Raw genomic sequence first — 112,166 nt, 5'->3', positions numbered from 1 at the left:
GATTCCAAGCTGCTCGCGCCTGGGGAGATCGAGACGGTCACCCCTGGCATCGACGCCAGCGCTGTTCCGGAGAAGGCAATCTTCAACCCCGGTGAGGGCTGGGTGAGCCTGCCGGACCTGGTGAACTTCCTGATGGAGGAATTCCACGCCCTTGGCGGCCAGCTAGTGCTCAATGCGGGCAAAGCCTCGGTGATGGTCGACGGCGGCCGGGCCACCGGCGTCGAAACTGCTGCCGGTGAGACGTACGGAGCAGACGCGGTTCTGGTTGCCTGCGGTGCCGCGACACCCGCCGTCGTGAAACCCCTCGGCGTAGAGATTCCCAACGGCTCCCCGGTCTCCATGCTCGTAATCACCAAGCCGGTGGAACACCAGGTAACAACGGTGATGAACACACCGCGGGCGGCCGTGCGTCCCAACCCGGGCAACACCTTCGCCCTGGATCATGACTGGTACGAAGACCGCATCACCGAGCATGCCGACGGCTCCTTCAGCATCCCGGACGAAGTGGTGCAGGAACTTGCTGACGAATCATCCAAACTGATCGCCGGCAATCCCGAACTCAAGCCCGCGTCCTGGAAGATCGGTTACAAGCCCATCCCGGGCGACGGCGAACCCGTCTTTGGCGAACTTGGCCAGGTGCCCGGCTGCTTCGTCGCCTTCACGCACTCAGGTGCCACACTGGGGCTTATCGCAGGCGAACTGCTCGCCTGGGAAATCATGACGGGAAACAAGCACCCGATGCTGGCCACGTTCCGTCCTGGCAGGTTCTCCCAGCGCTGACGCGTCAGGGGTACGACGGCGGCGGGTCACCCTTGGTTCCAATGGAACCTGGGGGTGGCCCGCCGCTTTGTCTTGCCCGGAGTTGAACGCAATTTACAAAGGGTTAACCCGGCCGGTCTTGTGAGGCTGCCGACACTGCCGAGAGACTTGATGTACAAGCTGAACAGATCAACAGATCGTTCGACCATACCCGTGGGAGCCCCTCGCAGCGATGCGTCCGGACGTTCGGTGGCGAAGACGTTGCCGGGCCGAACCCCACAAACCGGAAGGATTCACCATGGCCGGGAAGTTCGAAGTTTTCTTGGATTCAGAGTCACGATTCAGGTTCCGCCTCAAGGCGCCGGACGGTGCTGTGATGGCTGTGTCCGAAGCTTTTGAGGATAAGGCCGCAGTCGCCGCCGGGATTGCCGCCGTGCGCGAGTGCGCCGGAACCGGGTTGGTGACCGATCTCTGTTCGGCCACCAACGTTGTCCAGGCGGTCCCCGGGGTGGTCCCTGCCAAGGTCCAGCCGAACTGTGATGACCAGCGCGTGCCCGCAAACCGGGTGCACTCCTTCGTCAATGCCAAGGGATCGTACCGGCCGGCAACTTCGCCGCATTGGACCGGAGCAGCCTAGGGAACCGATGGCACGAAAGACACAAAAATGTTTTGTGCCAGCGCGTAACCTTTGCAGGGCCTGCAGCGATTACCTTTATGAAGCGCCGGGCTGGAACCTGTCCCCCATCATGTTCCAGCCCGGCTCTTTTCTGCTTCGGCAGGTCGAACGGGTGGCAAGCTGGCGATACCGAGGATGGACACACAGTCTCGGCGGCCTGGGTTACTGCGGGGTAAAGTTAGTCGGGCAAGGGCATTCTGCGAAAGCGTCACACGCCCTAGACTGAGCAAGCAAAGTCCCCTCCACCGAAAGCCTACGTCCGTGACCGATGCGCTGACTGACGACGTGTTGCGGGCTAATGCCCGCGATTCGGAATTCTTCAGCCTCGTGTACCGAACTTATGCGTCACAGGTCCTGGGCTATCTCACAGCCCGCGGTGTTGAAGATCCGGAGGCTGTTATGCAGGACGTCTTCCTCGCGGTCCTTCCCCGGCTGGAGACCGTCAGCGGCGGTGTGCAAGGCTTGCGCACGTTCATCTTCTCCGTAGCCCACGCCCGGATGGTGGACGACCACCGTCGGCAAAGCCGCGCCCCCGCAAAGCTGCCGTTCGATGCCGAACTGGACCTGCGCGAGGAATCATCTGCTGAGGCCGAAGCCCTCGAAAGGGTCTCGCCGTCGGAAGTCCTGGGCCTCCTGCAGGGCCTGCTTGATGAGCAGAAAGAGGTTCTTACGCTGCGCATCATTGGCGGCCTGACAGTCGACCAGGTCGCTGCTGTCATGGGGAAGAGCCCGGGGGCCGTTAAACAGCTCCAGCGAAGGGCCTTGAACAGGCTCCGCGAGGAAACCTCAGTGAAAGAATACGTGGCGCCATGACTTCTCAAGCCAGCCGTCTGCTGGACACCGTGGATGAAATGCTCCTCGACGCCGGCCAGGCGCAGGACACCAACCTGCGTGCCGCGCTGTTGTCCCTGGGAAGCCTCGCTTCCATGCCGGCTCCTCCTCCCAACGCACAGCTTGCCGCCCTGTTGGGCTCCCGTCCGGATGAGCTGTCCTGGCGTCGCAGGCTGCGCCGGCACCGGACCACGATCGTCAGCCTGGCCGTTGTTGCCGGGATGGGACTCGGCGTCACGGGGGTGGCCGCCAGTGCGTCCGGGCCCGCGGAGAAGTCCAGCGTGTCCGTCCAGCACCTCCTGGAGGATTGGGCGCCCTCGTGGAGCCTGCCGGAACTTCCCTTGGCCGCCCCCGGCGCTGGGCTCGTCACGAAACCGGAACTGGAACCGGAACAGACGGCGCCGGCAGGTCAGGACGCCGCGGCGGATTCCGGTGGGCCCGGCAGACACCAGGAGTCCCCGGCGAGCAATGTTCCGGACCAGGCGGCCGTTCCAGGCAAGTCTCCTGGGGCGCCTGGAAAAACAGGCTCAGCCGACGGCGGCGCTGACGCCCGCCATAAGCCTGCTACCGCAGCGGCAGGCACGGAATCGTCAGGCACGGAGTCGGCAGCCACCGAGCCAAAGGTTCCGGGGCAACCTGGGACCCTGCCGGACGCTACTGAAGCCGCGGCCACCACTGAGGAAGCTGCCCGGCAGGCGCTGGAGAAATCAGCGAAGCTAATGTCCGGCGTCGTACCCGAAAAGGCCGTGGCCGGAGGGCCGGGCGAGGAATCGGCGAGGAAGTCGGGGATCCCCACGAAGGCGGACCCCGGCGCCAAGTGGCTGAAGAAGTTCAACCGCTAGCCCCCACGCTGCGTGGCCGAGTCCGTCATTCATTTCTTCGGAACAAGGCCTTTGCGTCTGCGGCGTAGGCTTGCCTCATGGGCCACACCAACGATCCTGCAGTTATTGAACGCCTAATGCGAAACAAAGGGCGGTGGGCCATTGTGGGCCTGACCACCAATGAGTGGCGGGCTGCCTACGATACGTCGCTGTTTATCCGGGACGGGCTCGGCATGGAGATCATTCCCGTGAACCTGCCCGGAGACGCTGTGCATGGCGAACCCGGCTACCGCACCCTGCGCGACATTCCGCCGGAAAAGCAGCCCATCGACGTCGTTGATTGCTTTGTGAATTCACAGAAGGTCGGTGCCGTGGTGGACGAGGCGATTGCCGTTGGCGCCAAGGCGGTGTGGCTGCAGCTGGGTGTCATTGACGAAGCCGCGGCGGAACGCGCCAAGGCAACCGGCCTGGACGTGGTCATGAACGTGTGCCCCGCCCAACAAGCATGGAAGTACAACCTCTGACCCTGCCCGGGGCGGTCAGCTCTTGATCAGGTCCGGATAGTGCCGCTCGGTAACGTCCGGATGGGCGCGCATCCTGCCTTTGAGCATGTTCATGCCGAACGATGCGAGCATCGGGTTGGACGGGTCATCCGAAATTCCGCGGGCCTGAGCCTTCAGCTCCGGCGGCAGGGGAACGGGATCGATCACAGCATCCAACCGAGGCGACCAGAAGAACGGCACTGAATAACGGTCGACGCCGGGCGGCGGGGCCTGCACCCGGTGGATCGTTGCTGCGAGATAGCCCTCAGTGGCTACTTCGAGCATTTCGCCCAGGTTCACCACAAGTGCGCCCGGGAGGGGGTGCACGGGTGCCCACTCTGTTGCGCCGGGCGGCAGGACTTCCAGACCGCCCACGCTGTCCTGCAGGAGGAGGGTGACGAACCCGTAGTCAGCGTGCGAGCCCACTCCCTGGTCACCGGCCGCTTCCACCACACCGCCCACATAGTGCACCAGCTTCCCCATCCACGCTGGTGTGCCTGCGAACGGTTCGTCGAAGTAGTCTTCCGGCAAGCTGAGCGAAACGGCGATGGCGCGCAGCAGTTCCATGCCAACCTCGGACATCAGGGCGGCCCACGCCATCGCGGCCGGTTCCAGCTCCGGCAAGGCCTCTGTAGGCCACATGTTGTGTCCCTGGAGCAGCCAGTAGGGCTGGTCCGCCGGATAGCCCGGGACGGGTTCGCGGTCCGGAGAGTAGTCGATCTGTTCGCGGGCATCGGCACGGCCCTGGGTGACCTCTGTGCCCATCCGCGTATAGCCACGGAAATGCGGTGAGAGCCGGTTATCCAGCTTCATCCGTTCCTCCAGGGGGAGAGCGAAAAAGCGTTGGATCAGCTGAAGCAACTCCTCCGCCTGGCCCGGCGAGGCGCCATAGCCGGTGAGCTGGAAGAAGCCAACGTTGTGGGTGGCGTTCCGCAGCTCTTCGATAAATTCCGGACTAAAGGGACCGTAGGGTTGGCGTGCGGCGCTCAGGTCCAGAACAGGGATGGTCGCCTGGTCATGTGACATGCTCGCAGACTAGCACCGGGGGCGGCCGCTTTGTAGGCTCACTGGATGGACCAAGCTGAACTCCGTGAAATCTGCCTGTCATTCCCTGGTTCTTACGAGGACTTCCCGTTCGGACCCGAAACCTCGGTGTTTAAGGTCCGGGCGCACGTTTCCGGCGGTGCCCGGCACGAGGCCAAGATGTTTGCGGCGTCCGCGATGGACCCGGACGACTGGTCCGTAAGCCTCAAATGCGAGCCCGCCCTGGCACAGCAGCTGCGCGCCGCCCATCCGGAAATCACGGGCGCGTGGCACATGAACAAGAACCATTGGAACGGCGTGCGCCTGGATGGGGCCCTCCCGGACGCCATGGTCCGGGACATGGTGGAGGATTCCTACGATCTGGTGGTGGCGTCACTGAGCCGCAAGCAACAGGAGCAGCTGGGATGGGCGCGGTTGACCGGGTCCCAGGGTTCATCGGTTGACTAAGAAGCGGCTGGCCGCAGGCAGGCTTGATTACCCCGGTGTCGGCGCCACAGAGAATGGCCGTCCACCGGCGGGGTACCCCTGCCTGGTCTCCCAGGCCTACCTTGGCGACGGTCTGGCAGTCTACCGCCGGGTGGCGCAGGGAATCCTGACTTGGGAGCTCCAGCGCCGGTCAGGGCTGCGCGTCCGGGCCGAATCCGACGTCGTCAAACCCGGCACACGCGTGGTGAGCGGGTTCGGCCTCGGGCCTTTCCGCATCAACGCCCCCTGCGAAGTGGTATGGGTCAGGCGGCCGGTGCCGGGCGACGGCCCGCAGTCTGCGGGCTTCGGTTACGGAACGCTGCCCGGACATCCGGCGCGCGGCGAAGAGGCATTTGAGGTGGAGATTGACGACACAGGGCAGGTGTTCCTGAAGATCACCGCTTTCAGTACGCCTTCCAACTGGTTCTACCGCACCGGTGGTTTGGTGACCCGGGCGGCGCAGAGGCACGTCACTTCCCGATACATTGAAGGGGCACGCCAACTCGCCGCAGGTGAAAGCTGATCAGGAGAAGGTACATGCTGGACCAAGAGACCCTTGACCGACTATGGAAAATTCAGGATCCCGGGCTGTCCGAGCAGCGCTTCAGGGACGCCCTTGCCGATCCCGCCTACGACGCCGACGAAAAGGCCGAACTCGCCACGCAGTTGGGGCGGGCCATCGGCCTGCAAGGACGCTACGAGGAGGCCGATGCGTTGCTGGACTCGGTGGACGGAGACGAGCCCACGGTGGGAGTGCGGATCCTGCTGGAGCGCGGACGCATCCTGAACGCCAGCGGTCACGCCGCCATGGCCGTGCCCCTGTTTGAGCAGGCAGCGGAGCTGGGTGACCACCTGGGCGAGGAGTACCTCGCTGTGGATGCGTTGCATATGCTCGCGATCGCAGACGCAGCGCATGCCGAGCTCTGGACCAAGAGCGCCCTCGAATACGCCTCCACTGCCCACGACCCCCGCACCCGGCGCTGGATGGTGGCGCTGCACAACAACCTGGGCTGGGCCCTGCACGGCGCCGGCCGGTTCACTGAGGCGCTCGTGGAGTTCCAGTTGGCCGAACAGTGGGCCGAACGGACCGGAACACCGGCGCAGCAGCAGTCTGCGCGCCAAGGGATCGAAGCCTGCGAGCTCGCACTGGCTGCAGGCTGAGCAGGCCCTTTTGGCCCCTCAAAACGGCAAAAAGGGCTCAGGGGGAGTAATCGATACGATTGGTTCATGTGGATCGGCTGGATTGAATTCGACATCCTCCTGGGCGATGTCCAGAGCCTGAAGGAAAAACGCTCCCTCATCAGGCCGCTGCTGGCCGAGCTCAAGCGGCGCTTCGAAGTGTCAGTTGCCGAGGTGGGGGACCACGAGCAGTACCGGCGCTCGCAGGTAGGTGTTGGCCTGGTGGCAGCAGACCGGGCGCATATCGTGGAGGTGCTCACCGCCGTCGAACGCTTTGTGGCCTATCGTCCGGAACTTGAACTCCTCAGCGCCCGGCAGAGAGAACTCCACAGCGAGGACTAACCTGCCATCGATTGCTCCATAAGCGCCCTTTTAACCCCTCAAAACGGCGCCTACGGAGCAATCGATGGAGGTTGTGGATAACTTCTGCGGCGGACCGCAGCATTCTGGTCTGATGAATCCATGAAGACCCCGCGCCTGCTACCCGACGAACTCCAGGGACGTCCGTTCACAGTCGCCGACGCGGCGCGCGCCGGGGTCTCGGACAAGCGGCTGCGGCACCGAACTCTGCATCGTCTGGGCAAGGGGATCCTGTCGGAAAGCCCGACGGCGGACCTCCCCTTGAGCATCAGGGTGCGGCCTTTCATCGAGGTCAACGTCCGATGCGCCGCATCGCACCTCACTGCGGCGGAACTGCTCGTGCTGCCGCGCCGCCAGCAGAAGGGAAAGCCGGATATGTTTCATGTCATCAGGCCCGAGGGAGAGGCCCACCTGAATCGGCCGCACGTCATTGTGCACCGAATGAAGCTTTTTAGCGACGAGGTCACCACAGTCGACGGGATCCCGGTCACCACTCCGGAGCGGACCTGGCTGGACATGGCGGAAATGCTGACCGTCGACGAGCTTGTGGCCATGGGGGACAGCTGCGTCCGGATGCCACGGCCGGAGTTCGAGGACAGGGACATGCCGCTGTGCAGTCTGGCTGACCTGCAACGGATGATCGATCGGCATAAGGGAAAGCGCGGCCTCCGCAAGGCGAAGGAAGCGATCAAACTGATCCGTGTGGGTTCCGATTCGCCGCAGGAGACACTCCTTCGGCTGGCCATGGTCAGGGCCGGGCTGCCGGAACCGGAATTGAATGTGCCAATCATCGGCGACGACGGTCTGAGGCACCATGACCCGGACCTTTCGTACCGGAAGTACCGGATCGGAATCGAGTACGACGGTGAGCACCACGGCGAGGAGGGGCAGGTCGTCCGAGACATCGCGCGTTCTGAAAGCTACGGGGCGTTGGGCTGGACGGAGGTCCGCATTTCGAAACGGCACATGTTGAACGACGCCAAGCCTGCGATCGCCAAGATCCGCACGGCGTTGGTCCAGGCCGGGTGGCGCAAGGGCCGTTAAGCAACGATTGCCCCGCAACCGCCGTTTTGAGGGTTCAAAAGGGCGGCTACGGAGCAATCGATGGAGGGGCCCCACACCGTGAGGGAGGCGGTGGGGACTAGCCGAAGTACTTCGGCAGGGTGGCCTCGTGCGCTTCGCGGAGGGCGTCAAGCGACATGGTGTCCACGCCGTTGATCTCCAGTGCGTTGCTGTCCGCGTCCACTACGCCGATCCGCACGTGGGCGAAACCGCGGGCGGTGCACATGTCGGTGAACCGGACTTCCTCGGAGCGGGGCACGCCAACCACCGCGCGGCCCTGGGTTTCTGAGAACAGCGCCGTGAAGAGGTCCACGCCGTCGCGGTCCAGGACGTCCTGCAGGGCGATCCGGGCGCCTACGCCGTAGCGCAGTGAGGCCTCAACGAGGGCTGCCGCGAGGCCGCCTTCGGAGAGGTCGTGCGCGGAGTCCACCATGCCGTCGCGGGATGCGTTGATCAGGATCTCACCCAGCGCACGCTCGGCGGCGAGGTCAACCTTGGGCGGCAGCCCGCCGAGGTGGCCACGCAGGTTGGCCCACTCGGAGCCGTCCAGCTCCGCTGCAGTCGTACCCAGCAGGTAGATGGCCTGGCCGTCCTCGCGCCAGCCCGACGGCGTGCGGCGGGCGACGTCGTCGAGCTTGCCCAGCACTGCCACCACAGGGGAGGGGTGGATCGGGGTGGTCCCGGTCTGGTTGTACAGCGAGACGTTGCCGCCAGTGACGGGGATGCCCAGCACCATGCAGGCGTCGGACAGGCCGCGAATGGACTCCGCGAGCTGCCACATGACATCCGGGTCCTCGGGGGAGCCAAAGTTCAGGCAGTCGCTGACGGCCATGGGGACAGCGCCGGAGGTGGCCACGTTGCGGTAGGCCTCGGCCAGGGCGAGCTGTGCACCGTGGTACGGGTCCAGGAACGTGTAACGGCCGTTGGCGTCGGTGGCCAGGGCGACGCCAAGGCCGGTTTCTTCGTCCACGCGGACCACGCCTGCATCATCCGGGAACGCCATGGCGGTGTTGCCGCCGACGTAGCGGTCGTACTGGTTGGTGATCCAGTCCTTGCTGCACATGTTCGGCGATGCCACGAGCTCGGTGACTGCGGCGGCCAGTTCTGTTGGAGTGGTGGGGCGGCCAGCATCCTGGACCGACCCGGTGAAGGTGTCGGCCTGGAGGGCATCCTGCCACTCGGGGCGGGCGAACGGGCGGTCGTACACCGGACCGTCGTGGGCCACGGTGCGCGGGTCGACGTCGACGATGACCTCGCCGTCCCAGGTGATGATCAGGCGGCCGGTATCAGTCACCTCGCCCAGCCAGGAGTACTCCACGGCCCACTTGTCCATGACCGCTTCGAAGGCGGCGATGTTCTCCGGAGTCACTACGGCCATCATGCGTTCCTGCGACTCGGACATCAGGATCTCGCCCGGAGTCAGCGTGGGGTCGCGCAGCAGGACGGAGGTCAGTTCAACTTCCATGCCGCCGTCGCCGTTGGAGGCGAGTTCCGACGTGGCGCAGGAAATGCCTGCGGCGCCGAGATCCTGGATACCCTCAACGAGGGAACCCTTGAACAGCTCCAGGCAGCACTCGATCAGCACCTTCTCGGCGAACGGGTCACCCACCTGGACAGCGGGGCGCTTGGAGGGCTTGGTGTCGTCGAAAGACTCGGAGGCCAGCACGGAGGCGCCGCCGATGCCGTCGCCGCCGGTGCGTGCACCGAACAGAACCACTTTGTTGCCCTTGCCGGAGGCGTTGGCGAGGCGGATGTCCTCATGGCGCATGACGCCGACTGCCAGCGCGTTCACCAGTGGGTTGCCCTGGTACACGGAGTCGAACACCATTTCGCCGCCGATGTTGGGCAGGCCCAGGGAGTTGCCGTAGCCGCCGATACCGGCGACCGCGCCATGCATGACCCGCGCGGTGTCCGGGTGGTCGATGGCGCCGAACCGCAGCGGGTCCATGACAGCCACCGGGCGGGCGCCCATGGAGATGATGTCGCGGACGATGCCGCCAATGCCGGTTGCGGCACCCTGGTAGGGCTCCACGAACGACGGCGAGTTGTGGGACTCGATCTTGAACGTCACGGCCCAGCCGTCGCCGAGGTTGGTGACGCCGGCGTTTTCGCCGATGCCCACCAGCATGTCCTTCTTCATTTCCTCGGTCACCTTGTCGCCGAACTGGCGCAGGTGGTTCTTGGAGGATTTGTAGGAGCAGTGCTCGCTCCACATGACGGAGTACATGGCCAGTTCGGCGCCGGTCGGGCGGCGGCCGAGGACCTTCACGACTTCGTCGAACTCGTTCTGCTTCAGGCCCAGCTCCGCCCAGGGAAGCTCGGTGTCCGGCGTCTTGGCGGCGTTCTCGACGGTGTCGATGTTGAACTTCTTGGTGGTTTCCGTGGTCACTTGGCGCCTCCCACAATCTTGTTCAGGACGGAGGTGAAGAAACCGAGGCCGTCGGTGTCCGAGCCGCCGATGCCATCCAGGGACTCGGGGCCGAAACCGACCTCGACGGCGTGCTCGGGGTGCGGCATGAGGCCCACCACGTTGCCGGCGGCGTTGGAGATGCCGGCGATGTCGCGGCGCGAGCCGTTCGGGTTGAAGCCCACGTAGCGGAACACCACGCGGCCTTCGGCTTCGAGGGCGTCCAGGACTTTCTCGTCCGCGATGTACTGGCCGTCCTGGTTCTTCAGGGGCACGGTGATTTCCTGACCGGCCTCGTAGTCCAGGGTCCAGGCGGTGTTGCTGTTTTCAACCCGCAGGACCTGGTCCCGGCACATGAACTTCAGGTGGTCGTTCTTGATCATGGAGCCGGGCAGCAGGTGCGACTCGGTCAGGATCTGGAAGCCGTTGCAGATGCCCAGTACGGGCAGTTTGGCATCGGAGTTGGCGGCGTCGATGATCTTGGACATCAGTGGCGCGAAGCGGGCAATGGCACCGGCCCGCAGGTAGTCTCCGTAGGAGAATCCGCCGGGAATCACGACGGCGTCAACGTCGGCCAGGGCGGTGTCGGCGTGCCACAGCGGCACTGCAGTGCCGCCTGCCAGCCGGACTGCACGGGCGGCGTCGCGGTCATCGAGGGTGCCGGGGAAGGTGACGACGCCGATCCGGGCACCCGCGAGCCGGGGCTCAGCGGCGACGGCGACTGCCTCGCCGATCAGGGGAAGTTCAGTCATCTCAGGCCTCGACGACCTCGACGTTGACGACGTCTTCGATCACTGGGTTGGACAGCAGGGTCTCGGCTGCTTCGCGGGCCTGGGCCAGGATTGCGTCGGTCACCTCGCCGTCGACGGTCAGTTCAAAGCGCTTGCCCTGGCGGACAGAGCTAAAGCTGGTGAAGCCCAGCCGGGGAAGTGCACCCACGATGGCCTTCCCCTGCGGGTCCAGAATCTCGGGCTTGGGCATGACGTCAACAACGATCCGGGGCATCCGGCAACTCCTGTGCGTGAGCATTGGGTAAGGGCGCAGCGGAGTGGTGCCGTCTCACGCCGTTCCGCTGTGTTGAGGGGACCGTGCTTTTGGGCATGGCCTTTGAACGGTGTGGACGGGCGCTCCGCGAGCTTGCTAGCCCATTCTACCGGGCATAGGGCCGCACTCTGTATTCGGCGGAACGACGGCGGCTCTGGCACTGCGCGCGGACCGTCACTAGGATTGCGGAATGGCTGAGAAATCGAAATCCGTGCTGTTGCCCGTGGTTGCCGTTGCCGTTTTCGCCGGGCTGGGCCGCATGGTCCTGCAGAAGATCAAAGCGGACAGGGCCGCCAGGGAATCCCGGGTGGCGGGCCCCGTCGACGAAAAGACCCGGCAGTGGATCAGCGAGGTCGTCCGGACACCGCGCCAGTAGGCGGTTCCTTGTGTGACACCAGTTTTGCCAGTGGGCGGCTCCTCAGGGGGCCGCCTTTCTTGTGCCCGCCCGAGGACCGGCCATTGCCATGACAGCAAATTGACAAGCTTAAGAAAGGCATCTGTGGCTTATGTCATATTCGTCTCTCAGTCTGTACTGTTTGAATCGGCTGGTCTCCCCGGGTTACAAGATCTGTAATTACGGTTGTCGTCTTCCAGCTGCCTCGGGCCGGACGCGTGCCGGGCCGTGCCTCGTGAAAGGTGTAGTCGAAACGTGAAATTAACTGGAAAGAGCCCCATGCGGGGCGGGGGGTTCCGGAAAGCGACGGCGTTGGCTGTGGGTTTGCCGCTTCTCCTCTCTTCGATGGCGTTGAGCCCCGCTACCGCGGCGCCCGCCGAACCAAACACCGTAGTTACTCCGAAGACCATCAACCCCAACGACTACCCTGCGGGCCGCTACATCGTGGTGCTCGCCGGGAAACCGGCGGCCACTTACGATGGCGGGACTCCTGGGCTTGCGGCCACGAAACCGCAGAACGGCCGCAAGCTGGACGCTGAACGTCCCGAAGTCCAGCGCTACCAGGCCCATCTCGAAAACCAGCAAGAGTCCGTAGCCGGCGCGGAAAACATCCAGATCAAGCACAAGTACACGGCGGCCATCAATGGGTTCTCGGCCGATCTCACCGCAGAGCAGGCCGTGAAGCTCGCCAAGGACCCCGCCGTGCTGATGGTTGCTCCGGACACAGAGAACGCCCCGGACTACTCCACCACGGACTTCCTCAAACTCAGCGGAGCGAGCGGCCTCTGGAACACCACCTTCGGCGGCCAGGAGAATGCCGGCAAGGGTGTTGTGGTGGGTGTCATCGACTCCGGATATACGCCATCCAACCCGTTCTTTGCCGGCGACGACGTCCAGCCGCTCAACGGCGAGCCCCAGGTAGGCGTCCCCTACCGCACTGCGGACGGCAAAATCGCCATGCTCAAGTCCGACGGCGACACGTTCGTTGGCGAGTGCCAGAAGGGCCAGGGATCGGGGGCAACTTTTGACGGCAGGGACTGCAACTCCAAGGTACTCAGCGCCCGCTACTTTGCCGACGACTTCCTGAAGTACGTCGCGCCCCAGAACCGGGCGCCCGAAGAGCTGATTTCTCCAGTGGACGTCGGGAGCCACGGCACCCATACGGCCAGCACGGCGGCAGGCAACGCAAACGTCCACGCCAACCTGGGTGCCACCGACATGGGGATCACCAGCGGCGTGGCACCGGCGGCAAAGGTTTCCGTCTACAAAGTCTGCTGGGAGGATGACAACCCGGACACCGGCGGCTGCTACAGCTCGGCCTCCGTGGCGGCTATCAACCAGGCCATCCTCGACGGCGTGGACGTCCTGAACTACTCCATTTCCGGCAGCACCTCCACCACTACGGATCCGGTTGCGCTGGCCTTCCTCTCCGCAGCCTCGGCCGGAATCTTCGTGGCGGCATCTGCCGGGAACTCCGGACCCACCGCAAGCACCGTGAACCACGGCGCACCCTGGCTGACCACGGTGGCTGCAAGTTCCTTCTCCACGGAACTGCAAGGAACGGTCGAATTCGAGGACGGAAGCAAGTTCCGCGGCGCCAGCCTGATGGCAGCCCCTGTTCCCGCGAGCAATGTTGTCCTGGCCGCAAATGCTGCGGCCGCCGGGGCATCCAGCCCTGAACTGTGTGCCCCAAACGCGCTGGACCCTGCCAAAGTGGCCGGCATGATCGTGGTCTGCGACCGCGGAGTTGTTGACCGCGTTGCCAAAAGCGCCGAGGTGAAGCGTGCCGGCGGCATCGGGATGATCCTCGTGAACCTGACCACGTCCTCGGAGGATCTGGACCGTCACTCGGTCCCCACAGTGCATGTGAACCCGCCTGCCACACAGCAGATCAAGGACAAGATCACCGCCAATCCAGCTATCAAGGTTGCCCTCGTGAACAAGGACACCACCGGCCTGCCGGTGGCTCCACAGCCACAGATTGCAGGGTTCTCCTCGCGCGGCCCGCTGCTTGCCACCGGCTCGGACCTGCTCAAGCCTGATGTGGCAGCGCCCGGTGTTGCCGTGCTGGCGGGTGTGTCACCGATCGGCTCGGGCGGCGACCAGTTTGGCATGATGTCCGGAACTTCCATGGCCGCGCCGCACGTCGCCGGCTTTGGAGCGCTGATCCTTGCCAGGAACCCCAACTGGTCTCCGGCCACCGTCAAGTCGGCCATGATGACCACGGCAGGCGAGGTCAAGAACGCCGACGGCAGCCGCAACGGCGACGTTTTCGCCACCGGCGCTGGCCAGGTGGACGTGGCCCGGGTCCTCGATCCCGGCCTGGTCTACGACAACGCCGAGGAGGACTACCTGAGGTTCATCCAGGGAACGGGACTTGACCTGGGCATTCCTGACCTCGGCAGCACTGCGCCGAGGGACATGAACGTCGCCTCATTCGCGTTGGGAGCCCTCACGGGCAAGACGGAGGTCACGCGGACGGTCACTGCTTTGACGCCGGGTGTCTACCGGGCCAAGGCCGACGTTCCGGGCATCAAGGTGACCGTAACGCCGTCGATCCTTAGTTTCAGCGCCGCCGGCGAGAAGCGGACGTTCAAGGTGAAGTTTGAGAACACCAGTGCGGCCCTGGGGCAGTTCGCCATGGGCAGCCTCGTCTGGCAGGGTGCGGGCAAGAATGTGGCATCCCCCATCGCGGTACGCCCCCAGGCCGTGGTGGCCCCGGCAAACCTCGCGTTCACCTCAGAGGGTGGTACGGGGCAGGGCGGAATCCCCGTTGTTTCCGGCACTAACGCACCCGTGAAGATCACGCTGGACGGCCTATCCAAGGCTGACTCGTCCGCCATCGAACTGGTTCCCGGACCGCTGGCACTGGAAACCGACGAGTCGAACTTCGCCAAGGAGGTCACCGTCCCGGCCGGGTCGCCATTGGCCAAGTTCTCTGTTTACTCATCGGATGAATCGGCCGACTTCGACATGGTGGTCTTCAACCCGGCGGGACAGGTACTCCTGGCCCAGACGGCCTCCGCCAGCGAGTCCATTTCCGTACCCAATCCGGCAGCCGGCTTGTACACGGTCTTCGTGAACCTCTATGCAAGCCCGAACGGGCAGCCCACCAAGGCTTCGGTGGATGCCGCTGTGCTGGGGGCCAACGTCGGAAACGCAACCGTGACGCCCAACCCGCTGCGGCTGGGCAACGGCCAATCCGGGATGGTGAACCTACAGTGGAAGGACCTCGCTGAAGGCTCCTACATTGGCCGCGTTACCTTCGCTGGCTCCAGCACGCCCACCTTCGTTTCGGTGGCGGTCACCCCGGGTGGCGCCGTGGTGGTTCCGGACGACGAATCATCCGACGAGCCCGCCGGCGCGGACAAGAAGGACAAGGTCAAGAAGGAAAAGAAGAAGCAGGAGGTCCCGGAGTTCTCCGGCAACCGCAACATGGATCTCTGATCCACCTGTACCTGATCCACCTGTAAACAACACCAGGGCGCCGCCGGTTCCGATGGAGCCGGCGGCTCTCTGCTGCCGGAGCGTTGCAGGTAGGCGTTATGTCTCGCCGCGGGAACCCGGGGTCCCGCCGAGCAGCGGTGCCATGGCTCGCCAGCGGGAAATTTCGCAGCCGTCGGTGCGCCGGAAGGTGACGTTGACCGGTCGGCCGTTGATGGAGCCGGTCACCACGGCAACCTGCGGCCCGCCGTATTGCTGTGTACACAGTTTGGGAGGACCCGGCCGGGGAAAGAAGATGTCTTCGCCGAAAGCTTCAACGGCAGCCAGGGCGCCCGCCGGATCAGGCAGGGTACTGCCGCCTGCAACCCTGCCGTCCTGGGCAATCAGCCGGAACTCGTGCTCGGGGGCATTGGCGTCTTCCCGGAGCCTGATGGTGAGGTCAAGCCGGCTCATGCCGGGCTCGCCAGGCTGAGCGGAGCAAGTTCCCGCGCAAGGCGTTCACGCAGCTCAGCGGCCTCTGCCGCGAAGGCCCGCTGGTGTTCAACGTAGGCGGCCTTCCCCTCCGGGTTTTCGATCGGGATCGCAGGGTAGCCCCACTCCGCGAGGTCGTAGGGTGAGGCCTGCATGTCCATGGCCCTGATCCGCCAGGACAGCTCGAAGCAGTCCATCACCAGTTCACTGGGCAGTGCGGGCAGCAGTTTGTAGGCCCACTTGTAGAGATCCATGTTGGCGTGCAGGCAGCCAGGCTGTTCCATGTCCCGCTGGTTCTCCCGGCTGGGTGCCAGCTCGTTGCGCGGGATGGCGTCCGGTGTGTAGAAACGGAACGCATCAAAATGCGAACAGCGGATCCGGTTCTCCTCCACCACCTTGTCCGTCCCCTCCGGTCCGAGCCTCAGCTGAAGGTACTCATGGCGCAGGTCGAATTTGTCCTGGCGGTAGACCATGGCCCACTCGTGCAGCCCGAAACAGCCGAACTGGGCGGGACGGGCTGCTGTTCCTCGAAGAATAATCTCCGCGAAGGCGACGGCTTCACGGCGGTCGGCCAGGAAGGTGCTGCGGTCAAAGGTGACCGCAACAGTTCCCGCCGGCAGTCCGACGGCGGCGAGCTCGCCGTCGTCGAGCGTTCTGTAGTGCTTCCAGCCGCTGCGGTGGGCGGCCGCCTCACCGGCCAGCACGACGCCGGCTCCCGGATGCCAGCGCAGCAGCTGGCCTGGCTTCTGGGTGTAGTAGGTGAACAGGAAGTCCTCAACCGGGTGCTTCCGGCCAGCCGACCGGCGGGCAAGGTAGGGGTCGGAATAACGGCGGACGCGCTGGACGTGCGCGGCTTCGCGGGCCTCGCAGTCCCCGGCCGCCAGGAGGCTAAGCTGCTCCACCGCTGGAGCCCAGGACGGGCTGTGCTGTGTTCCAGGCGCTGATTTCGCAGCCGTTGGTCCGGGCAAACGTGGCATCTACGGGGGTATCATCCACAATTCCGGTGACGGTTGCCGTTTGCGGTCCGCCGTACTGTTCAGTGCATGCCTGTGCTGTGTTCTTGGTACTTGGACTCAGGATCGACGGGTTCTCCTTGAGCGCACTGCAGGCCGCCTCAGCCCCGGGGTGCTTGCTCTCGGCCGATGGCACGCCGCCCTGGCACACAAGTGTGTAACTGAGGGCCGCTTCGGTATCCGAAGGCTTGACCATGATGGCCAGCTCCGCGTTTCCTGCCCCGGGCCCGGCCGGGGGCCCGGTTGGCGCCGGCGGTGCAGGCGCGGGAACGGACGTCTCGGTATCCGGGGCGGTTGTGTCCGACGGCGTGGCCGTGCCAGTTGACGTGGCGGACGGGGCTGACGACGTTGCGGACGGGGCTGACGACGTGGGCTGGCCCCCGCCTGCTCCCGCAGAACAGGCCGTCATCAGGCCTGCTGACACTGCCACGGCCACCATTTGGATCAGCAATTTACGCATGCGCCCGGCCTCCTCGGATTGCTCCCATTCTACTGCCGTGGCTTCTACTGCCAGGTCGCTGGCTTACCGCCGGTCGTCCCGGCGGTGGCTGCGATCAACCCCATCATGGCCGCATGCAGCTTGGCGACCTGGTCCCGCGTCAGTCCCAGGCGCTCCATCATGGTGCCGGGGACCGCCAAAGCCTGCTGACGAAGCGCTGCACCGGCCGGAGTCAGTTCCACGGCAAGGGCCCGTTCGTTTCCGTCTACGCGTCGGCGGGTGAGCAGACCCGCGGCTTCGAGGCGCCGCAGTAGCGGGGATATGGTCGCGGGTTCTTGGGCGAGGGCCTCGCTGATGTTGCGCACGGTCCGGGGACTCTCCTCCCAGAGGCACAGCATGACCAGGTATTGGGGGTGGGTCAGCCCCAGTTTCTCCAATACCGGTTTATAGGCGCCCACTACACTTCTGGACGCCACTGTCAGGGCGAAACAGAGCTGGTGTTCCAGAAGCAGGTCGTCCTGCTCGGGTGAGCCCGTGGCCAGGGTGGTGGTCATCACTGCCTCCAATAGTTAGTGCACTAATTATTAGCGTACACTGGAATGACGAATACGGTTCTGTCGAAGGAGTCACGTCAGTGGTCAAGGACAATGCATCACAGCGGTTCATGCGGGCAACCGGCAAGCTTCGGGCCATCTTCGGGCCGGCCAACCGCAGCTCCCTGGTGCACGACATGACGGAGGAGAACCGGAAACTGCTGGCCCAGCGTGAAGCGGAGAGCCAGCAGTGGGAGACGCTGCACCGCCCCGACGGCAGCACCTACGTGGTTCCCAAGAACCCGGAGGATAAGTCTTTGCGCTGAGCGCAGGCTCCCGCCGTTCCGGGGCCTTTTTGGCCTGTCGGGCGTAAAATAAGGGCACTGGCCCCTTGCGGGACCAGGGGACTTTCGCCCGGGACGTGGGAAGGGGGTGGAAAATATGGCGCATGCACTCACCCGCTTTTTGAACGTGACCGACCGGTTGCGGTTTGTCTTTGGACCTGCGACCCGCCTGGATCCGGACGCTCCGGTAGTTCACAAGCACGATGAGTTCGAGCAGGCCTCCGACGAGGATCTTTCCCACTTCGAAGTGGAAACCGATTCCGAAGGCCACCACTATGCGGTCCGGCGTGAAGACCTGAATAAGTGACCAGCTCGGGCCTTTAACCTCAAGAGCCGCCCCGCACATGCTGCGGGGGGCGGCTCCTTTTTGAGCGCATGGGGCCTCTGAGGGCGCGCGCCTAACGGCCCGTTCCGCCGTACACGGTGGCTTCGCTCTCACTGTCGAGGTCGAAGGCCTTGTGGATGGCGCGCACGGCATCGTCGAGCAGGTCAGCGTGCGTGACTACCGAGATACGGATCTCGGAGGTGGAGATCATATTGATGTTGATTCCGGCAGCGGACAGCGCCTTGAAGAAGGTTGCGGAAACACCCGGGTGTGAACGCATGCCCGCCCCGATCAGCGACAGCTTGCCGATCTGTTCGTTGTATTCGATGTTTTCGAAGCCGATTTCGGCCTGCGCCGCCTTCAGCGCGGCCAGCGCATCCGCGCCTTCAACGATGGGCAGCGTGAAGGAGATGTCGGTCCGGCCGGTGCCGTGCGTCGAGACGTTCTGGACGATCATGTCGATGTTGGAGTGGGCGTCGGCGATGACCTGGAAGATCGCGGCGGCCTTGCCGGGGATGTCCGGAACACCCACCACGGTGACTTTGGCTTCGGAACGGTCGTGCGCAACGCCGGAGATGATTGGCTGCTCCAAGGCAACTCCCTCTTGAGTGGTGATCTTGTCTTCGGCGCTGGGGATGACCCAGGTGCCTTCGTGATGGCTGAATGAGGACCTGACGTGCAGGGGCACGCCGAACCTGCGGGCGTACTCGACGCAGCGCAGGTGCAGGATCTTGGCGCCCGAGGCGGCAAGCTCCAGCATTTCCTCGCTGGAAATGGTGTCGATCTTCTGGGCGGCGGGCACCACACGGGGGTCTGCGGTGTAGATCCCGTCGACATCGGTGTAGATCTCACAGACGTCGGCTTCCAGTGCTGCGGCCAAGGCCACCGCAGTGGTGTCCGAGCCGCCACGGCCCAGGGTGGTGATCTCGTTGGTGGTCCTGCTCATGCCCTGGAACCCGGCCACAATGGCGATGTGTCCCTTGTCCAGCGACGTACGGATGCGGTGCGGGTCGACGTCGATGATCCGGGCCTTGCCATGGATGCCGTCGGTGATCATCCCGGCCTGGGATCCGGTGAAGGACTGGGCCGAAGCACCAAACTTGTTGATGGCCATCGCCAGCAGGGCCATGGAGATACGCTCGCCGGCGGACAGCAGCATGTCCATTTCGCGGGCGGGGGCGGAATCGGTGACCTGGCCGGCGAGGTCCAGCAGCTCGTCGGTGGTGTCGCCCATGGCGGACACAACGACCACCACTTCGTTGCCGGCCTGCTGGGCATCAACCACGCGCCGGGCTACCCGCTTGATGCCCTCGGCGTCCGCAACGGAGGAGCCGCCGAACTTCTGGACAATCAGCTGCTTGGTGACGGCACCGCCGTCGGACCGCTCCTGCGGCTGGGCTGCGGTGTGCACTTCGGTAGTGGGCGTACTCATGCGCGTACCTTCACTGAATCAATCGGAGTTCTGGCGGCCAGGCGCCCTTTCGGCGCAACGGCGTGACTTGTTCAGCCCAGTTTATCGCCGCCGCCGCCCGGCGTTGAATTGTGACCGAATCTCCGCCTTGGGGTGGACACCGGAAGCAACACTGCGGGCGTACGCTCAGATAGTCAGTATGCATGCAGAGACTTGGGGGACAGGTGCGCAGAAAATGGCAATAGAAGAAGATTCGACCGGAGGCCCGGCGCTGCCGGAAGAGTTGCCCGCGGGCGGCATAACAGCCACCGCCGTCAGCCGGAAGTTCGGGCAGGTGCACGCCGTTGAGCACATGGACTTCCATGCTCCGGCGGGTAAGGTGACCGCGCTGATCGGTCCCAACGGGGCCGGCAAAACTACGCTGCTGCTGATGCTGGCATCCCTGCTGGCGCCGGACTCCGGCACCGTCAGCGTGGGCGGCCTCGACCCGCAGCGGGACCGGGCCGCGGTCCGCAGCAGGATCGGCTGGATGCCTGACACGCTTGGCGTGTGGGAGTCCCTGACTGCGCGCGAGATCCTGACCCAGATGGCCCGTTTCTACCGGCTTCCCGCCGCAGGAATTGGCGGGCGCGTCGTGGAGATGCTGGACCGTGTGCGGCTGGCCGACCTCGCCGACCAGCCGGCCCGCGTGCTCTCACGCGGCCAGCAGCAGCGGCTCAGCCTGGCACGCGCCCTGATCCACGACCCGTCGGTTCTTCTCCTCGACGAGCCGGCGTCCGGCCTCGATCCGGGGTCCCGCGTTGAACTGCGGATCATGCTGCGCCAGCTGGCGCAGGAAGGGAAGGCCGTGGTGGTCTCCTCCCACGTCCTGAGCGAACTGGACGAAATTGCCGACGGCGCCGTCTTTGTTAATAAGGGCCGCACCGTCAGGCAGCAAACCACGGAAGAGGCCCATGCCGCCGGGCGCCGGTACGCGATCTCAGCCACTGACGGCGGGGCGCTGGCAGCGAAACTCACAGAATTGGGGCTTGCCTTCCGGGTAGGGGATGGCCGCCGCCCGGCGGTGAGCCTGCTGCTCCTGAACGACGACGACGCCGCGCGGCTCCTGCGCGAGCTCGTGCTCGCCGGCGTCCCGGTCAGCTCTTTCGCGCCCGCTTCGGGTGCCCTGGAAGAGACCTACATGAATCTCGAGGGGGAGCGGCGATGAGCCAGGTGACCGACACACAACAGCAAACCGCCGTAACCGGCCGTGCAGCTGGCTACGCCGCCGGCATCAAGGACGTAGTAGTCCTGGAACTGAAACAGCGCCTCCGCTCCCGCGGTTGGTACATCATGCTGGCCATCTGGTTTCTCCTGACCGGCCTGGTGACGTGGCTGACGTGGGCCAGCTGGAACGCCACCCAGGCTGCGCAACGCTCGTATTCGGACTACGTGCCGGAGCAAACCGGCCCGGGGTCCATGATCTTTGAAGTCGTGCTGGCATTTGTGCTGCTCTTCGCGCTTTTGGTGGCTCCGGCGCTGTCCGCGAATGCCGTCAACGGTGACCGCGCGGGAGGCACGCTGGCCATCCTGCAGGTGACGCTGCTGCGGCCCGGACAGATACTTTGGGGCAAGTTCTTCGCGGCGTGGTTCGCGGCGCTTGCCTTCCTCGTTGCCAGCACGCCGTTCCTGGTGATCGGGGTGGCGCTCGGCGGCATGACGCCCGGGCACGTCGTCGTGGCGTTGCTGATGCTGGCTGTTGAGGTGGGAGTCGTCTGCGCCGTCGGCGTGGGGATCTCGGCGCTGGCAGGGCGGCCGTTGTTTTCCATCGTGGTGACGTACCTGGCGGTGGCGGGACTGGTGATCGGCACGCTGATCGCCTTCGGGCTGGGAATGGGCCTCACGCAGGGAACCATCATGGCCAACCAGCCGGAGTACCGCCAGTACCAGCCGCTCAGCAACGGGCCCGTGGAGCCGGAATACACCTGTGCCGGGCCGCTGCGCGAGCAGCCGGCCCCGCGTACCGAGCGTGTGGCCTGGTTCCTGGCAATGAACCCGTACGTGGTGGTGGCTGACGCCATTCCTTATCCCGTGCGGACGGGAGAGCAAGGCTTTACCTCCGTCGGAGCCATCGAGAACGTCAGCCAAGGAGCGCGGTACGCCATGGCGGGCCCGGAGGGGACCTACCCCTGCGCCAATGGCGAGGTGAAGTCACGCTATCTTGCCCAGCAAACGCCTCTGTGGCCGCTTGGGCTCGGCTTGCAACTGGTGCTGGCCGGCCTGCTGCTGTGGCTGGGCTGGCGTTCGCTGCGGACACCGGCCCACAGGCTGGCGCGGGGAACCCGCATAGCCTGACTTCTCCTCTGGACAGGGCCTGCCCGGCGGATCAGGATGGGATCAGCCGGCGAACCCGCCGGCGTCCGCCGGGGCTGGGGCTGTCCATCGGATGTGGGGCTTCGAACTGTGGCTGAGGACGAACGGCAGCATGCGGACCGAACCAGCGAGGAGCCTGTCTATGAGGCCATTGGTCCCGGCTGGAATTCCGGAACTCTAGGGAGCGAGGACGACGCCGACTGGGCGCCTCAGCCCGCCGGCCTCGCACGGGTGGCACTCAGCCTGGCAGTAGGGGACTTGCTGGCATCCTTCCGGGCCGTGCGGTTCTGGCTGGTGGCTGTGGCCGTGCCGCTTGCCACTTCTCTTTTCGCCCTGGCGCTCCTTGGCGTGGCCGCCGCCCCTGCCGAAATGCAGCCGGAAGAGGCCCGGTGGTTTAGCCATTTGCTCGCTGCTGCCCTGATGCCCGCGTCCTCGGCCCTCCTTGCGGTGCATTGGGGACTCCTGGGACGCCAGCGGCTGTCCGGGCTAAGGCAGCCAGGGGACCTGGATCCAGGGCCGCTGGCCCCTTTTCTTTCCGTCGCCGCGCGGGGGCTCGTTGTAGCTGCGATCGCACTGATCGTGCTGGTGCTGCATGCCGGCATTGCAGGAGTCTCAGCTGCCGGCACGGCTGGCGCGTCCGCCGGCGTGGTCGCCTTGGAGTTCGCAGTCTTTGGAGCTATCGGTGCCGGCGTTTCGGCGTTGCTCCGCCGCCGACTGTTGGCGGTGCTAGTCGGCTGGACTGTGGCTGGAGCCCTTGTGGCGGGGAACGCTGTGGCTGTTTGGGCCTTGATGCCCGCCGTCCGCGCCGACGAACCCGTCACGGTTGCCATAAATGTGGTTTGGGGGTCCGACGGTACGCGGGATGCATATGAGTGCTCGACCGAACTCCTAGGCCTCGCCGAGGTTTTTCACACGGAACGGATTGTGTGGCTGGTGGCGGCCAACCCCGTGGTGATGTTTGCGATGCTGGCTTCTGGCGGCGAGACCGGAGAGGAAGGTCTGGGCTGGATGCCCGGTGCCCTCCAGGAAGCTGCGGACGGTACGACAGTCCCCTGTGTCAACGCCGAGCCGCGTACCAAGGACACCGCCCGGATGCCTTTGGAAGTGATCGGGCTGTGCACCCAGGGTGTCGTGGCCGGGGCCTTCCTGGCTGGCGGCCAGTTGGCTGCCCGGCGCAGGGGCGGTTCAGGCGATTGATTGCTGTGGATTGTCCAGGCGAAAATTCAGCAGTGGGTAGCCCTTGCCGGCCGTTTCCCGGTCTGCCGGGGCTGCCGTGTCCTGCTGGAAGCCCAGGCTCTGGAGGAGCTTGATGGATGGAGTGTTTGGTTCATAGGCCCCCGCGACGATGGTGCTCATCCTCCGCTCCGAGAAGAGCCAGCCGACCAATGCCCCGGCAGCCTCGCGGCCGTACCCCTGACGGTGATAGTCGGGATGCAGGACGTAACCCAAAGCCGAGTGCCGGGCGGGAAGTTTTCCCTGGGAAAGCATCCCGGCGGAGGTCAGTTCGATGCTGTTCCAGGTCCGGGCGTCGCCAATAACGTCGCCGGACTCCCGCAGCGTGACGGCCCAACCGTAGTTGAACCACTCGGCGGTGGATGCCTTGCGCAGCGCCAGCAGCTCCGCCAGCCTCTCGTCGTTTGCCGCCGCGGTGAGGGGACCGTGGGACAGGTAGCGGGTGGCGGACGGGTCGCTGCGGAAGCGGTGAATGGCAGCGGCATCCGATTCCTCAACCAAGCGCAGAATGAGCCGCTCGCTGACCAGCGGCACGATGTCTTCCGGGATCATGGCATCTGTCCAGTCATTAGCTGAGCGCGTTGCGTCGGCCCTCGAAGGCGCGGCCCAGGGTGACCTCGTCCGCGTACTCCAAATCGCCGCCCACGGGCAGCCCGGATGCGAGGCGGGTGACCACAATGCCGATGGACTTCAGCATCCGGGCCAGGTAGGTGGCCGTTGCCTCACCTTCCAGGTTGGGGTCGGTGGCGATGATGACCTCCTGGATGGCGCCGTCGTTCAACCTGGTCAGCAGTTCCCGGATCCGGAGCTGTTCCGGGCCAACACCGGCAATCGGATTGATGGCTCCGCCCAGCACATGGTAGCGGCCGCGGAATGACCGCGTGCGCTCCACGGCCAGGACGTCCTTGGACTCCTCGACCACGCAAATCACGGAAGGATCGCGCCGGATGTCCCGGCAGATGTTGCAGAGCTCCTGCTCGGTCACGTTGCCGCAGACGGTGCAGAACTTCACGCGTTCCTTCACCGTGGTGATGGCGTCCACCAGGCGTTTCATGTCTTGAGGATCGGCTTCGAGGATGTGGAACGCCAGCCGCTGCGCGGACTTGGGCCCCACTCCGGGAAGGCGTCCAAGCTCATCAATCAGCTCCTGGACCGCACCTTCGTACACGTTTTCCTCTTTAGCTTGGCTTGGATGATGGGCGAATCAGTGGTGCACGCTACGTGGCGAGCCGTTGTGGGGCCGTCAGTAACGGGGAGGCAGCGGGCTGCCATCCAGGGAGCGCTCCTCGATGAGCTTCCCGCCCAGAATACGCTCGATGGCGGCGCGCCCGAAGACACCCGATTCCTCGATGGTTTCGTCATCCGCACTGGGGATATCCTGCACGTCCGGAACAGCGGCCGCGACGGCCCGCGACGGCGCCTTGGCCCGCCCGGCCTCCGCTTCGGGACTGTTGGACAGCCGCTGGTAGAGGCTCTGCCGGGCGGCGGCCGCAGCCGGGGTGGTGGCAGGAGAGGGTTGCGGAGGCGCGGCCTGCGGGGCCGAAGCGGCCATGGCGTATTCGCGCACCGGTTCCGCGGCGGGTTCAGCGGCGGGGATTCCGGGGGTGGAAGGCCCAAAACCACCTGGCCCGGGAGAGGAAGGGGCGGCTACGGGTGCGGCCACTGGAAGTCCCCAGTCGTCCACTGCTTCGGGCGCTTGCGGGGCCGCTGCAGGCTCTGGGGCACCAAGCTGGGCAGCTGGAGCCGTCTGGGGAATCTGTGCCGCGGCGGGTTCGTAGTCAGGCGGAGGGCTGGTGGTGACAGCCGTGGTGTCCGCTCCGGCAGGAGCCTGGCTTTTACCGAGGTTGGTTTCAGTGCCAACCACCCAGACACCCGGCGCCTGTTCCACGGCGCGGGTCCACGGATCAGGCGCGGCGGCTGCTGGAGCCGGACCTGAAGAGGCATGGACGCCTGACGCCGTCGAACTGGCCTTTTTGGCGGTTTTGGGGGCGCGCTTGCCGCCGGGCAGGTCACTGCTGTCAGAAGCAGGGCCAGCTGGGGTGCGCCGTGGTTCCACCGGCGCGGAGGGATCCCAGTCCATGGGAGGTTCCTCGTCCAAGGGCGGGGCATCTTCGTCGCGGGGCGGGCCCCAGTCGTCGTCGGAGTAGGCGTACGTGCCGGCGGCCTCGTCCTCCTGCACCGACGGCGGTGCGGGCACCGGGCCAGGCGCCTGCACCGATGCGTTCGCTGGCATGGCAGCCGCGGCGTGGATAGGTGCTCCCTGAGCTTCCGCCGGAGCAACAAACTGTTCGGCGGATGAAGGGACCGGTTCCGTTGGGACCTTGGCGGCAGGAACCGTTGCTGCGGTAACCGCCGGCGGCTGAACCGTGGCCGGAGGAGCAGGAACCGCAGACGCCGGAACGGTGGGCGCAGCGGCCGCGCTGGACGTGGCATTGTCCGGTGCGGGCGCGGTGTTGTCCGGGGCGGCGGGAGCGCCTGCGGGGGCGAGCCCCCAGGCGACATCTGCGGACGTTGCCGGGGCTACCCGGCTAGCGGGCGCTTTTGGGTTTGGCTCAGAGCTCGCTGGGCTGTTGTTGCCGCCCGCGACGGCCGTGATCTGGCAGTCGATGCCCACGGTTTTGTGGATCGCCTGGCGCAGGTTTTCCGAATGGTCGGCACGGCCGAATGCTCCCGCCAGCCCGGACGTGGTGAAGGCGAGGGTGAGTCCCTGGCCGTCGAAGGCTGCCACCTGGGCGTTGGGTTCCACCAGCGCCCAGGTGCTGCGCTTGATTTTCGACAACGTCTGGAGGATTTCGGGCCACGCGCGGCGAAGGACTTCGACGTCGGCGCCGGGCCGTCCGGTGGCAGCGGGGGCTTCCGCTGGCCGGGCTTCCGCCACAGGGGCGGCGGCGGGGGATTGCTGCACGGGAGCCTGCTGCGCCCGCGGTTGCTGCGCTGGCATTTCCTGGACCGGCGGTTGCTGCGCCGGCGTTTCCTGGACGGGCGGTTGCTGCGCCGGTATTTCCTGCACCGGTGTGCGGGGGGCTTCTGCTGCGGGGCCTGTAGAGGTCCGGCCGCTGGAGGGCTCATCCACCGGCCAGTCGCCAGTGCTGACCCGGGGTGCCGTCAGGGGCTGGCGGGCTTCGGCCGCTTGCGGCCGCTGCACCTGCTGAGGGGGCATTTCCTGGGAAGCAGCGGCGGCCGGCATGCCCTCCCCTGAACGGGCGGACGCTAGTGCAGCGGGAGCAGTGGCTGTAGAAGCAGCTCCGGCCACCGGTTGGGCGGATCCTGCGGGGGCGGGAGCACCGACGTCGTTCCCGGCGTAGCTGAGGCGCCGCTCCACGCGGTCGATCCGGGCGGCAATGCCGCGTTCGGTCTGTTCTGAGCTGGGCAGCAGAATGCGCGCGCACAGCAGTTCGAGGTGGAGCCTCGGAGACGTGGCACCTGTCATCTCGGTCAGTGCGGTGTTGGTGACATCCGCGGCGCGTGAGAGTTCGGCTGCTCCCAGGTTGTGCGCCTGGTTCTGCAGGCGTGCGATCTGGTCCGCCGGCATGCCTCGCAGGATGGTCTGGGCGCTTTCGGGCATGGCCTGGACAATGATGAGGTCGCGGAAGCGTTCGAGCAGGTCCTCGACGAAGCGGCGGGGATCGTGGCCGGTCTGGATCACGCGGTCCACGGCGCGGAAGACCGTTGCGGCGTCGGCGGCAGCCACTGCCTCGACGACGTCATCCAGCAGCGATGCATGGGTGTAGCCCAGGAGGGCGACGGCGAGCTCGTAGTCAAGGCCGTTCTGCCCGGCTCCGGCCATCAGCTGGTCCAGCACGGAGAGCGAGTCCCGGACCGAGCCTGCGCCGGCCCGGATCACCAGGGACAGGACCCCCGGAGCCACCGGGACGTTTTCCTGCCGGCACAGCAGTTCCAGGTAGGCCATGAGCGGCTCCGGGGGAACCAGCCGGAAAGGATAGTGGTGGGTGCGGGACCGGATAGTGCCGATGACTTTGTCAGGCTCGGTGGTGGCGAAGATGAACTTGATGTGCTCCGGAGGCTCTTCCACGATCTTGAGCAGGGCGTTGAACCCCGCCGAGGTGACCATGTGGGCCTCATCGATGATGAAGATTTTGTAGCGGTCCCGGACCGGGGCGTAGGTTGCCCGTTCGCGGAGGTCGCGGGCGTCATCGACGCCACCGTGGCTGGCGGCGTCGATCTCGATGACGTCAAGGGAGCCGGAGCCGCCGCGGGCCAGTTCAATACAGCTGGGGCAGACGCCGCACGGCGTGTCAGTGGGGCCCTGGGCACAGTTGAGGCAGCGGGCGAGGATGCGGGCGGACGTGGTTTTTCCGCAACCGCGGGGACCTGAGAAGAGGTAGGCGTGGTTGACCCGATTCTTCCGCAGGGCCGTCATCAGCGGCTCCGTGACATGTTCCTGCCCGATAACGTCAGCGAAGGAATCCGGACGGTATCTGCGGTATAGGGCGGTTGTAACAGTCACAGAGAAAACCCTACCAATCCGGGCTGACAATCATGATCCTGGGTGGGCGGCCACCCAGCGGGGAATAGTAAAGACCCCCCATGCACCCGCCAGAGCCCGTCTACCCTTGCTACCTTCCGGTCCTGGGGGAGTTCAACAGGATGACGCCACATGAGGGGCCGCAGATCAGTTTACCCGAACTTTTCGCGTGCCTCGAACCGGCCTTATTCCCTGGGCCAGCCGTCCACCGGCCAGCTCATGAAGGCGGGCTCCTCATAGGGGTGGGCGGCGCGCAGGGCCAACACGACCGCGTCCAGCACAGCCGCCTCGACCACGCATTCGATCCTGTCTTCAGCGACCTCGGTGGGCCGGTCCAGGTCTCCAAGAAAGGGTGTGGCCCCTGCCCGCGGTGTGAAACGCCCGGTTCCGGCCGTGACGAAAGAGCAGTGGGAGTAGTTTCCGATCCGGCCTGCCCCGGCGTCGCCGATCGCGGCCAGGACTGCGTGCGTATGGGTCCGGGGAACGTAGGCCACCAGGGTGTGGAGCTGTGTCATGGCTCTATCGTGCCAAAGGCGTCGAAGGTAATGGCAGGCATAATTCATTGCTTATCCGGCGGGCAGGCCTGAGTATGGGTATGTACACCGATTGGGGCAATCTCAAGATTGTGAGCTGCGGGGCCTGGCTGGAGGGCCGGACCCGGCAGCTCAACGGTGTTCCGGAGGAATGGACGCATTGGGGGCGTCCATTTTGACGTTAACGGGCACCCACCCTGAGGCCAATTGGGCGTTGCCGAAAAGTTCAGGTAGTCTAGTGTCTGCTTTTGATTCAGAAGCAGCTGGAGAATTCGCCTAGCGGCCTATGGCGCACGCCTGGAACGCGTGTTGGGTTAACGCCCTCGGGGGTTCAAATCCCCCATTCTCCGCCAGTCAAAAACCCGGTACTGATCATGTCAGGGCCGGGTTTTTGCATCCCCGAGTACTGCAGTCACTTGGCCCCATGCGCGTTGGGACCACCAGGCTTGCCCCGTCAGCCGGGGGTGTGGCCCAGCCTTCGGAGCCGCTGCCGGGCCGCCTGCTCGCTGGGTCCCGGCCCGCGCCCCAGGGCCAGATGCACGACGCCGAGAGTCACCCCGGTTGCCAGCTTGACCGGAAGGGGGAACGGGCCCAGCCGCGCCGTCCGGAGCCCCAGCATCTGCCGGTACCTGGGGTCGAGGCTGTAGACGGCTCCGGCAAACACCACTTGATAGCCCGGGCGCAGGAGCGGGTGCAGGGGCGGGTGGCGAATGAATTCAACAGTCTCGGCGACCCTGCTGTCAGACAGCAACTCCCCGCTTTCATACCAACGGTCCAGCTGCCGGTGCATGTCGGCCTCCGTGAGCGGTGGATCCTCAACCCCCATCAGCCGCCCGGCCTGGGCCCACTCGCGGACGTAGGCATCGGGGCCGCCCGGGATTTCGCCGCCCCAGATCTTGTGGGCCGTGAGGAAGGCATCGACGAAGGCCAGGTGGACCCAGCGGGCAGCCTCCGGATCATTCGCTGAGTAATGTCGCTCCGTGCCGCGCCCGTCCATGTAGTTTCCGTGGACAGGCTCGTGCAGTTGGCGGACACGGGCGGTGGCTTCGTCTGCGGCAGCCCTTGAGCCGTAGGTGACGGTGAAAATCCACCGGATGGTGCGGGCCAGCCGGCGCAACGGATCTTCGCGGAAGTCGGAGTGCTCGAGGATTCCCGCCAACGCGGCCGGGTGCAGAGCCTGCATCAGGAGCGCGCGGATGCCGGCCACGATGGGTGTCATGGAGCCATGCACCGCCCAGACAGCCGAGCCGGGCAGGTGATAGCCGGCGTCGTTTCCCTCCGCCAACCGCGGAACCCAGGCGGGCAGTACGTCAGGGCTGCCGGTGAACACGCGTTTGAGTTCCCCCTGCCATTCCCTGAGGAGATTGCGCATATCACCATTCTTACTCACAGCCCGGCGGGCAGCGGATGCACGCGCATATCCACAAAAAATCCGCAGTGTGCCGTGCCGGGGTTCACAGGCTCCGGGCTTTGTGGTCCCATGATGGGGTAAGCCCGTTCGGAGATCTGGGGTCTGACGGGCCAACCCGGGAGTCAACGAGTGGGCAATCATTGGGGATCCGGCCGCGACAAGGAGTCTGCGGGCCCCTGCGCTGTGGCGGTTCGCGCAATGGCCGCGAGTGTTGTTGTTGCCGTGTCCTTTTTTGCCTTGGGATTTCCTGGCGCCCCTCTCCAAGCCGGGAAGCCGGCGTCACCGGCCGGCAGTGTCAGCCTTCCCGGACTCGGAGGTGGTTTCCTCACGGACAGCAGGGCCCTGGTCCCGTTCAGCCGGACGATTATCACTACTGTCGCCAAGGATGGACGCGCCGAGCTGAACGTTGCCTCCGCCGGGCTCAAACGACCTCCGGAGGGGTCCCTGATGGCGCCCCTTGAAGTCCTCAGGCCGAGTTCGCCCTTTGGCTACCGGATCAGCCCCCTCTCTGGAGCGGCAGGGGACTTCCACCTCGGCCAGGACTATGCGGCAGGCTGCGGCACCAGGGTCTATGCGGCCGACGCCGGTGTTGTCCGCGCCGCCGGCTGGCATCCGTGGGGCGGCGGCAACCGGGTGGAGATCGATCACGGCAACGGGCTGATCACCACGTACAACCACTTGGAGGCGATCGCGGTCCGGGCAGGGGACTCCGTCCAGGTGGGCCAGGTCATTGCGCGGGTGGGTACTACTGGATGGTCCACGGGCTGCCACCTGCATTTCGAAACAATCCTTCGCGGCAAGCACACCAGCCCCCTGAACTGGACGCTGCTGCCCACCCGCCAGGTGGACGCGCTGGAGGACATCGCGATGGTCAGTTACGACGGCAAGGCATCGAGTGCTTCGGAGGGTCAGCGCTGGGCCATCCCGGTCGCCGCGGACCACTCCCACACCGTCCTCAACGGTGAACAGGAACTGGCTGAGGCGCCGGAACCGGAACCCGCGGCAGGGTCCACACCGGGAACTGCAAACACAGCCACTGCGGCGCCAACATCGACGCCGGCACCGTCGGGGTCGCCGACGGCGACACCGACAAACACAGCCACGGCTACGCCAACCACGACGGCGGCTCCCTCCCCGTCCGTGCCAACCTCGCCGACGTCGTCCTCCCCGTCCGGCACCAGCAGCGCCTCGCCCACGCCAACGACGACGGGCACCTCGTCGCCCGCTCCCACGGGGACATCACCGACGCCGGTGCCCACAGGAACCACCCCTGCGGCGACCGTTCCTTCGTCCCCGACGCCCACCTCCTCGATCCCGAGTCCGTCCTGGCCAACGCTGAAAGCCACGGCAACCCCGGCCGAGCCAACGGCGATCGAATCCTCGGCTGAGGCACCCACCCCAACTGAGCCAACGGCGCCGAAGATAACGCCCACTGCATCTACGGCCACGGCTCCAACGCCCACGGTGACGGAGCCTGCGCCGTAGAGACCCAGAGAACTCCCAGATTCCACCCGTACCCTTGATGGTTGGCAACGAATCACCCGCATGACCAACCCTTCAAGGACGGCGCTGTGACTTCCCTCCACACCATTCCCCTCACACTCAACGACGGTACTGAGACCCACTTCGGCCGGTTCAAGGGAGACGTGGTCCTGGTGGTGAACGTGGCGTCACATTGCGGTTTCACGCCCCAATACGCCGGACTTGAGACCGTCTACGAGAAGTTTCGGGACCGCGGCTTCGAGATCCTCGGAGTCCCGTGCAACCAGTTCGCCGGCCAGGAACCAGGCACCGACGGCGAGATCGCCGAGTTCTGCGAGCGGAACTTCGGTGTGACCTTCCCGCTCACGGCCAAGGCCAACGTCCGGGGCAAGGACCAGCATCCGCTGTATGCGGAACTGACAAAATTCAAGACCAGCGTGCTGCCCGGACTGGTGAAATGGAACTTCGAGAAGTTCCTGGTGAACCGCGACGGCGAGGTAGTGGCACGCTTCGCACCGACCGTCGAACCGGACTCCGCAGAAATTATTGATGCCATTGAATCGGCATTGGTGGCCTCTAATGTTCAAGAAGACCCGAGCGGGCATTACGGAACGTAATTCTTTGATCTTTTTCCAAGATGGCCTCGGCAATTTACCCAAAATTTGCCGAATGTCTGGTTGGATAAAGATTACTGATGGGTAGAAGGGAAACGCCGTTTCCCACCGACCACAAAGGCAGCAATGGAGCACATCGAGGCCGAGCACCCCCGGCCACGCCACTTCCTACTCCACCTGAGCGACCCCCACCTGATGGGAGGTCCAGACCCCCTATATGGCGCAGTAGACAGCGAAGCCAAGCTCATCCAGCTTTTCGACGAGGTCCGGGCATCCGGGGCACGGCCGGAGGCCGTCATCTTCACAGGTGACCTCGCGGACAAGGGCGACCCTGACGCCTACGCAAAATTGCGAGCAATCGTTGATCCTGCCTGCGAAGACATGGGCGCCAAGGTCATCTGGGCCATGGGAAACCACGACAACCGTGCCAACTTCCGGGCGGGGCTGCTGGACCAGCCAGCGAACGATGCCCCCGTGGACCACAGCTACTTCATCAATGGCCTGCGCGTGATCACCATGGATACGTCCGTGCCGGGATACCACCACGGGGAGCTGAGCGAATCCCAGCTGGACTGGCTGGCCGGCCAGCTGGACACCCCCGCCCCGGACGGCACTATCCTGGCGCTCCACCACCCGCCGGTCCCGTCCGTCCTGGATCTCTCAGTGCTGGTGGAACTGCGCGACCAAGCGAGCCTGGAGGCAGTGGTCCGAAACTCCGACGTCCGCACCATTCTCGCCGGGCATTTGCATTATTCAACCACTGCAAGCTTCGCCGGAATTCCCGTCTCAGTGGCCTCAGCGACCTGCTACACCCAGGATCTCAACGTGGCTGTCGGCGGAACACGGGGCCGGGACGGCGGCCAGGCGTTCAACCTGGTCCACGTCTACGAGCACACCATTGTCCACTCGGTGGTCCCGCTGGGCAGCACTCCCACTGTGGGCGAGTACGTTGCGCCTGAAATGACGGCAGCGCGCCTGGCCGCCGCGGGAGTCCGCATCCCCGAGAAAGCAAAGACCGCCGGAACCCTCAAGGTCGGACTCGGATCCAGGAGCTAGCGGGAGCCGCAGGCCTGGGCCACGGGCGGCCTCAGATCTCCCAGGGCGCCTTGATGGGGTAGTACTTCTCCAGGAAATCGGTCACCAGTTCCGCCCGCTCGTCGGCTGGGACTTCCGGGAAACTGCCGTCATTCAGGCAGAAGAAGTCCATATTGCGCTTGGCCAGCAGCTTGGGCAGGTAGTTCAACCCGGCCCGCATGGTGGTGTCCACGTAGCGCACCCTGGCTGCCGTCTGGGTGACCGCCCGGCCCGTGAGCAAGGCGTAGTAGTGGTAGAAGGAATTGGTCACCGAAATGTTGTCCGCGGCGCGGAACCTGCTGGCCGCCGTCTTGCGGAACTCCTCCGGGAACTCCCGCTCCATACGGGCCACCACGCTGCGACGCAGCGGGGCAGCCGTGTGCTCAAGGTGGCGCGTGGTGATCCGTCCGAAGCGGTTCCACAGCAGCTTCCGGTTCACGCGTGCGGCGTTTTCGAACCCGCTGCGTTCGGCGGCGTTCTCGCCGAGTCCGATCCGCGTTTCGGCTTCAATGAATTTGGTGATGCCGCCGGGAGTGAAGAACATGTCCGGACCAACCGGGCGGCCGAAGAACATGTCGTCATTGGAGTACAGGAAGTGCTCTGAGAGCCCGTCGATGTTGTGGAGTTGGCATTCCACGGCCTGCGAGTTGTGCGTGGGCAGGACCGAGGGGTCGGAGAAGAACTCTTCGCTGCGGACAATGGTCACCGACGGGTGCTCGGCGAGCCACTCGGGCGCGGGGGAGTCGGTGGCGATGAAGATGCGGCGGATCCAGGGCGCGAACATGTAGACCGAGCGCAGGGCGTACTTGAGTTCGTTGATTTGCCGGAAGCGGGCCTCATGGTCATCGCCTTCGCCGAGAACAACGCCCTGCTGCTGGGCACGGCGTGCAGCGATGTATTCGGGGGAGCTGCCGTCCACCCAGGAGAACACCAGGTCGATGTCGAAGCTGATGTCGCTGGCGTGGTCAGCGAACATGTTCTCGATCGTTGGCCAGGTGTGCCCGTACCGTTCCACCGTTCCACGGACGGCGTCCTGGGTCAGCATGGTACGGCGTGTCAGGGAATTCTCGATGGGCAGGATCAGCTGGTCGCCCCCGAAGCTCCACAGCTCAATCTGGACCCCCGCGGAGGACCCGAACTCGAAGCCGCCGTCCGGTTCGACACGCGGACGGTACAGGCGGAAGATCCGGGCCTGGCGGTTGGGGGAGAGCTCGCCGTCGGCCACCAGCACCGAGGATTTCTTTTTCGCGTCCACGGTCATGGAATAGACCGGTTCGTTGCGGCAGGCCTCCACGAGGGCGGCCCGCAGCTTTTTCCGGTCCTTCCAATCCAGCGCAATGACTGGACGGTCGCTATTGCCGCGGACCAGGAGGTAGTCCAGCCCGGCTCCAGCGAGTACATTGCGCAGGAACAGCAGGTCCTCCACCATCGCCTGGTACGGCGTCCGGTTGTGGTTGATCAGGGCATACCTGCCCTTGTGGCGGACGACGTCGGGACGGTGCTTGAGGCGCGCTTCAGCGGCAGGCGATGTCACCTCCGGATGGGCACCTGTTTCTACGGACGCCTGGCCGCCGTAGTAGATTTCATCCTGAACCGGTGTTTCTGTAATGGTTTTCTCCGCAGCTAAGTGGTAAGCGTTCTTACTTGCATAATAGCCCTGCCATTGAAACGGCAGGTTTCGGGCCGGACAAGTCACGGCACCGGAAGCCCTATCAGTCCCGGCGCCTCAGCCCGCGAGCGCCTCGCGCCAACTGCGCAGGAAAGCTCCGCCGGCGTCGTCGTGGATGACGTCGTCCGTAAGGCCCAGGTCCGCTGCCGTCAGGACGGTGTAAGGCTTCTGGGGAACGCCGTCCGCGGGGCGGACGTCCACGTGCATGACCGCGTGATCGTTGTGGTGCAGCCAGTCTGCCATGGCGTAGTCGGTGCGGGAGTCCCCCACCGTCCGCCAGGCCTGCGGCGTAATGCCTTGGGCTGCGAGGAGTTCCACCGCGCGGCTGGCCCCCAGGTCCTTGCCCAGCCGCACCGATTCAATGTCCGTGGAGATGATGGTGGGGTCCACGCGGTAGTCCACCTCGTCGTCGGAATTCGGTGCGTGGTGGTCCAGCCGTACCACGCCCAGGCCGTGGCGGGACATCAGGTCCATGGCGTCGGCGTCAAAGAGCTTTTGTTCGGCGAGGTAGTCAGCGCTGTCCACCTCGATGTGCTGCTCCACGGAGACCATGGCACGCTTGGTCTCGTCGAAGAACATATGCGCGGAATAGTCCTCGGCCACCAGCCGGCGGACGTCGTCGCCGTAGGCCCCGGGAACCGCCAGCTCATGGTCAACATGGATAGGGCCCGGGCCGGCCGCGGTGTAGCTGAACCAGACGGCGCCCTTCTCGCAAACGGCGTGGATGATGGTTCCGGAGGGTATTCCGGCGGCGATCATGGGGTCCATGACCTGTTCCCGGATGAAGGCGTCGGAGCGGCCGGTGTTGAAGATGACTGGAATTCCTGCGGCGGCCAGCGCAACGAGGTCGGCAATGATCCCGGGCTGCACGTTCCGGGTCACGGGGCTGGCTACCGGACCGTCGACGTCGAGCAGGAGGGCCAGGGGCGGCGCGGACGGCAGGCGTGCGCCGGGCGTGGAGCCGGCAGGGAATTCAGTCGCAGTCATGCCTCCATTGTGTCAGGCGGTCCGGCCGGGCCCGCGACGGCCGCCGAAGTGCCCCCGCATGTGACACATGGTCACTGTTTGGCTACAACCTTGGAATGGCGCGGGCAAGGCACTTCTCTTGGGCTGCCAAGGTGCCTAGGGTGGCATGGTGATATTCAAAGCTGTGGGCGAGGGACGCCCTTACCCCGACCATGGTTTCAACACGCCCAAGGAATGGGCCTCGCTCCCGCCGCGCCCGGTGCGCCTCGACGAGCTGGTGACCACCAAGCGGACGCTGGACCTGGAGGCTCTCCTGGCCGAGGACTCCACGTTCTTCGGCGACCTTTTCCCCCACGTGGTGCAGTACAAGGGGACGTTATACCTGGAGGATGGACTGCACCGCGCGGTCCGTACTGCCCTGCACCAGCGCACTGCAATCCACGCCCGCGTGCTGGTCATCGATGGCTAGGAAACCAAAGGACGCCAGCGTCCTGCACGGCCACCACGTAGTTACCGGCCCCGAGCTGCGGGCGACGTTCGAAGCGGCGGGCGAACCCGAGGACCCCGTCCGGTTGCGCCGCCGCGTAGTGCATGGGGTGGTGCTGGTGCTGCTGTTGGGGATGATCGTCGCCGCGATCATCATCGCCCTGGCCATCGTCAACGGGCAGATCAGGTTTCCGACGACGGAGGCCAGCGACGAACCGGCCACAGTCTGTCCCTCGGCTACCTTCGACTACACGCCCAACGACCAGATCAACCTCAACGTCTACAACTCCACCAGCCGGCCTGGCCTGGCCAGAACCGTCGCGGACGAATTCCTTGCCCGGAAGTTCATAGTGGGTGCCGTGGCCAATACCGACGCCGGGTACCGCGGAGTGGCCGCCGTGGTGTCAGGGGCGGCCGGGCAGTCCGCTGCGTTCAGTGTCCAGCGCAACCTGCCGGGCTCGGACTACTTCCAGGACGGGCGGACGGACGCCAGCGTGGACGTGATCCTGGCCGGGGACTATGAGGCCCTCGCAGCGCCCGAGCTCGTAGACCAGACCCCTGGCCGGCTTAGCTGTCCGCGGGAAAGCAGGCGGATCGCGGACGACGACAAATGGCCAGTCATCCCGACGGCCGGCGCCACGCCCTGAGCGGGTGCAGCGGCATTGTGGGGGGAGGCTCAGCTGGCCACCGCAGGAAGCGGCCTGACGCGCACCGGCCTGCCGGCGTCGTCGAACCTTGCCCCGGCGCCGAGCTGGATGAACCGCACCGTGCGGGCAATGCGCGCCTCAAGTTCCGCGGGCTCGTCACTTCCCCGTGCCGCGCTGGACGAGAGCGTTCCGTGGATCAGTTGCGCCTGCTGTGCGATGTCTGCGACCGGCAGGTAACCCTGCTCCATACCGTCACGCAGGATGCCCTGGAGCAGGACGCTGAGCTCGCCCACGTGGTCCGCCAGTTTGGCAAAGGACGACGGCGACAACACCGCCGCCATCGCCGGTCCCGGGGGGAGATGGCGGCGGCTGAGGTCCTCCACCTGTGCACGCACGTACAGTGCCAGCCGCTCCACCGGGTTGTCCAGCCTATTCAGTGACTCCCTGAGTTCGGTAAGGAACCGCTCGGTCTCGTCCAGGGCGTAGGAGATGAGGAGTTCTTCGATGTCGGCGTAGTAGTTGTAGACAGCCGTCCGGCCCACGCCGGCGTGCCGGGCAACGTCCGTCATGGTCAGGCCGGGGAGGCCGTGGGTAAACAGCAGCTCGCCGAATGCCGTGAGGACACGGCGCTGGGTCTCTGCGCGTTGCGCGGCATTGCTGGCCGCCGAAATCCTGGGCATGCAGACACTTTACCGCGATGTGTCAGTAAAACGCGCGTACGCCGTACTGACCCGCAGCTAGATCAGACCGCGCATATCAGACCGCGCAGCCGTCCGGTCCGCAGGCTTCGCCGTCGGCAGCATTGACGAGCACCAGCGGGTGGGTCTCCTGCCAGGCCTGGTTCAATGCCGCGGTGAACGTTTCGGACGGCTGGGCGCCCGAGAGCCCGAACTTGCGGTCAATGACGAAGAACGGGACACCGGTGATGCCAAGGGCACGCGCTTCCTCGAAGTCGAAGCGGACGTCGTCGGCGTACTTGTCGGTGGAAAACAGTTCAGCCACCTCGGTGGGGTCCAGGCCCAGGTCCTGGCCCAAGGCCGAGAGGTATTCCTGGCTGCCGATGTCCTTGCCATGCTCGAAGTGGTCGCTGAGGAGCCGCTCCTTGGCCGCATCCTGCTTTCCGTGCGCAGCCGCAAGGTGGATCAGGCGGTGGGCGGTGAAGCTGTTGGCCACCACTACCTTGTCGAAGCGATAGTCCAGGCCTTCGCCTTTGGCCTGGGTGGCAACGTGTTCGAACATCTGGGACACCTGCTGCGGGGCCAGGCCCTTGCGCGTGCTCAGGTAGTCCAGTTCCGTGCCGTCATAGTGTTCCGGAAGCGTGGGATCCAGCTGGTAGCTGCGCCACTTCACGTCCACGGCATCGCGGTGTGGGAAGTCTGCCAGGGCGGCCTCGAATCGGCGTTTGCCGATGTAGCACCACGGGCACGCAACGTCTGACCAGATCTCAATCTTCATGCTTGCCACAACCGTGCCCGTCCGGCGGCCATTCCCCGCAGGCGCTGTCGGATTTATCACACCGAGGTCTTGAAATGTGCAGCCCTGGGGGGCGATAGTCGGAACAACAGGTTAAGCAGAAGCCTTTCGGAACACACCCAGTTGCCGGTGCGGGGGACCTGGCCTGCCATCCTCGCGGAGGCCACAGCATGCGAATAGGACTTATTGCAGCACCCTGGATTCCCATTCCCCCCGTTGGCTACGGGGGCATAGAACGGGTTGTCGACTCCTTGGCCAGGGGATTCATCGCGGCGGGGCACGACGTCCTGCTGGCCGCGGCGGCGGACAGTACTTGTCCGGCGCCTTTGGTACCAGGCATGAGGCCTTCTGAGCGGGGTGGACTCGGCTCTACACTCTCCGAACTCAGCCATGTCATCCGGGCGTATGACGGCATGGACGGCGTGGACATCATCCATGACCACACCTTGGCCGGGCCGCTGGTAGGCCGTAGGCCCGCCGGGGTCCCCGTGGTGACCACCATTCACGGCCCGCTGATCCCGGCGTCGGCTGATTTATACCGGGCCATGGCTCTGGATACGGCCATCATTGGAATCTCACGGGACCAGACCTCCCATGTCCCTGATGTACCGGTGACCCGGGTCATTCATCATGGAATGGACGTCGCCGGCGTCCCGGCCGGGTCGGGGAAAGGCGGCTACGTCTGCTTTGTCGGCAGGGTATGCCCGGACAAGGGCTTGCTTGAAGCAATCCACATCGCACGCAAGGCAGGCATCCCCCTTCGCATCGCAGCCAAGATGCATGAGCCTGACGAGATCGGGTATTTCCGTTCAGTCATCGAGCCGCTTTTGGACTCGAACGAGGAGTTCCTTGGCGAGCTCGGGGACGCCGAGAAGTATCGGCTTATGGGTGAAGCGATAGCATTCCTGAATCCCATCCAATGGTCCGAGCCCTTCGGGCTGGTGATGATCGAGTCCCTTTCGACTGGAACCCCCGTGGTGGGAACACAGGTCGGATCCGCGCCTGAGATCGTGGACCACGGAAAGACCGGCTACCTGGGGCGGACCGAGGAATTGCACCGCTTCATTCCCCTCGCCGCATCGCTGGACAGGTCGCATTGCAGGGAGCGGGCGCTGCAGCTCTTTAGCACTGAAAGGATGGTGGCCAACCATCTGGACCTCTACGCAAAACTGCTCGAAGAGCCTCAGGCCGCGGGGGTTCCCGAAGGCACCCAAATGCACCAGAATCGAATACGGTCATCCATGATTCGGGCGCAGGAAACGAGCCCATTACCAACGCTGAGGCCTTAAGGGAGGAGTGCGTCCATGACTGCATGGAATGCGGACACGGAGGCGGACGTAGGTGGTGCCGACACCGTAACGGTGGTGGAGGGATCGTCCTTTTGCATTTCTTCCCATAGCGGCGATATCAGCCCCGACGGCGGAACAAACGGTGCGTTCTACCAGGACACGCGTGTGGTGTCCCGGTGGATCCTCCGCATCAACGGTGCGCTGCGGGAGCCTTTGGTGGCGCAGCGGCCCGACGCTTACGAAGCTACCTTCGTGGGCCGTGCCAAGTGGCCCGATGGCCGGTACGACAGTCCGCTCGTGGTGCGGCAGGAAAGGCACATCGGGCCCGGCCTCCAGGACGACATCACCCTTGAGAACTATTCCGCGGAACCGGTCGACTGCGACATCGAACTTCTGGTGGACGCAGACCAAGCGGATCTTTTCGACGTCAAAGGCGGACGGTCCACCAAGGACGCCACCATGACCCGGAGCGTGAAGGGCAGCGAGCTGGTGATCGAGGCGGTCCGCAACGGACAGCGCCGCGGCACAGCGATCCGCGCGGCCGGGGCTGAGATCTCAGACGGCATGCTGCGGTTCCGGGCCACCATTCCCGCGCGCGGCAAGTGGTCCACGAGCGTCATCGTGGTACCGCTGATCAACGGTGTGGCTCCCAGCGAGCCCTTCAGTGAAGGCGGCATGCCCCGCCACCGCACGGGTGTCAAGCGGCATCTGGCGTGGGAGGAGAACGTACCGCGCATCGACGTGGCGAATGGCAACGTTGAGGAAACCCTGCGCCGCAGCCAAAGCGATCTGGGGTCGTTGCGCATTTTCGACGCCGAACACCCGGAACGTGCAGCCGTAGCGGCAGGTGCGCCGTGGTTCATGGCCCTGTTCGGGCGGGATTCGCTGCTGTCTTCATATATGTCCCTCCTGGTGGACCCCACTCTGGCGGCCGGAACCCTGCAGACCTTGGCAACCATCCAGGGAACCAAAGTGGATACCGATTCGGAGGAGCAGCCGGGCCGCATTCCGCACGAAGTGAGGTTGGGCGTCACTGCCGGCCTGTCACTGGGTGGAACCGCCTACTACGGCACCGCGGATGCCACACCACTCTTTGTCAGCTTGCTGGGGGAGCTGAGCCGCTGGGGACTGTCGGATGACATCATCGATTCGCTGATCCCCCACGCGGACCGCGCACTTGAATGGATTGAACAGTACGGGGACCTCGACGGCGACGGCTTTGTGGAGTACTTGAGGCCCAACACCCATGGCCTCGTCAACCAGGGCTGGAAGGACTCCTGGGACGGGATCAACTTCGCCAACGGACAAATGGCGGAGCCTCCGATTGCCTTGTGCGAGGTCCAGGCCTACGTCTATTCCGCGTATGTTGCCCGGTCCCTGCTGGCGCGCTCAGACGGGGACAGCGCCCTGGAGCAGCACTGGGCAGAGCGTGCAGCCGCATTGAAGGAAGCGTTCAACCAGAAGTTCTGGCTGCCGGACAGGGGATATTTCGCCGTTGCGCTGGACAAGGACAAGAACCCGGTCGACGCATGCACATCGAACATGGGCCACTGCTTATGGGTGGGCATAGTGGATGAGGATAAAGCGCCGTCGGTGGTGGACCATCTGATGTCGCCCAAAATGTTCACGGGCTGGGGGATCCGGACACTGGCTACCGATATGGGTGCCTACAACCCGGTGAGCTATCACAACGGCTCAGTCTGGCCACATGACACGGCCCTTGTGGCCACTGGCCTGATGCGGTACGGCTTCGTTGACGAAGCCAAACGGATAGCCAGCGGGATCCTGGACGCGGCAGAACATTTCGACGGGCAACTGCCCGAACTGTTCTGCGGCTTCGACCGGTCCGATTTCCACGGCCCGGTGCCGTATCCCACAGCCTGCTCCCCGCAGGCCTGGGCGGCGGCGACACCCATCCAGCTGGCCCGGATACTGCTGCGCTTCGACCCCGACTTCACGCGCAACGTGGTCCATCTGGCCCCGATCCTCCCGGAGGACATCGGAGACTTCCGGGCCGAGAACGTCCTGCTGGGACATTCCCGGGTGACCATCAGCGCGCACGGACGCGAGGGCAGTGTCGAAGGCCTTCCAACAGGGCTGAAGCTGCTGAAGGAACCCCGTCCACCCCTCGATGATCGACTGGGCGGCCGGCCAGGGGACTAGCTGTTCGCCGACTTCAGCATCGCCGCAGGGAGTCCGGCGAAGGTCATTCGCGCCCGACAGGCATCGACGGGTGGCGACGGCGGAGGAAATGTGTAAGCTGATCCACAGTCATGACCGTGGGGACGGCATGGCTGGAAGGAGTTTGGGGATGTCAGTGATTTCTGGCGCACCCGCGGCAGCAGCGACACATGCGCCCTGCGGTCACGTGATTCTGTGTGCCGTCGATCGACGATCACCGTCCGTCCGGTTCACCGTACACAACTGATTCACGCGCGTCGGCTCCGAGGGAGAACCACATGCAGGCAGCACACGACCGTACGGCGCAATCGCGGAAGAGTGACGATGTATCACTCGTCGTCGCCATTCCGACTTTCAAGCGCCCCGAGCGTCTGGTCCAGACCTTGCAGCTCGTGGGAGAGCAGCTCGCGCCGCTCATCGACGCCCGACAGGCGGGGGCCGTGTCGATCCTTGTCATCGACAACGATCCCGCCGAGTCGGCTCGATCAGTCGTCGCAGACGAATACGCCGGCGTGGCCACCCGCTATGTAGCCGAGGCGACACCCGGCATCCCCGCGGTTCGCAATCGCGCTCTCGACGAATCGGCCGATGTCGACCTCCTGTCGTTCATCGACGACGACGAGGTTCCGCTCGAAGGCTGGATCTCGTCGCTTCTGGTCACATGGTCGAACTCCGGTCGGCCGGCCGCCGTGATGGGTCGCGTGGTGTCGCTCTTCGACCCCGACGCCGACCCCTGGGTGCTCGAGAGCGGTCTCTTCCGTCGCCCGCAACGCCCGACCGGCACCGAGATCGGCGTCGCAGCGACCGGAAATCTGCTCCTGGACCTGAACCAGGTCCGCAGCAGCGGAGTGCGCTTCGACCAGCGGATCGGGCTGGGCGGCGGCTCCGACACCCTGTTCAGCATGGGTTTGAAGAAGACGGGCGCGCGCCTCGTATGGTGCAACGAGTCCGTCGCAGAAGACACCGTCGAGCCCGAACGTCAGACTCGACCCTGGGCGCTGAAGAGGTCGTTCAGCCACGGCAACGTCTCGGTCCTCGTGCAGCTGCGGTTGGAGTCGAGACCCGCACGCCGTCTGCTGATCCGGGCCAAGGGGATCGCGGGCGGAGCCGCTCGCGTCGTCGCAGGGTACGCGCGGCACCTGTTCGGGCGTGCGACCCGGTCGATCCGCCACGATGCCAAGGGCCTGCGGCTCGCATACCGAGGAGCAGGCATGATCTCGGCGAGCGTCGGTCAGACGTACTCGGCGTATTCCCGGCCGGGTACGCCGGCATGAGCCGATTCGTTCCGGCAGGCGCACGGAGATGGCTTCGCAGCCATGGCGGCCCCCTCGGGTCGATCGTGCGCGTACGGACGAGCCTTCCCGAGTTCGTGCTCACCTACGATGACGGCCCGGATCCTGTCGAGACCGAGCGCGTTCTCGAGGTTCTCCGTGATGAATCCGCGTCGGCGACCTTCTTCGTGCTGATGACGAGGGCTCGCGAGCATCGGTCGCTGATCTCCGAGATCCTCGCCAGCGGGCATGAAGTGGCGTTGCACGGGCCCGACCACCGGCCGATCTCGCGCCTCGGCTATCGCGAAGTCCGCGACCGGACCGCGTCGGCGAAGGCCGAGCTCGAGGACATCTCCGGCGCAGCGGTGCGGTGGTACCGCCCGCCGTATGGACTGCAGTCTCTCACCAGCTTCCGGGCGATCAAGGCGACAGGCCTCGAACCCGTGCTCTGGGGGCCCACGGCATGGGACTCTCGCGAGGCGACGACGGAACAGCGAGTCGCCCGCGCGCTCCGCGGCGCCGAACCCGGGGCGATCCTGCTGTCACACGATTCATATGCGGGAATCGCCGACGGCGGGCGCAGCGATTCGCCACCGGCGGTGGACCGAAGCGCCCTCGCGACCCGCATACTCGCCGCGTACCGCGAACGGGGACTACACGCGCGCAGCCTCGCGCAGGCCTTGACCTCCGGCTCGCCGGTGAAGGGAATCTGGTTCAAACGATAAAGGGGAAGAAAGATGACTGAGGAGAACCGCCGAGAGGCAAAGAAAGTCGTCGTCATCGGGCAGGGGTACGTCGGCCTGCCGGTCGCGATGCGGTCGGTCGCCATCGGTCATGATGTCGTGGGGCTCGACCTCGATCCGCGCCGCATCGACAGCCTCGGAGCCGGAAGCTCGCACGTCGATGACATCTCCGATGACGTGCTGCGCGCTGCCCTCGACTCCGGGCGCTACCGCGTGTCATCCGACTACGCGGACGCCGCCGGCTTCGATGTCGCCGTGATCTCGGTGCCGACGCCGCTTCGCGAGACGCTCCCGGATCTCTCGTTCATCGAGAGCGCCGCGGTATCTCTCGCGCCGCAGCTGACACGCGGAGCGCTTGTGGTCCTCGAGTCCACGACTTATCCGGGCACCACGCAGGAGCTGCTCATCCCGCTGCTCGAGGAGGGCTCCGGCCTGACCGCGGGCGCGGACTTCTTCGCCGGCTACAGCCCGGAGCGGATCGACCCGGGCAACCCGACCTGGGGCCTGCAGGAGACCCCGAAGATCGTCTCGGGCATCGACGAGGAGTCGCTGGCGAAGGTGTCGGAGTTCTACTCCGCGATCGTCGACACGATCGTGCCGGTGAGTTCTCCGAAGGAGGCCGAGATGGCCAAGCTCCTCGAAAACACCTTCCGTCACGTGAACATCGCGCTCGTCAACGAGCTCGCGGTCTTCGCTCACGCCCTGGGTGTGAACGTGTGGGAGTCGATCGACGCCGCAGCGACCAAGCCGTTCGGCTTCATGAAGTTCACGCCCGGTCCGGGGGTCGGTGGCCACTGCCTGCCGGTCGACCCGAGCTACCTGTCGTGGCAGGTGCGTCGCAAGCTGGGCAAGAGCTTCCGGTTCGTGGAGCTCGCCAACGACGTGAACGACCACATGCCCGAGTACGTGCTCCAGCGTGTGAGCCGCCGCCTGAACGAAGAGGGCAGCGCGCTCAACGGCGCTCGCGTTCTCCTCCTCGGGCTCGCCTACAAGAAGAACACCGGCGACATCCGCGAGTCCCCGGCGCTTCCGCTCATCGAACTGCTGCAGGACCAGTCCTCAGTCGTGCATGCCGTCGACTCGCACGTCGAGGAGCATCACTGGCCTCGCACGGTCGAGAGGGTCGCCGCCGCGGCCGTCGATTTCCACGCATACGACGTCGTCGTGCTCATCACCGACCACGACGACGTCGACTACGAGGTTCTCGAGGCGAGCGGTGTGCCGGTCTTCGACACCCGCAACCGCCTGCGCGGCGAGAGCATCGAACGCCTCTGACCGCCATCACACGATAGATAGGGCGGTGCGGCATCCTGCCGCACCGCCCTGACTCTGCCCCTATAGTGGTAGCTTCCGAGGGCCCACAACGCTGGATACTGCCGATCCTCCGTTTCTATGGGACGGCGCGTTCCAGCACAAAGTCGTGTTCCACCGTGGTCCCCAGCCTGAATGACTTGGAGCCGACCTTCCGGAAGCCAGATTTCTCGTAGAAACGGATTGCACGTGCGTTCTGGCTGTTGACGCCAAGCCATACCCCTGCCCCGCCTGCCGCCGCAGCAGCCTGAAGGCTGGCGTGCATCAGTTCCGCCGCGGCACCGAGTCCGTGGTGCTCCGGATGGACGTAGCACTTGCTCAACTCCACCGACGGTGCCAGCGTCAAGGCTGCCACCACATCCGGATCCTGGGCCTGTCCGTTCACCAGCAGGCTGTAGCCGCGGAGGGACCCGTCGTCGTCGATCACCAGCACGGTGACGTCAGGGTCGGTGAGGTACGCCTGGAAGTGGCTTTCGCTCAATGTGTTGGCCACGTGTGTGGCTATGTCCTCCGGGGACGACGACGGCGGGCACGCCAGCGGGAAGGTGACGGCCGCCAGCGCGGCGAGCCTGCCGGCGTCGTCCGCTGTTGCTTTTCGAATGGTGGGGCTCATGCAGGGATTCTATTTGCCTACTGCTTGAAGGCCGCATCGAAGGAGGTGCTCGATGCCGGGAAGTCGAATTTCTTCAGCGCGGCGAGGGCTTCGGGGGCGCCGTGGAGGCGGTCCATGCCGGCGTCTTCCCATTCAACGGAGATGGGCCCGGTGTAGCCGATGGCGGTGAGGGCGCGGAAGGAGGCTTCCCAGGGGACGTCGCCGCGGCCGGCGGAGACGAAGTCCCAGCCGCGGCGGGGGTCGCCCCAGGCCAGGTGGGAGCCCATGACGGTGTTACGGCCCGTGGGGCGGAGCTTAGTGTCCTTGCAGTCCACGTGGTAGATCCGGTCCTTGAAGTCCCAGATGAACGAGACGGGGTCGATGCCCTGCCACATCATGTGGGAGGGGTCCCAGTTCAGGCCGAACGCGGGCCGGTGGCCGATCGCTTCGAGGGTGCGGACGGTGGTCCAGTAGTCGTAAGCGATTTCGGAGGGGTGGACTTCGTGCGCGAAACGGACGCCGCATTCGTCAAAGACGTCCAGGATGGGGTTCCAACGGTCCGCGAAGTCCTGGTAGCCGGCGTCGATGACCTTTTCCGGGACGGGCGGGAACATGGCCACATACTGCCAGATGGATGAGCCGGTAAAGCCGACGACGGTATCCACGCCCAGTGCCTTCGCTAGCCGGGCGGTGTGCTTCATTTCCTCGGCGGCGCGTTGGCGGACACCTTCGGGGTCGCCGTCGCCCCAGACCTTGGATCCCACGATGGCTTCGTGACGGAAGTCGATGGGGTCATCGCAGACGGCCTGGCCCTTGAGGTGGTTCGAGATGGCCCAGACCTTGAGGTTGTACTTTTCCAGGACGGCGAGTTTGGACTCGACGTAGCCGGGTTCGTCCCAGCGCCAGGCATCCAGGTGGTCCCCGGACACGGCGATTTCCAGGCCGTCGTATCCCCAGCCGGAAGCGAGCTTGGCGACTTCCTCGAAGGGGAGGTCGGCCCACTGGCCGGTGAACAGGGTGTAGGGGCGGGGCATGTCAGGCTCCTTCAGGGACGGCGACGGGGGTGCTGGTGTCGAGGTAAATCGTGGTGCTTTTTGCGGCGGCGGATTCCTCGATGGCGTTCAGGATCCGCTGGACCTCCAAGCCGTCTTCGAACGACGGCGTGGGTGGGGTCCCGCCGTCCACCGCGAGGAGGAAGTCGCGGATCTCGTGCGTGAACGTGTGTTCCCAGCCGATGATGTGGCCCTGCGGCCACCACGCGTCAAGGTAGGGGTGGTCGGGTTCGCTGACCAGGATCCGGCGGTAGCCCTGTTCGCGCGCCGGTGCGGTGGCGTCCAGGAAGCGGAGTTCGTTCAGGTTTTCCAAGTCGAAGAGGATGGAGCCCTGATCGCCGTAAATTTCCAGTTGCAGGGAGTTCTTCCGGCCGGTGGCCACCCGGGAGGCTTCCACTGAGGCGATCGCGCCGGAGGCGAGGGACAGGGTGGCCCAGGCGGCGTCGTCGACCGTCACGTCCTCCAGGCCCGAAGTGCCGGGGCGGCGGGTGGTGAACGTGTGCGTGCGGCCGGAGACCTCGGTGACCTTGTCTTCGAGGAGGAACAGGACCTGGTCGATCGCGTGCGAGGCGATATCGCCCAGGGCCCCGGACCCGGCTGTTTCCTTCGTGAGGCGCCAGGTCATGGGCGCGGTTTCGTCGGCCAGCCAGTCCTGCAGGTACGCGGCGCGGACGTGCCGGACGGTTCCCACGCGGCCTTCGGCGATGAGTTCCCGGGCCAGGGCCAGGGCCGGGACGCGGCGGTAGTTGAACCCCACCATCGACTGCACGCCCTTCGCCCTTGCCGCCTGGGCGGCCTGGGTCATGTCTTCGGCCTCGGCCAGGGTGTTGGCCAGCGGCTTTTCCAGGAGCACATGCTTGCCCGCTGCGAGGGCGGCGGTAGCGATTTCGGCGTGCATCCACCCCGGCGCGCAGATATCCACGATGTGGATGTCGTCGCGATCCAGGACAGCGCGCCAGTCCGTAGCTGTCTCCGTCCAGCCGTACTTTGCGGCGGCTTCGCGGACGCCGGCGGTGTCCCGGCCCACGAGGAGCTTCTGCTCAAACGCAGGCACATCGAAGAAGCTGGCCACATTCCGCCACGCATTCGAGTGGGCCTTGCCCATAAAGGCGTAGCCAATCATGGCAACCCCGAGCGGGCGCTGGTTGTTCGTTGCTGGGGTCATGATCATGCGTCCTGGAGAGTGGCGGTTTCTGGGGCCCAGTCCTCGGGGAGGGCCGGGGAAGCGGGCGCGGAACTGGCGACGTCCACGAACGTGCCGGTTTCCATGGATTCGGAGATCGAGACCATGCTGTCCAGGACGTGGTAGGCCAGGTTTCCCGTGGCGCGGTGCGGGACGCCGGCCCGGATGGACCGGGCCATGTCCAGGACGCCCATGCCGCGGCCGTTGGCAGGCCCGGTGGCCGGAATGGTGGTCCAATCCTCGTCGCCGGCCCGCCAAAGCTTGAGGTCGCCGTCGAAATTGTTGGGGTCCGGCAGGCTGAGGGTGGCCTCGGTTCCGGTGATCTCCACGAAGCCCATCCGGGCGCGCGGCGATTCGAACGAGAAGACGCTGTGGGAGGAGGCGCCTGACTCGAACTGGGCCATCGCGGACACGTGCGTAGGTACCTCGACGGTAAATTCCTCACCGGCCTTGGGTCCGGAGCCGATGACGCGGACGTCCTTGGCCTTGGACCCGACGGCGGCGACCTTCCGTATGGAGCCGAAGGTCTGGACCAGGGCGGTGAGGTAGTAAGGGCCCATGTCGAAGAGCGGGCCGGCGCCGTGCTGGAAGAGGAACGCCGGATTGGGGTGCCACGATTCCGGGCCAGGGGTCTGGAACGTGGTCATGGCGGTAAGCGGGACGCCGATGTCGCCCCGTTCGATGATCCGGCGGGCCGTCTGCAGGCCAGCGCCCAGGAACGTGTCCGGCGCGCAGCCCAGACGAATGCCGGCGGCGTCGGCGGTCTTAAGCAGGCCCAGCCCGGATTCGCGGTCCAGGGAGAAGGGCTTCTCGGTCCAGACGTGCTTGCCGGCGTTGACAGCCGCCGTGGCCACCTCCACGTGGGCCGCGGGGATAGTCAGGTTCACGATAATCTCGACGTCGGGATGGTTCAGGGCCGCGTCCACGCCGCCCCACTGGGCGATGCCGTATTCCTTGGCACGGGCTTCGGCGGCCTCCTCGAAGAGGTCGGCGATGACGTGGACCTTGAGGTCCGGGAAGATCGTGAGGTTGTCCAGGTAGGCCTTGGAGATGTTGCCCGCGCCGATGACGGCAACGCCCACCGGACCCCGGCCCGTGGCTTCTGCGTCCGTGCCTGCTGCGCCGCTCATGCCTTGACGCCTTCGGCGCTGTTGGATTCGGCTGCCTTAAGGTACGCGAGGCTTTCGGCGATGCCTTCGAAGATGTCCCCGGAATAGTCGTCGAACTCCACCACGCCGACTTCGAGGGACTTGGCGGCCGCGACAACATCGAGGACAGCCACCTTGCCCTTTCCCGCAGGCAACTGGGCTTTCGTGTCGGTGTTCAGCGGGCCGTCCTTGATGTGGATGAGCTTTACCCGGTCACCGAGTTTGGTGAGGATGTCCACGGGGTCCTGTCCGCCCACGGCCACCCAGTAGGTGTCCACCTCGAGGACAACCTCGGGGTCCAGAAGATCTGCGAAGTACTCCAGGGCAGTGCGTCCCTCGATGGTGGACTCCAATTCCCAGGCGTGATTGTGGTAGCCCACGCGGATCCCGTATTCGGCGCCCTTCTTGGCGGCGGCGTTGAGTCGGGCGGCCGTGGCCTGGATGTCCTCCGTGGATTGCCAGCGGTCGGCCGCGATGAACGGGTCGATCACGGTGGTGATACCCAGTTCCCTGGCGGCGGCGAAGATCTGCTCCTGGTCCTGGCTGAGCAGCGGTGCGTGTCCGGACGGTGCGGTGAGGCCGTTTTTCGTCAGCGCAGCCCCGAGTTCCTTGGCGGTGGCAACAAAGTTATAGGGCTCCACCTGGGTGAAGCCGATCTCCGCTACCTTGCGGATCGTGCCGGGCAGATCCTCCTGCATCGCATTGCGCAGGGTGTATAGCTGGATTGAATAGTTCATGGGTTCTCCTGACCTCGAGACGCTTTCCCCTAAAGCTAGAACTACTTTTGACGAGGGTCAAGCAAAAGTTGGATGTTAGGCGTCAACCTTTTCTCAGCGTGACACGCAGAAGAGGGTGTGTTATTCATGAACCATGAGTCTCATGCCCGGAACTGCGCCCGCCAGCCCTGACGGCGGCGGCAATCTGGCGCGCGCCGGTGACCTCTTTCAGCTCTTGCGGGACGGCAAGGCACGAACCCGGGCCGAGCTGGCCCTGACCACGGGCCTTGCCCGTTCCACCGTGGCTGCACGCATCGACGCCCTGATCGCGTCCGGCCTGGTGGGGGCAGCGGGGGAGGCGAACTCCAGTGGCGGCAGGCCGCCGTCGCGCTTTGCCTTCAACCCCGCCGCACGCGCCGTCCTGGCCGTCGACGTCGGGGCCACCCACGTGATTGTTGCCGTCACGGACCTCAGCGGACGAATCCTGGCGGAGCGGCGCCTCGCGCAGGACGTTGCCGAAGGGCCCGAACCCGTGCTCGGCAGGGTAGTACAGGAAGGACTGGCCCTGCTGCAGCAGGCCGGCCGGGACGTGGGCGATGTTGCCGGCGTGGGCATCGGACTCCCGGGTCCGGTGGAACATGCCACCGGAAGGCCCGTCAAGCCGCCCATCATGCCTGGCTGGGACGGGTTCGACGTCGTACGTTACGTTCAGCGGTCGCTGCCCGTGCCGGTACTGGTGGACAACGACGTCAACATCATGGCCTTGGGCGAGCGGGCAGCGCACTGGCCCGATCACGAGAATTTCCTGTTCATCAAGGTAGCCACCGGCATCGGCTCCGGGATCATCAGCAGCGGCGAGCTGCAGCGTGGCGCGAACGGCACGGCGGGCGACCTGGGCCACGTCCGGGTCCCGCGCGGCGACGACGTTCTCTGCCGGTGCGGGAACTACGGTTGCCTGGAAGCGCTCGCTTCCGGGCCGGCCATCGCCGCGGAACTCACGCGCCAAGGAGTGCCGGCATCGAAAGGCAGCGACGTCCTGCGGCTCGTGGCCGGCGGAAATGTGCAGGCCGTCCAGGCCCTGCGCCAGGCCGGACGGGACGTGGGCGACGTGCTGGCCACCGTGGTGAACCTGCTCAACCCCTCCGTCATTGTCATCGGCGGCAGCCTGGGCCAGGCGGGCGAACACCTGATGGCAGGCGTCCGCGAAGTGGTGTACCGGCGGTCCCTGCCGCTGGCGACCTCGCACCTGGGGATAGCGCTGACGGTGGCCGGAGACCAGGCCGCCATCCTCGGTGCCAGCCAGCTGGTCACGCAGTTTGTGCTGTCTCCTGCAGCAATCGAAGCGACACTCCAGGCAGCTGGCTAGCGAATTACTACGGGGTGAGCACCCGCACTGGTGAGCCGGCAAGCCACGCCCTTACGTCCTCGAACGCGCCGCCATAGAACTGCCGGTAGCTTTCCGCTGTCACGTAGCCCAGGTGCGGGGAGAGCACCGTGTTGGGGGCCGACAGGAGGGGGTGGCCCGCGGGCAGGGGTTCTTCGTCGAAGACATCCAGGGCGGCGCCGCGGATCCAGCCCCCGGCCAGCGCGCGTACCAGCGCGTCCTGGTCCACTAGTGGCCCCCGGGCGGTGTTCACCAAGATGCCTTCAGGGCCAAGGAGCCGCAGTTCGGGTTCACCCACTATTCCCTCGGAACGGGGAGACAGCCGCAGGTGGAGCGTCGCGACGTCGGAATTTCGGAACAGGTCCTCCTTGCTGACGAGCTGGACACCAGCCTCGGAGGCACTTTCGGCGGTGAGGTTTTGGCTCCAGGCGAGCACTTCCATCCCAAAAGCCTGGCCATAGGTGGCGATCCTGCGGCCAATCTTGCCCAGCCCCACGATGCCGAGCGTCTTGCCGGCCAGCTCGAACCCCACAGTGGTTTGCCACGTGCCGGCGCGCAGCGAGTTTTCTTCGGCGGGGATGTGCCGGGCGGCCGCCAGCAGCAGGGCCCAAGTCATTTCCGGTGCTGCGGCGGGGGAGCCGGCGGTCCCGCACACGGTGATGCCCAATTCCGCCGCGGCACCGACGTCGATGGACGCGTTCGCCATGCCCGTAGTGACCAGTAGCTTGAGCGCGGGCAGCCTTTCAAGGACCGAACGGGGAAAGGGCGTCCGCTCCCGCATGGCGATGACGATCCCGACGTCCGCGAGGGCCGCCACCAGGGCATCGTCACTGGTGAAGGGTTCCCGAAAGACGGTGACGGACACCCCGTCCTGTTCGAGGGCGGCCCAGTCGGCGAAGCCGTGGGCAACACCCTGGTAGTCGTCGAGGATGGCAAGCCGGTGCTGCATGTCTGTTTCCTTCGTCACGTAGTCAGAGCTTGGTGCTCGAGGGCCTGGGCTTATCGTAGCTTTGGCGCTTCCCGCCGCGGACGTCCGGGGGCCGCGCGGCGTGATAGCAATGGAAGTGATGAAATCATTTTTAATGCCAGTAGCTGCCCAGTGAACGGCCGGCTCCTGGCCCGTGTGCCGAACGGCTGGATCCTGCTTGCCTGCATCGGCCTCCTGGCGCTCAATCTGCGGGGTCCGTTTGTTGCGGTCGCCCCGGTTGTGGACGTCATGCAGGCAGAGCTGGGCTTTTCACCGGTGGTGCTGGGGCTCCTGACCAGCATCCCGGTACTCTGCTTCTCCCTGTTCGCGCCGGTGGCGTCGCTGGCTGCGCGCAGGTTCGGGGCTGAGTTCGCTGTGACGCTCACCATCCTCGGCGTGCTTGCCGGCGTGGTGGTCCGCTCTGCAGGCGGCCCTGCCCTTGTTGTTGCCGGCACTGTGCTGATCGGTCTTGCCATCACGGTGGGAAATATTGCGGTTCCGCTGATTATCCGGCGGGACTTTTCGCCGCTGCGGCAAGGGACGGCAATGGGCGTGTACACGGCGGCGCTGAACATTGGCTCATTCCTGACCTCCGTAGTCACCGCGCCGCTGGCCGAGCTGGCCGGGTGGCGGGCGGCGCTCGCTGCAGTAGGGATCCTGGCAGTGGCGGCGATCGCCTTCTGGACTGCCGCCGTCGGCGCCCGCAGTGCCTTTGTCCCCACAAGTGTTGAAGCGCCGGGCGGCCAGGCGCGGCCCGCCGTCAGGGGCTCCGGCTGGATCACCGCAGGACTGACCGCCGGATTCGCGGGACAGGCCTTCTCCTATTACGCCGTGACCGCGTGGCTCCCGAGCTACCTCAGCGATGAACTCAGCATGTCAGCCTCCGCGGCCGGCGCCGGATCGTCCATCTTCCAGATCCTCGCCATTGTGGGCGCCCTTGGCGTACCGTTCGCGGCAAAATACTCCAGCACGACGACGGCGGCCCTCACCTTGGGCGTCCTGTGGACGGCCGTGCCGGCCGGGCTGCTGCTCGCGCCGGGGCTGTGGTGGCTCTGGTCCGTGTGCGGCGGGATTGCCCAAGGCGGCGGGATCACGCTGATTTTTATCGCCATCATCAAGCTGGCACGCGATCAGGCGTCAGCGGGCCGGATGTCCGCCATCGTCCAGGGCGTGGGCTACTGCTTCGCGGCGGTGGCTCCGCCGCTCGTGGGGTTCGTGCACGACGCCGCAGGTTCGTGGACCCCGGCGCTGCTGGTAGTCCTGGCGTCCGTGCTGACGTTCTTCCTCTGCACCACCCTCGCCGTGCGGCTGGTGCCTAAGGGCCGCTGACGGGTCCCGCCGTCGTCGTTCTTCCCCTGCCCAGACTTTCGAAACGCTCTCAGATCCTGCAACAAATGCAGCAACGCTCTCTCACTTTCTTGAAAAAAGTGAGAGAGCGTCCGGGGGCACACGGTGTGGGCTGGCCGTGCGCGCCTTCTTATGGGGTGTTCCGTCGCCGGGCCGGCCCCCGGATCTCGGGGTGCCTGTTGCGAAGGGCATGCCAGCCCGGCGAACGGAAATCGGTCAGGCCGCGGCCAGCTCCTCAACCGTGGCCTTTTCACGGGCTTCCGTGAGGTACCTGGCGTAGGCGGGGAGGGTGAGGAAGGTCGGGAAGTCCTGGGCCAGGGTGACTTCTTCGAAGATGTCGCGGGCGTCTTCGAAGCGGTCGCCGTCGAAGCGTTCCAGGCGGGCGAATTCCTCGTCGAGGAGTTCCTCGATCCAGTGGTGGGTGACGATCTCTCCCCGGTCCGTGATGGCGCTGGCGAACATCCACTGCCAGAGCTGCGAGCGGGAGATTTCGGCGGTGGCGGCGTCTTCCATGAGGTTGTGGATGGCGACGGCGCCGTTCCCCCGCAGCCAGGATTCGATGTAGCGGATCCCGACTTCGATGTTGTTCCGGATGCCCTGTTCGGTGATGGTGCCCTCAGTGGCGGCTACGTTGATCAGGGCGCGGTCATCGGGGATGACGTCCTCGCGGAGCTTCTCGAGCTGGTTGGGGCGCTCGCCGAGGATGCTGTCGAACACTTCGCGGCACACCGGCACCAGGTCCGGGTGGGCTACCCAGGAGCCGTCGAAGCCGTCGTTGGCCTCGCGCGTCTTGTCGGCGCGGACTTTTTCGAAGGCGTTGGTGTTGGCTGCTTCGTCCTTGCGGTTGGGCACGGCTGCTGCCATCCCGCCGATGGCCATGGCGCCGCGCTTGTGGCAGGCGCGGACCAGTTGTTCGGTGTAGGCGCGCATGAACGGCTGGGTCATGGTCACCTGGGCGCGGTCCGGCAGGACGAACCGGGGTCCGCGGGTGCGGAAGTTCTTGATCAGGGAGAAGATGTAGTCCCAGCGGCCGGCGTTCAGTCCGGCGGCGTGGTCGCGCAGCTCGTAGAGGATCTCCTCCATTTCGAAGGCCGCGGTGATGGTTTCGATCAGCACGGTGGCGCGGATGGTTCCCTGCGGGATGCCGAGCAGGTCCTGGGCGAGGATGAAGATGTCGTTCCAGAGCCTGGCTTCGAGGTGGTTCTCGATCTTGGGCAGGTAGAAGTACGGGCCCTTGCCCTGGGCGATGAGGCGGCGGGCGTTGTGGAAGAAGAACAGGCCGAAGTCCACGATGCCGCCGGCAACGGGGGTGCCGTCGATGAGCATGTGCTTCTCCGGCAGGTGCCAGCCGCGGGGGCGGACCACGATGGTGGGAAGTTCCCCGGCGGGGCGGAGCTTGTATTCCTTGCCCTCTTCGGTGGTGAAGTCGATCCGGCGTTCCAGCGCGTCGGTGAGGTTCAGTTGGCCCTTTATGACGTTGCGCCAGGTGGGGGTGGAGGAGTCCTCCATGTCCGCGAGCCACACCTTCGCGCCGGAGTTCAGGGCGTTGATGGTCATTTTCTTGTCCACGGGCCCGGTGATCTCAACGCGGCGGTCTTCCAGGCCAGGCGCCGGGGGAGCGACGCGCCACGAAGGGTCGTTGCGGATGTCCTCGGTCTCCCGCAGGAACCGCGGGTCCTGGCCGCCGGCGATGTCAGCCCGCCGGGTCCGGCGTGCCTGCAAAAGTTCCTGGCGCCGCGCCGCCGTCGCCCGGTGCAACTTGGCCACAAACTCCAGAGCGTCAGGAGTCAGAACCTCGTTCTGCCGGCAAATAGGCTGCGCGGTCAACGTAATGCCGTTGATGGTGAAGTTGTCAGTGAAGCTGTTCATGGGAGTGACTCCTTAAAAGTCCGCCGTTGCCCTATCACTTGTGGTCCCCAAAAGCGGCGAATGAGGACTCTAAGTGATAGGGCAACGAGGAAGGGGGAAGAATTTAGTGGAACTGGCCCTCTTCGGTCGATCCGACCAGTGCGAGGGTGGATGCGTTCGGGTTGAGCGCGGTAGCGATGTCGTCGAAGTAGCCGGTGCCGACTTCGCGCTGGTGCTTGGTCGCGGTGTAGCCGCGGGATTCGGAGGCGAATTCCTTTTCCTGGAGCTCGACGTAAGCGCTCATGCCTTCACGGGCGTAGCCGTGGGCGAGGTCGAACATCGAGTAGTTCAGGGCGTGGAAGCCGGCCAGGGTGATGAACTGGAAGGTGAAGCCCATGGCACCAAGTTCACGCTGGAACTTCGCGATGGTGGCGTCGTCGAGGTGCTTGCGCCAGTTGAACGACGGCGAGCAGTTGTACGAGAGCATCTGGTCCGGGAAATCGGCCTTGACCGCTTCGGCGAACTTGCGGGCCAGCTCAAGGTCCGGGGTGCCCGTTTCCATCCAGATGAGATCGGAGTACGGGGCGTAGGCCTTGGCGCGGGCGATGCAGGGTTCGATGCCGTTGCGGACCTTGTAGAAGCCCTCCGGGGTCCGCTCGCCGGTAACGAATTCCTGGTCGCGGGGGTCGACGTCGGAGGTGATCAGGGTTGCTGCCTCGGCGTCGGTGCGGGCGATGACCACAGACGGGGTGCCGGCGACGTCGGCCGCCAGGCGGGCTGCGTTCAGGGTCCGGACGTGCTGCTGGGTGGGGATGAGGACCTTGCCGCCCAGGTGGCCGCACTTCTTCTCGGAGGCGAGCTGGTCCTCCCAGTGAACGCCTGACGCGCCGGCCTGGATCATGGATTTCATGAGCTCGTAGGCGTTCAGCGGGCCACCGAAGCCGGCCTCGGCGTCGGCCACGATCGGGACCATCCAGTCCTCAACGGTCTGGATGCCCTCGGAGAACTCGATCTGGTCTGCCCGGAGGAGCGCGTTGTTGATGCGGCGCACCACCGTGGGGACCGAGTTGGCCGGGTAGAGCGACTGGTCCGGGTAGGTGTGGCCGGAGTTGTTGGCGTCCGCGGCAACCTGCCAGCCTGAAAGGTAGATGGCGCGCAGGCCGGCCTTGACCTGCTGCACGGCCTGGTTGCCGGTCAGGGCGCCCAAGGCGTTGGTGTATCCGCCGGTCTTGTGCTCTTCGGTGAGCTGCTTCCACAGCTTTTCCGAACCGCGGCGGGCCAGCGTGTGTTCCTCGGAGACGCGGCCGCGGAGGCGGACGACGTCGGAAGCTGAGTAGTCACGGGTCACACCTTCCCAGCGGGGGTTGGCGGCCCACTCAAGCTCCAGGGCGGCGGCCTGCTGTTCGGGCGTCTGCTGGGTGGGCTCAAATGCTGCAGTCATCGTTGTCTCCTTGATTGAGCTCCGGGGTGGTGATCCGCCGGCCAGGGCTGCGTCCTTGCAGTCCCGGCCGGCTATCCCGGTGCGGTGTTTCTTTCCGTGATCACTACTTTTCAGCACTTCCCAACACTTCTCTAGGGGAAAATCATGGAAAGAAATGCACTTCTTCGCGTATCCTCAAGAAATGCCCCCTTCAAGCTGGAACCGCAAAGCCGCTGCACCGCCGTCGTCCACTGCCGCACCGGAACTGGACGTCATCAGCCTCGGCCGCCGCGTCCGCCACCTGCGCAAGGCGGCCGGCATGACGCTCGATGACCTGAGTGCCGCCGTCGGTACCGCCCCAAGCCAGCTGAGCCTGATTGAGAACGGCAAGCGGGAGCCCAAGCTGGGGCTGCTACAGCAGCTCGCAGCGGCGCTGAATGTGGGCATCGATCAACTGTTGGGCGCCGAGCCGCCCAACCGCAGGGCAGCCTTGGAAATCGAGCTGGAACGGTACCAGCGCAGTCCCATCTACGAGTCACTGAACCTGCCGAAAATCCGCATCAGCTCGCGGCTTCCGATGGACGTGCTCGAGTCGATGGTGGGCCTGCAGCACGAGCTGGAGCGCAAGCTCAATGAGCAGATCGCCACGCCGGAGGAGGCCCGGCGCGCCAACGGTGAGCTGCGTGCCATGATGCGTGAGCGGAACAACTACTTTCCCGAGTATGAGGCCGAAGCCCAGAAGGTGCTGGCGAGCGTCGGGCACACCACCGGTCCGCTGTCCCAGCACGTGATCGCGGACATTGCCGCCCACCTTGGATTCAGCCTCCATCATGTGGGTGACCTACCGCATTCAACCCGATCCGTCACTGATCTCAAGAACCACAGAATTTATCTCACGCAGAACCAGCGCACGGACCACGATCCCCGCTCGGTGCTGCTGCAGGCCCTGGGCCACTACGTCCTGGGCCACCAAACGCCCAAAAACTATGGTGATTTCCTGATGCAGCGCGTGGCCACCAACTATTTCGCCGCGGCGCTGATGCTCCCGGAGAAGGCCACCGTGGAGTTCCTGCAGCAAGCCAAACAGGCGAAGGAAATCGCCGTGGAGGACATCCGCGACGCCTTCGCAGTCTCCTACGAAACAGCCGCGCACCGCTTCACCAACCTCGCCACGGAGCACCTGGACATCCGCACGCACTTCCAGAAAACGCACCAGAGCGGCATCATCTACAAGGCCTACGAGAACGACGGCGTGACGTTCCCGCAGGACCACACCGGCGCCATTGAGGGCCAGCCGTCGTGCAAACAATGGACGTCCCGCGTGGTGTTCGACGTCGCCGACAAGTTCCGTGCCTACAACCAGTACACGGACACTCCCGCAGGGACGTACTGGTGCACCGCGCGAACCGAGCGCTCCGCAAACGGTGAGTTTTCGCTCTCCGTCGGCGTGCCATACGCGCACGTGAAGTGGTTCCGCGGACGGGACACCACCGAACGGTCAAAGTCCACGTGCCCGGACGAAAGCTGCTGCAAACGTCCGCCGGCGGAGCTGGCCTCGGAATGGGCTGGCAACGCCTGGCCGTCCGCGCGGGCCCATTCGCACCTGCTGGCGGCCATGCCGCCCGGGGCGTTTCCCGGCGTCGACGAGACCGAGGTGTACAGCTTCCTCCAGGCGCACTCCGGTACCTGACCAGGACGCTCTCTCACTTTCTTGGCGAACGTGAACTGCTCCTGTTTGGGCGGTGGAGGAGTCATGGGCAAGGAGTGCGCCGACGCGTTCGGCAACGAGGTATCGGACCGGTCCCATCCCGCGAGCACCAGTATCGGGCCAATTGCTTGCAGCCTAGGTCCAAACGAGCCATCTATTCAGGCGCGAGCTGCTGTCCCTGTTGATCAGCGACTGTAAGGCTGGCAAGGATCGTTGTTGGCAGTCCTAAGGCAGTCAGCGAGGCACGGATTTGGTAACGGCCGGGCACGAGCCCATCAAGTTCGGGGGTGTTTAGCAGGGCAGGGAGGACGCGTTGCTGGCCCGGGGCTAAGGGGGGCAGTTGAGCTGCCTTGCCGTGGGCGTACCAGCCGCTTCCGATTCTGTTTCCTTTGTAGTCGAGGACGATTCCCTGGACATGGCTGTGGTCTTCTTCGCTCGGATTCCACGTGCTTGCGGCGTCGTTGATTAGGACGACGGCAATTTCCGGTGGTGATCCGTTTGTCATCATGAAGTTTGGTTGTGACCATTCCAGGCGTAACCACTGCCTGCGGAGTTCCTGCACTGGAATTGGGAGATAGCTCGCGGGACCAGCAAATTGCCATCCGTTCTTGTCGTGATGCAACTGCACGAGAACCCATCGACCCGGGCTTGCTTGGTCGGGTGCGCCAAGCACAAGCACTTCTAGTGCCCAAGAAGGGTAGGAAGTCTGCACGCGTCGCCAGCCAATAAGAGGGAAATCATCCGATGCCCGGGGCGGGAGCACGTTCTCCTCCGAGAACCAGCGCGAGACGATCTCATCCCAGCTCATTCCAACTTCGTGGAGGGTGGAGCGCTCAACCTCCCATGGTCCGAGCTGGGATAGCTGCAATTCTGAAATCTTGTTCCCCATGGCTCTCATTCTGCCCCAGCCCACGTAGCTGCAGCTTTGACCGTGTCAGGAGCCCACCAACCTTCGGGGACCAGTTCAATGTGAGAGAGCGTTCGGGTCAGCCGTGGAGTTCCCGGTACGCATCAGCAGCTGCCGGGTGCAGCGGCAGGCCGGCAGTGTTGATCAGCGACTCAGGACTCAGGAACTGGACCCCCAGGCTGGAGCGCGGGATGAGTTCTTCGGCGTTCCCCACCAGCAGTTCAACGGTCCTCCTGACGGTCCGGTCATCGAGGTCGTTGCGGCAGAGGAGCAAGTTCGCCACGCCAATGGTCCACACCGCCGGAATCCCGTCGTAACTCCCGCCAGGGATCAGCACGCGGTCGTAGTAAGGGCCATAGCGCGTCCGTATGGACGGAAGCAATGACGACAGATCCAGGAGCTCCAGGGCGGCATCCCGGTTGCTTCCAGCGATGGCTGCCGTAGGCACGCCACCGGACCAGAACAGCGCATCCACTGCTCCGGCCTGCAGCGCCGCGAGGCCATCGTTGAGCCCGAGGTTCTGCACGGTGACTAAGTTTTCGACGGCGGACGTTGGGGCCGTGCCTACCGTTGCGGTGGCCAGTCCCGCCGCTTCAATGAGACGGGGTGTGGTCAGCGATGTCCCCGAACCGGGCTCACCGACGGCAACCGTCCTGCCGGCCAGGGCGGCGAGATCGTGGATGCCGCTGTCCTTGCGCACCACGCAGTGGACGTAATTTTCATAGACCCGACCGAGCGCCCTGATTCCGGCGGCCGACTTGCCATCTGCTCCAAACTGCTCGGCCGCGGCATCCGCCAGCGCGATCGCGAACGTGGCCTGCCCCGCCAGCAGTTTCCCTAGGTTGTCCAGGCTGCCGCCGGTTATCAGAGCCGAAGCTGTATCCGCCACCCCACGCTGCTGGAGGGACGCAGCCAGCAGCGTGGCGAACTCGAGGTAGAAGCCCCCCGGCTCACCCCCAGCGACCGTGACACTGCCCGGACGGTCTTGGCGCGTACAGCCGCTGAGGGCTGGGCCCAACAACCCAGCCAAGCCGGCAGCCAGTCCTGCTTTGAGGGCCGCGCGCCTCCGCGGAAGGCCGCTGTGGCCACTGGCGGCGTTAGCCAGATCTGTCACGACGGGCCATCCTCACTCGGCCCGGCCACGGCACGCGGAAATTCAATGCGCGCGATCAGGCCGTGCGGGGAAGCCCCGGCCAGCAGCAGTCGGCCACCGTTGGCACGCGCCAGCCTGTCCACAATGGTCATGCCCAAACCGTTCCCACGGATATTGCGGTGCTGTGGGGAGCGCCAGAAGCGGCTTGTGGCAGCAGCCCGGTCTTCGGCGGAAAGCCCGGGACCGTCGTCGGAAATTTCGACGGCGACTGCGTCCGGGAGGCTGCGGACGGCCACCGTAATGCGGGAACCGGCCGCGTACTTGATGGCGTTGTTGATCAGCTCGCCAACCATCTGAGCCAGTTCTGCGGCGTTGCAGGCTATGTGCACCGCGGGCTTGGGCGGACCGTCCAGCAGGATCGAGGCCCCGCTTTGCCGTGCCGCCGGGCCAGCCCGCTCGGTTTCTTCCTGCAGGACCGCGTAAGGGTCCACAACGGCCGGGAGCACGTGCGAGGAGGCTGTTGGCGGGACTCCGGCCGAGTCTTCTGATGCCCGGTGTTCCGCTGCAGCGAGGCGCAGTACGCCGTCGAGGATGTCCTCCACACGCTCAAGCTCGGCGAGGACCCCGTCCGACGCCTTCTTTTCCCGGGCGGTCTGCAGTTCAAGCTGCAGCAAGTCGATCCTCAACCGCAGTGCACCCACCGGGTTTCGTAGCTGGTGGGAGGTATCGGCAATCAGCTGGCGCTGGGAGTCGATGCTCTCGCTGACCGTCCGCGCCATTCTGGTGAAGGAACGGCTCAATTCCCGCAGTTCCGGCGGTCCGGCCTCAGGAAGATTTCCGGTCCGGCCTGTTGCCTCAAGCTCCGTCACGGCCGCATTCAGGCGGTGCACAGGGCGCAGCACCCAGCCGGTTACGCGGGCGGCGCCGAGGAGGAGCACCGCAGCGAGGGCGGCTGCGGCCACTCCAACGAGGAGCCACCGCTCGCGCAGTTTCAGCCGCGCGGCATCCAGGTTGACCTTTAGTACGGCTTCGCCAAGAACCTGGCTGGCACTGCCGAACGAACGGGAGATCACCTCGGAGCCTGTTCCAAAGGGCTGAAGCGGCGACAGGGCGGTGTCGTTGAGGTTGAGGCTGGCCCGGGCCAGTGCATCTCGCACACCTGGGCTCTCCTCGCTCAGTCCGCCCGAGCGCAGGGTGCCTGCCTGGAGGCGGATCAGGACCCCCTCTCCGTACAGTTCGGAGTATCTGTCCATCTCGGTCTGCAGCTGTGTGGGGTCCCCTCCCTCGGTCGCGGCGTCGAAGGCCACCTGCGCGAGGCGGTTCAGGGCGGCTGCCCGGTTGATCTGGAGTTCCTGGGTCAGCTCCCGGCTGGCCGACGTCAGGATCGCCGTTGAGGCGACAATGACGATGAGGACGGACAGGATGCTCAGGACTCCGAGGACGCGCAGCCTCACGCCGGATCCGCCTCGACCCGGTAGCCCACGCCCCGGACGTTGATAATGAAGCCGGGCAGTTGGAGCTTGGCGCGCAGGCCTGTCAGGTGCACGTCGAGGGATCGTGAGGAGGCAAGGAACGCGTCGCCCCATAGAGCATCCAGGATCTGCTCCCGGGTGACCACTGAACCGGCGTGGCCCGCCAGGAGCGCAAGCAGGTCGAATTCGGTGGCGGTCAGGGGCAGGACCCTGGGACCGATCGCCGCCACACGACGTTCGAGGTCCACCTCGAGTCCGCCCAGCACGATGGTCCGCTGCCTGCTGTCCCTTGCACGGCCCGCCCGCCGGGTGACTGCTTCGATGCGGGCGAGGAGCTCAACGAGTTTCACCGGCTTGACGAGGTAGTCATCAGCTCCGGACCGCAGGCCAAGCACCACGCTGCGTTCGTCGTCGCGGGCTGTCAAAATCAGGATCGGGACGGGTGTTACCTGGCGAAGCTTGCGCAGGACGTCGAGTCCGTCCATGTCCGGCAGGCCCAAATCGAGCAAGATGACTCCAAAGCGCCGGTGCTCCAGGAGCGCGTCAGCTCCGCGGGCAACCCGGGAGGCCGTGTGTCCGGCGGAAACCACGGCTGCGTCGAGCGCGGACGCCATGGCGTCGTCGTCCTCGACGATGAGCACATCCATTGCCTGATCCTGTTCCGTTTGAGCGGCCGTTTCTTCCCCAGTCCGCCTTTGGAGATTACCCCGTTCGCCGATATTCCGCCCTGCACTGGGCGGGACCAGCTTTCAGCGCCAGGCATGGGGGCAAAACCTAAGGAAGTGTTAGGACTTCGGCTCCAGCGTTGGTTGTGCGATGGATCACCCATAGCTTGGATGGGGTCCCTGGCCTTCGCCGGGACCATCAATGTCGAGGAGGAACCATGGGCAACGTTGCCGTGGACAGCAAGAAAGTAAAACGGGGACCTGTGGCGAAGCCGGCCAGGAAGGTCCAGCGATGAGTACCCAGCAAACCGGAATCCAAAGTGAGTCAGCCCAGACCCGGCGGGCAGTCAGCAACATCCTCAAAGGCTCAGCGGGCAACCTCGTGGAGTGGTACGACCTCTATGTCTACACGGTCTTCGCCGCCTACTTCCAGTCCCACTTCTTCAACTCCAAGGACGAGCTGCAGGCTGGCCTGGAGGCGATGGCCGTGTTCTCGACGTCGTTCCTGATGCGTCCCATCGGCGCCTGGTTCTTCGGCCGCTACGCCGACCGCAAGGGGCGCAAGGCCGCGCTGACGTTGAGTGTCACGCTGATGTCCGCGGGCTCCTTCGCCATCGCGCTTTTGCCCACAACCCAACAGGTGGGCGTCTGGGCCTTGGTGCTGCTGATCCTCATCCGCCTGGTCCAGGGCTTCTCAGTGGGCGGTGAATACGGCACCAGCGCCACGTACATGTCCGAGGCTGCCACGTCTAAGCGCCGCGGTTTCTTCTCCAGCTTCCAGTATGTGACCCTGATCGGCGGCCAGATGATGGCCCTGCTGGTTCTGGTCATCCTCCAGAACGTCATGCCCAAGGACGACCTGACCGAGTGGGGCTGGCGTATCCCGTTCGCCATCGGCGGTGTGGCCGCGCTGGTTGTCCTCTGGCTGCGGCGCTCCATGGAGGAAACAGTCTCCGCGGAGCAGGTTGAAGCCGCGAAGGTACCCGCGGTGGCCGGCGTTGCGCAGCCCGGCACCATGAAGTTGCTGTTCACGCAGTACTGGAAGCCGCTGCTGATCTGCATCGGCGTCACACTCGGCGGCACGGTGGCGTTCTACACGTATACCAACTTCATCCTGAAGTTCATGAACGATACGTCCGGCATCGCCAAGACGGATACCTCGGTTATTAACTTCTGGGCGCTGTTCATCTTTATGCTGCTCCAGCCCGTGTACGGCCTGATCTCAGACAAGGTGGGCCGCAAGCCGCTGCTGCTGTGGTTCGGCATCACCGGCGTCCTGTTCACCTGGCCGCTGCTCTCCACACTGTCCAACACCAAGGACCCGTTCACCGCGTTCCTGCTGATGATGGGCGGCCTGTTGATCGTTGGCGGCTACACCTCCATCAACGCCCTGGTGAAGGCTGAGCTGTTCCCCGCCTCCATCCGAGCCCTCGGCGTCGGCCTGGGTTACGCGATCGCCAACTCGCTGTTCGGCGGCACTGTCCCGCTGCTCGGTGCCGCGTTCCAGAAGGCCGAACGCGTGGACCTGTTCTTCACCTACGTCACCGTTGCCATCGCCATCTCCTTGGTGGTCTACATCTTCGCGCTGCGGAACAAGAAGGCCACGCACCTGGACCGGGAACAGGGCGATGCCTGGTCCGAAGCCCGCAAGGACGATGACAAGGACAAGGACCTCGTGGACGCCTAGCGCCTTAGCTTCAACACGCAGGAGGTTCGACGGCGGGTGGCCGGCACAGCGGTTCCTTCCGGGACTGTGCCGGCACCCGGCGTCGTCCCCCACCACCCAGAACGCTCTCTCGGTTCCTGTGGTAAATGAGTGAGCGTCCCGGGAGGGCAGGGGAGGGGCGCGGTCCGGGCTTGCGCGGCCGCCGTTTCGCCCAGGCGGCCGGACTATATTGGGCCTTGTCGGCTGCTCAACCTGACAGCTGATCCAGCCGTTCGCGGGAGTGTGCACTCATGGCCAAGGAACTTGCAACCCAGCTCATCGAACAGCTCCAGGCTGCCGGTGTGCAGAGAATCTACGGAATTGTGGGGGACAGCCTCAACCCAATTGTTGATGCCGTCCGTCAAACGGGCGGCTCGCGGCAAGGCGGGATCGACTGGATCCACGTCAGGCATGAGGAGGCTGCTGCCTTCGCCGCGGCTGCCGAAGCCCAACTGACGGGGAAGCTCGCGGTCTGCGCTGGATCGTGCGGGCCTGGCAACCTTCACCTGATCAACGGACTCTACGACGCGAACCGGTCCGGCGCCCCCGTGCTGGCCATCGCTTCCCACATTCCCAGCAAGCAGATCGGTAGCGGGTTCTTCCAGGAAACCCACCCGGATAGGCTCTTCAACGAGTGCTCGGTTTACTCGGAGCTTGTCAGCACCACGGACCAGGCGCCGCGCGTGCTGCACAGCGCCATCCAGCATGCCGTGGGCCTCGGGGGAGTCGCCGTCGTCACCCTTCCCGGCGACATCGCGGGCCTGGAAGCTACCGCCACGACGCCGCTGCCCGCAACGTTCCGGCGCGCCGCGCTAACCCCCGATCCCGCGAGTGTCCGGGACCTGGCGGACGCGATCAATGCGGCCGGGAAAGTGGCCATCTTCGCCGGCGCCGGCGTTGAAGGGGCACACAACGAAGTGGTGGCCCTGGCCGAACTGATCAAGGCACCGATTGGTCACACCCTCCGCGGCAAGGACTTCGTGCAGTACAACAACCCGTACGACATCGGCATGACCGGCCTGCTGGGGTACGGCGCCGCAGCGGAGGGGATCGAGGACGCCGACCTGTTGATCCTGTTGGGCACCGACTTCCCCTATGACCAGTTCCTGCCCGAAACGCGCACCGCACAGGTGGACCGTGCCGCCCACAAACTGGGCCGCCGGACAGACGTGGATATAGCGGTCCATGGCGACGTCCTACCCACGTTGGCTGCCCTGATGCCGCTGCTGGCGCCGAAAAAGAACCGCCGCTTCCTTGAGAAGATGCTCAAGAAGCATGACCGGCTGATGAACAAGTCCGTGGGCGCCTACACGCGCAAGGTGGAGAAGAAACAGCCGATCCATCCGGAATACGCGGCGTCGCTGCTCGACCAGGTGGCTGCCGAGGATGCGGTTTTCACCGCGGACACGGGGATGTGCAACGTGTGGACCGCGCGGTACATCAACCCCTTGGGGACGAGGCGGCTGATCGGCTCGTTCCTGCACGGCTCCATGGCCAATGCCCTTCCCCACGCCATCGGCGCGCAACTCGCCTTCCCCGGCCGCCAAGTGGTGTCAGTCTCCGGCGACGGCGGACTGTCCATGCTGCTGGGCGAGCTCATCACCGTGGCGGCCCACAAACTGCCGGTCAACGTGGTGGTCTTCAATAATTCAACGCTGGGCATGGTCAAGCTGGAGATGCTCGTGGACGGCCTGCCCGACTTCGGCGTTGACGTACCCGATGCGAACTATGCCGCCGTCGCCCGGGCCTTGGGTTTCCACGCAGTCCGCGTCACCGACCCCGCCAGGATCGAGGCTGCCTACCGGGAGGCGTTCGCGCACCCGGGTCCGTCACTGGTGGAGTTGATCACCGATCCCCACGCGCTGTCACTGCCGCCGAAAATTTCCGGGTCGCAGGTGGTGGGCTTCGCCACCGCCATGTCCAAGGTGGTCCTGAACCGGGGCGCTGGCGAAGCTGTCAGCATGGCACGGAGCAACCTGCGGAACATTCCGCGCAGCTAGCGTTCACGGGCTGGCGCACCGTACGGGGCTCGGCGAGACCATAATGAAGGCAAAGCGTGACCCTACAGGCATCGCCTGCCGCCGCCGTCGCTGGTTCACTGGGAGCAGGCGGATTCCCGCCATGGTGTGCCGGGGGAGGCTACAGGGATGTTTCGATTTCAGCGGGCAATCGCGTTGGGTGCCGTGATGGGACTGGCGGCGTGTGCTGCACAGGCGCCGCCGGAGTTGCTTAAGGCCGACGGCGTCGAACGGGCCTCGGTGGACCGCGAGGCCTTCCCGGAGGAATTGGCCACGTTCCGGGATTCCGCCTTGAGGCTGGGGGACGCCCTCCTGGCCAGCGGCGAAGGGAACGTCATTGCATCGCCGGGCAGCCTGCTGATTGCCCTTGCCATGTTGCGGGCCGGCGCGTCCGGAGAGGCCGCCACAGAAATGGACGCCGTGCTGGGACTTCCGGTGGCGGACCGGGACCAGGCCATGAACGCGCTGCTCGCCTCCCTGGAGGAGTACGACGGCGACCCCGGCTCGGTGGACGAAGAGAACCCGCCTGCCAAACCACTGGTCCATACTGCCAACGGCCTGTTTGTGGATAAGAACGTTTCCACCGGCCGGGGTTATCTTGATGCCCTTGCGGAGCACTACGGGACCGGCGTGCATCCCGTGGACTTCCGCGACGAGGCGGTCACCAAGCCGGCGATCGACGCGTGGGTGAACAAAAACACCGGCGGCCGGATCGAGAAAGCACCGGCCCCCTACGATCCCAACAACACCTTCAGCCTGCTCAACGCCGTCTACTTCGCGGCGGCCTGGGACATCCCGTTCGACGCAGAAGCTACCTCAGACGAACCATTCACCACTGCAGGCGGGGGAACCATTGACGTCCCCATGATGCACAGCATGCAGGAAATGGCCTATGCCGAGGGCCCCGGCTGGCAAGCAGTGGACTTGCCCTACGGAGAGGGTTTCGTGATGCGGCTGGTGCTTCCCGCCCAGGATTCCGACGGCGGTGCTGCCGCCCTCAATGCGGAACGGCTGGCGGAAGTGGCACGTGCCCTCGATGCCGCGAACCCTGAGGACATTGACCTTGCGCTTCCTACTTGGGACCACAAGAGCCACTTTGACGTGCGGGCCATCCTGGAACAGTTGGGGCTGGAGAAGACCTTGAACACCACCCGCGACTTTGACGCGATCCAGCAAGGGTTGATGATCACCCAGGCCGCGCAGGACGCCAACATCACCGTGGCAGAAAAGGGGACGGTGGCTGCGGCCGTGACGCAGATCAACGGCATGGCCACCAGTGTCCCGCCCGAGCCGGCACGGTCCATCAGCTTCGACAGGCCGTTCCACTACCAGATTGTGCATGTCGGGACCGGCCTGCCGCTGTTTATGGGAAAGGTCGCGGACCCGCGGTAGCCGAAGGTCCGGCCGAGCCTACTGACCGGCCTTGCGGTTACTGCGTCGGTGCATCACGGCGCCGTAGCCCGCGAATAGCCGCGGCAGGACGAGGTACACAGCCACCGGAACAACCACGAGCGTCAGGACCAGCGCGCGGAGCACCGGGTGCCAGCCCTCCGTCAGGGGTGCCACCGCCATCATGCCTACGGCGACCAGCGGGAAGATGGCCAGCCAGGTGATGACGGCGCGGACGTGGATGGACGGGGCGGGCGGAACCGGAAGCGGAGCAGAGATGTGGGCTGGCTCAGTGGAGGGTTCAGTAGTTGTGGGCGTGAGATTGGCATTCATGGCTAACTCCAACTAGTTAGTTGCTTTTGATAAATCGAGACTAAACCCGAGTGGGCCGAAAGTGCAACTACTTAGTTGGAAACGGGTAGAATTGTGGCATGGCCTGGAACACTGACCGCACCAAAGCCCTGCTGCTGACTGCCGCCACCGAGGAGTTCAGCGAGAAGGGCCTCGCCGGCGCGCGGGTGGACCGCATCGCCGCAGCGGCAGGTGTGAACAAGGAGCGTATCTACCAGTATTTCGGCAAGAAGGACGAGCTGTTTGACGCCGTGCTGGCCGCTGAGCTGGTCCGGGTGATGACGGACGTGCCGATTCAGGGGCACGGCGCAGCGGCCGTCGGAGAATACGCTGGGAAACTTTTTGACCGTCACACGAAGGACGGCGCCCTGGCCCGTCTCCTGTTCTGGGAAGGCCTGGAACGCGGAAAAAACACCGTGGACCGGGCCACGCGCGCGGACCATTGCGCCGTAAAAGTGGGCCAGATGCTGGCAGTCCTGCCGGGGATCGACCGCACGGATGCAGCCGACCTCATCATCACCATCGTGACCCTGTGCGATGGCTGGACGGTCCTGCCCCAGATCGATGCACTGTTGGCTGGCTCCGCTCCGGACCGCCTGGACCGCCGTCGGGCTTTCATTGTGCGAACGGCCACGCTGTTAGCTGAGGCGCTGCTGGAAGAGGCTCGGGTAGACGAAGCTGCCAGCGGAATCCGGTAGCTAGCGTGGCCCGCCCTGCCAGAGGGCATCGAACGGAGCCCCCGAGGCCACCCTGTTGCGGATCCCCGCGGTGACGAATTCCTTGGCGGCCCGGGCAGCCTCAAGCGGCGTAGCACCCTTGGCCAACTCCGCCGTTACGGCCGCGGCGAGCGAGCAGCCGGCGCCCGACACCGCCACCTCGCCCACTTTGGGAGCGCTCAGGACTTCGAGGGTCCCGCCGTCGTAGTAAACGTCGACGGCGTCCGGGCCTTCCAGCCGCACCCCGCCTTTGGCAAGGACCGCTGCGCCGCTGAGCTCATGGATACGGATTGCGGCAGCCTTGAGCGATTCGACGTCGGTGATCTCCAGGCCGGACAGGGACTCCGCCTCGAAGTGGTTGGGCGTGACGAAAGTGGCCAGCGGCAGGATCTGCGACTTCAGGGCCTGGTCGGTGTCCAGGGCGTGGCCCGGCTCCTGGCCCTTGCAGATGAGGACGGGGTCCAGCACGACGTTGCGGAAGTTGCCGTTTTTGAGGGCTGCGGCCACCGTGCCGATGGTTGCGGGGCTCCCCAGCATGCCGATCTTCACGGTGTCCAGGACGGGCCGGCCCGAGGGAGCCGTGACCTCATCCGCCGCGCCCAATACGGAACCATACGCCGCCGTCGTGGCTTCGAGCTGGTCGGCGATCACCTGCTGGTCGACCGGCATAAAGCGGTGGTTCCAGCTGTCGTTCGGGTCGAACGAGACGATGCACGTGAGGTTGGCGATGCCAAAGACGCCGAGTTCCTGGAACGTTTTCAGGTCGGCCTGGGCGCCGGCTCCGCCCGTGGCCTCGGAGCCCGCGATTGTCAGGACAACGGCGGGAGCGGCTGCGGGGGACTGGACATCGGCTGCAACGGGAGTCATGGCACTATCCTGCCATCCGGCGTCGTCCGTCCGCTTTGTTTGCCTGGACAGTGGAAGCGACCGGGCAGAGGTCAGGCCCACAACCCATGGGAGAATTTGCGGTGACAGTGCTAATACAGCCGGCGTCCCATGAACTTGTCCTTGAGGCAGCGGACGCCGAGCGAACCACTACGAACGGACACCCCATGCCATCCCCCTCAGGCCCTGACGCCCTGCCCCTGACCAACTCCGGCACAGCGCCAAAATTCGCTTCCATCGGTTCGCCGTATTTCGGCATCATGCTGGCTTTTATGGCCGTGGTCCTGATCCTGTCCAACATCGGTGCCTCCAAGGGCGTGGCGATCGGCCCGATCATCACCGACGGCGGCTTCTTCCTTTTCCCGCTGGCGTACATCCTGGGCGACGTCATCAGCGAGGTATACGGCTTCAAAGTAGCGCGCAAGGCCATCTTCACGACCTTTGCGTTGTCCGTGTTCGCCTCGCTCTGCTACTGGGTGATCATTGCGCTGCCCGGCTTCGATGACGAGTTCGGCACGTCCAAGCAGGCAGCCCTGGAAGGCGCCCTTGGCCCCGTCCCGCAGATTGTCCTGGCCTCGCTGCTGGCGTTCCTGGCCGGACAGACCATCAACTCCTGGATCCTGGTCAAAATGAAGGCCCGCTCGGGGGAGAAGTCCCTGTGGGCGCGCATCATGGGTTCCTCGGTAGCCGGCGAATTCGTGGACACGCTGATCTTCTGCAGCATCGCGGCGTCCGTCATCGGTATCACCGACTTCGGCACGTTCGTGAACTACGTGGTGGTGGGCTTTGTGTACAAGACCCTGGTGGAGTTCCTGTTTGTGCCCGTGACCACCCTGGTGATCGGCTGGATCAAGAAGCGGGAACCGAGTTACGGGGCGGCGGCCTAGGCCTGTTCCCGAGATCGCGGGAACGGTGCCGGTTCGCTGTAACGCGACAGCGATCCCGGGACTGGTCCCGCGAACCCAGCGGCGGTCAGTCGCCGAGGGCCTGGAGCAGGCGGTTCCTGAACTCCTGTTCCCGAAACAGGTCTTTCCATTCGATCCGGATGACAGTCCAACCGTCCTCCGTGAGGGCCTTCTCCCGTTGCCTTTCCTCGAAGAGCACCTGGTCCGTTGGCCGGTAGTCGAAGTACTTGTTCTTCCCGTCGAACTCGAGGGCCACCTTCCTTTGCTTCCAGGCAAAGTCCATCCGATAACGGCCGCGGCGCGTCATCACTTCAACCTGGGGCTCCGGAGCAGGGATTCTCAGCCGGGCGATGAGGTCCCTGGTTAGGGTTTCGCCGGGTGACTCCGAGCTCGGATCGGCGGCTGCGAGCACTCGCCGGAGGTTTCTGATGCCCCGGCGACCGTCCAACGCGGCTGCCGCAGCATCCAGAGTGGTCCTGTCCGCACCCAGCCTGAGTGCGTGGTCCACGAGGATCAGTGCCTGCCGGTATGGGAGCAGCAGACCGCAATCGACGGTGGTCCGTTCCAGGGTGGTGGTCGGCAGACCGCTGACAACAGCCCGGTCAGCCTCGGCCACATCCGCCGTGTGGCAGACGACGTCCCGACCGTGGCAGTCCCCGGAGGGCCGCGTACGCTGCGTCAAGTGGATCCGGTTGTCAACGTTCCAGAGATAGAGTCCGCGGAGCCGTGCACCCGAGGTGTGGCTGTAGCGGGCGCCGCCACTCGACGTCGTGCGCGTTCCATGCGCGTGGGCGTGGATCAGCTGGAGGTTCCGGACGCGGGGCGACTGCTTCATCCAGACGCTGCCCCTGATGTAGCAGCCCTGGCGGAGCCGGACCAGGGTGCCAGCCGCCACCAGTGCGGCGATTGAGCGTTTCCCCACTCCGAGGTCCAGGAGTTCCTGCGTTCGCCAGAGACTGCCTTGAGCCGGCAGGGAGTGGGTGCGTATGGCTGCCATGCGAACAAGCATCGCTGCCGGTCGCGATCGGCTGAAGACCCCGCCGTCGTTATGTGGAAAACCGTGGGTTCGCGGGAGGCAGACCCGGTTCGCTGGAGCGCTACAGCGAATTGGGGCGGCTCCCTCGAACTCGGCGGGCGTCAGGAGTAGTACTGCGCCAAAGTCTCGGCCTTGAACTCGAAGAACCGGCCCGATTCGATGGCAAGCCTGGCGTCGTCCACCATCTTCACCACAAAGCGTTCGTTGTGGATGGAGATCAGGGTGGCGGACAGCATCTCCTTGGCCTTGAACAGGTGGTGGATGTAGGCCCGGGAGTAGTTGGCACAGGCGTAGCAGTCGCAACCGTCCTGCAGGGGCCCGAAATCGCGCTTGTACTTGGCGCCGGAGAGGTTGTACCGGCCGGTTGGCGTGTAGAACGCGGAGTTCCGGGCCACGCGGGTGGGAGAGACGCAGTCGAAGGTGTCCGCACCGTTCTCGATGGCGGTGAAGATGTCGTCCGGCTCGGAGATGCCCAGAAGGTGCCTCGGCTTGTCCTCGGGCAACTCCTCGTTGCACCAGCGCACGATCGTGCCGAGGTTTTCCTTTTCGAGTGCCCCGCCGATTCCGTAGCCGTCGAAGTCCATGGCGCCAAGGTCCCGGCAGGCCTTCCGGCGCAGGTCCTCGTATTGGGCTCCCTGGATCACGCCAAACAGTGCCTGGTACGGCTTTCCCACCCGCGCAGAGGTCAGCCGGACGTGCTCATCGATGCAGCGCAGCGCCCACAGCCGGGTCCGCTCCAGCGACTCCTCCTGGTAGCCGCGGGAGTTCTGCAGCGTGGTCAGCTCATCGAAGGCGAACATGATGTCCGCGCCGATCTGGTGCTGGACCTGCATGGAGATTTCCGGCGAGAAGCGGTGCCGGTCCCCGTTGAGATGCGATTTGAACCAGACGCCGTCGTCGTCAATGTGTGCCAGGCGCTCCTTGCCGGGAGCGACGGCATCATCGGGACCTGAGGTGTCCACCGACTTCATGTCGATGACCTTCTTGAACCCCGAGCCCAGGCTCATCACCTGGAACCCGCCTGAGTCCGTGAACGTCGGCCCGGACCAGTTCATGAACGCGCCCAGCCCGCCGGCCTCGTCCAGGATGTCGGCGCCGGGCTGGAGGTACAGGTGGTAGGCGTTGGCCAGGAGGGCTTGGGCGCCGAGCTCCGCCATGGACTCGGGCAGCACCGACTTCACGGTGGCCTTGGTCCCGACGGCGATGAACGCCGGTGTCTGGATCTCACCGTGCGGAGTGGTGATGGTGCCGGTCCGGCCGAGGAATTCGCCTCCGTTGGCGAGGATCTGGGCGGCGGCCGGCGGGCAGCTGTCGGCAAGGCGGGTGCCCACCGTGAAGGAGAACTGCGACTGGTCAGCGGGCATGGCTGAGGCGTGCGCCGCGGAAGCGGGCAGGACTGTTGGGGGAGTGGCGGAGGCGGGGTTGGCTGGCACGGTTCCAGTGTGCCAGCTGTCCGCCCCGTTGCCTTAGTGCAGGGCTTCTGATGTGGGGTAGTTCTCAGCCCGCCAGCCGTCCCACAGGGCCCGGATGGACTCCAGCTTGGACGCGCCGAGGTCGTACGTGGAGATGATCACCAGGGAACCGCCCTTGGGCCGGACGTCCTCGATAACCGGCTGGTCGGCCACAATCAGGAGCCCGTCACCGTGCTCCGCATAGCCATGGACCGTGAGCCCCACCTGATGGTTGCTCCGGTACCAGACCTTGCCAGCGATCTCCTCACCCGTGCCGAGGGTCAGCTCGTAGTTCTCTCCGGGTTTGGGCACGTTGGACAGGCCCAGCTTCTCGATGGCGGAACCGGACTCACCGGGGACCTGGAAGAACGTCGTATGCCGTTTCCCATGGGGGTGCCGTTCCAGCGCGAAGCGGAGCTGCTGCAGGAAGGTCAGCCAGCTCTGGGTGATGTCCTCGTCCCACGCGGCCCATTCGGAGTTGTGGTCCATCGCGGCCCGGGTGACGCTGACCAGGGTCCCCGTGGGCACGGGTTTGAGTTCAAAGACGTCCCCGCCGTCGGTGGTCAGGCTGGTGTGGTCCGGGGCCTCGGCCACGTTGTCGCCAAAGTAGATTTCATTGATCTCCTTGGCCAGGTCATCGGCGTCCCAGCCGTGCCACTGGGCTACCTTGGACGGTTCGCGCAGCATGGTCCAGACCTGCGGCGCGTCGGCATTTATTACCACGCTCAGATTGTTCGTCATAGCCCGAATGTACAACTGACGGGCAGTGCCGGGTAGGGGGAATTTTCCCCTGTCCGCGGAGTGGCCGGCGTCAGGCGCGGACGGCCTCGAGCTCGTTGCTGATCCGGCGCTGCAGCTCGCTTGCGCCGATGGTTTCCGAGCCTCCATGGGCCCGCAGGAACAACAGCGATTCAAGCCGCAGCAGCCGCCATTCGCGTTCGGCCTCGTGGTTGGAGTTGTCGATCGAGCGGAAGATCTCTTTGTCGTAGAGGTTGGGCTCATTCAGGGACCGCTGCCGGACTTTGGCGTTCATCCGGGCCTTGAACGGGTCCGTCTCCTGCGCCTCCGGCGTGCGGAGCAGCTTTTCGTACACTTTGGCGCGGTCCACCTGGCCGTCCTCGCGGCAGATGTAGCTGGACAGCGCCAGCGACGCCTCCACGGATCCCCACCGGCCAGGGTTGCCGTCATAGGGCAGGACGTTCAGCAGGTCCGCCACGGCCAGGGCGCCTTCAGGGTCCTTGAGCGTGATGAACAGTTCGTGGGCGAGGTCGCTGAGGTCCTTCAGGCAGCTTCCTGATTTGACGTTGATTCCCTTGGCCAGCCTGTCGGCCAGCAACATCACGCCCTCGGCGTCCGAGTGGGATTCGGCCGCGGCCTCCACCACGGCTTCCGGCGTTCCCTGCGGAGCGGGAATCAGCGCCAACTCCTCCTCTGAGGGGCCGGTCGCCGCTGGCGGGACGGCGGGCAGAGGAGGAACGACGACGGCGGGAGCCTCCACGGCTGCCTCCGCCTCCGCTGCGGGGTTGGCGGCTACGGGAAGCTGTGCGACGGCGTCGGGCGCTGCGTCCAGCACCTGGACCGAGGAACCGGCGGCGATACGCACTGTTCCACCGCCGGAGAGGTTGGCGAGGACGATTGCCGGGGTGCCGAAGTCGTCGGACTCGACCTCCACATGCTGGATCTCGGCGGTGCGTTCGCCGTCGGGCAGCAGGAGCTCATCACCGGTGGTCAGGGATCCAGCCTGCTGTTCGCTGTAGTGCCGGGCGGCTGGGGTTTCGGTCATGGGAGTCCTTAAGTTCTCTTGCGGTCCGCCCAACAGTCTACAAAGGCGGGCGCCGGAAGTCGGGGACGCCGGGTTATCCGCGAGGGTCAGAAGCCCACGCCGGCGAACGCGAGAGCCTGGCGGATCAGGGCGCCGCGGCCACCGCTGAATTCCAGCTGCACACCGGGGCTCAGCACTTCCTCGGGGGTCATCCAAGTCAGTTCCAGGGCGTCCTGCCGGGGCTCGCATTCGCCGGTCACAGGGATGACGTACGCCAGCGACACGGCGTGTTGGCGGTCGTCGGTGAACCCGGTCTGGGACGGTGCCGGGAAGTATTCGGCCACGGTGAAAGGGACCGGGCTGATGGGTAGCTGCGGGAAGGCCAGCGGGCCGAGGTCCTTTTCCATGTGGCGCAGGAGTGCTGCGCGGATGGTTTCACGGTAGATCACGCGGCCGGAGACGAGGGACCGGATCATGGTGCCGTCCTCGTCAGCCTGCAGCAGCGTGCCCACTTCGTTCACGAATCCGAGCGGATCCAGCCTGACCGGCACAGCCTCCACGTAAACCATGGGGAGCCTCCCGCGCGCTTCAAAGAGGTCCTCTTCGGAGAGCCAGCCGGGATTGGGGTCAGGTGTACGAACGTTCATGGTTAAGTTCTACCCCATAGGACGGCTGCGGACCGTCGAGGAGTGAGCTGTCGGCGTAAAGCGTCGTCCATGGCGGCGAAACCCCACCCCTCGATTCAGCGCTTCGAGACCCAGAGGGTGGCTGGAACGTGCGGCGCCCCGACGGGACCGCGGCCTCCCGCTGACGCATCGGACCCGGCGTCGGGGTTGGCCACGTGCAGCGTGCGCCCGAACGCCTCCTCCGTCAGGTGGACCTCGTGCCCCGCGTCGGCGAGGCGGGCCTCCAAGGCGGCAAGGTCGCCGTCGTACTCGAAGCCCAGGCCCGCCCGCGGTGCTCCCTCGGCGGGCCGCACCATCAGCACGCCCCCATTTTTGGCCGCGAAGTCAGCGGTTTCGTCGTCATCGGGGAAGGGACGGAAGCGGGCGCCGATATCGCGCAGGGTCTGCGCGGCGGACCCCGGATCCTCCGTGAACCAGACCTCGACGACGGCGAGGCCCGGATCCGCCTCGGCAGAGGTCGTCCAGGTGCCATCGGCGGCCTTGGCGGCAGGATCGGCCAGGAAGCTGAACCCATCCGGACCGGTGATGCGGCAGGACTCGCCGTGGTCAGCCTGGACGAGCTCGGCGGGGGTGGTGCCGGCTTCTTCCCCAGCCAGGTTGGTGCGCCGGGCAAATTCGGCTAGGTTGCCTACCTCCACGCCGAAGGTGGTGGTCCCGTCCTCCGCAGAACCTGGCTCGGCCGCGTGGAGCGCCAGCCGTCCGGAACCGGCGTCAAACTCGCGCCAGGAGCCCTCATCCACGGTCTTGACCAGCCCCAGCCCGGTCAGCAGCCGTTCCCATTCGTCAAGGCGGGACGTGAAGTGGACAGGGCGCGAACGCAGCATGTGATTCTCCTCGACGGCGGGGAACGGCGCAGATAGGGCCATCATGCCATGACTTGCTTCACGTGGCACCGGGGGCAGAATGGGTCCATGGCCATTGAACTGGAGGAACTGCTGGTGCCGGACGCTGCCTCTTGGCGGTCCTGGCTGGAAGCCAACCATGCGGACAGTCCAGGCGTCTGGCTGGTGCTGCACAAGAAGGGCGGCGACGTCACCGAACTGGATTACGACGCCGCCCTTGATGAGGCGCTCTGCTTCGGCTGGATCGACGGCCAGGTCAGGAAGCGCGACGGCGGCAGCTACTTCCAGCGGATGACCCGCCGGCTTTCCAAGAGCCCCTGGTCCGCCCGGAACGTGGGGCACATCGCCCGGCTGGAGGCCGCAGGCAGGATGACAGACGCTGGCAGGGCCGCCGTCGACAGCGCCAAGGCGGACGGCCGCTGGGATGCAGCTTACGGCGGCCAGGCGACGGCAGAGGTTCCGCCCGACCTGGCCGCCGCAATCGCCGCCGTTCCGGAGGCACAGGCCATGTTCGACGTCCTTACGTCCGTGAACCGGTACGCCATGATCTACCGGACGAACTCGGCCAAGCGCCCCGAGACGCGGGCGGGACGGATCGCCGGTTTTGTGGACATGCTGGCCCGCGGCGAAACACTGTATCCGCAGAAAAAGCGTCCCGCCGCCACCCCCTGATCCCCGCGGGTTGGGGCTCTTGATCCGTCCCGGATGCGGCGGCCGGTTTAGGGCGTCCCGGATCAACCCTGTAGAATTGATGGTTCCGTAGCGCTGGTGCCGTCTCCCGACATGGGGGACGGCACCTGTGCGTTTACCGACCGATTGGCTCAACATGGTCCGCATGTTCCCCAAGATCAGCCCCCGCTTCAACCTTCGCCATCCGCTTCCCTGGCTGGTCGCTGCCGCCGTGGCCGCCCTGGCCCTGGTGGTTTCCCTGGTGGTTGCCGGTAACACCAGGACAGGTTCCGCAGTCACGGCTGACCGCGTCCTCGACGAGGTTTCAGCAGCCCAGGAGACAGCACACAAGGAACACGGCACGTACGCGTCGTTGTGGCTGAAGGGCAACGACCGGACGCTCGAACAGCAGGTTGGGGCCCTCCGGACTGGAGGCGCCGAGGACGTCCGGATCATCGAGTGCGGTGCCGGCTGGCTGGCCGGGGCCCGCGTGGACGGGAAGGTTTTCCTCCGCAGCAGCGAGGCAACCGACGCCGTCGAACAGGACCACGGAAAGGCCCGGCTGCCGGAGTGCATCAGCGCCGAGGCCCGCGATGCGCTGCTCGCCGACCTGGGCGTGCCGCAGGAATGGCCCGAGGCGGACGCGGCGCGGCTGGCGGCGCCCGCGGAGGACCCCGGGTACCGTCCCGCCTACCATCTGACCCCAGAGCAGCGCTGGATGAACGATCCCCAGCGGCCGTTTTTCCTCGACGGCGTCTGGCATTACTACTACCTCTACAACGCCGACTACCCGGAGGGGAACGGCACCGAGTGGTTCCACGCCACCAGCACGGACCTGGTGCACTGGAAAAACGAGGGCGTGGCTATTGAGAAGTTCCGGAACGGCCTCGGCGACATCGAAACCGGCACCGCTGTGGTGGACACCGAAGGCACGGCCGGTTTTGGAAAAGGGGCGGTCATCGCTGTCCTCACCCAACAGGACGACGGCGTCCAGCGGCAGTCCATGTTCTACTCCACGGACAAGGGACACACGTTCACCAGCTACAGCCAGAACCCGGTCATGGACAACCCGGGCCAGGAGCACTGGCGTGATCCCCGCATCCTGCGGGACGAGGCCCACAATCAGTGGGTCATGCTTCTCGCGGAGGGCCACAAGATCGGGTTCTACACCTCCACTGACCTCAAGGACTGGACCTACGCCTCCAGCTTCGAACGGGACGGGCTGGGGGTCCTCGAATGCCCGGACTTCTTCCAGCTGGATGTCGACGGCGACCCCGAGCAACGCACGTGGGTGCTGGCCGCGGGGGCCAACGGTTCCGCGGAGGGGCGGACCACCGGAACGGCCTACTGGACCGGGTCCTGGGACGGCAAGGCTTTCACCGCCTCGGATGACCAGCATCAGTGGCTCGACGGCGGCGCGGACTTCTACGCGGCAGTGACCTGGGACGATCCGAGGCTGACGGACGGGCAGCGCAAGGCCTCCCGGCAGGCCATCGGCTGGATGAACAACTGGGCCTACGCCCGCCAACTGCCCACCGAAGGCTGGCACGGCGCCGATTCGGTGGTGCGGGACATCCGCCTGCAGTCCGACGGCGGCCGGCCCACCCTGGTATCAACCCCGACGCCGGCCCTGGAATCCCTGGAAGGACCCCCTCAGCAGGTGCCGGAGCAGGAGCTACGGGATGCAGCGAGTGCACCGCTTCCGGTTCCCGGGAGCGGGGCCTTCAAAATCGACGTCGAGCTTGAGAATGGCGGAGCCGACGCCGAGGCGAGGGTCCTGCTGCACAGCGGCCAGGAGACCTACGCCACTGTGGGCTACGACTTCCGGAATGGAACGGCCTTTGTGGTCCGGGACGGGGATGCTGCGTCCAAGGGGGAGCGTGCGAAACGGCCGGCGCGACCGAGTGCAGCCGCAGGCGGAAACACCCAGGAACGGGTGGACGACGCCTACCGGCAGGCCCGATCCGTGGCGAGTCCCGCCGTCGACGGGAAAGTCAGGCTGACCATCTACGTTGACCGGTCCTCGGTGGAGGTCTTCACCGGCGGCGGGCAGAGCCTGACCTCGCTCGTCTTCCCGCAAGAGGGTGCCTTTGGCGCCTCGGTTGCCGGCGACGGCGGAGCTGTTTCCCTGAACGCCGCGACCGTCACGCCGCTTGCCGCAACCAAATAGAAGCTGGCACCCGTGCGGCCAAGGCAGCGCCCTAGCTACCGCAGCCAGCTACCGCAGCCCGCCCAATGCCTGGGCCAGCACAACGGCTGACGCCGAGGACCACGCCTGGGGATGGCAGGACGCTGGGTAGGGCACAGCCAGGCTTGATTCGGCGGCGGTGACGCCCGCAAAAAGCTGCGGCAGCCTGTACCCGAAAGCGGCAGACGCGTCGAGCAGGCCTTCGGCGAGGGCTTTGGCTTCAGAAGTGAAGCCTTCGGACAGCAGCCCGCGGACGGCAATGGCGGTGTCGTGGCTCCACACTGAACCGCAGTGGTAGCTGAAGGGCCAGAAGCCCGGTGCCCTGTGCGAGAGGGTGTGGAGGCCGAATCCGGAAAACAATTCGGGGCCCAGCAACCGGGCTGCTACGTGGCGGGCCTCGGCGGGGTCAAGGATGCCGGTGCCCAGCAGGTGGCCCATATTCGAGCCGGGCACATCCAAGGGCGCGCCGGTGCCGTCCACTGCCATCGCCGGGAAGGGGCCTTGGGCGTCCTCCACCCAGAAGCGCTCGCGGAACCGTTGCGCCAACGCAGAGGCGAAGTCCCTCAGCTCAGCGGCCCCCGGTTCGCCAAGCGCGTCCAGCAGTTCCGCCGTCGCAGTGGCCGCCTGGTGGGCGTAGCCTTGGGCTTCCGCGACCGCGACGGGACCCTCCGCCGGCCGCCCATCCCTGAATTGCAGGGCATCGGCGGAGTCCTTCCAGCCTTGGTGGCCCACCCCATGCCCGCTGACATTCCCGTACCTCAGCAGGCCGTCACCGTCCGCCCGGCCGGTGGACGCCAGTAGCCACTGCGCTGCCCGCCGAGCTGCGGGCAGGAGGGCACGGACGGCATCGTCCGCCTTCCCGGATTGCCACAGCTCGCCCAGGAGGCACAGCCAGAGCGAGGTGGAGTCAGCGGCACCGAAATAGACCGGTGGCAGGTGCAGCCCGTCGTTTTCGAGGACCAGTTCCTTGGCCCTGAGCTCATGAAGCATCCGGCCAGGTTCTTCGTCCGAGTCCGGATCGGTGTCGGAGCCCTGGAGTGTCGCGAGGGCGCGCAGGGTCCCGGTGGCGAGGCCAGGGTCCAGGGGCAGCAGGAACCGCGCCGCCCACAGGGAATCCCGGCCGAACAACGTGAAATACCAGGGAGCGCCGGCGGCCATGAACGGGGCATCCGGCAGTTGGCGGGTTGCCATACGGAGGCCGTCGAGCTCGTCGAGCGAATTCTCCAGCAGCGTCCGCAGCGGCCCCGCCGGCAGGGCCATCGCAGGCACGGCAAGGGACGACGGCGCGGCCGCAACTACTGCGCTCTCTGTCTCGTCCAGCACGGCCTGCCATTCGGCGTCGAACGTCCGCCCGCGCCCGGCGGTGCCGTGCCACAGGAGCCGTGGGAGGTTGCTGCCCTCATGACCCGAGGAAGCATCTGCGGTCAAGCCCCCGGCGGCCACACCGCCACCGTTGGTGCCCGGCGCGGAAATGGAGAGCGTTCGGCCATCATTGTGCCAGCGCAGGGAGTGGTCATCGGCGGACTCCGGGGGCTGAGGCGGCGCAAACTGGCTCAGGCGGATCGCTGCCATGTCGGTGAAGTCGGCCGCCAGGGTCACTGCCAACTCGACCTCCAGGGAGGGTAGCGACGTGCCCACCCTCAGCGAGTGACGGACCACCCCTGGCGTCACTGTCCAGGTCTGGAAGACCTCGACGGCGGGATCAAAGCTGTGCCCTTCGATGCCGCGGATAAGTCCCCGGACGCGGAGGACGCCGCCGGGAGCCGACTCCACGGTCACCTCCTCGGGAGCGAATCCGTTGACAGTCACCGTGGCCTGGCACAGCATCCGCGTGTCGCCATGGAGGAGGCCGCTGAAGCCATCCTGTGCCAGCCGGCCGTTGGCATCGAGCCAGAGCTGCGTGGGTGCGGCCACGGTGCAGTGCTGGCGATGGAGCCCGGGCTGAACACTCATGCGCCCCACCTTACGCCCGGGGCCCTCCCGCTTGGCGGAATCCTGCGGCCAGTCGCCCACCGCCGTTCGGGATCACGGCGTGCATGATTTACGGTGTGGATGCCCGCTCAACGGATGCGGCGGCTTCGAGCACCATCCACGCCTGCAGCTGGGTGGAGAGTTCGACGGCGGCACCTGGCGGATACGTGCTGGCCGCCGGTTTCTCCGGGAGGGCTGAAAAGAGCAGTTTGCCCCTGTGTCGGGCCAAGGGCTCCGCGGGGGTGATCGGACGGCGGCCGTCCCAGAATGCATCCGCGGTGTCCAGGACCAGCCGGGCGGCAGTGTTCCGGACGTTCCCGGGGAGGCGGGCGTCGGCTGCCGCGAGCGCCAGGTAGCGGGACAGGATCCCGGTGAAGAGTCCGCCGTCGCCCGTTCCGTCACAGCGGAGGACCCGGGTGCCGGGCGTGTCCCCGCGCTCACGGGTCAGGCTGCGGCCCACCGCCTCCACCACGGTGGCGGCCCTGGCCAGGTTTGCCGCGCCGCCAAGCTCCAGCAACGCGCCCAGGACCGGACCCTGGTTATAGGTGTAGATGGCGCTCTCCACCACGGCCTCTCCGGCGGCGTTGATCCGGATTCCGTCCAGATAGAGTCCCTGGTTCGGATCAAACAGCCGGGCATCCAGCCAGTCCAGCAAGGCCTGGGCCTTGGCAAGGTTCCCGGTCCGGGCGTAGTACAGGGCCACGGGGGCGGTCGCGGGGGTGTTCTTGAAGTCCCGTTTCTTGCTCCAGAACGTGCCGCCGCCGAGGTCGTCCGTGGAAGCGGAATCGAACTGCAGCGTAAGGGTTTTCCGGATCCGGGCGTTTCGACGCCGGCCGGGCCTGCGCGACTCCTCGGCGAGTTTCTCCAGCCGCAGTGTGGACAGCGCCAGCCAGGCCATGTCGTCGTAGTAGTTGTTGACGAACGTCAGCAGGTTCCGCAGCCGGATGCCTGTCACGAGCCGTGAGGCCAGCCTGCCCGCGCTGGGGCGGTCCGGCCCGTTGAAGCGTGCAGTCGGCGTGGCACCGTTGCCCAGTTCGCGGAGTCCGGTGTCCACCAGGCAGTCAACGTAGTGCGCCTGCCACCAGTAATGCCAGGGGCGGAAAAGGTTCTCCACGCGCATTGAGGGCCGCTGGACGGCCGCGATGTGCGTGCCCGGGAGGAAAAACAGGCGTTGGCCAAAGACGGCGGTGACCGAGCGGGCAGCCTCAGTGGCCCGGGCGGCCCGGGCGATGGGCCCGTCTGCGGGCGGCAGTTCGGCTTCCTGCGACGTCATGCGCTCCAGCCTAGCGGTGCGCCCTTCGCATCCAGGAAAGCCGCGGGCATGGTGCGCCGGGTCACAATTTCAGTTAACATTCACTAACTAATGTTCCGCGCTTGTGCGTCCAACGCCGGGCTCACATCAAGGAGGATGGATGGACATCAACGGTTCTGTCGCACTGATCACGGGCGGGGCGTCCGGGTTGGGTGCGGCCACGGCGAGGCGGTTGTTCGGCGCCGGCGCTTCTGTGGTGCTGATCGACCTGCCGTCCTCCGCCGGCGAAGCGTTCGCCGCAGAGCTGAACAGCTCTACCCGGTCCGAGGCGACCGGGACCGGGGCTGCTGCTGCTGCGGGACCTGCTGGCCAGGCCGCCGTCTTTGCCCCCGCAGACGTGACCAACGAAGCGGAGGTCCAGGCCGCCGTCGATACCGCCGTCGCCCTGGGACCCCTGCGGATCGTGGTGAACTGTGCCGGCATAGCCACGCCCGGCAAGGTGCTGGGGCGCGAGGGTGTCCTCCCGTTGGACGCATTCAGCCGGGTCATCCAGGTGAACCTGATCGGGACGTTCAACGTGCTGCGGCTGGCTGCCGAAGCCATGGCCGCCACGGAACCCGCCAGCACTGAACTTGGCGGACCCGAGCGCGGCGTCATTATCAACACGGCGTCGGTTGCGGCCTTCGACGGGCAGATCGGCCAGCCCGCCTACGCCGCGTCCAAGGGAGCCGTCGCCGCCATGACCCTGCCCATCGCGCGGGAACTGGCGCGCTCGCTGGTGCGTGTGGTCACTATCGCCCCGGGCATCTTCGAAACCCCCATGATGGCCGGTCTGCCGCAGGATGTCCAGGATTCACTGGGCCGGCAGGTGCCGCATCCCTCCCGGCTGGGCAAACCGGCCGAATACGCGGCCCTCGTGGCCCACATCGTGGAAAATGCGATGCTCAACGGTGAGACGATCCGCCTGGACGGCGCCATCAGGATGGGCCCAAAATGAGTCCCGCTCCTGTCGCCGCGCAGCTGCGCGGGCCCGAATCCCTGCCCACGGCCGACTTTTTCCTGTTCGAATCCCTGCTGGTCCCGCATGAGCGGCGCAAACTGGCGGAGCTGCGGGAGTTCCTGGCCGCGGAGATCGCACCCCACGCAACCGACTGGTGGAACAACGCCGAATTCCCGGACCACATCCTCCCCAAACTGGCGGCCCTGGAACTGAGCACGCCAGCCCAGCGCGGCTACAGCCACCTGTTCGCAGGGCTGGTCATTGCCGAAATGACCCGAGTGGACACGTCAATCGCCACATTTTTCCTGGTCCACCACGACCTCTTTGTGGAGTCGCTGTATGCATTCGGTTCGCAGGCGCAGCGGGACAGGCTGCTCGCGGACGCCGCAAGCCTCCGCACCACGGGGGCGTTTGCACTCACCGAGCCCGCCCACGGCTCCGACGTCGCGGGCGGCATGGAAACCCGGACGCGGCGCATTTCCGGTGCCACCGGAATGCCCGACGACGGCGGCGACACTTGGGTGCTCAACGGTGCCAAGCGCTGGATCGGCAACGGAACGTTCTGCGACTACATGCTGGTGTGGGCCCGCGACGAGGCCGACGGCAGCGTGCGGGGCTTCGTCGTGGACGCCTCACTGCCGGGCGTGAGCCGGAGCCGGATTGAGCACAAGATTGCCTTGCGGACCGTCCAGAATGCCGACATTGTCTTCGAGGATGTCCGCGTTTCCGAGGCTGACCGCTTTGCCGGAATCACAAGCTTCGAGGACACCAACCAGCTCCTCAAAGGCTCACGGATCATGGTGGCCTGGCAAGCCGTGGGGCAGCAGCTGGCAGCCTTCGACGTTGCCCGGCAGTACGCCGTCGAACGCCAGCAGTTCGGCCGGCCACTGGCGAAGTTCCAGCTCATCCAGCAGCAGTTGGTCACCATGTTGGGCAACGCCGTGGCCAGCATGGGCATGATGGCACGGCTCGCCCAGCTCCAGGAGGACGGCGGCGCGGACATGGCCCAAGTGGCGCTGGCGAAGTCGTACTGCAGTGCCCGGATGCGGGAGACCGTTGCACTGGGCAGGTCCATCCTGGGCGGAAACGGCATAGTCACCGATTACCGGATGGCCAAGATCTTCGCGGACGCCGAAGCCATTTACACGTATGAGGGCTCGTTCGAAATCAACACCCTCATCGTGGGCCGGGCCATTACCGGGGTCTCCGCCATCGTCTGATGCCACGCTCATTCGGCGAGCATAGGATCCTTCTCGCCGGCCTCGATCCGGTAGTCCAGGCTGTTGTTCTTCACCGGCATGGGGCAGGTCCCGTAGGGGGTGAAGGCGCTGGGGTAGTTGATGGCCCTGTTGAAGTCCAGGACCACGGTGGCGTTTCCGGAGGGGTCGACGCGGGGCCGGGTGGTGGACACCTTCCGCCATTCGTCCGTGGAGTCTCCATTGGTTTCGTCATGGAACGTGACCGTGAGGGCGCCGAGCTTCTCTTCTTCGGCCTGCAGGTGGAACTCGTGATCTTTGCCGGGCAGGCGGAACACCAGTTCGCCCACCGACCGGTGCACGCCATCCACCAGCGGATTCGCGGTTCCTATGGGAACGTCCACTGGCTCCGGGTAGGGCCGGAAGCTGGCCTCCACCACAAGGTCGGGCCGGTAATCAAAGGTGGGCACGCCGTCGAACTCCGTAAAGACCGGCGAGCCTGCATCCCGGGTGCGGATGGCATATTTCCCGGCACGCATGGCGAGCTCCACCACCACCTGCCTGCCGTCGTCACCCCCGAACTGCACCCACATCAGCGACTCTTCATCCAACAGCGCCGCCGTCACCGTTCCTTCAACAGGCTGCCCGGTCTCCACGAGCGTCAGTCCGTCTTCCGCGGAGGCGGTGAGTGCCGCCGTCGTACCGTCTGTTGACCACAGCCCGGGGACGAGGTCGACGGCGGCGGGCTGGTTATCGAGCCACTGGAACGAGGTGAGGGTCAGCCAGCCGTGGGGTGCCGCGAGTGCCTTGTTGCGGTTGGTGCGGAAACGCTGCCAGCGTTCCAGCTGGGCCGCGGGTGTGGTGTTCATGGTTCCTCCTGGACGTGGTGGCCCCGGCTACAACCCCGGCGGCGTACGGTTCATTCCACCACTGTTCGGTTGCCCTTGCCTTGAAGTTCCTGGGGAGTAACGTCGGAACCGGACTGTGGCACTGCACCTACGCTAAACGGAGGAACCATGAAGATTGCGGTCCTTGGGACGGGTACTGTTGGCCGGACCCTGGCCGGTGGACTGGCCGGGCTGGGGCATAGCGTGGTGCTCGGCACGCGCGATCCCCAGGAAACGTTCGCCCGCTCCGGCCCGGATGCCATGGGCGCCCCGCCGTTCAGCGAGTGGCACGCCGCCAACCAGGAGATTCCGCTGGAAACGTTCGCCGAGGCGGCCGCTGCCAGCGAGCTGGTGGTCAACGCCACCAACGGGGCGGGTGCCCTGAGCGCCTTGGGCTTTGCCGGCTCCGCCAACCTCTACCGGAAAGTGCTGGTGGACGTATCCAACGCGCTTGATTTTTCCCAGGGCATGCCGCCGGTCTTGAATCCGGTCAACACCGACAGCCTCGGCGAGAGGATCCAGCGCTCCTTCCCGGATGCCCGCGTGGTCAAGACCCTGAATACGATGAACGCGGGCCTGATGGTGGACCCCGGCCGGTTGGCCGGCGGGGACCATTCCGTGTTTGTCTCCGGCGACGACGCAGAAGCGAAGGAGACGGTCACAGGGCTGCTGCAGGAGCTGGGGCACCGGGACATCGTCGACCTCGGTGACATCACCACAGCCCGCGGAGCTGAAATGATGATGCCTGTGTGGCTGCGCCTCTACAGTGTGCTCGGCACCCTCGATTTCAATTTCAAGATCGTGCGCTGAAACATCGGAAAAGGCAGCGACACTATCTGAGACGGATTCCCCGGAGGCGGCCACCTGCGGGTAGCATCTTTAGCTAGTAACGTGGCTCACAGGTATCCAGCGCAGTGTACGAGCCAAGTCCGAACCCTCGAAAGATAGTTTCCATGGCTGACACTGCAATAAATTCCGAAACTGACCTTGCCGCAGAGCTGAGGGCTGATGTCCGGCGTGTTTCCACGCTGCTGGGTGAATCGCTGGTTCGCCAGCACGGACCCGAACTCCTGGACCTGGTGGAGCAGGTACGCCTCCTGACCAAGGAATCCAAGGAAGCTGCCCGCGGCGGCGCGGATGCCACCGGCCCGTGGAGCGCCCACGACGTCGTCGCCCAGGTCCGCGAACTGCTCGGCTCCCTGCCCATCGAGCAGGCCACTGACCTGGTGCGCGCCTTCGCATTCTACTTCCACCTCGCCAACGCCGCCGAACAGGTCCACCGCGTCCGCGGCCTGCGGACCCGGGCGGAAAAGGACGGCTGGCTGGCCAAGGCCGTGTCCGACATCGCCGACCAAGCCGGCCCGGCCGTGCTCCAGGAAGTGGTTAACGGGCTGGATGTCCGGCCCATCTTCACAGCCCACCCCACCGAGGCCTCGCGCCGCTCGGTGCTGGACAAAATCCGCAAGCTCTCCGACGTGCTGGCCCAGCCCACCCACGAGGGCACCACGGCCCGGCGCCGGCAGGACCGCCAGTTGGCCGAAATCATTGACCAGATGTGGCAGACGGACGAACTCCGCCAGGTCCGGCCCACTCCGGTGGACGAGGCCCGCAATGCTATTTACTACCTCGGCGGCATCCTGACCGACGCCATGCCCGAGATGCTCACCGAACTCTCCGAACTGCTCGGCGAACACGGCGTCACCCTCGCCAACCAGAACGCGCCCATCCGCTTCGGGTCCTGGATCGGCGGCGACAGGGACGGCAACCCCAACGTCACGGCGTCCGTCACCCGCGAAATCCTCCAGATCCAGAACCAGCACGCAGTGCGCATCAGCATCGGCATGATCGATGAACTGATCTCCATCCTCTCCAACTCCACCGCCCTTGCCGGCGCGGACAAGGAACTGCTGGAATCCATCGACGCGGACCTGAAAAAACTTCCGGGCCTGGACCGACGCGTGCTGGAGCTCAATGCCCAGGAGCCCTACCGGCTCAAGCTCACCTGCATCAAGGCCAAGCTGATCAACACGGGCAAGCGCGTGGCTACCGGCGCGGTGCACGAGCACGGCCGTGACTACAGCGCCACGGACGAGCTCCTGGCCGACCTCGAACTGCTGGAACTCTCGCTCCGGAACCACTCGGCGTCGCTCGCTGCCGACGGTGCGCTGGCACGTGTCCGTCGGGCCGTGGCGTCCTTCGGGCTGCACCTTGCCACCCTGGACATCCGGGAGCATGCCGACCACCACCACGACGCTGTCGGCCAGCTGATGGACCGGCTCGGTGGCCCGGGCCTGCGCTATGCGGAGCTCAGCCGGGAGGAGCGCTTCGAGGTGCTGGGATCGGAGCTGGCCTCGCGCCGCCCGCTCTCCGGGCACCCCATTAAGCTCGACGGCGTGGCCGACGGCACGTACGACGTCTTCCGTGAGATCCGCCGCGCCCTGCGCATCTACGGCCCGGACGTCATCGAGACGTACATCATTTCCATGACCCGCGGCGCTGACGATGTCCTTGCTGCTGCAGTCCTGGCCCGCGAAGCCGGCCTGGTGAACCTCTTCGGTGAAAACCCGCACGCCAAGATCGGGTTCGCGCCGCTCCTGGAAACGGTGGAGGAACTCCGGGCCTCTGCGGAGATCGTGGACCAGTTGCTTTCCGATCCGTCCTACCGCGAACTGGTACGGCTCCGCGGCGACGTCCAGGAAATCATGCTCGGCTACTCGGACTCCAACAAGGAATCCGGTGTGATGACCAGCCAGTGGGAGATCCACAAGACACAGCGGAAACTCCGCGACGTCGCCGCGAAGCACGGTGTCCGGGTGCGCCTGTTCCACGGCCGCGGAGGTTCCGTGGGCCGTGGCGGCGGGCCCACCTACGACGCCATCATGGCCCAGCCCAACGGCGTACTTGAAGGCGAGATCAAATTCACCGAACAAGGTGAGGTCATCTCGGACAAGTACTCGTTGCCTGAACTGGCCCGCGAAAACCTCGAACTTTCCCTGGCGGCCGTGCTCCAAGGCTCGGCGCTGCACCGCGATCCGCGGACGTCCGATGACCAGCGCGAGCGGTACGGGCACGTCATGGAAACCATCTCCGACGCCGCCTTCGACCGGTACCGGAAGCTGATCGACCATCCGGACCTCCCCGCGTACTTCATGGCTTCGACACCCGTGGAGCAGCTGGGCTCCCTGAACATCGGTTCGCGCCCGTCGAAGCGCCCGGACTCCGGCGCCGGCCTCGGCGGCCTGCGAGCCATCCCCTGGGTCTTCGGCTGGACCCAGTCCCGGCAGATCGTGCCGGGCTGGTTCGGCGTGGGTTCGGGCCTGAAGGCTGCCCGTGAGGCCGGGAGCTCCGCCCAGTTGGTGGAGATGATGGAGAACTGGCACTTCTTCCGCTCGGTTCTTTCGAACGTGGAAATGACGCTGGCCAAGACGGACCTGGACATCGCCGGTTACTACGTGGCCACCCTGGTCCCGGAAGACCTGCACCACCTCTTCCGGGCCATTCGCGAGGAGTACGACCTCACGGTCACCGAGATCCAGAACCTGACCGGCGAAAACGTGCTACTGGATGCCCAGCCCACACTTAAACGCTCCCTGGAGATCCGCGACCAGTACCTTGACCCCATCAGCTACCTGCAGGTGGAACTGCTTCGCCGCGTGCGGGCCGGCCAGGGCGCCGAGGGTGAAAGCATCAGCGGGGCTGAGATCGACGAACGCCTCCAGCGGGCCATGCTGATCACGGTCAACGGTGTGGCAGCGGGCCTCCGCAACACCGGCTAACCACCGCTTGCGCTATCACTTGTGGTCCTCATTCGGCCCGGATAAGGGCCATAAGTGATAGGGCAACACGGGGTCTAGGTAAGGTTGACGGCATGCCTTCGTTCCAGACGCGCCTGAAAATCACCGGCTTGAAGCCCGGCAACCCGCCGGAAGCCGTGATGGCGGCCGCCGTCGAAGCGCTGGAGACCCGCCACCATGTGGAGTCCAACCAACTCGACATTGCCGGCGGCGTCCCGCAGTTGAACCTCCGCTTCCTGGTCGAAGCCACGGAATACAACGGTGAGAACCAGCAGGCGCGGGAGTCGGCAGCCATGATGCGCGACGCCGTCGAACGCGTTGCGCTGACAGGCTCGCTGATGGTGCTCCGCCGTAACCGCGGCCGCTGGGCGCCGATCTAGCTCAGCTGCCGAGGGCCTTACGCTCCCGGGGCCTCAGCCGCAGGGGGCGGCTCGTCCACGGGGGAGCGGGTGCCGCGGCGCCGGGTCGCAATGATTCCGACGACGACGCCGATCACCAGGCCGAGGACCACCCCGATCAGGGAGCTGGCCCAGAACGGAAGCTTCGTGGCGGAACCGGTGAAGTAGCCCAGGCCTACGAGCCAGCACGCCCAGAGGATTGCGCCGAGGCCCGCGCAGAGGCTGAACCCGCGGACCGAGACGTCGGCAATTCCGGCGGCAGCCGACGTCGCCAAGCGTCCACCCGGAATGAAGCGCGCTCCGATGATGGTTCCGTAGGTGGAGGAGCGGCCGGCTTTGGCGATGGCCTCGTGGATGCCATGGTGGACTTTCCTGCCCCAGCGCCAGCGATCAAGCACATGGCTTAGCCGGCGTTTGAAAAGCTGGAAAACCACCATGTCGCCAATCCAGGACGCCACAGCGGACAGAGCTCCCACAAGGAAGACGTTGGCCCGGCCGTCGGCCGAGAGCGCTCCGCCAGTGATGACCACCATCTCGGACGGGATGGGCGGGAAGATGGCATCGCCGAGGACCACGGGGATGATCCAGAAGTAGATCGCAGCCCCCCAGTTGTCCGCGTTGCCAAAGTCCATGGCCACAAAGTACCGCACTATCGGCCGGGGCGGTGTGGGCGCTTACCCCGACTGCCGGTGGCTGAGGTGCCGCGCAGCCAGGAAGTACCAGTATGGCCAGGCGGCCCACGCGGCGGCCCCCACCGCTATTCCGGCGCCTCCGATGCCCCAGCGGAACCATTTCGGTGCCCGCCCGACGACGGCGACCCCCGCCACCGGGAGGGCCGCCAGCAAGGCCCCGCCGATGAACTGTCCCAGCTTCGCGAGGTCCCGAGGATAGCCTCCTGTTTTGAGCAGTGCACGGTTGGCCAGCAGGAACCAGGCAGCCTGGACGGTCATGGCCCCGACGGAAATACCAGTGGACACCGTGAAATCGAGTTTCTTGAAAACGAGCAGGAAAGAGCTCGCGGCGCCGGCACCCGAGGCAATGATGACTACCCATTTGGCCGTCTCTGAACCAGGCGTGCGGCGAAGGCGTCGGTGAAGCTGGACCACCACGGGGATGGCCACCAGGTTGAAGACGCCTCCGGTGGCGTCGTTGATGGTGCCGAAGATGAAAGGCCCATTCTTGGGCACCTCGATGGCGTACATGGCGCCAAGGGTTGCCACGCCCACTACACCGAGGCCTGCAGCGGCGTAGGCGAATGTGGCGGCCGTCCGGTCCCCGGGGATCTCACTGAGCGTATCCATGGTTCTCCCACCTTTGCGCGAACCCTGCACACAGGATATTCCTGCTCCGGCCTGTCATCCAGAGGGTTCCGGTGGGACACTGGCCGCATGCGCATCCAGGTTCTCCAAGGGGACATCACCGCCCGCTCCGTGGACGCGATCGTGAACGCGGCGAATTCCTCGCTGCTGGGCGGCGGGGGCGTGGACGGGGCCATCCACCGGGCCGCGGGGCCCGAGTTACTGGCTGCCTGCCGGGCTCTGCGCGACACTGACCTGCCGCATGGACTGGCCGTGGGTGCCGCCGTCGCGACTCCGGGTTTCGGACTCGCGGCGCGCTGGGTCATTCACACCGTGGGGCCGAACCGCCATGCCGGGCAGACCAACCGGGCGCTGCTGGTGTCGTGCTTCAGTGAAAGCCTGCGGGTCGCGGATTCAGTAGGTGCCGGCTCCGTCGCGTTCCCGGCCGTGGGCGGCGGGGTCTACGGCTGGCGGGGTAGCGATGTGGCCGCAGCTGCGTACGACGCCGTCAGCGGGTTTGGTGCCTCACATCCGTCCAGCGCGCTCGAGTTGGTGGAATTTGTGCTGTTCAGCTCCGAGATGGAGGAGGACTTCAAGGCCGTGTTCTGGCAACCTCGCTGAGCTCCAGCCGGCTGCGGTACTCCACTGGTTTTTGGCTGATGGGGTCCACGAACCTGATGCCGCGTGCCAGGAGCTGCAACGGCTTGGTGTAGTCGTCGGGGGCTTTGTCCAGCAGGTCGGGATAAAAGGCGTCGTTGACGATGCCAAGGCCCAGCGACGCCATATGTACCCGAAGCTGGTGGGTTTTGCCGGAGTGCGGCTCCAGCCGGTAGCGCGCCAGGCGCTGCGGACCGTTGCCAGTGGCGGGGGCGCCCGCGGAATGGGTGCCGGGGGTGTGGGTGCCCGCGGCACCTCCGGGAGTGCCGCCGTCGAACGTTTCCAGGCGCTCGATCCGGGTCTCCGCGTTGGGTTCGCCGTCGATCACTTCGGCCAGCAGGTAGCTGCGGGACTTGGTCATCCGGTTTCGCACCACAACTGGGAAATCGACGGCGGGGTAACCCGGCCCTGGCTCAGCGGCGGAGACGCATTCGTACTCCTTTTGTACCTGGCGCTTCTCGAAGAGCACCTGGTACCTGCCGCGGGTTTCGGGATTGGTGGACAGCAGCAGCACGCCTGCGGTCATCCGGTCCAGGCGGTGCATGGGGATCAGGTCCGGAAGGTCCAGCTGGTTCCGGAGCCGGACCAGGGCCGACTCCTGGATGTAGGTGCCGCCGGGGGTGGTGGGCAGGAAATGCGGCTTGTCCACCACGAGGAGGTGTTCGTCCTGGTGCAGAATGTCCAGCTCCACCGGGATACGGGTCTCGGGCGGCAGCGTGCGGTAGTACCAAATGAAGGTGTGGTCCGCCAGCCTGGTGGCCCGGTCCAGGGGGATGCCGCCCTCGCCAACGATCTCCCCGGCGTCGAACCTGTCCTCGATGCCCTGCGGATCAATGTGGCCCCAGCGGTGCATCATGTAGTCCAGCGCGGTGTCCCACGGCCCCTCGTCCGGGAGGCGCAGGCGGGTGGCGTTGACGCCGTCGCGCACAGGGAGGGGGGATTGCATCACCGGTCCATTCTACTTTGCCGGCTCCTTGGTCCCCGCCCGCCCCTTCACCGACGGTAAAAAAGTTCTTGACAATAAAAGTTGTCGGTAGCCATACTTTAAGCATGTTGGACATCGAAGTGATCGAGGACCCCGCTGCGGCGGAGGCGTCGCTGGACCCGATCCGGACGCGCATCCTCCGGGAGCTCTCTGAGCCGGGGTCGGCCACGCAGCTTGCCGCCAAAGTGGGACTGCCCCGGCAGAAGGTCAACTACCACCTCAAGGCCCTCGAACGGCACGGGCTGGTGGAGCTGGTGGAGGAGCGGCGCAAGGGGAACGTCACTGAGCGCGTCCTCCAGGCGACGGCGGCCTCCTACCTGATTTCGCCGGTGGCTCTAGCCTCGGTGGCCCCGGACCCGCACAGGTTCTCGGACCGCTTTTCGGCCTTCTGGCTGTTGGCGCTCGCGGGCCGCATGGTCCAGGAAATGGGCAAGCTGATCGCCGGTGCCGCCGCCGCACGGCAAAAGCTCGCAACGTTCGCGATCGACGGCGAGATAACCTTCCGCACCGCAGCAGACCGCGCCGCATTTGCCGAGGAGCTCGGCGTGGCGGTGACCCGGCTGGTGGACAAGTATCACGACGGCGGAAGCGGCACTCGTCCAAGCGGCACCCCGGCGGGCGGCGGGCGAAAGCATCGGCTCGTCGTCGCGCTTCACCCCGTACTTAAGACCCCCATCAAACCCTTTTCAGCGAAGGAGCAGGACAATGACTGACAAGCGTGAATTTGAAATCGTCTTCGACACCGAACTTCCGGGCACTCCCGAACGTGTCTGGGAAGCCGTGACCAAAGGCACTCCGGCATGGATGTTCCCCACGGACCAGTGGCCGGACGTCAAGACTGTCCAGGAGTACCCCACGCACCTCGTCTCCCGGATGGACGGCCCGGACGGCTGGTTCAACCAGTTGGAGCACGTCCTGGAACCGGTCGACGGCGGCCGCGCACAGCTGCATTATGTCCACAGCGGGATCTTCGCCGACAACTGGGATGAGCAGTACGACGGCGCGAGCAAGCACACGGAGTTCTACCTCCACACGCTGGGCCAGTACCTGAAGTATTTCGACGGCAAGCCGGTGGTGTTCACGGACATCCAGGCTCCGGCGGCGTCGCAGTCCCCGGACGGTTTCGAACGGCTGAAGAAGGCGCTGGGCGTGGACACTGCCGCGCAGGGCGCCGCCGTTGGGCTTGAGGTCGACGGCGTGGGGCGGCTTTCCGGCGAGGTGGACTTTTCCAATGAGAACTTCCTGGGGCTGCGGACGGCGGATACGCTTTACCGGTTCTTTGGCCGCAACGCCTTTGGCGCTCCGGTGGGCATGACCGTCCACGACTTCAGTGGCAGTGGTGACCCGGACGCCACCGCCAAGGCCTGGGGCTTGTTCCTGGAAAAGGTCTACGCATAGGGGGGGCTTTGCGCATCGCGGACGGTTCAGCGCGGCGGGAACGTCCACGCGGGTGCTCGCGAAACCAGGGCGTCAGGCGGCCCAACCGCGGGCGATGGCGTCGAGGGCCGAGCTGTACACTGCGGCCCAGTCCGCGTCCGGCGGCCCCACCTGCGCCAGTTCCAGGCTCACCAGGCCATGGACCTGCCCCCAGATAGCGACGGCGACCATCTCCGCGGGTGCCGGCAGCAGGGTTCCAGCCGTCTGGGCTGTGGCGACGGCGTTGATCAGGGGCACCATGGCATCGGCGGCTACATCAGGACTGGGCTGGCAGTCGACGTACGCAGCCAAGGCGCCACCGAACATCAGCCGATAGAGGGCCTGGTGCTCCAGCGCCCAGGTCCGGTAGGCCGCGCCCAGTCCCTGCAGTCCACCCGGGGAGGCTGCCACTTGTGAGTCATGGAATGAACGGAATCCGTCGTCCACGACGGCGGTCAGGAGTTGGGATTTTCCGCCGAACAGCGAATAGACGGCCGTGGTGGAGGTACGGGCAGCCGCTGCCACATCGCGCAGCGTCACCCGCGCAGGGCCGTCACGGTCCACCAGGTCGGCGGTGACGGCCAACAGCTCCTGCCGTAGGGAATCGGTGTGCACTACAGGTCTTGCCATGAGGTTCATTGTTTCATAACCTTGTTTCGTAACGATGTTATGAAACAAGGTTACGAAACCCTGAACCCAAGGAGTTCCCATGGCGCAGAAAGTATTTCCGGGCCGCTACACCGCTGACCCGGAACGTGAATCCGTGACGGTCTTCTTGATCGGGATGAGGGCAAACAGGTGGTGGAAGGTCGGAACCGTCGGCAAGGTGGCTGCCGCCATGCCCAGGATGCTCCAGCACCTGGCTGCGGACCCGGCGGCAGGAATGCTGGGATATGAGCAATGGTTCGGCCGCACCACCATGCTGCTCAGTTACTGGGAGAGCCCGGAGCACCTGCGGAAGTTCGCCGCCGACCGAGAATCCCCGCACCTGGAGCCCTGGCGCAGATTTATGAAAGAACTCGCCGGTACCGGGGACGTGGGCGTCTGGCATGAGACATACCAGGTGCCTGCCGGCGGAATTGAGGTCGTTTACAACGGCATGCCGCTGTTTGGCCTCGCCAAGGCCACCGCGCATGTCCCGGTCGGGGCCGGAACAAACACCGCAAAGCAGCGGATGGGCCGGACCGCCGGCCGCGGCGCCAGCGCCACCTGACCCGGAAAGCGGCCCCTGACCAGAAAGGGCGCTGGTCCTTCGAGAGCTGACCGTCAGGCGATCGCCACGGCCGGAGCGTTCTTGAGGGTCCGGCGAAGCTGCGGAGCCGCGTCGAGCCTTTCCTGGGCCGAACGCAGGGCCAGGACTGCGATCTCCAGTTGCTCCGGTGGCAAGGTAAACGGAACACGGAGGTACCGTTCGAAGGCGCCGCCAATTCCGAACCGGGGCCCTGCGGCCAGCCGGATGCCGAAGTCGGGGGCAACCACCGTCAGAGCGGTGCTGAACGGTGCGGGGAGCCGGCACCAGACGGACAGTCCGCCGGCCGGGCGCCCCGTTTCCCACTCCGGGAGGTGCCCTGCGAGGAGTTCCAGGAGGGCTGCGCGGTTGTCCCGGAGGGCGGTCAGCCGTGAGGGGAGTGGTTCCTCGAGGGCGCGGACCAGGTGGGCCGCCGCCAACTGTTCCATGACCGGTCCACCCAGATCCAGGGATGTCCTTGCCGCTGCAAAGCGTTGGATCATGGCTTCTGAGGCGCGGATCCAGCCCGTACGGAGCCCGCCCCAGTGGGACTTGCTGAGCGAGCCGATGGTGACCACCTCGGGACTAAAGGCTGCCACGGGAGTGGTCTCCGCGCCGTCGAGGTTCAGTTCCCGGAGTGTTTCATCCACCACCAGCACCGTTCCCGCGGCTGCGGCTGCCCGGACCAGTTGGCGGCGCTGGAGATCGGGCATCAGCTGACCCGTGGGGTTATGGAAGTCCGGCACCACGTACGCGACCTTCGGGCGCTGCTGCATCATGGTGGCCTGCAGTGCGTGCATGTCCCACACCAAGGCGGGGGGACCGCCGTCGGCCTTGTCAGTCTTGGCGCCGTGGGCCGTGGTGAAGGCCACTGGAACGGCCCGGCAGCCGGCCGCACGGATAGCATCGAGGGCGTTCGGATAGCTGGGATGTTCCACCAGTACCCTGTCCTGCCTGCCCGCCAGCGCGCGGATGATGATGTTCAGGGCGTGCTGGGCGCCCGATGTCACCAAGATCTGTTCGGCGCTGGTCGGCGCGCCGGCAGCGGAGTAGCGGGCGGCCACGGCCTCGCGCAAAGGGAGCAGGCCCATGGCGTCATACCCGAATCCTGGCAGCAGCGCGGGAAGTTCCGTGAGTGCTGCCGCGAACGCGCGGTGCACCACCTCGCCGCTGGCGGGCAGCGATGCGTAGGCGAGGTCGATCAGGCCTTCCGGTGCCGCCAGCCCGGGGGCAGCGAGTCCGGCTGCCGCGAGCCCAGCTGTCGCGACTCGCGGAGAAACAGTTCCGGCGCTCCGCCCTGTGCCTGTCACGCCCGGACTGAGCACCGTCGTGCCGAGCGGCGTCAGGCGGGGAATCCGGGTCCGGCCCCTGCTGCCTTGCCCGCTGCTGAGAAAACCCTGCTCGCGGAGGTGGGCATACGCCGCTGTCACAGTGGTCCGGCTGACACCCAATGCGTCAGAGAGCCCGCGCTCGCTGGGCAGGGCGGTGTCCAGGGCCACCCTGCCGTCAAGGACCAGGAGGCGCACGACGTCGGCCAGTTCGCGGTAGGCAGGTGCGGCACCGAGGTTCCACTCGCCCAGGAGACGGGCCAGTGCAGATGGGTTCAGCGAAGGGGGCATGATGCCAGTATCTCAAACTGGCTATATGTTTCAATGCCAGTTAGCTGTCACAGTTGTCGTTATGTTGACCCGCAGACTCCTCCAGCTCTTTGTCGGCCTCGCCATGTACGGCATATCCCTGGCCATGTTCATCCGCGCCGGCCTTGGCCTGGACCCGTGGGATGTGTTCCATCAGGGCGTTGCCGGCAGGACCGGACTGAGCATCGGTGTAGTGGTCATCATTGTCAGTTTCCTGGTGCTGCTCCTCTGGATCCCGCTGCGGCAGTGGCCGGGCTTCGGCACGCTCTGCAACGCCGTGCTGGTGGGCGTTTTCGCGGACGTTGGCTTGGCCCTGATCCCAACGTTCTCGCATCTGGGTGGCCAGATCGGCCTGCTGGCAGGCGCCGTGCTGCTGAACGGCATCGCGTCCGCCTGCTACATCGGTGCCCGGTTCGGTCCAGGGGCCAGGGACGGCCTGATGACAGGCCTGGCACGGCGCACCGGCTGGTCGGTTCGGGTCTCGCGCACCCTGATTGAGGTTGTGGTGCTCGCAGTTGGCTGGCTACTGGGCGGTTCCGTGGGGGTGGGCACAGTGGTCTACGCCCTCGCCATCGGACCGCTGGTGCAGCTGCTGCTCCCGTGGTTTATGGTGCCAGCGGCTATTCCACCGGCACTTGTCCCCGAGCCCGGGGCCAGTGAGCTGCCTGCCGGTCCACTGGCCGCCGTCGACCCCGCTGGTGCTGAACCGCTGGCCCGGAAGGCCTAGGAACCGTTAGCCAGGACCGGCTGGCACTGTGGACAGTAATAAATGTCCCGTTCCTCTTCGCCGTTGGGTTTGCCGAGCGCGTCGCGCCGGATGGGGGTCCGGCACTTGAGGCACGGCTGGTGTTCGCGCCCGTAAACCCAGTAGCCTGGCCGGCCCGCCCTCCGTCCCACTGGCATGCCGCGCGGATTCAGGATGGTTACCCGGCGGCCCGGACCCAGATTGGCTTCAAGCAGCTGTTTGGCGTCCGTCATCAGGGTCCGGAGGTCCGCCACGGCCGATACCGGCGACGCCGGGTGCACGCCGGACAGGAAGCACGCCTCGCAGCGGTAGATGTTGCCGATGCCTGCCAGGTTGCGCTGGTCCAGCAGGGCGACGCCGATGGGCACCTCCGGTGCCGCGCGGATCCGCCGTTCCGCCTCGGCTGGGTCCCAGTCCGGACCCAGCAGGTCCGGACCCAGATGGCCCACGATGGTGTCCTCCTCCGCAGTCTTGACCACCTCCACGATGCCCAGGGAAAATCCGACGGCGTCTGCCGCGGCCGTGCGGAGTACGCACCGGGCGGTGAAACCCGGCTTCCGCCAGCGTCCTCCCGGCGGATAGACCTGCCAGCTGCCTTCCATTTTCAGGTGCGAGTGGATGGTGAGTTTCCGATTCTCCGGCCCCACGACGCGCATCAGGAGATGCTTGCCTCGGGGGACCACCTCTTCCACGGTCCAGCCTGCGAGGTTGAGGGTGGCGAACCGGGGGACGCGGAAGTCCGACGCGGTGAGCGTCTGCCCGGCCAGGGCTTGGTGCAGCTGGTGGGCAGCCCGCCAGACGGAGTCGCCCTCAGGCACGGATCCTCAGCCCCTTGGGGGTGGAGTATGCCCCGGCCGCGGCCAGGGCTGCTGCCACCGGGGTGTCCAAAATGCCATGGCCGTTCACTTTCTCCATGATGAGCTTGTCCACGGCGCCGCGCGTGACCACACCCACCAGCGCCGAGCCGGCAGCGGACAGCACGGGTTCGTCGTCGCTGAAGGCCAGCAGTGTTTTGCCTCCCCGTTCAACGTAAAGGACCAGCGCGCCGTCAACGAGCACCACCAGTGCACCCGCCTTCCGTCCGGGCCGGTGGCCGGTTCCGGCCTCCTCGTTGAGGGCGGGCCAGGGCAGGGCAGCCCCATAAGGGTTGGCCGGATCGGTGGCCGCAAGCGCCAGGGCGATGGGCTCGGGCTTCACAATCTGGGTGTCCTCGGAATAGGAGCGCAGCCTGTCCACCGTTGCCGGAACCGCGAACTGGGCAGCCCCGAGATGTTCGATGAAGTACCCGCGGCGGCAACGCCCAGCCTCTTCCAGCCGGGCCAGGACCTTGTACATCAGGCCGAAACCGCCCAGGATCTGCTCGGCCATAACCGAGCCCCGGGTGACAACGCCGTACCTGTCCAGCAGGAGCTCAGCGGTGGCACGGGCATGGATGGTGGGGTCCAGTTCTGGTGAGGGCAGGGCGGACCAGCGTCCGGCTGCCATTGGCGGTGTGGCCGCGGCTCCGGACGCTGTGCCGTAGCGCCCGCCGCCCAAGCCAGAGGAGCCCAGGCCGGGGGAACCTAAGAGGCCCGTGCCGTGGGAGCGGCCCAGCCGGCTCATTCTTGGAGCCCGCAGCCGTGGTGCCTTCGAAACCTGGCGGTGGGCCGTGTGGCCCCCGGCGATGAGGGCCCGGACAGGCGCGAAGGTGTCGCCGGTGATCCGCCCGGCCCACGCGAGGTCCCACAAAGCTGACACCACGTCCTGGTCGCTCAACACTGCGTCCATCCCCCCGGCAACCTCCGTCAACTGGCGGAAGAAGTAGCCGCCGCCGTTGTTCCGGAGGTAGTCCAGCAGCCGCTGTTGCGCGTCGCCGGGCTCATATTCGACGGCGGGGTTCAGCGTCAGTTCGGCCGAATCTGCCAGGTGCAGGCTGATCCAGCCGTCGTTCCCGGGAAGCCCGCCGGCGCCGGACCAGAGGACTTCCCCGGCGGCCATCAGCTCGTCCAGCATGGCGGGCTGGTAGTTGGAGACCCGGCTGGCCAGCACAAGCGGCTCCCAGGCCGATGCCGGGACGGGAACCCCGGACAGCTGGTCGATAGCGGTAATGATTCCGTCCAGCCCGCGCAGGGAAGGCTGTCCGCGGCCGGCGCCTGGCGTCCTGACGTGCTGCCACGCGGGCAGGAACCGCCCGTAGGCGGCGGCATCTACCGGCTCCACTTCTGCGCGCAGTGCCGCCAGCGACCGGCGCCGCAGCTTCCGGAGCACCTCGGCGTCGCACCATTCGCTGGTGGGCGGGGACACGTGCACCTGCGTGGATTCTGGCAGCGGTGTGGGGTTCTGCACCGCCGGATCGGAGTGGCTGGCATCCGGGTCCACGAGGTCCGCGGAGGCTACGTCCAGGGGACCTTCAATGGGTGGGGTTTCCCGGCCCGGTGTGGCATGGGGCCGGAACTCGCCTTCCACCACACGGCCGTCCGCGGCGAGGCGCTTCAGTGCCGTGCTGACAACGGCGACGCCAAGGCCCAGCCGTGCCGCTGCCTCGGATGCCGTGAAGGGGCCGTGGGTCCGGGCATACCGGGACACAAGATCGCCGAGGGGATCCGCCACAGGCTCGATGAAGGCCAACGGCACGCCCATCGGCAGCGGGACACCGATCGCATCCCGCAGGCGTGCAGCGTCCTCGACGGCGGCGAACCGCTCCACTCCGCCGATATTGATTTTGATGGCACGGTTGGCCCGCTGCAGTGCGGCAAGGTGGGAAGTTGCAAGGGCGGCGTCGGCGTGCGGGGTTTCGGCGGGTCCACCCACCGGAGCAGGTTCAGCCACCGGGGTGGAATCGGGCACTGTGGCCGGTTCCAGCCGCGCCGCGACCTCTTCGATGGCCAGCGGACCAAGGAGCCTTAGGAGGTCGGCAACGCCTTCCAGCCCGCGGGCACGGCGGTCCGGGGCCAGGCGCTGCAGTTCAAGCTCGGTGGCCTCGATGACTTTGGCATCGAGCAGCTCACGGAGTTCCACCCGGCCCAGCAGCTCGTTCAGGAGCGTCGAGTCCAGTGCCAGGGCGGCGGCACGGCGTTCGGCCAGCGGGGAGTCGCCCTCATACAGGAACTGCGCCACGTACCCGAAGAGCAGGGACTTCGCGAAGGGCGACGGCTGCTGGGTGGTGGTCTGCACAATCCGCAGTTCGCGTCGTTCGATGGACGCCGCAATGTCTTTCAGTGCAGGGAGGTCGTACACGTCCTGCAGGCACTCGCGGACCGTTTCCAGCACGATGGGGAACGTGGGGTACTTTCGGGCCACGTCCAGGAGTTGGGCGGACCGCTGGCGCTGCTGCCACAGGGGCTGCCGCTTGCCCGGAGTTTGGCGGGGGAGCAGCAAGGCGCGAGCGGCGCACTCGCGGAAGCGCGAGGCGAACAGGGCGCTGCCGCCCACCTCGGCGGTGACAATCTGTTCCAGTTCCTCGGGGTCAAAAAGGAAAAGCTCAGCCCCGGGCGGCTCGTCCTCCATCATCGGGACGCGCAGCACAATGCCGTCATCGGCGGCCATTGCGGAGCCGTCCACGCCATACCGCTGGTGGAGGCGCTGCCCGACGGCGAGCGCCCAGGGAGCGTGCACTGGCATGCCGAACGGGCTGTGCAGGATCACACGCCAGTCACCGAGTTCATCATGGAACCGCTCCACCACCAAGGTGGTGTCGTTGGGAACCACGTCAGTGGCGAGCTTCTGCTCTGCCAGGTACTGGATCAGGTTGTTCGCGGCGAATTCATCCAGGCCGCTGGCCTGGCAGCGTTCGGTGGCAGGCCCGACGTCGGACGCGGACAGTTCCCGCACGAAGGCGCCCAGCGCGCGGCCCAGGTCCACGGGCCTGCCCAGCGAGTCACCCTTCCAGAAGGGGAGTTTGCCGGGCTGGCCGAAGGCTGGCGATACGAGGACGCGGTCGTGGGTGATGTCCTCGATCTTCCAGCTCGTGGCGCCGAGGGCAAAGATGTCGCCCACCCTGGATTCGTACACCATCTCCTCGTCGAGTTCGCCCACGCGGCGGCCGCCCTTGGCCGGGGAGGGTGTGGCCGCCTTGCCGTCACCTGAGGGGGAAGCCGAACCTTCAACCTCGGTGCCGATGATGTAGACGCCGAACAGGCCGCGGTCAGGGATGGTGCCGCCCGAGGTGACGGCTAGCCGTTGGGCGCCCGGCCTGCCTTCGATGGTGCCGGCGTTGCGGTCCCAGATGATCCGGGGGCGGAGCTCCGCGAATTCGTCGGACGGATAACGGCCGGCCAGGAGATCCAACGTGGCCTCAAAGGCGGAACGGGGGAGGGAGGCGAAGGGCGCGGACCGCCGGACCGTGGAGAACCACTCCTCCACATCGATGCTGCCCAAGGCAGTGGCTGCAACAGTCTGCTGCGCCAGGATGTCCAAGGGATTGGCCGGGACAAAGAGCCGCTCGATCTTTCCCCCGAGCATCCTCTCAACGGTGATGGCGGTGTGGACAAGGTCTGCCCGGTGCTTGGGGAAGAGCACGCCCTGGGAAATTTCGCCCACCTGGTGACCGGCCCGGCCCACCCTTTGCAGGCCGCTGGCCACGGAGGGCGGGGATTCCACCTGCACCACGAGGTCCACGGCTCCCATGTCGATGCCGAGCTCCAGGGACGAGGTGGCAACGACGCACCGAAGCCGGCCGGACTTGAGGTCGTCCTCGATCAGGGCACGCTGGTCTTTGGAGACGGAGCCGTGGTGGGCGCGGGCCAGCACAGGATCGGCGCCGGCGGTGCTGCCCGCCTGCGCCATCATGTGGGCGGGTGTTGCCGTGGACACCGGGACAGCTGACGCCGGAACACCCGCAGGCCCGTCCGTTGCAGCCCCGGGCTCAACGTCCCCCCAACCGCCGCCCACGGCCACGAGTTGCCGCTCGGCATAGATCTCGTTCAGCCGCGCTGTGAGGCGCTCGGCAAGGCGGCGGGAGTTGGCGAAGACGATGGTGGACTGGTTGGCCAGCACCAGGTCAACGATTTTTTCCTCCACATGTGGCCAGATGGAGGCCTGCGGCTGGAGCCCGGAAGCCGGGCCGGAGTCGAAGGCTCCCGCTGCACCCTGGAGGTCGGACATGTCTTCCACCGGAACGGAAACAGTGAGGTCCCAGTTTTTGCGCGATGGCGGCGCCACGATCTCTACCGGTGCGGACCCGGCAAGGAACTGGGCCACCAGCTCGCGGGGCTCTACCGTGGCGGAAAGTCCGATGCGCTGGGCCGGTTTGGGCAGTAGGGCATCGAGCCGTTCCAGCGAAACGGCCAGGTGCGCCCCCCGCTTGGTGCCTGCGACGGCGTGGACCTCGTCAACGATGATGGTGTCCACTTCGGTCAACGTTTCGCGGGCCCTGGACGTCAGCATGAGGAACAGCGATTCGGGCGTGGTGATGAGGATGTCCGGCGGGTTGCTGAGCAGCGCGCGGCGGTCCGCCGTCGTGGTGTCCCCGGACCTGACCCCCACAGTGATCAGCGGGGCAGGCAGCTCCAGCCGCTTGGCTGTCTGCGTAATGCCGATCAGGGGTGAGCGGAGGTTCCGTTCGACGTCGACGCCCAGGGCTTTCAGGGGCGAGATATACAGGACCCGGGTTTTACGCTTGGGAGCCCGGGGGCGCCCGCCCTTTCCTGGAGGCGCGTCGATGCCGGGCAGCTCCGGAGCAGGCGCCGGGGCGGAGGACAGCAGGCGGTCCAGGGCCCACAAGAAGGCCGCGAGGGTCTTGCCTGACCCGGTGGGCGCCACCACGAGGGCGTGCGAGCCGGAGGAGATGGCGTTCCAGGCGCCAATCTGGGCAGGAGTCGGCTCCGAAAAGGCGCCCAGGAACCAGTCCCGGGTGGGGCGGCTGAACCTGCCCATGGGGGCGTCTGAAACGGCGTGTGGACCGGTTTCAGGCGGCTGGTTCTCCTGCATGCCTCCATCATGCCCTACCCCACCGACAGGACGGCCGGCCCAGGCGGGCCGGTGAATTCCAAGGCCAGGATCGCTGGCTCCGGCCCCTCCCTCCGGCGCGGTCAATCCTTATCTGCCCGTGGGAGATCCTTTGTGGCCGGGCCCTCGAGGAGATGTCCGTCGCTGCTGAACCGGGAGCCGTGCAGCGGGCAGTCCCAGGTAAGTTCGTTGTCATTCCAGGTGACTATTCCGCCGAGATGGGTGCAGACCGCAGAGAGCCCGCACGTGGTTCCGTCCACGGTGGATACTGCCACCGGACGGGCGCCGTCGCGGTAAACCTTCCCTTCGCCGTCGGCCGGGGTTGCAGCGGCAGCATGCCGTGGTGCCTTCCGTTCCCCAGCCGCCACCTTGCCCCATCCGGAAGCCAGCTTCACGGCCACTTGGGCGTTGAGCTTGACCGCCGTGAGCGCACCGGTCGGGGACGTGACCCGGTGGTGGATGGTGTCCGCCCAGGGGAGCTGGCCGCCCAGGATGTCGGCGGAAATGCCCAGGGCCGCGGCCACGGCATTGGTCATGCCCCACTTGTTGTAGCCCGTGCCGAAAAGGATCCGCCCCCGTCCCCGCGGCAGTGTCCCAAAGAAGGGCATGAGGTTGGTGGCCTGGTAATCCTGGGCTGACCAGGTGTGGGTGGCTGTGGCACCGGGGAAGTAGGTGCCCGCCCAATCCAGCAGCCCGTCCAGGTGCGCCTTCTCCGAAGCTGTCCGCCCCACGTGATGGCCATGTCCGCCCACCAGCAGGTACCTGCGTCCATCCATTTCATAGTCGCGCAGCGAATGCGTAGGTTCTTCGGCCGAAAGGTACATTCCCGGCGGGGGCACCAGCTCCGCGGGCAGTTCCAGGGCCGCGGCGTAGGAACGGAGCGGCTTGAGCTTGGTGAAGTAGAGGCCGCGGTCCAGCACAGGGATTCCAGTAGCGAGCACCACATGGTTGGCTGTGACGTTGCCCTGGTCCGTCCGGACTGTCAGTGGGCCGTTCCCGGAGACATCCCGCAGCCGCACGCCGCCCACAATCGTTCCGCCCCGGCTGCGGAGGTCCGCCATGAGGGCGTCCAGGGCGTCCATGGGATTGATCTGGGCTTGGCCTGCCAGCTTCAAGGCGCCTTGCACCGGGAAGGGAAGGCCGGCGTCGCCCGTGTACTTAATCTCCAGGCCGGCGGTGGTCCCGGCGGTGAGTTCCTCGCGGAGCCGTTCCAGCCCGTCGCCCGTGGTGGCGTAGGTGTACGCGTCCCGGGGCTGGAAGGGCACGCCCTGCTCCTGAAGGTAACGCAACAGCCAGGCCTGCCCCTCCCGGTTGGCGTCCACATAGGCCTGGACCTGTTTTGCTGAATATTGGCGGGCCAGCCCGGACAACACTGTTCCCTGCAGGAGGCTGACCTTGGCCGTGGTATTGCCTGTGGTCACCGCGCCGGGGTAGCGGGCCTCCAGCACGAGGACCTGTTGGCCGGACCTGGCGAGCAATAACGCGGTGACGAGTCCCGTCAGCCCGGCCCCGGCGACCACGGTGTCGTATGCGCTGCCAGCCTGGAAGGGGTCAGGACTGAAGGATTCTTTGCGGTCCAACCAAATCGACGTCATCTGAGCCCACCCTGCCTCCGCTGTGCTGGCCGCTCAACGCAACCACTGACGGGATCCCGCAACAGGCAGGACCCCCAACATGATAAGTGTACTTATGATGCCGGGAGATGGGGTTCCTTAGGCAGCCTGGAAAGCCCCGATGGTCAGCAAACCAACCGTGGCGTTGCTGCAGGCCTGCGTTGGCTGGGCCAGGAATAGGGACGCAGTGTCTTCGGGCGGGTAAATCCGGTATCCGGCGGCAGGCACCATGGTGCAGTCCGGGAAGTTGCCCGCCTGCGTGTAGCGCAAAACGGCCGCCCCGCTTTGGCCGGGGGCAAGCAGGACGTCCACCGCAGGGGTGGTCTCGTCGCGTGTTGCGGGCGCCCCGATAGGGGCTCCGTTGGCGTCGGCCGTGAGGGAGACACCGGGGAAACCCTTGAGCAGGCACGATTCGGCGCCGGTGTTGGTCAGGGTGAGCGTCATGTAGACGCTGCCGGCCGCCCCGCCCCCCGTGGAATCGTTAGCGGCGGACAGGGTGGCAGCCTTGCACAGCGCGGGCCCTGCCGCCGTGGGGGTGGCTGACGACGGCGGCGATGCAGTTGTGCTGGGTGCGGCTGAGGACGTGGTGGGGCTGGCGGAGGAAGGGCCGGGTTCCGTGCTTGCCTGCGTCTGCGGCTGGCTTGGACCGCAGGCGGTGAGCAGCAGTGCCGCTGCGGCAGCCGCCGTCGTAATGACGAACCCCTGTGACAAAAGTTGAGACCTCATGGCACAACCATTGTGGCTGGTGTGACAGGAGTCAATAATGCAATGCGGGGCTGTGCCGATTTGATGCCCGGATCGTGATGATCCGGGCATCAAATCGCCGGTTTGGGAGGTGCCTGTGCGGTTACTGACCGGGCGTCGCAGCTTCCTGCTTGCGCTTCGCGCCGCTGCGGGCGAGTGCAATACCGCCGAGCGCCAGTCCACCCACGCCCGCTGCCAGGCCGGCCCAGCTGCGTGCCTCGGCGCCGCTGTCCGTCACTGCTGAGGCCTGCTCGGTGGAGTGCGCCGCGGTTGCGGCAGCGCTGTGGTTATCAGTGCCGGCCGCCGCCGTGATGGTGATGGATGGCGCCGGAGCCTTCAGCGAGTGCGGGTCCTGGCCGTCCTTGGCGATTTCCGACCAGTCCGTCTGGCCAATTTCGCAGGTCTGCAGGGTGGGGAAATAGAGCGTGGTGCCTGCCGCGTCGGGCAGTTTCATGGATAGCACCAGGGCGTCGCGCAGATCATGGGCGAGGGGCGCCTTGGCGGTGTAGACGATCTGGCTGGTGCGCTTGGTGATGGATGTGCCGTCGGCCAGTTTCCTGGGTTCCGCCAGCTGTTCGGTCACCTTTTCGACGGTCCAGTTGGGGTTCACCGTGGGCTGGGCGTCGTTGAGTTCGGCGGGCAGGGTGATGGCTACCTTGGTGGTGCCTGATTCTTCGCAGCCGTGCGGGATGCCGAACGTCAGGAGGGCGTACGAGTTTGCGGCTGTCTTGTCCGGGGTGACTCCGACGTGCGCCGACGCGCCGCCTGCGGCCGCCAGCAGGAGCGCCGCGGTGCCGGCAGCAGTGATGAGGGTACGGCGAATGGTGGAAGTGTTCATGGGGTTGCCTTTCGGACGCACGCGCCGGAATCGGGCGTGCGGAATTACGGGTTGAGGCCCGTCACCTGTGGTCCGGTGCGGGCAGAGTCAGGAAAGCACGACGGCGGAAGGCGGCCCGCGTCGGCTGTCTTGCCTGAGGTTCCGCCAGGGAGGGTCCGGGGAAACCGGCGGCGGGCCGGGCACCGCCGGTGCCGCACCGGCGTCGGGCGTTATTGCCTCCGGAAGCCGGACCAGCGGCCTGAGCCACGCGGCTAAGCCCCACAGGGCGTCCTCGCCTTTGGCGAGGAGCAGGGCGCAGGCTGCCGTGGCCACCACGTGGGCAAGGAGCATCAGCGTTCCTTCGGCGGAATCCGTTCCATGAAGGTGGGTGGTGGATCCGACAATGGGGGCAGCTGCGCCGGAAGCGTGATGGATGTCGGCCGCGCCCGGCCCGGTGGCAAGGGCGCCGTCGGAAATGCCGGGGGCGCTGAAGGCTGTGAAGATTTCGTGGAGGGCGAGCTGTCCGGCACCAAGCAGCGCAATCATTGCGGCCCCATTGAGCTTGAACCGGGTGGCCGTGGTGGCCGCGAGCCCGGTCAGTGCCAGCACCGCCAGCAGGATTCCCGGTGCGGGGAGGTCTCCGCCGCCCAGGACGTGGGCCCCGGCAGCGAGCGTCAGGATTCCCGCGGAGACGGCGGCGGCGCGGAGGAGATGGAAGGGAGTCCGGGCATGGTGCGTACGCACGGGGCCTCCCTCAGTTTTGGTGACATTTTGGCTGCCGCTGCGCGTGTAGGCGTGGGCTTTCCGATTCTACCGGTGGTTCGGGGCGCCCTCTGCGGAGACCGGACTGCCAGCGAGGAGCTCTGCCAGGACGTCCGCCGCAGTGTCGTGGCGGATCAGTGAGGCGGCCTGGCCCGCCCACAATGACATCAGCTCCGTGTTGCCCTGGGCCGCTGCTTGCGGCCGGAAGCGGCCGGTAAGCCAGTTCTGGACCGGGAAGGGGGCTATTGCGCCGGACGCGGAGAGTTCGGCGATGATGCGGTTCGGGATGCCGCGGGCCAGCCGCCCGCTGAGGGCCCGGGTGAGGACGGTTTCGCCGGCGGCAGGGCTGTGCAACACGGCACGATACGCTGGCACGGCAGCCGATTCCCGAGTGGCCAGGAAGGCCGAGCCAACTTGGACGGCGTCGGCGCCGAGGGCCAGTGCGGCAGCGTAGCCGCGGCGGTCAGCGATGCCGCCGGCGGCGATCACGGGGATTCCGACGGCGTCCCTCACCTGGGGAACCAGTGCGAACGTGCCGATGAGGGACTCCTCTGCGGGCTTGAGGAAAGAAACCCGGTGGCCGCCGGACTCCATGCCGCTGGCCACTACGGCGTCCACGCCGCCAGCCTCCAGGGCAACGGCCTCAGCAACGGTCGTGGCCGTGCCTACTACCACGATTCCACGCCGGTGCGCCTCCTCGACAAGGTCTGGAGCGGGAACCCCAAACACAAAACTCACGACGGCGGGCGCCGCCTCCAGCGTGGCCTCCACCTGCTCGTCGTAGTCGGCCAGGTAGCGGTCCGGCATTGCCGGAACGGGCAGCCCTACTTCGTCGAAGTAAGGCCGAAGGGTTTCGACGTAATTGTTGAAGTCCTTTTGGGAGAGATCGGTGACTTCGTCGCCCGTGGGGACCCAGAGGTTTAGGGCAAATGGCTTAGCGGTGGCCTTCCTCAGCTCAGCCGTGGTGGTGCGGATGGCATCCGCGCCGTAGCCGTACAGGCCATAGGAACCCAGCCCGCCGCCGTCGCTCACGGCTGCCGTCAGCGCCACGGAAGAGGCGCCGCCGAAAGGGCCAAGGACCACCGGAACGTCCGTGCCGAACAATTCCGTGATGCGGTGTGGCTGGGCGGGTGTGGCGTAGGCGGGCGTCATGGCGTGGCTCCTTGAGGTCGCGGGCGGCTTCAGCACCCAGTGTGGCAGTGCTGCTGACCGCGCCCCAACTAACGGGCCGCGGGAGTCAGTCCGTTTCCGGGCCGGAGCAGTAGGGGCAGTCGTCGGGGCAGGAGTCGGTCACGGCTGACGACCAGTGAGTTCGAAGCCGTCGCTGACATGGAAGAGCCTCCGGCCACCTACGGGCGTCTTGACCCAGACCGTTTCACCGTCCATTGTCTTGGTGTCGACCTCGCCGGAGTACTCGGTGTGGCCGTTCCGGGTGAGCACCACATAGTCTCCTACCTGGACGTCCTCCCAAATTCCCGGGGCTTTGACGCGATTCGTCCTTGAAGTCACGGTTGTTCCTTTAGTCTTTGCGTGCCCGGCAAATTAGCGGGTCCAGTTCATACAACCCGAAGGGTCCTGCAGGCTCAATGGAGGAAGTAACCAGCCTCGCTACCGGTGTTTGTGCAGGCCTCCAGTTGGCTATATACCGCAACTTGGGGCAGGGCTAGACTGCTGGCGTAGATGTTGGAGCGACCTTGAGGAGAATGTGATGGACTACACCGGAAGCCAATCTGAGAAGGCAGTTCCCGCTGGTGAATTGGACCGGACCCACATCGGGCACACCGTCAGCTTTCAGTCAAACGAGTTCACGGTCGTCTTTGGCAAGATCGCAGGGATCGCCAGAACAGAGGCGCTCGTTTACCTGTCCCTGGACGGAGTGGCAGGCGGAACGCACCTGAAGGACGAGTACGATCTTCCGCTCACCCACAACGTCTACCTCCAGTTGGATCCCATTTCCAGCGCCGAGACCACCATCAAGGACCTCTTCGGCAAGGTCCAGGAGAACCTGCGCAGTGGCAGCCATAAGGGTGAGGACAAGACGGACAAGCTCTAGCCCGCACGGCTACCGGGCCGAACCCGGTCAAGCACGAGGCCCCTACTTTCCTGCGTTCGCAGGGGAGTAGGGGCCCAGTCATGTGGCGGTGGCGGTTTGAACCCCTGTGGACGGGAAGGGCAAGCCGCACATGGGCGGGGCGTAGGGTGGAAGTGAGACGAAAGGAACACTTCATGAAGAAAATCCTCATGGTACTGACCAGCGTTTCCGAGATTGGCGATATCGGAGAGAAGACCGGCTACAACGTGGCCGAAGCTGCACATCCCTGGAAGGTCTTCAAGGATTCCGGGCATTTCGTCGACTTTGCGTCCATCAAGGGCGGGCAGCCCCCGCGCGACGAGGTGGACTCAAAAGATCCCATCCAGGTCGCCTTCACGGACGATGAGACCACCCGCGCCGGTCTCTATAACACTGCACGCGTTGACGTTGTAGATCCCGACCAATACGACGCCGTCTTCCTAGTGGGCGGCCACGGCACCATGTGGGACTTCCCGGACAGCGAAGGCTTGCAAAATCTGGTGGCCAGCGTCTATAACGCCGGCGGCTTGGTAGGAGCGGTCTGCCACGGACCGGCGGGCCTGTTGAATGTGGAATTGAAGAACGGGCTTCGCCTCGTCGAAGGCCGCAGGGTTGCTGCCTTCACCAACGACGAGGAGGTTGCCGCAGGGAAGGACAAGGTCATCCCGTTCTTCTTGGCCGACCGGCTTGAAGAGCAAGGCGCCACCCACGTCTTCGCTGACGTCTTTGAGGAGAAGGTCGTGGTTGACGAGCGGCTGGTGACGGGCCAGAACCCGGCCTCGGCCGCTGGCGTGGCCAAGGAGATGGAGAAGCTCTTCGCAGAGGTCATCCACCAGGAAAAGGCCGAGGAACAGCATGAGACCGAGGCTCTGCGCGCCGAGAAGGACGCCGAGAAGAACGCCAGGAAGGCTGCTGCGGCAGGCACCGAACACTAACGCCCGCAGGTGGCCCTCGTCAGTGACGAAATCAGTCGGGCCGAGATCCGTTGTCCAGGTGTAAAAGCAAAACCCCTACTTTCCTTATCATCTAAGGGAAGCAGGGGTTTTGCTACGTGGCGGTGACGGTGGGATTTGAACCCACGTTGGCTTTTACACCAAACAACATTTCGAGTGTTGCACCTTCGGCCGCTCGGACACGTCACCAACCTGAATAGGTTACCGGAGCCTGCCGTGCATCCCCAAAACGGCATAGGTTCCGGCCCGAGCAGGAGCGGACCATCCAGGATTCCCGGCACTGGTCACCCTTGGCTGCCAAGGTGCGCGTTGAGTTATCCACATAGGGAATTTGCTGGGCTGTTTTTGTTGGCGGGTCGCTGGATGATGGGGGTATGGGGATCCCGGGTGTTGAGGAGGCGGTGGAGGCTTTCGAGGCTGCTGCTGCGGAGTTTGCTGCCGTTGTGCGCCGGGGGCTGGATGGTCGGGGTTCCCAGACGGATTCCGGGACGGGTTCCGGGATGGGTTCCGGGGGTGGTGATCCTTTGCGGGGGCAGGCCGATGCTTGCCTGGACGGGCTGGGCGGTTCGGTCCGGGTGGACGCGATGGTGGCGGCGTTCAGGGTGCGCCTGGCCGCCGCGTACGCGGGAAAGGCTGCGGCCCTGGACGGCCCGGTCAGGAGCCCTGGGGAACACACGGCCCAGGAGATGGGTGTGGTGTCCGAGGTCGCGTGTGCGCTGACGGTGAGTGAACGCTCGGCCTCGGCGCTGTTGGCGCAGGCCCATGAGCTGACCACTGCCTTGCCGCTGACGCTGGCCGCGCTGCAGTCCGGGGATCTGTCGTGGCAGCACGCGCGGGTCATGGTCGATGAAACCACCGGCCTGGATGCGGCCGGGGCGGCGGCGTTGGAGGCCCGTTTCCTGGGCCCGGACGTTCCGGACCGGGCCCGGGAGTGCCCGGCCGGTGACCTGGTCCCGTCCCGGTTCCGGCACAAGGCCAGGACCTGGCGGGAACGGCACCACCCGGTCAGTATCGAAAAGCGCCACGCCAGGAGTGTGTTGGACCGGCGGCTGGAGTACGTCCCGGACCGGGACGGCATGGCCTGGCTTTCGGCTTACCTGCCCGCGGACCGGGCGGCCGGGATCTGGAACGGCATCACCGCCACCGCCCGCACCCTCCAGGGCCCGGCCGAGACCCGCACCATGACCCAGCTCCGCGCCGACATCGCCGCCCAACTGCTCCTCAGCGCAGGCTTCACCGGCACCACGGCCAGCCCGGCCGGGCGCACCAATAACCTCGGGGCGGGCAACAGCGGCTACACCAGCACGGCAGGCAGCACCGCGGACCGCCGGACCGCCGCAGGCAGCCGTGCCCCGGACCGCGACGTCTCGGCAGGCTGCCCCGCGGGCCCCGACCTTACCGCTGGTAGTTCCCCCGACAGCCATGGCGACGCTGGAAGCGTCCTGGCCACCGGGACCATGGCGGGCAACGACGTCCTGGCGGGCCATGTCAAAGCCACCGGGACCGCGGCGGGCAACGACGTCCTGCCGGGCCATGTCGAAACCAACGGGACCGCGGCGGGCAACGAAGCCGTGGCGGGCAGCGACGTCCTGCCGGGCAACGACTTGATGGCGGGGCGGGTCCCGTCGCCGGCGGCGCAGGTCCTCGTGACGGTGCCGGTGTTCGCGCTGATGGGGCTGACGGACGAACCCGCCACCCTCGACGGTTACGGGCCGATCCCGGCGTCGATGGCCCGGAGCCTGGTCGCCGACGGCGCAGGCTCCTTCCACCGCGTCCTGACCGACCCCCGCAACGGGGCACCACTGGAGATCGGCCGCCAAAGCTACCGGATCCCCGCCGCGATGCGCCAATGGCTGAGGATGCGGGACGGCAAATGCCCCTTCCCCGGCTGCAACAACCAGTCCCTGGACAACGAAGCAGACCACCT

At 65.9% G+C, this 112,166-nt stretch carries 104 protein-coding genes, 2 tRNA genes and 1 other RNA gene (2 of these 107 cut by a window edge); 51 read left to right on the top strand and 56 right to left on the bottom strand.

Going from position 1 to position 112,166, the window contains the following annotated elements:
* The 5 genes from ACFC25_RS07560 to ACFC25_RS07540 form a co-directional block, all read left to right on the top strand.
* Positions 1-780 carry the 3' portion of an FAD-binding oxidoreductase gene (locus ACFC25_RS07560; RefSeq protein WP_337346985.1) on the top strand. It extends 345 nt beyond the left edge of the window, so the window shows 780 of its 1,125 coding nt (coding positions 346-1,125); its start codon lies off the left edge, out of view; it ends in the stop codon at positions 778-780.
* 277 nt (positions 781-1,057) lie between these two features.
* Positions 1,058-1,396 carry a YegP family protein gene (locus ACFC25_RS07555; protein ID WP_376044658.1) on the top strand — a complete coding sequence of 113 codons (339 nt, stop codon included), beginning with the start codon at positions 1,058-1,060 and terminating at the stop codon, positions 1,394-1,396.
* A gap of 300 nt (positions 1,397-1,696) precedes the next feature.
* Positions 1,697-2,248, top strand: coding sequence for a sigma-70 family RNA polymerase sigma factor (locus tag ACFC25_RS07550; protein ID WP_337346983.1), 552 nt, complete (start codon positions 1,697-1,699; stop codon positions 2,246-2,248).
* A complete protein-coding gene (locus ACFC25_RS07545; protein WP_376044657.1) occupies positions 2,245-3,108 on the top strand; it encodes a hypothetical protein in 864 nt (287 codons plus the stop codon). Before ACFC25_RS07550 ends, ACFC25_RS07545 begins: the two co-directional genes overlap by 4 nt.
* 77 nt (positions 3,109-3,185) lie before the next feature.
* A complete protein-coding gene (locus ACFC25_RS07540) occupies positions 3,186-3,611 on the top strand; it encodes a CoA-binding protein (RefSeq protein WP_376044656.1) in 426 nt (141 codons plus the stop codon).
* Positions 3,612-3,626: 15 nt separating this feature from the next.
* Here the strand turns inward: ACFC25_RS07540 and ACFC25_RS07535 are convergent, their stop codons facing one another.
* The gene (locus tag ACFC25_RS07535; RefSeq protein ID WP_376044655.1) at positions 3,627-4,655 is read right to left on the bottom strand and encodes an isopenicillin N synthase family dioxygenase; all 1,029 of its coding nucleotides are present in this window, start codon (positions 4,653-4,655) and stop codon (positions 3,627-3,629) included.
* A 45-nt stretch (positions 4,656-4,700) separates the two neighbouring features.
* On the opposite strand from ACFC25_RS07535, the gene ACFC25_RS07530 reads away from it, so the two are divergent.
* The 5 genes from ACFC25_RS07530 (at position 4,701) to ACFC25_RS07510 (ending at position 7,721) form a co-directional block, all read left to right on the top strand.
* Positions 4,701-5,120, top strand: a complete 420-nt coding sequence (locus tag ACFC25_RS07530; RefSeq protein ID WP_337346979.1) for an MmcQ/YjbR family DNA-binding protein — start codon at positions 4,701-4,703, stop codon at positions 5,118-5,120.
* On the top strand, positions 5,113-5,661 hold the full coding sequence (locus ACFC25_RS07525) for a DUF1990 family protein (RefSeq protein ID WP_376044654.1): 549 nt from the start codon (positions 5,113-5,115) through the stop codon (positions 5,659-5,661). The genes ACFC25_RS07530 and ACFC25_RS07525 overlap by 8 nt, the downstream gene beginning before the upstream one ends.
* Before the next feature lie 14 nt (positions 5,662-5,675).
* Entirely contained in the window at positions 5,676-6,299 is a 624-nt protein-coding gene (locus ACFC25_RS07520; RefSeq protein WP_337346977.1) for a hypothetical protein, read from the top strand.
* 66 nt (positions 6,300-6,365) lie between these two features.
* The gene (locus ACFC25_RS07515; RefSeq protein WP_376044653.1) at positions 6,366-6,659 is read left to right on the top strand and encodes a DUF503 domain-containing protein; all 294 of its coding nucleotides are present in this window, start codon (positions 6,366-6,368) and stop codon (positions 6,657-6,659) included.
* 120 nt (positions 6,660-6,779) lie between these two features.
* The gene (locus ACFC25_RS07510; protein ID WP_376044652.1) at positions 6,780-7,721 is read left to right on the top strand and encodes a hypothetical protein; all 942 of its coding nucleotides are present in this window, start codon (positions 6,780-6,782) and stop codon (positions 7,719-7,721) included.
* Between the two features lie 97 nt (positions 7,722-7,818).
* On the opposite strand, the gene purL is transcribed toward ACFC25_RS07510, so the two are convergent.
* From purL to purS, 3 genes are read right to left on the bottom strand one after another with little or no spacing between them, the layout of a single operon-like run.
* On the bottom strand, positions 7,819-10,128 hold the full coding sequence (gene purL, locus ACFC25_RS07505; RefSeq protein WP_376044651.1) for a phosphoribosylformylglycinamidine synthase subunit PurL: 2,310 nt from the start codon (positions 10,126-10,128) through the stop codon (positions 7,819-7,821).
* Entirely contained in the window at positions 10,125-10,898 is a 774-nt protein-coding gene (gene purQ / locus ACFC25_RS07500) for a phosphoribosylformylglycinamidine synthase subunit PurQ (RefSeq protein ID WP_337351844.1), read from the bottom strand. The genes purL and purQ overlap by 4 nt, the downstream gene beginning before the upstream one ends.
* A gap of 1 nt (position 10,899) precedes the next feature.
* A complete protein-coding gene (gene purS, locus ACFC25_RS07495; protein ID WP_056631212.1) occupies positions 10,900-11,151 on the bottom strand; it encodes a phosphoribosylformylglycinamidine synthase subunit PurS in 252 nt (83 codons plus the stop codon).
* Positions 11,152-11,380: 229 nt separating this feature from the next.
* On the opposite strand from purS, the gene ACFC25_RS07490 reads away from it, so the two are divergent.
* Both ACFC25_RS07490 and ACFC25_RS07485 read left to right on the top strand, forming a co-directional pair.
* Positions 11,381-11,566 (top strand): hypothetical protein, encoded by a 186-nt coding sequence (locus ACFC25_RS07490; RefSeq protein WP_066287203.1) that lies wholly within the window; start codon positions 11,381-11,383, stop codon positions 11,564-11,566.
* Between the two features lie 297 nt (positions 11,567-11,863).
* Positions 11,864-15,031, top strand: coding sequence for a S8 family serine peptidase (locus ACFC25_RS07485; RefSeq protein WP_376044732.1), 3,168 nt, complete (start codon positions 11,864-11,866; stop codon positions 15,029-15,031).
* A 96-nt stretch (positions 15,032-15,127) separates the two neighbouring features.
* On the opposite strand, the gene ACFC25_RS07480 is transcribed toward ACFC25_RS07485, so the two are convergent.
* Genes ACFC25_RS07480 through ACFC25_RS07465 form a run of 4 tightly spaced genes read right to left on the bottom strand, consistent with a single transcriptional unit; the run spans position 15,128 to position 17,505 of the window.
* On the bottom strand, positions 15,128-15,481 hold the full coding sequence (locus ACFC25_RS07480; RefSeq protein ID WP_376044650.1) for a serine protease inhibitor: 354 nt from the start codon (positions 15,479-15,481) through the stop codon (positions 15,128-15,130).
* Positions 15,478-16,401 (bottom strand): 3-methyladenine DNA glycosylase, encoded by a 924-nt coding sequence (locus tag ACFC25_RS07475; protein ID WP_376044649.1) that lies wholly within the window; start codon positions 16,399-16,401, stop codon positions 15,478-15,480. Before ACFC25_RS07475 ends, ACFC25_RS07480 begins: the two co-directional genes overlap by 4 nt.
* Positions 16,388-16,972, bottom strand: coding sequence for a serine protease inhibitor (locus ACFC25_RS07470; protein WP_376044648.1), 585 nt, complete (start codon positions 16,970-16,972; stop codon positions 16,388-16,390). The genes ACFC25_RS07475 and ACFC25_RS07470 overlap by 14 nt, the downstream gene beginning before the upstream one ends.
* A 44-nt stretch (positions 16,973-17,016) precedes the next feature.
* A complete protein-coding gene (locus ACFC25_RS07465; RefSeq protein ID WP_376044647.1) occupies positions 17,017-17,505 on the bottom strand; it encodes a MarR family winged helix-turn-helix transcriptional regulator in 489 nt (162 codons plus the stop codon).
* 110 nt (positions 17,506-17,615) lie between these two features.
* Between ACFC25_RS07465 and ACFC25_RS07460 the strand changes: the two genes are divergently transcribed.
* Complete coding sequence (locus ACFC25_RS07460; RefSeq protein WP_376044731.1) at positions 17,616-17,810, top strand: hypothetical protein; 195 nt, start codon at positions 17,616-17,618, stop codon at positions 17,808-17,810.
* A 115-nt stretch (positions 17,811-17,925) separates the two neighbouring features.
* On the top strand, positions 17,926-18,135 hold the full coding sequence (locus tag ACFC25_RS07455) for a hypothetical protein (RefSeq protein ID WP_376044646.1): 210 nt from the start codon (positions 17,926-17,928) through the stop codon (positions 18,133-18,135).
* A 91-nt stretch (positions 18,136-18,226) separates the two neighbouring features.
* Here the strand turns inward: ACFC25_RS07455 and ACFC25_RS07450 are convergent, their stop codons facing one another.
* Positions 18,227-19,585: an aspartate kinase gene (locus ACFC25_RS07450; protein ID WP_376044645.1), complete on the bottom strand. Its 1,359-nt coding sequence runs from the start codon at positions 19,583-19,585 to the stop codon at positions 18,227-18,229.
* A gap of 214 nt (positions 19,586-19,799) precedes the next feature.
* Between ACFC25_RS07450 and ACFC25_RS07445 the strand changes: the two genes are divergently transcribed.
* The 3 genes from ACFC25_RS07445 (at position 19,800) to ACFC25_RS07435 (ending at position 23,113) form a co-directional block, all read left to right on the top strand.
* Positions 19,800-20,771: an ABC transporter ATP-binding protein gene (locus ACFC25_RS07445; protein WP_337346965.1), complete on the top strand. Its 972-nt coding sequence runs from the start codon at positions 19,800-19,802 to the stop codon at positions 20,769-20,771.
* Entirely contained in the window at positions 20,768-21,898 is a 1,131-nt protein-coding gene (locus ACFC25_RS07440; protein ID WP_337351849.1) for an ABC transporter permease subunit, read from the top strand. Before ACFC25_RS07445 ends, ACFC25_RS07440 begins: the two co-directional genes overlap by 4 nt.
* Before the next feature lie 93 nt (positions 21,899-21,991).
* Positions 21,992-23,113, top strand: coding sequence for a hypothetical protein (locus ACFC25_RS07435; RefSeq protein WP_376044644.1), 1,122 nt, complete (start codon positions 21,992-21,994; stop codon positions 23,111-23,113).
* Here ACFC25_RS07435 and ACFC25_RS07430 read toward each other — a convergent pair.
* The 5 genes from ACFC25_RS07430 to ACFC25_RS07410 all read right to left on the bottom strand — a co-directional run bounded on the left by ACFC25_RS07430 (position 23,102) and on the right by ACFC25_RS07410 (position 28,150).
* Entirely contained in the window at positions 23,102-23,701 is a 600-nt protein-coding gene (locus ACFC25_RS07430; protein WP_376044643.1) for a GNAT family N-acetyltransferase, read from the bottom strand. The genes ACFC25_RS07435 and ACFC25_RS07430 overlap by 12 nt on opposite strands.
* A gap of 16 nt (positions 23,702-23,717) precedes the next feature.
* Entirely contained in the window at positions 23,718-24,317 is a 600-nt protein-coding gene (recR, locus tag ACFC25_RS07425; protein ID WP_337346961.1) for a recombination mediator RecR, read from the bottom strand.
* Between the two features lie 75 nt (positions 24,318-24,392).
* Positions 24,393-27,617 carry a DNA polymerase III subunit gamma and tau gene (locus ACFC25_RS07420; RefSeq protein ID WP_376044642.1) on the bottom strand — a complete coding sequence of 1,075 codons (3,225 nt, stop codon included), beginning with the start codon at positions 27,615-27,617 and terminating at the stop codon, positions 24,393-24,395.
* A 66-nt stretch (positions 27,618-27,683) separates the two neighbouring features.
* An RNA gene (gene ffs, locus ACFC25_RS07415) (signal recognition particle sRNA small type) lies at positions 27,684-27,780 on the bottom strand.
* Positions 27,781-27,820: 40 nt separating this feature from the next.
* Positions 27,821-28,150 carry a hypothetical protein gene (locus ACFC25_RS07410; RefSeq protein ID WP_376044641.1) on the bottom strand — a complete coding sequence of 110 codons (330 nt, stop codon included), beginning with the start codon at positions 28,148-28,150 and terminating at the stop codon, positions 27,821-27,823.
* 283 nt (positions 28,151-28,433) lie between these two features.
* Here ACFC25_RS07410 and ACFC25_RS07405 point away from each other — a divergent pair.
* A tRNA-Ser gene (locus tag ACFC25_RS07405) sits at positions 28,434-28,521 on the top strand.
* A gap of 101 nt (positions 28,522-28,622) precedes the next feature.
* On the opposite strand, the gene ACFC25_RS07400 is transcribed toward ACFC25_RS07405, so the two are convergent.
* Positions 28,623-29,540 (bottom strand): oxygenase MpaB family protein, encoded by a 918-nt coding sequence (locus ACFC25_RS07400; protein ID WP_376044640.1) that lies wholly within the window; start codon positions 29,538-29,540, stop codon positions 28,623-28,625.
* Between the two features lie 237 nt (positions 29,541-29,777).
* Here ACFC25_RS07400 and ACFC25_RS07395 point away from each other — a divergent pair, with 237 nt between their 5' ends.
* The 3 genes from ACFC25_RS07395 (at position 29,778) to ACFC25_RS07385 (ending at position 32,731) form a co-directional block, all read left to right on the top strand.
* Positions 29,778-31,064 carry a M23 family metallopeptidase gene (locus tag ACFC25_RS07395; RefSeq protein WP_376044639.1) on the top strand — a complete coding sequence of 429 codons (1,287 nt, stop codon included), beginning with the start codon at positions 29,778-29,780 and terminating at the stop codon, positions 31,062-31,064.
* 86 nt (positions 31,065-31,150) lie between these two features.
* A complete protein-coding gene (locus ACFC25_RS07390) occupies positions 31,151-31,678 on the top strand; it encodes a glutathione peroxidase (RefSeq protein ID WP_376044638.1) in 528 nt (175 codons plus the stop codon).
* 123 nt (positions 31,679-31,801) lie between these two features.
* Positions 31,802-32,731, top strand: a complete 930-nt coding sequence (locus ACFC25_RS07385; protein ID WP_376044637.1) for a phosphodiesterase — start codon at positions 31,802-31,804, stop codon at positions 32,729-32,731.
* Between the two features lie 31 nt (positions 32,732-32,762).
* Here the strand turns inward: ACFC25_RS07385 and ACFC25_RS07380 are convergent, their stop codons facing one another.
* Together ACFC25_RS07380 and ACFC25_RS07375 are read right to left on the bottom strand one after the other, a co-directional pair.
* Entirely contained in the window at positions 32,763-34,178 is a 1,416-nt protein-coding gene (locus ACFC25_RS07380) for a stealth family protein (protein WP_376044730.1), read from the bottom strand.
* 297 nt (positions 34,179-34,475) lie between these two features.
* Positions 34,476-35,405 (bottom strand): hypothetical protein, encoded by a 930-nt coding sequence (locus ACFC25_RS07375; protein WP_376044636.1) that lies wholly within the window; start codon positions 35,403-35,405, stop codon positions 34,476-34,478.
* Between the two features lie 148 nt (positions 35,406-35,553).
* Between ACFC25_RS07375 and ACFC25_RS07370 the strand changes: the two genes are divergently transcribed.
* Together ACFC25_RS07370 and ACFC25_RS07365 are read left to right on the top strand one after the other, a co-directional pair.
* Positions 35,554-35,853 carry a type II toxin-antitoxin system VapB family antitoxin gene (locus ACFC25_RS07370; RefSeq protein ID WP_337347119.1) on the top strand — a complete coding sequence of 100 codons (300 nt, stop codon included), beginning with the start codon at positions 35,554-35,556 and terminating at the stop codon, positions 35,851-35,853.
* Positions 35,846-36,517, top strand: coding sequence for a LytR C-terminal domain-containing protein (locus ACFC25_RS07365; RefSeq protein ID WP_337346952.1), 672 nt, complete (start codon positions 35,846-35,848; stop codon positions 36,515-36,517). Before ACFC25_RS07370 ends, ACFC25_RS07365 begins: the two co-directional genes overlap by 8 nt.
* A 29-nt stretch (positions 36,518-36,546) precedes the next feature.
* On the opposite strand, the gene ACFC25_RS07360 is transcribed toward ACFC25_RS07365, so the two are convergent.
* The gene (locus ACFC25_RS07360) at positions 36,547-37,197 is read right to left on the bottom strand and encodes a TetR/AcrR family transcriptional regulator (RefSeq protein ID WP_337346951.1); all 651 of its coding nucleotides are present in this window, start codon (positions 37,195-37,197) and stop codon (positions 36,547-36,549) included.
* Between the two features lie 76 nt (positions 37,198-37,273).
* Positions 37,274-37,972 (bottom strand): DsbA family oxidoreductase, encoded by a 699-nt coding sequence (locus ACFC25_RS07355; protein ID WP_376044635.1) that lies wholly within the window; start codon positions 37,970-37,972, stop codon positions 37,274-37,276.
* Positions 37,973-38,160: 188 nt separating this feature from the next.
* On the opposite strand from ACFC25_RS07355, the gene ACFC25_RS07350 reads away from it, so the two are divergent.
* The 5 genes from ACFC25_RS07350 to ACFC25_RS07330 all read left to right on the top strand — a co-directional run bounded on the left by ACFC25_RS07350 (position 38,161) and on the right by ACFC25_RS07330 (position 44,749).
* Positions 38,161-39,279, top strand: a complete 1,119-nt coding sequence (locus ACFC25_RS07350; RefSeq protein WP_376044634.1) for a glycosyltransferase family 4 protein — start codon at positions 38,161-38,163, stop codon at positions 39,277-39,279.
* A 15-nt stretch (positions 39,280-39,294) separates the two neighbouring features.
* A complete protein-coding gene (locus ACFC25_RS07345; protein WP_376044633.1) occupies positions 39,295-41,442 on the top strand; it encodes a glycogen debranching N-terminal domain-containing protein in 2,148 nt (715 codons plus the stop codon).
* Between the two features lie 296 nt (positions 41,443-41,738).
* Positions 41,739-42,734 carry a glycosyltransferase family A protein gene (locus ACFC25_RS07340; protein WP_337351866.1) on the top strand — a complete coding sequence of 332 codons (996 nt, stop codon included), beginning with the start codon at positions 41,739-41,741 and terminating at the stop codon, positions 42,732-42,734.
* Entirely contained in the window at positions 42,731-43,456 is a 726-nt protein-coding gene (locus tag ACFC25_RS07335; RefSeq protein WP_376044632.1) for a polysaccharide deacetylase family protein, read from the top strand. Before ACFC25_RS07340 ends, ACFC25_RS07335 begins: the two co-directional genes overlap by 4 nt.
* Before the next feature lie 12 nt (positions 43,457-43,468).
* A complete protein-coding gene (locus ACFC25_RS07330; RefSeq protein WP_337351868.1) occupies positions 43,469-44,749 on the top strand; it encodes a nucleotide sugar dehydrogenase in 1,281 nt (426 codons plus the stop codon).
* A gap of 115 nt (positions 44,750-44,864) precedes the next feature.
* Here ACFC25_RS07330 and ACFC25_RS07325 read toward each other — a convergent pair whose 3' ends face one another.
* Genes ACFC25_RS07325 through ACFC25_RS07305 form a run of 5 tightly spaced genes read right to left on the bottom strand, consistent with a single transcriptional unit; the run spans position 44,865 to position 49,497 of the window.
* Positions 44,865-45,398, bottom strand: coding sequence for a GNAT family N-acetyltransferase (locus ACFC25_RS07325; RefSeq protein ID WP_337346944.1), 534 nt, complete (start codon positions 45,396-45,398; stop codon positions 44,865-44,867).
* Between the two features lie 17 nt (positions 45,399-45,415).
* Entirely contained in the window at positions 45,416-46,411 is a 996-nt protein-coding gene (locus ACFC25_RS07320) for a sugar phosphate isomerase/epimerase family protein (RefSeq protein ID WP_337346943.1), read from the bottom strand.
* 1 nt (position 46,412) lies between these two features.
* Positions 46,413-47,600 carry a Gfo/Idh/MocA family protein gene (locus ACFC25_RS07315; RefSeq protein ID WP_376044631.1) on the bottom strand — a complete coding sequence of 396 codons (1,188 nt, stop codon included), beginning with the start codon at positions 47,598-47,600 and terminating at the stop codon, positions 46,413-46,415.
* Positions 47,597-48,742, bottom strand: a complete 1,146-nt coding sequence (locus tag ACFC25_RS07310) for a Gfo/Idh/MocA family protein (RefSeq protein WP_376044630.1) — start codon at positions 48,740-48,742, stop codon at positions 47,597-47,599. Before ACFC25_RS07310 ends, ACFC25_RS07315 begins: the two co-directional genes overlap by 4 nt.
* On the bottom strand, positions 48,739-49,497 hold the full coding sequence (locus ACFC25_RS07305; protein ID WP_376044629.1) for a sugar phosphate isomerase/epimerase family protein: 759 nt from the start codon (positions 49,495-49,497) through the stop codon (positions 48,739-48,741). The genes ACFC25_RS07310 and ACFC25_RS07305 overlap by 4 nt, the downstream gene beginning before the upstream one ends.
* Positions 49,498-49,630: 133 nt before the next feature.
* Between ACFC25_RS07305 and ACFC25_RS07300 the strand changes: the two genes are divergently transcribed.
* Positions 49,631-50,842 (top strand): ROK family transcriptional regulator, encoded by a 1,212-nt coding sequence (locus ACFC25_RS07300; protein WP_376044628.1) that lies wholly within the window; start codon positions 49,631-49,633, stop codon positions 50,840-50,842.
* A gap of 7 nt (positions 50,843-50,849) precedes the next feature.
* On the opposite strand, the gene ACFC25_RS07295 is transcribed toward ACFC25_RS07300, so the two are convergent.
* Positions 50,850-51,809, bottom strand: coding sequence for a D-2-hydroxyacid dehydrogenase family protein (locus ACFC25_RS07295; protein ID WP_376044627.1), 960 nt, complete (start codon positions 51,807-51,809; stop codon positions 50,850-50,852).
* 150 nt (positions 51,810-51,959) lie between these two features.
* Here ACFC25_RS07295 and ACFC25_RS07290 point away from each other — a divergent pair, with 150 nt between their 5' ends.
* On the top strand, positions 51,960-53,156 hold the full coding sequence (locus ACFC25_RS07290) for a CynX/NimT family MFS transporter (RefSeq protein ID WP_376044626.1): 1,197 nt from the start codon (positions 51,960-51,962) through the stop codon (positions 53,154-53,156).
* 234 nt (positions 53,157-53,390) lie between these two features.
* On the opposite strand, the gene aceB is transcribed toward ACFC25_RS07290, so the two are convergent.
* Together aceB and aceA are read right to left on the bottom strand one after the other, a co-directional pair.
* Positions 53,391-55,043 (bottom strand): malate synthase A, encoded by a 1,653-nt coding sequence (aceB, locus tag ACFC25_RS07285; RefSeq protein ID WP_376044625.1) that lies wholly within the window; start codon positions 55,041-55,043, stop codon positions 53,391-53,393.
* 103 nt (positions 55,044-55,146) lie between these two features.
* Positions 55,147-56,463, bottom strand: coding sequence for an isocitrate lyase (aceA, locus tag ACFC25_RS07280; protein WP_337347999.1), 1,317 nt, complete (start codon positions 56,461-56,463; stop codon positions 55,147-55,149).
* Positions 56,464-56,617: 154 nt separating this feature from the next.
* On the opposite strand from aceA, the gene ACFC25_RS07275 reads away from it, so the two are divergent.
* On the top strand, positions 56,618-58,132 hold the full coding sequence (locus tag ACFC25_RS07275; protein ID WP_337348000.1) for a helix-turn-helix domain-containing protein: 1,515 nt from the start codon (positions 56,618-56,620) through the stop codon (positions 58,130-58,132).
* 172 nt (positions 58,133-58,304) lie between these two features.
* Here the strand turns inward: ACFC25_RS07275 and ACFC25_RS07270 are convergent, their stop codons facing one another.
* The 4 genes from ACFC25_RS07270 to ACFC25_RS07255 all read right to left on the bottom strand — a co-directional run bounded on the left by ACFC25_RS07270 (position 58,305) and on the right by ACFC25_RS07255 (position 62,269).
* Entirely contained in the window at positions 58,305-59,039 is a 735-nt protein-coding gene (locus ACFC25_RS07270; protein ID WP_376044624.1) for a hypothetical protein, read from the bottom strand.
* 97 nt (positions 59,040-59,136) lie between these two features.
* On the bottom strand, positions 59,137-60,171 hold the full coding sequence (locus tag ACFC25_RS07265; RefSeq protein ID WP_376044623.1) for a TAXI family TRAP transporter solute-binding subunit: 1,035 nt from the start codon (positions 60,169-60,171) through the stop codon (positions 59,137-59,139).
* Complete coding sequence (locus ACFC25_RS07260) at positions 60,168-61,604, bottom strand: sensor histidine kinase (protein ID WP_376044622.1); 1,437 nt, start codon at positions 61,602-61,604, stop codon at positions 60,168-60,170. The genes ACFC25_RS07265 and ACFC25_RS07260 overlap by 4 nt, the downstream gene beginning before the upstream one ends.
* On the bottom strand, positions 61,601-62,269 hold the full coding sequence (locus ACFC25_RS07255) for a response regulator transcription factor (RefSeq protein ID WP_337348004.1): 669 nt from the start codon (positions 62,267-62,269) through the stop codon (positions 61,601-61,603). The genes ACFC25_RS07260 and ACFC25_RS07255 overlap by 4 nt, the downstream gene beginning before the upstream one ends.
* Positions 62,270-62,579: 310 nt before the next feature.
* On the opposite strand from ACFC25_RS07255, the gene ACFC25_RS07250 reads away from it, so the two are divergent.
* The 3 genes from ACFC25_RS07250 to ACFC25_RS07240 all read left to right on the top strand — a co-directional run bounded on the left by ACFC25_RS07250 (position 62,580) and on the right by ACFC25_RS07240 (position 67,402).
* Positions 62,580-63,974, top strand: coding sequence for an MFS transporter (locus tag ACFC25_RS07250; protein ID WP_337351881.1), 1,395 nt, complete (start codon positions 62,580-62,582; stop codon positions 63,972-63,974).
* 269 nt (positions 63,975-64,243) lie between these two features.
* Positions 64,244-65,992 (top strand): pyruvate dehydrogenase, encoded by a 1,749-nt coding sequence (locus ACFC25_RS07245; RefSeq protein WP_337348006.1) that lies wholly within the window; start codon positions 64,244-64,246, stop codon positions 65,990-65,992.
* Positions 65,993-66,139: 147 nt separating this feature from the next.
* On the top strand, positions 66,140-67,402 hold the full coding sequence (locus ACFC25_RS07240; RefSeq protein ID WP_376044621.1) for a serpin family protein: 1,263 nt from the start codon (positions 66,140-66,142) through the stop codon (positions 67,400-67,402).
* An 18-nt stretch (positions 67,403-67,420) separates the two neighbouring features.
* On the opposite strand, the gene ACFC25_RS07235 is transcribed toward ACFC25_RS07240, so the two are convergent.
* Positions 67,421-67,732, bottom strand: a complete 312-nt coding sequence (locus ACFC25_RS07235; RefSeq protein WP_376044620.1) for a hypothetical protein — start codon at positions 67,730-67,732, stop codon at positions 67,421-67,423.
* Positions 67,733-67,830: 98 nt separating this feature from the next.
* Between ACFC25_RS07235 and ACFC25_RS07230 the strand changes: the two genes are divergently transcribed.
* Complete coding sequence (locus ACFC25_RS07230) at positions 67,831-68,448, top strand: TetR family transcriptional regulator (protein ID WP_337348010.1); 618 nt, start codon at positions 67,831-67,833, stop codon at positions 68,446-68,448.
* Here the strand turns inward: ACFC25_RS07230 and ACFC25_RS07225 are convergent, their stop codons facing one another.
* The gene (locus tag ACFC25_RS07225) at positions 68,449-69,333 is read right to left on the bottom strand and encodes a hydroxymethylpyrimidine/phosphomethylpyrimidine kinase (protein WP_376044619.1); all 885 of its coding nucleotides are present in this window, start codon (positions 69,331-69,333) and stop codon (positions 68,449-68,451) included.
* Between the two features lie 185 nt (positions 69,334-69,518).
* Here ACFC25_RS07225 and ACFC25_RS07220 point away from each other — a divergent pair, with 185 nt between their 5' ends.
* Entirely contained in the window at positions 69,519-70,238 is a 720-nt protein-coding gene (locus tag ACFC25_RS07220; RefSeq protein ID WP_376044729.1) for a queuosine precursor transporter, read from the top strand.
* Positions 70,239-70,323: 85 nt separating this feature from the next.
* Here the strand turns inward: ACFC25_RS07220 and ACFC25_RS07215 are convergent, their stop codons facing one another.
* The 6 genes from ACFC25_RS07215 to ACFC25_RS07190 form a co-directional block, all read right to left on the bottom strand.
* Positions 70,324-71,253, bottom strand: coding sequence for a hypothetical protein (locus ACFC25_RS07215; protein WP_376044618.1), 930 nt, complete (start codon positions 71,251-71,253; stop codon positions 70,324-70,326).
* A 140-nt stretch (positions 71,254-71,393) separates the two neighbouring features.
* Positions 71,394-72,725, bottom strand: coding sequence for a tRNA guanosine(34) transglycosylase Tgt (tgt, locus tag ACFC25_RS07210; RefSeq protein WP_376044617.1), 1,332 nt, complete (start codon positions 72,723-72,725; stop codon positions 71,394-71,396).
* 33 nt (positions 72,726-72,758) lie between these two features.
* A complete protein-coding gene (locus ACFC25_RS07205; RefSeq protein WP_376044616.1) occupies positions 72,759-73,484 on the bottom strand; it encodes an SRPBCC domain-containing protein in 726 nt (241 codons plus the stop codon).
* Between the two features lie 70 nt (positions 73,485-73,554).
* Entirely contained in the window at positions 73,555-74,526 is a 972-nt protein-coding gene (locus tag ACFC25_RS07200) for a DUF6707 family protein (protein WP_376044615.1), read from the bottom strand.
* Positions 74,527-74,612: 86 nt separating this feature from the next.
* Positions 74,613-75,152: an NUDIX hydrolase family protein gene (locus ACFC25_RS07195; protein WP_131133519.1), complete on the bottom strand. Its 540-nt coding sequence runs from the start codon at positions 75,150-75,152 to the stop codon at positions 74,613-74,615.
* 95 nt (positions 75,153-75,247) lie between these two features.
* Positions 75,248-76,015, bottom strand: coding sequence for a VOC family protein (locus ACFC25_RS07190; protein ID WP_376044614.1), 768 nt, complete (start codon positions 76,013-76,015; stop codon positions 75,248-75,250).
* Positions 76,016-76,102: 87 nt separating this feature from the next.
* Here ACFC25_RS07190 and ACFC25_RS07185 point away from each other — a divergent pair, with 87 nt between their 5' ends.
* Positions 76,103-76,705: a YdeI family protein gene (locus tag ACFC25_RS07185; protein ID WP_376044613.1), complete on the top strand. Its 603-nt coding sequence runs from the start codon at positions 76,103-76,105 to the stop codon at positions 76,703-76,705.
* Positions 76,706-76,868: 163 nt separating this feature from the next.
* Entirely contained in the window at positions 76,869-78,872 is a 2,004-nt protein-coding gene (locus ACFC25_RS07180; RefSeq protein ID WP_376044612.1) for a glycoside hydrolase family 32 protein, read from the top strand.
* Positions 78,873-78,920: 48 nt separating this feature from the next.
* Here the strand turns inward: ACFC25_RS07180 and ACFC25_RS07175 are convergent, their stop codons facing one another.
* The gene (locus ACFC25_RS07175; RefSeq protein WP_376044611.1) at positions 78,921-80,843 is read right to left on the bottom strand and encodes a glycogen debranching N-terminal domain-containing protein; all 1,923 of its coding nucleotides are present in this window, start codon (positions 80,841-80,843) and stop codon (positions 78,921-78,923) included.
* A gap of 88 nt (positions 80,844-80,931) precedes the next feature.
* On the bottom strand, positions 80,932-82,134 hold the full coding sequence (locus ACFC25_RS07170) for a glycoside hydrolase family 76 protein (protein WP_376044610.1): 1,203 nt from the start codon (positions 82,132-82,134) through the stop codon (positions 80,932-80,934).
* Positions 82,135-82,273: 139 nt separating this feature from the next.
* On the opposite strand from ACFC25_RS07170, the gene ACFC25_RS07165 reads away from it, so the two are divergent.
* Together ACFC25_RS07165 and ACFC25_RS07160 are read left to right on the top strand one after the other, a co-directional pair.
* The gene (locus tag ACFC25_RS07165) at positions 82,274-83,110 is read left to right on the top strand and encodes a 3-hydroxyacyl-CoA dehydrogenase (protein ID WP_376044609.1); all 837 of its coding nucleotides are present in this window, start codon (positions 82,274-82,276) and stop codon (positions 83,108-83,110) included.
* Positions 83,107-84,333 carry an acyl-CoA dehydrogenase family protein gene (locus ACFC25_RS07160; protein WP_376044608.1) on the top strand — a complete coding sequence of 409 codons (1,227 nt, stop codon included), beginning with the start codon at positions 83,107-83,109 and terminating at the stop codon, positions 84,331-84,333. The genes ACFC25_RS07165 and ACFC25_RS07160 overlap by 4 nt, the downstream gene beginning before the upstream one ends.
* Before the next feature lie 8 nt (positions 84,334-84,341).
* On the opposite strand, the gene ACFC25_RS07155 is transcribed toward ACFC25_RS07160, so the two are convergent.
* The gene (locus tag ACFC25_RS07155; protein WP_376044607.1) at positions 84,342-85,178 is read right to left on the bottom strand and encodes a DUF1684 domain-containing protein; all 837 of its coding nucleotides are present in this window, start codon (positions 85,176-85,178) and stop codon (positions 84,342-84,344) included.
* A 147-nt stretch (positions 85,179-85,325) separates the two neighbouring features.
* On the opposite strand from ACFC25_RS07155, the gene ACFC25_RS07150 reads away from it, so the two are divergent.
* The 3 genes from ACFC25_RS07150 (at position 85,326) to ACFC25_RS07140 (ending at position 89,370) form a co-directional block, all read left to right on the top strand.
* Positions 85,326-86,006 (top strand): NAD(P)-binding domain-containing protein, encoded by a 681-nt coding sequence (locus ACFC25_RS07150; protein ID WP_337351896.1) that lies wholly within the window; start codon positions 85,326-85,328, stop codon positions 86,004-86,006.
* A 143-nt stretch (positions 86,007-86,149) separates the two neighbouring features.
* Positions 86,150-88,972, top strand: a complete 2,823-nt coding sequence (gene ppc, locus ACFC25_RS07145; RefSeq protein WP_337348024.1) for a phosphoenolpyruvate carboxylase — start codon at positions 86,150-86,152, stop codon at positions 88,970-88,972.
* Between the two features lie 92 nt (positions 88,973-89,064).
* Positions 89,065-89,370 carry a hypothetical protein gene (locus ACFC25_RS07140; RefSeq protein ID WP_337348025.1) on the top strand — a complete coding sequence of 102 codons (306 nt, stop codon included), beginning with the start codon at positions 89,065-89,067 and terminating at the stop codon, positions 89,368-89,370.
* A gap of 17 nt (positions 89,371-89,387) precedes the next feature.
* Here ACFC25_RS07140 and ACFC25_RS07135 read toward each other — a convergent pair whose 3' ends face one another.
* A complete protein-coding gene (locus ACFC25_RS07135; protein ID WP_376044606.1) occupies positions 89,388-90,020 on the bottom strand; it encodes a DedA family protein in 633 nt (210 codons plus the stop codon).
* Positions 90,021-90,062: 42 nt separating this feature from the next.
* A complete protein-coding gene (locus ACFC25_RS07130; RefSeq protein WP_376044605.1) occupies positions 90,063-90,689 on the bottom strand; it encodes a hypothetical protein in 627 nt (208 codons plus the stop codon).
* 87 nt (positions 90,690-90,776) lie between these two features.
* Between ACFC25_RS07130 and ACFC25_RS07125 the strand changes: the two genes are divergently transcribed.
* On the top strand, positions 90,777-91,307 hold the full coding sequence (locus ACFC25_RS07125; protein ID WP_376044604.1) for an O-acetyl-ADP-ribose deacetylase: 531 nt from the start codon (positions 90,777-90,779) through the stop codon (positions 91,305-91,307).
* Here ACFC25_RS07125 and ACFC25_RS07120 read toward each other — a convergent pair.
* Positions 91,279-92,289 (bottom strand): RluA family pseudouridine synthase, encoded by a 1,011-nt coding sequence (locus ACFC25_RS07120; RefSeq protein WP_337348110.1) that lies wholly within the window; start codon positions 92,287-92,289, stop codon positions 91,279-91,281. The genes ACFC25_RS07125 and ACFC25_RS07120 overlap by 29 nt on opposite strands.
* Before the next feature lie 104 nt (positions 92,290-92,393).
* Here ACFC25_RS07120 and ACFC25_RS07115 point away from each other — a divergent pair, with 104 nt between their 5' ends.
* Together ACFC25_RS07115 and ACFC25_RS07110 are read left to right on the top strand one after the other, a co-directional pair.
* A complete protein-coding gene (locus tag ACFC25_RS07115; protein ID WP_376044603.1) occupies positions 92,394-93,041 on the top strand; it encodes a helix-turn-helix domain-containing protein in 648 nt (215 codons plus the stop codon).
* The gene (locus ACFC25_RS07110; RefSeq protein WP_376044602.1) at positions 93,034-93,726 is read left to right on the top strand and encodes an SRPBCC domain-containing protein; all 693 of its coding nucleotides are present in this window, start codon (positions 93,034-93,036) and stop codon (positions 93,724-93,726) included. Before ACFC25_RS07115 ends, ACFC25_RS07110 begins: the two co-directional genes overlap by 8 nt.
* Before the next feature lie 72 nt (positions 93,727-93,798).
* Here the strand turns inward: ACFC25_RS07110 and ACFC25_RS07105 are convergent, their stop codons facing one another.
* Positions 93,799-94,374, bottom strand: a complete 576-nt coding sequence (locus ACFC25_RS07105) for a TetR-like C-terminal domain-containing protein (RefSeq protein ID WP_376044601.1) — start codon at positions 94,372-94,374, stop codon at positions 93,799-93,801.
* A gap of 79 nt (positions 94,375-94,453) precedes the next feature.
* On the opposite strand from ACFC25_RS07105, the gene ACFC25_RS07100 reads away from it, so the two are divergent.
* Positions 94,454-94,957, top strand: coding sequence for a DUF4188 domain-containing protein (locus ACFC25_RS07100; RefSeq protein WP_337348032.1), 504 nt, complete (start codon positions 94,454-94,456; stop codon positions 94,955-94,957).
* 53 nt (positions 94,958-95,010) lie between these two features.
* Here ACFC25_RS07100 and ACFC25_RS07095 read toward each other — a convergent pair whose 3' ends face one another.
* Positions 95,011-96,591, bottom strand: coding sequence for a PLP-dependent aminotransferase family protein (locus ACFC25_RS07095; RefSeq protein ID WP_376044600.1), 1,581 nt, complete (start codon positions 96,589-96,591; stop codon positions 95,011-95,013).
* Between the two features lie 61 nt (positions 96,592-96,652).
* On the opposite strand from ACFC25_RS07095, the gene ACFC25_RS07090 reads away from it, so the two are divergent.
* A complete protein-coding gene (locus ACFC25_RS07090; protein WP_376044599.1) occupies positions 96,653-97,336 on the top strand; it encodes a YitT family protein in 684 nt (227 codons plus the stop codon).
* Here the strand turns inward: ACFC25_RS07090 and ACFC25_RS07085 are convergent.
* The 8 genes from ACFC25_RS07085 to ACFC25_RS07050 all read right to left on the bottom strand — a co-directional run bounded on the left by ACFC25_RS07085 (position 97,333) and on the right by ACFC25_RS07050 (position 108,724).
* The gene (locus ACFC25_RS07085; protein WP_376044598.1) at positions 97,333-98,172 is read right to left on the bottom strand and encodes an Fpg/Nei family DNA glycosylase; all 840 of its coding nucleotides are present in this window, start codon (positions 98,170-98,172) and stop codon (positions 97,333-97,335) included. The genes ACFC25_RS07090 and ACFC25_RS07085 overlap by 4 nt on opposite strands.
* Positions 98,165-103,261 carry an ATP-dependent helicase gene (locus ACFC25_RS07080; protein WP_376044597.1) on the bottom strand — a complete coding sequence of 1,699 codons (5,097 nt, stop codon included), beginning with the start codon at positions 103,259-103,261 and terminating at the stop codon, positions 98,165-98,167. Before ACFC25_RS07080 ends, ACFC25_RS07085 begins: the two co-directional genes overlap by 8 nt.
* A 101-nt stretch (positions 103,262-103,362) precedes the next feature.
* Positions 103,363-104,874 carry an FAD-dependent oxidoreductase gene (locus ACFC25_RS07075; protein WP_376044596.1) on the bottom strand — a complete coding sequence of 504 codons (1,512 nt, stop codon included), beginning with the start codon at positions 104,872-104,874 and terminating at the stop codon, positions 103,363-103,365.
* 117 nt (positions 104,875-104,991) lie between these two features.
* Positions 104,992-105,618, bottom strand: a complete 627-nt coding sequence (locus tag ACFC25_RS07070; protein WP_376044595.1) for a DUF4232 domain-containing protein — start codon at positions 105,616-105,618, stop codon at positions 104,992-104,994.
* Between the two features lie 121 nt (positions 105,619-105,739).
* A complete protein-coding gene (locus tag ACFC25_RS07065) occupies positions 105,740-106,474 on the bottom strand; it encodes a YcnI family protein (protein ID WP_376044594.1) in 735 nt (244 codons plus the stop codon).
* A gap of 87 nt (positions 106,475-106,561) precedes the next feature.
* Positions 106,562-107,197, bottom strand: coding sequence for a hypothetical protein (locus ACFC25_RS07060; protein WP_376044593.1), 636 nt, complete (start codon positions 107,195-107,197; stop codon positions 106,562-106,564).
* Positions 107,198-107,263: 66 nt separating this feature from the next.
* Positions 107,264-108,367 (bottom strand): NAD(P)H-dependent flavin oxidoreductase, encoded by a 1,104-nt coding sequence (locus tag ACFC25_RS07055; RefSeq protein ID WP_376044592.1) that lies wholly within the window; start codon positions 108,365-108,367, stop codon positions 107,264-107,266.
* A 138-nt stretch (positions 108,368-108,505) separates the two neighbouring features.
* Positions 108,506-108,724 carry a hypothetical protein gene (locus tag ACFC25_RS07050; RefSeq protein ID WP_337348042.1) on the bottom strand — a complete coding sequence of 73 codons (219 nt, stop codon included), beginning with the start codon at positions 108,722-108,724 and terminating at the stop codon, positions 108,506-108,508.
* Positions 108,725-108,923: 199 nt separating this feature from the next.
* Between ACFC25_RS07050 and ACFC25_RS07045 the strand changes: the two genes are divergently transcribed.
* Positions 108,924-109,268 carry a hypothetical protein gene (locus ACFC25_RS07045; RefSeq protein ID WP_337351912.1) on the top strand — a complete coding sequence of 115 codons (345 nt, stop codon included), beginning with the start codon at positions 108,924-108,926 and terminating at the stop codon, positions 109,266-109,268.
* Between the two features lie 173 nt (positions 109,269-109,441).
* Complete coding sequence (locus ACFC25_RS07040) at positions 109,442-110,221, top strand: type 1 glutamine amidotransferase domain-containing protein (protein ID WP_376044591.1); 780 nt, start codon at positions 109,442-109,444, stop codon at positions 110,219-110,221.
* Between the two features lie 117 nt (positions 110,222-110,338).
* Here ACFC25_RS07040 and ACFC25_RS07035 read toward each other — a convergent pair.
* A tRNA-Ser gene (locus ACFC25_RS07035) sits at positions 110,339-110,428 on the bottom strand.
* 185 nt (positions 110,429-110,613) lie between these two features.
* Here ACFC25_RS07035 and ACFC25_RS07030 point away from each other — a divergent pair.
* Positions 110,614-112,166, top strand: partial view of a DUF222 domain-containing protein gene (locus ACFC25_RS07030; protein ID WP_376044590.1) — the 5' portion only. Its footprint extends 403 nt past the window's final position; 1,553 of the gene's 1,956 nt are visible here — the first part of the coding sequence; the start codon lies at positions 110,614-110,616; its stop codon lies off the right edge, out of view.

This window comes from Pseudarthrobacter sp. NPDC055928, from assembly GCF_042270935.1.
In the GTDB taxonomy this organism is placed as follows: Bacteria; Actinomycetota; Actinomycetes; order Actinomycetales; family Micrococcaceae; genus Arthrobacter.
The sequence above is the reverse complement of the archived record's forward strand: the minus strand, read 5'-3'. Positions and strand labels throughout refer to the sequence as shown.

Bases quoted from the DNA above. Each gene is read 5' to 3' on its own strand.
- ACFC25_RS07140 (WP_337348025.1), top strand. From the start codon at position 89,065: ATGCCTTCGTTCCAGACGCGCCTGAAAATCACCGGCTTGAAGCCCGGC.
- purQ (WP_337351844.1), bottom strand. From the start codon at position 10,898: ATGACTGAACTTCCCCTGATCGGCGAGGCAGTCGCCGTCGCCGCTGAG.
- ACFC25_RS07045 (WP_337351912.1), top strand. From the start codon at position 108,924: ATGGACTACACCGGAAGCCAATCTGAGAAGGCAGTTCCCGCTGGTGAA.
- ACFC25_RS07240 (WP_376044621.1), top strand. From the start codon at position 66,140: ATGTTTCGATTTCAGCGGGCAATCGCGTTGGGTGCCGTGATGGGACTG.
- ACFC25_RS07055 (WP_376044592.1), bottom strand. From the start codon at position 108,367: ATGACGCCCGCCTACGCCACACCCGCCCAGCCACACCGCATCACGGAA.
- ACFC25_RS07345 (WP_376044633.1), top strand. From the start codon at position 39,295: ATGACTGCATGGAATGCGGACACGGAGGCGGACGTAGGTGGTGCCGAC.
- ACFC25_RS07310 (WP_376044630.1), bottom strand. From the start codon at position 48,742: ATGAGCGGCGCAGCAGGCACGGACGCAGAAGCCACGGGCCGGGGTCCG.
- ACFC25_RS07515 (WP_376044653.1), top strand. From the start codon at position 6,366: ATGTGGATCGGCTGGATTGAATTCGACATCCTCCTGGGCGATGTCCAG.
- purS (WP_056631212.1), bottom strand. From the start codon at position 11,151: ATGCCCCGGATCGTTGTTGACGTCATGCCCAAGCCCGAGATTCTGGAC.
- ACFC25_RS07455 (WP_376044646.1), top strand. From the start codon at position 17,926: ATGGCGCATGCACTCACCCGCTTTTTGAACGTGACCGACCGGTTGCGG.
- ACFC25_RS07135 (WP_376044606.1), bottom strand. From the start codon at position 90,020: ATGGACTTTGGCAACGCGGACAACTGGGGGGCTGCGATCTACTTCTGG.
- ACFC25_RS07355 (WP_376044635.1), bottom strand. From the start codon at position 37,972: ATGAAGATTGAGATCTGGTCAGACGTTGCGTGCCCGTGGTGCTACATC.
- ACFC25_RS07545 (WP_376044657.1), top strand. From the start codon at position 2,245: ATGACTTCTCAAGCCAGCCGTCTGCTGGACACCGTGGATGAAATGCTC.
- ACFC25_RS07100 (WP_337348032.1), top strand. From the start codon at position 94,454: ATGGCGCAGAAAGTATTTCCGGGCCGCTACACCGCTGACCCGGAACGT.
- ACFC25_RS07325 (WP_337346944.1), bottom strand. From the start codon at position 45,398: ATGAGCCCCACCATTCGAAAAGCAACAGCGGACGACGCCGGCAGGCTC.
- ACFC25_RS07450 (WP_376044645.1), bottom strand. From the start codon at position 19,585: ATGAGTACGCCCACTACCGAAGTGCACACCGCAGCCCAGCCGCAGGAG.
- ACFC25_RS07195 (WP_131133519.1), bottom strand. From the start codon at position 75,152: ATGAACGTTCGTACACCTGACCCCAATCCCGGCTGGCTCTCCGAAGAG.
- ACFC25_RS07170 (WP_376044610.1), bottom strand. From the start codon at position 82,134: ATGACGTCGCAGGAAGCCGAACTGCCGCCCGCAGACGGGCCCATCGCC.
- ACFC25_RS07300 (WP_376044628.1), top strand. From the start codon at position 49,631: ATGAGTCTCATGCCCGGAACTGCGCCCGCCAGCCCTGACGGCGGCGGC.
- ACFC25_RS07165 (WP_376044609.1), top strand. From the start codon at position 82,274: ATGGACATCAACGGTTCTGTCGCACTGATCACGGGCGGGGCGTCCGGG.
- ACFC25_RS07245 (WP_337348006.1), top strand. From the start codon at position 64,244: ATGGCCAAGGAACTTGCAACCCAGCTCATCGAACAGCTCCAGGCTGCC.
- ACFC25_RS07430 (WP_376044643.1), bottom strand. From the start codon at position 23,701: ATGATCCCGGAAGACATCGTGCCGCTGGTCAGCGAGCGGCTCATTCTG.
- ACFC25_RS07070 (WP_376044595.1), bottom strand. From the start codon at position 105,618: ATGAGGTCTCAACTTTTGTCACAGGGGTTCGTCATTACGACGGCGGCT.
- ACFC25_RS07295 (WP_376044627.1), bottom strand. From the start codon at position 51,809: ATGCAGCACCGGCTTGCCATCCTCGACGACTACCAGGGTGTTGCCCAC.
- ACFC25_RS07470 (WP_376044648.1), bottom strand. From the start codon at position 16,972: ATGCGTAAATTGCTGATCCAAATGGTGGCCGTGGCAGTGTCAGCAGGC.
- ACFC25_RS07175 (WP_376044611.1), bottom strand. From the start codon at position 80,843: ATGAGTGTTCAGCCCGGGCTCCATCGCCAGCACTGCACCGTGGCCGCA.
- ACFC25_RS07530 (WP_337346979.1), top strand. From the start codon at position 4,701: ATGGACCAAGCTGAACTCCGTGAAATCTGCCTGTCATTCCCTGGTTCT.
- ACFC25_RS07125 (WP_376044604.1), top strand. From the start codon at position 90,777: ATGCGCATCCAGGTTCTCCAAGGGGACATCACCGCCCGCTCCGTGGAC.
- ACFC25_RS07315 (WP_376044631.1), bottom strand. From the start codon at position 47,600: ATGATCATGACCCCAGCAACGAACAACCAGCGCCCGCTCGGGGTTGCC.
- ACFC25_RS07220 (WP_376044729.1), top strand. From the start codon at position 69,519: ATGCCATCCCCCTCAGGCCCTGACGCCCTGCCCCTGACCAACTCCGGC.
- ACFC25_RS07440 (WP_337351849.1), top strand. From the start codon at position 20,768: ATGAGCCAGGTGACCGACACACAACAGCAAACCGCCGTAACCGGCCGT.
- ACFC25_RS07510 (WP_376044652.1), top strand. From the start codon at position 6,780: ATGAAGACCCCGCGCCTGCTACCCGACGAACTCCAGGGACGTCCGTTC.
- ACFC25_RS07340 (WP_337351866.1), top strand. From the start codon at position 41,739: ATGCAGGCAGCACACGACCGTACGGCGCAATCGCGGAAGAGTGACGAT.
- ACFC25_RS07385 (WP_376044637.1), top strand. From the start codon at position 31,802: ATGGAGCACATCGAGGCCGAGCACCCCCGGCCACGCCACTTCCTACTC.
- ACFC25_RS07375 (WP_376044636.1), bottom strand. From the start codon at position 35,405: ATGACTGCGACTGAATTCCCTGCCGGCTCCACGCCCGGCGCACGCCTG.
- ACFC25_RS07465 (WP_376044647.1), bottom strand. From the start codon at position 17,505: ATGACCACCACCCTGGCCACGGGCTCACCCGAGCAGGACGACCTGCTT.
- ACFC25_RS07540 (WP_376044656.1), top strand. From the start codon at position 3,186: ATGGGCCACACCAACGATCCTGCAGTTATTGAACGCCTAATGCGAAAC.
- ACFC25_RS07105 (WP_376044601.1), bottom strand. From the start codon at position 94,374: ATGGCAAGACCTGTAGTGCACACCGATTCCCTACGGCAGGAGCTGTTG.
- ACFC25_RS07480 (WP_376044650.1), bottom strand. From the start codon at position 15,481: ATGAGCCGGCTTGACCTCACCATCAGGCTCCGGGAAGACGCCAATGCC.
- ACFC25_RS07065 (WP_376044594.1), bottom strand. From the start codon at position 106,474: ATGAACACTTCCACCATTCGCCGTACCCTCATCACTGCTGCCGGCACC.
- ACFC25_RS07270 (WP_376044624.1), bottom strand. From the start codon at position 59,039: ATGGGGAACAAGATTTCAGAATTGCAGCTATCCCAGCTCGGACCATGG.
- ACFC25_RS07335 (WP_376044632.1), top strand. From the start codon at position 42,731: ATGAGCCGATTCGTTCCGGCAGGCGCACGGAGATGGCTTCGCAGCCAT.
- ACFC25_RS07445 (WP_337346965.1), top strand. From the start codon at position 19,800: ATGGCAATAGAAGAAGATTCGACCGGAGGCCCGGCGCTGCCGGAAGAG.
- ACFC25_RS07215 (WP_376044618.1), bottom strand. From the start codon at position 71,253: ATGGCAGCCATACGCACCCACTCCCTGCCGGCTCAAGGCAGTCTCTGG.
- aceB (WP_376044625.1), bottom strand. From the start codon at position 55,043: ATGAACAGCTTCACTGACAACTTCACCATCAACGGCATTACGTTGACC.
- ACFC25_RS07080 (WP_376044597.1), bottom strand. From the start codon at position 103,261: ATGCAGGAGAACCAGCCGCCTGAAACCGGTCCACACGCCGTTTCAGAC.
- ACFC25_RS07090 (WP_376044599.1), top strand. From the start codon at position 96,653: ATGTTGACCCGCAGACTCCTCCAGCTCTTTGTCGGCCTCGCCATGTAC.
- ACFC25_RS07490 (WP_066287203.1), top strand. From the start codon at position 11,381: ATGGCTGAGAAATCGAAATCCGTGCTGTTGCCCGTGGTTGCCGTTGCC.
- ACFC25_RS07535 (WP_376044655.1), bottom strand. From the start codon at position 4,655: ATGTCACATGACCAGGCGACCATCCCTGTTCTGGACCTGAGCGCCGCA.
- ACFC25_RS07150 (WP_337351896.1), top strand. From the start codon at position 85,326: ATGAAGATTGCGGTCCTTGGGACGGGTACTGTTGGCCGGACCCTGGCC.
- ACFC25_RS07250 (WP_337351881.1), top strand. From the start codon at position 62,580: ATGAGTACCCAGCAAACCGGAATCCAAAGTGAGTCAGCCCAGACCCGG.
- ACFC25_RS07255 (WP_337348004.1), bottom strand. From the start codon at position 62,269: ATGGATGTGCTCATCGTCGAGGACGACGACGCCATGGCGTCCGCGCTC.
- ACFC25_RS07400 (WP_376044640.1), bottom strand. From the start codon at position 29,540: ATGCGCAATCTCCTCAGGGAATGGCAGGGGGAACTCAAACGCGTGTTC.
- ACFC25_RS07320 (WP_337346943.1), bottom strand. From the start codon at position 46,411: ATGCCCCGCCCCTACACCCTGTTCACCGGCCAGTGGGCCGACCTCCCC.
- ACFC25_RS07230 (WP_337348010.1), top strand. From the start codon at position 67,831: ATGGCCTGGAACACTGACCGCACCAAAGCCCTGCTGCTGACTGCCGCC.
- ACFC25_RS07095 (WP_376044600.1), bottom strand. From the start codon at position 96,591: ATGCCCCCTTCGCTGAACCCATCTGCACTGGCCCGTCTCCTGGGCGAG.
- ACFC25_RS07275 (WP_337348000.1), top strand. From the start codon at position 56,618: ATGCACTTCTTCGCGTATCCTCAAGAAATGCCCCCTTCAAGCTGGAAC.
- ACFC25_RS07460 (WP_376044731.1), top strand. From the start codon at position 17,616: ATGCGGGCAACCGGCAAGCTTCGGGCCATCTTCGGGCCGGCCAACCGC.
- ACFC25_RS07330 (WP_337351868.1), top strand. From the start codon at position 43,469: ATGACTGAGGAGAACCGCCGAGAGGCAAAGAAAGTCGTCGTCATCGGG.
- ACFC25_RS07075 (WP_376044596.1), bottom strand. From the start codon at position 104,874: ATGACGTCGATTTGGTTGGACCGCAAAGAATCCTTCAGTCCTGACCCC.
- ACFC25_RS07205 (WP_376044616.1), bottom strand. From the start codon at position 73,484: ATGACGAACAATCTGAGCGTGGTAATAAATGCCGACGCGCCGCAGGTC.
- ACFC25_RS07225 (WP_376044619.1), bottom strand. From the start codon at position 69,333: ATGACTCCCGTTGCAGCCGATGTCCAGTCCCCCGCAGCCGCTCCCGCC.
- ACFC25_RS07235 (WP_376044620.1), bottom strand. From the start codon at position 67,732: ATGAATGCCAATCTCACGCCCACAACTACTGAACCCTCCACTGAGCCA.
- ppc (WP_337348024.1), top strand. From the start codon at position 86,150: ATGGCTGACACTGCAATAAATTCCGAAACTGACCTTGCCGCAGAGCTG.
- ACFC25_RS07185 (WP_376044613.1), top strand. From the start codon at position 76,103: ATGGCCATTGAACTGGAGGAACTGCTGGTGCCGGACGCTGCCTCTTGG.
- ACFC25_RS07110 (WP_376044602.1), top strand. From the start codon at position 93,034: ATGACTGACAAGCGTGAATTTGAAATCGTCTTCGACACCGAACTTCCG.
- ACFC25_RS07350 (WP_376044634.1), top strand. From the start codon at position 38,161: ATGCGAATAGGACTTATTGCAGCACCCTGGATTCCCATTCCCCCCGTT.
- ACFC25_RS07360 (WP_337346951.1), bottom strand. From the start codon at position 37,197: ATGCCCAGGATTTCGGCGGCCAGCAATGCCGCGCAACGCGCAGAGACC.
- ACFC25_RS07190 (WP_376044614.1), bottom strand. From the start codon at position 76,015: ATGCTGCGTTCGCGCCCTGTCCACTTCACGTCCCGCCTTGACGAATGG.
- ACFC25_RS07160 (WP_376044608.1), top strand. From the start codon at position 83,107: ATGAGTCCCGCTCCTGTCGCCGCGCAGCTGCGCGGGCCCGAATCCCTG.
- ACFC25_RS07485 (WP_376044732.1), top strand. From the start codon at position 11,864: ATGCGGGGCGGGGGGTTCCGGAAAGCGACGGCGTTGGCTGTGGGTTTG.
- ACFC25_RS07380 (WP_376044730.1), bottom strand. From the start codon at position 34,178: ATGGTGGAGGACCTGCTGTTCCTGCGCAATGTACTCGCTGGAGCCGGG.
- ACFC25_RS07130 (WP_376044605.1), bottom strand. From the start codon at position 90,689: ATGGATACGCTCAGTGAGATCCCCGGGGACCGGACGGCCGCCACATTC.
- aceA (WP_337347999.1), bottom strand. From the start codon at position 56,463: ATGACTGCAGCATTTGAGCCCACCCAGCAGACGCCCGAACAGCAGGCC.
- ACFC25_RS07555 (WP_376044658.1), top strand. From the start codon at position 1,058: ATGGCCGGGAAGTTCGAAGTTTTCTTGGATTCAGAGTCACGATTCAGG.
- ACFC25_RS07520 (WP_337346977.1), top strand. From the start codon at position 5,676: ATGCTGGACCAAGAGACCCTTGACCGACTATGGAAAATTCAGGATCCC.
- ACFC25_RS07410 (WP_376044641.1), bottom strand. From the start codon at position 28,150: ATGACACAGCTCCACACCCTGGTGGCCTACGTTCCCCGGACCCATACG.
- ACFC25_RS07305 (WP_376044629.1), bottom strand. From the start codon at position 49,497: ATGAACTATTCAATCCAGCTATACACCCTGCGCAATGCGATGCAGGAG.
- ACFC25_RS07120 (WP_337348110.1), bottom strand. From the start codon at position 92,289: ATGCAATCCCCCCTCCCTGTGCGCGACGGCGTCAACGCCACCCGCCTG.
- ACFC25_RS07040 (WP_376044591.1), top strand. From the start codon at position 109,442: ATGAAGAAAATCCTCATGGTACTGACCAGCGTTTCCGAGATTGGCGAT.
- ACFC25_RS07115 (WP_376044603.1), top strand. From the start codon at position 92,394: ATGTTGGACATCGAAGTGATCGAGGACCCCGCTGCGGCGGAGGCGTCG.
- ACFC25_RS07200 (WP_376044615.1), bottom strand. From the start codon at position 74,526: ATGACCGAAACCCCAGCCGCCCGGCACTACAGCGAACAGCAGGCTGGA.
- ACFC25_RS07155 (WP_376044607.1), bottom strand. From the start codon at position 85,178: ATGAACACCACACCCGCGGCCCAGCTGGAACGCTGGCAGCGTTTCCGC.
- ACFC25_RS07365 (WP_337346952.1), top strand. From the start codon at position 35,846: ATGGCTAGGAAACCAAAGGACGCCAGCGTCCTGCACGGCCACCACGTA.
- ACFC25_RS07180 (WP_376044612.1), top strand. From the start codon at position 76,869: ATGTTCCCCAAGATCAGCCCCCGCTTCAACCTTCGCCATCCGCTTCCC.
- ACFC25_RS07395 (WP_376044639.1), top strand. From the start codon at position 29,778: ATGGCCGCGAGTGTTGTTGTTGCCGTGTCCTTTTTTGCCTTGGGATTT.